At 67.5% G+C, this 114505-nt stretch carries 106 protein-coding genes, 4 tRNA genes, 1 other RNA gene and 1 pseudogene (2 of these 112 cut by a window edge); 39 read left to right on the forward strand and 73 right to left on the reverse strand.

Annotated elements, in window-relative coordinates; translation table 11 throughout:
- From carB to EPO52_RS16970, 21 genes are all read right to left on the reverse strand, one after another.
- Positions 1-671 carry the 5' portion of a carbamoyl-phosphate synthase large subunit gene (gene carB / locus EPO52_RS16870; RefSeq protein WP_290808910.1) on the reverse strand. The gene continues 2623 nt to the left of window position 1, outside the view, so only the first 671 of its 3294 coding nucleotides appear in the window; it begins with the start codon at positions 669-671; its stop codon lies beyond the left edge, outside the window.
- The gene (carA, locus tag EPO52_RS16875) at positions 671-1861 is read right to left on the reverse strand and encodes a glutamine-hydrolyzing carbamoyl-phosphate synthase small subunit (RefSeq protein WP_290808913.1); all 1191 of its coding nucleotides are present in this window, start codon (positions 1859-1861) and stop codon (positions 671-673) included. Before carA ends, carB begins: the two co-directional genes overlap by 1 nt.
- Entirely contained in the window at positions 1858-2412 is a 555-nt protein-coding gene (locus EPO52_RS16880; protein WP_290808915.1) for a hypothetical protein, read from the reverse strand. Before EPO52_RS16880 ends, carA begins: the two co-directional genes overlap by 4 nt.
- Positions 2412-3782, reverse strand: a complete 1371-nt coding sequence (locus tag EPO52_RS16885; RefSeq protein ID WP_290808917.1) for a dihydroorotase — start codon at positions 3780-3782, stop codon at positions 2412-2414. Before EPO52_RS16885 ends, EPO52_RS16880 begins: the two co-directional genes overlap by 1 nt.
- Positions 3779-4735, reverse strand: a complete 957-nt coding sequence (locus EPO52_RS16890) for an aspartate carbamoyltransferase catalytic subunit (protein ID WP_290808919.1) — start codon at positions 4733-4735, stop codon at positions 3779-3781. Before EPO52_RS16890 ends, EPO52_RS16885 begins: the two co-directional genes overlap by 4 nt.
- A complete protein-coding gene (pyrR, locus tag EPO52_RS16895; protein WP_290808921.1) occupies positions 4732-5301 on the reverse strand; it encodes a bifunctional pyr operon transcriptional regulator/uracil phosphoribosyltransferase PyrR in 570 nt (189 codons plus the stop codon). Before pyrR ends, EPO52_RS16890 begins: the two co-directional genes overlap by 4 nt.
- A 69-nt stretch (positions 5302-5370) precedes the next feature.
- Positions 5371-5601 (reverse strand): hypothetical protein, encoded by a 231-nt coding sequence (locus EPO52_RS16900; RefSeq protein ID WP_290808923.1) that lies wholly within the window; start codon positions 5599-5601, stop codon positions 5371-5373.
- A 121-nt stretch (positions 5602-5722) separates the two neighbouring features.
- Positions 5723-6133, reverse strand: coding sequence for a transcription antitermination factor NusB (nusB, locus tag EPO52_RS16905; protein ID WP_290808924.1), 411 nt, complete (start codon positions 6131-6133; stop codon positions 5723-5725).
- A 9-nt stretch (positions 6134-6142) separates the two neighbouring features.
- Positions 6143-6703 carry an elongation factor P gene (efp, locus tag EPO52_RS16910; RefSeq protein WP_290808926.1) on the reverse strand — a complete coding sequence of 187 codons (561 nt, stop codon included), beginning with the start codon at positions 6701-6703 and terminating at the stop codon, positions 6143-6145.
- An 83-nt stretch (positions 6704-6786) separates the two neighbouring features.
- Positions 6787-7221 carry a type II 3-dehydroquinate dehydratase gene (aroQ, locus tag EPO52_RS16915; RefSeq protein ID WP_290808928.1) on the reverse strand — a complete coding sequence of 145 codons (435 nt, stop codon included), beginning with the start codon at positions 7219-7221 and terminating at the stop codon, positions 6787-6789.
- An 11-nt stretch (positions 7222-7232) separates the two neighbouring features.
- Positions 7233-8318: a 3-dehydroquinate synthase gene (aroB, locus tag EPO52_RS16920; protein ID WP_290808929.1), complete on the reverse strand. Its 1086-nt coding sequence runs from the start codon at positions 8316-8318 to the stop codon at positions 7233-7235.
- Complete coding sequence (locus EPO52_RS16925; RefSeq protein ID WP_290808931.1) at positions 8315-8848, reverse strand: shikimate kinase; 534 nt, start codon at positions 8846-8848, stop codon at positions 8315-8317. The genes aroB and EPO52_RS16925 overlap by 4 nt, the downstream gene beginning before the upstream one ends.
- Positions 8845-10044, reverse strand: coding sequence for a chorismate synthase (gene aroC / locus EPO52_RS16930; RefSeq protein WP_290808933.1), 1200 nt, complete (start codon positions 10042-10044; stop codon positions 8845-8847). The genes EPO52_RS16925 and aroC overlap by 4 nt, the downstream gene beginning before the upstream one ends.
- 113 nt (positions 10045-10157) lie before the next feature.
- Entirely contained in the window at positions 10158-11033 is an 876-nt protein-coding gene (locus EPO52_RS16935; RefSeq protein ID WP_290808935.1) for a shikimate dehydrogenase, read from the reverse strand.
- A gap of 1 nt (position 11034) precedes the next feature.
- On the reverse strand, positions 11035-12309 hold the full coding sequence (gene mltG / locus EPO52_RS16940) for an endolytic transglycosylase MltG (protein WP_290808937.1): 1275 nt from the start codon (positions 12307-12309) through the stop codon (positions 11035-11037).
- A complete protein-coding gene (gene ruvX, locus EPO52_RS16945; protein WP_290808939.1) occupies positions 12309-12794 on the reverse strand; it encodes a Holliday junction resolvase RuvX in 486 nt (161 codons plus the stop codon). Before ruvX ends, mltG begins: the two co-directional genes overlap by 1 nt.
- A gap of 4 nt (positions 12795-12798) precedes the next feature.
- Positions 12799-15480: an alanine--tRNA ligase gene (gene alaS / locus EPO52_RS16950; RefSeq protein WP_290808941.1), complete on the reverse strand. Its 2682-nt coding sequence runs from the start codon at positions 15478-15480 to the stop codon at positions 12799-12801.
- Positions 15481-15485: 5 nt separating this feature from the next.
- Positions 15486-15704 carry a hypothetical protein gene (locus EPO52_RS16955; protein ID WP_290808943.1) on the reverse strand — a complete coding sequence of 73 codons (219 nt, stop codon included), beginning with the start codon at positions 15702-15704 and terminating at the stop codon, positions 15486-15488.
- Positions 15705-15753: 49 nt separating this feature from the next.
- Positions 15754-16170: a DUF948 domain-containing protein gene (locus EPO52_RS16960; protein WP_290808945.1), complete on the reverse strand. Its 417-nt coding sequence runs from the start codon at positions 16168-16170 to the stop codon at positions 15754-15756.
- Between the two features lie 108 nt (positions 16171-16278).
- On the reverse strand, positions 16279-16908 hold the full coding sequence (gene rpsD / locus EPO52_RS16965; RefSeq protein WP_290808947.1) for a 30S ribosomal protein S4: 630 nt from the start codon (positions 16906-16908) through the stop codon (positions 16279-16281).
- Between the two features lie 193 nt (positions 16909-17101).
- Positions 17102-18463, reverse strand: coding sequence for a replication-associated recombination protein A (locus tag EPO52_RS16970; protein ID WP_290808949.1), 1362 nt, complete (start codon positions 18461-18463; stop codon positions 17102-17104).
- Between the two features lie 59 nt (positions 18464-18522).
- On the opposite strand from EPO52_RS16970, the gene EPO52_RS16975 reads away from it, so the two are divergent.
- The 3 genes from EPO52_RS16975 (at position 18523) to EPO52_RS16985 (ending at position 21287) form a co-directional block, all read left to right on the forward strand.
- Positions 18523-19326, forward strand: a complete 804-nt coding sequence (locus EPO52_RS16975; protein WP_290808951.1) for a peptidylprolyl isomerase — start codon at positions 18523-18525, stop codon at positions 19324-19326.
- 63 nt (positions 19327-19389) lie between these two features.
- Positions 19390-20619 (forward strand): DUF349 domain-containing protein, encoded by a 1230-nt coding sequence (locus tag EPO52_RS16980; protein WP_290808953.1) that lies wholly within the window; start codon positions 19390-19392, stop codon positions 20617-20619.
- A 95-nt stretch (positions 20620-20714) separates the two neighbouring features.
- The gene (locus tag EPO52_RS16985; RefSeq protein ID WP_290808955.1) at positions 20715-21287 is read left to right on the forward strand and encodes a hypothetical protein; all 573 of its coding nucleotides are present in this window, start codon (positions 20715-20717) and stop codon (positions 21285-21287) included.
- On the opposite strand, the gene EPO52_RS16990 is transcribed toward EPO52_RS16985, so the two are convergent.
- The 18 genes from EPO52_RS16990 to EPO52_RS17075 form a co-directional block, all read right to left on the reverse strand.
- Entirely contained in the window at positions 21274-23529 is a 2256-nt protein-coding gene (locus EPO52_RS16990) for a bifunctional (p)ppGpp synthetase/guanosine-3',5'-bis(diphosphate) 3'-pyrophosphohydrolase (protein ID WP_290808957.1), read from the reverse strand. The two genes, EPO52_RS16985 and EPO52_RS16990, sit on opposite strands and share 14 nt — an antisense overlap.
- Positions 23530-23618: 89 nt before the next feature.
- Entirely contained in the window at positions 23619-24626 is a 1008-nt protein-coding gene (gene secF, locus EPO52_RS16995) for a protein translocase subunit SecF (protein ID WP_290808959.1), read from the reverse strand.
- On the reverse strand, positions 24626-26347 hold the full coding sequence (gene secD / locus EPO52_RS17000) for a protein translocase subunit SecD (RefSeq protein WP_290808961.1): 1722 nt from the start codon (positions 26345-26347) through the stop codon (positions 24626-24628). The genes secF and secD overlap by 1 nt, the downstream gene beginning before the upstream one ends.
- Positions 26348-26430: 83 nt before the next feature.
- Entirely contained in the window at positions 26431-26835 is a 405-nt protein-coding gene (gene yajC / locus EPO52_RS17005; protein WP_290808963.1) for a preprotein translocase subunit YajC, read from the reverse strand.
- A 106-nt stretch (positions 26836-26941) separates the two neighbouring features.
- Positions 26942-27952: a Holliday junction branch migration DNA helicase RuvB gene (gene ruvB, locus EPO52_RS17010; protein ID WP_290809259.1), complete on the reverse strand. Its 1011-nt coding sequence runs from the start codon at positions 27950-27952 to the stop codon at positions 26942-26944.
- A 23-nt stretch (positions 27953-27975) separates the two neighbouring features.
- Complete coding sequence (gene ruvA, locus EPO52_RS17015) at positions 27976-28605, reverse strand: Holliday junction branch migration protein RuvA (RefSeq protein ID WP_290808965.1); 630 nt, start codon at positions 28603-28605, stop codon at positions 27976-27978.
- On the reverse strand, positions 28602-29237 hold the full coding sequence (gene ruvC / locus EPO52_RS17020; protein ID WP_290808967.1) for a crossover junction endodeoxyribonuclease RuvC: 636 nt from the start codon (positions 29235-29237) through the stop codon (positions 28602-28604). The genes ruvA and ruvC overlap by 4 nt, the downstream gene beginning before the upstream one ends.
- Before the next feature lie 56 nt (positions 29238-29293).
- Positions 29294-30055, reverse strand: a complete 762-nt coding sequence (locus tag EPO52_RS17025) for a YebC/PmpR family DNA-binding transcriptional regulator (protein ID WP_290808969.1) — start codon at positions 30053-30055, stop codon at positions 29294-29296.
- 46 nt (positions 30056-30101) lie between these two features.
- Positions 30102-30731: a pyridoxal 5'-phosphate synthase glutaminase subunit PdxT gene (gene pdxT / locus EPO52_RS17030; RefSeq protein ID WP_290808971.1), complete on the reverse strand. Its 630-nt coding sequence runs from the start codon at positions 30729-30731 to the stop codon at positions 30102-30104.
- A complete protein-coding gene (pdxS, locus tag EPO52_RS17035; protein ID WP_290808973.1) occupies positions 30721-31620 on the reverse strand; it encodes a pyridoxal 5'-phosphate synthase lyase subunit PdxS in 900 nt (299 codons plus the stop codon). The genes pdxT and pdxS overlap by 11 nt, the downstream gene beginning before the upstream one ends.
- A gap of 27 nt (positions 31621-31647) precedes the next feature.
- The gene (locus tag EPO52_RS17040) at positions 31648-32241 is read right to left on the reverse strand and encodes an HIT domain-containing protein (RefSeq protein ID WP_290808975.1); all 594 of its coding nucleotides are present in this window, start codon (positions 32239-32241) and stop codon (positions 31648-31650) included.
- On the reverse strand, positions 32241-34220 hold the full coding sequence (gene thrS, locus EPO52_RS17045) for a threonine--tRNA ligase (RefSeq protein WP_290808977.1): 1980 nt from the start codon (positions 34218-34220) through the stop codon (positions 32241-32243). The genes EPO52_RS17040 and thrS overlap by 1 nt, the downstream gene beginning before the upstream one ends.
- Positions 34221-34280: 60 nt before the next feature.
- Entirely contained in the window at positions 34281-34802 is a 522-nt protein-coding gene (locus EPO52_RS17050; RefSeq protein ID WP_290808979.1) for a DUF6790 family protein, read from the reverse strand.
- A gap of 49 nt (positions 34803-34851) precedes the next feature.
- Complete coding sequence (locus EPO52_RS17055) at positions 34852-36414, reverse strand: FAD-dependent oxidoreductase (protein WP_290808981.1); 1563 nt, start codon at positions 36412-36414, stop codon at positions 34852-34854.
- 38 nt (positions 36415-36452) lie between these two features.
- The gene (locus EPO52_RS17060) at positions 36453-36986 is read right to left on the reverse strand and encodes an alpha/beta hydrolase (RefSeq protein ID WP_290808983.1); all 534 of its coding nucleotides are present in this window, start codon (positions 36984-36986) and stop codon (positions 36453-36455) included.
- A gap of 77 nt (positions 36987-37063) precedes the next feature.
- A tRNA-Val gene (locus tag EPO52_RS17065) sits at positions 37064-37135 on the reverse strand.
- A gap of 18 nt (positions 37136-37153) precedes the next feature.
- Positions 37154-37227, reverse strand: a tRNA-Cys gene (locus EPO52_RS17070).
- Positions 37228-37286: 59 nt separating this feature from the next.
- Positions 37287-37358, reverse strand: a tRNA-Gly gene (locus EPO52_RS17075).
- A 187-nt stretch (positions 37359-37545) separates the two neighbouring features.
- Between EPO52_RS17075 and EPO52_RS17080 the strand changes: the two genes are divergently transcribed.
- Both EPO52_RS17080 and EPO52_RS17085 read left to right on the forward strand, forming a co-directional pair.
- Positions 37546-37618 (forward strand) — tRNA-Val (locus EPO52_RS17080).
- A 107-nt stretch (positions 37619-37725) separates the two neighbouring features.
- On the forward strand, positions 37726-38457 hold the full coding sequence (locus tag EPO52_RS17085) for a hypothetical protein (RefSeq protein WP_290808985.1): 732 nt from the start codon (positions 37726-37728) through the stop codon (positions 38455-38457).
- 119 nt (positions 38458-38576) lie between these two features.
- Here the strand turns inward: EPO52_RS17085 and EPO52_RS17090 are convergent, their stop codons facing one another.
- Complete coding sequence (locus EPO52_RS17090) at positions 38577-38768, reverse strand: hypothetical protein (RefSeq protein ID WP_290808987.1); 192 nt, start codon at positions 38766-38768, stop codon at positions 38577-38579.
- Between the two features lie 90 nt (positions 38769-38858).
- On the opposite strand from EPO52_RS17090, the gene EPO52_RS17095 reads away from it, so the two are divergent.
- The gene (locus EPO52_RS17095; protein WP_290808989.1) at positions 38859-39620 is read left to right on the forward strand and encodes an EI24 domain-containing protein; all 762 of its coding nucleotides are present in this window, start codon (positions 38859-38861) and stop codon (positions 39618-39620) included.
- Between the two features lie 30 nt (positions 39621-39650).
- Here EPO52_RS17095 and EPO52_RS17100 read toward each other — a convergent pair whose 3' ends face one another.
- Both EPO52_RS17100 and zapE read right to left on the reverse strand, forming a co-directional pair.
- Positions 39651-40889, reverse strand: coding sequence for an ammonium transporter (locus tag EPO52_RS17100; RefSeq protein ID WP_290808991.1), 1239 nt, complete (start codon positions 40887-40889; stop codon positions 39651-39653).
- A gap of 224 nt (positions 40890-41113) precedes the next feature.
- Positions 41114-42151 (reverse strand): cell division protein ZapE, encoded by a 1038-nt coding sequence (gene zapE / locus EPO52_RS17105; RefSeq protein ID WP_290808993.1) that lies wholly within the window; start codon positions 42149-42151, stop codon positions 41114-41116.
- A gap of 106 nt (positions 42152-42257) precedes the next feature.
- Here zapE and EPO52_RS17110 point away from each other — a divergent pair, with 106 nt between their 5' ends.
- Complete coding sequence (locus tag EPO52_RS17110; RefSeq protein WP_290808995.1) at positions 42258-43157, forward strand: sulfurtransferase; 900 nt, start codon at positions 42258-42260, stop codon at positions 43155-43157.
- 15 nt (positions 43158-43172) lie between these two features.
- Positions 43173-43610, forward strand: a complete 438-nt coding sequence (locus tag EPO52_RS17115) for a SufE family protein (protein WP_290808997.1) — start codon at positions 43173-43175, stop codon at positions 43608-43610.
- A gap of 1 nt (position 43611) precedes the next feature.
- Here EPO52_RS17115 and EPO52_RS17120 read toward each other — a convergent pair whose 3' ends face one another.
- On the reverse strand, positions 43612-44805 hold the full coding sequence (locus EPO52_RS17120; RefSeq protein WP_290808999.1) for an alpha/beta fold hydrolase: 1194 nt from the start codon (positions 44803-44805) through the stop codon (positions 43612-43614).
- Positions 44806-44925: 120 nt separating this feature from the next.
- On the opposite strand from EPO52_RS17120, the gene EPO52_RS17125 reads away from it, so the two are divergent.
- The 5 genes from EPO52_RS17125 to EPO52_RS17145 all read left to right on the forward strand — a co-directional run bounded on the left by EPO52_RS17125 (position 44926) and on the right by EPO52_RS17145 (position 50846).
- Positions 44926-45522: a DUF3000 domain-containing protein gene (locus EPO52_RS17125; RefSeq protein ID WP_290809001.1), complete on the forward strand. Its 597-nt coding sequence runs from the start codon at positions 44926-44928 to the stop codon at positions 45520-45522.
- Positions 45515-46744 carry an HRDC domain-containing protein gene (locus tag EPO52_RS17130; protein ID WP_290809003.1) on the forward strand — a complete coding sequence of 410 codons (1230 nt, stop codon included), beginning with the start codon at positions 45515-45517 and terminating at the stop codon, positions 46742-46744. The genes EPO52_RS17125 and EPO52_RS17130 overlap by 8 nt, the downstream gene beginning before the upstream one ends.
- A gap of 72 nt (positions 46745-46816) precedes the next feature.
- Positions 46817-48040: a thiolase family protein gene (locus EPO52_RS17135; protein WP_290809005.1), complete on the forward strand. Its 1224-nt coding sequence runs from the start codon at positions 46817-46819 to the stop codon at positions 48038-48040.
- Positions 48037-50181 (forward strand): 3-hydroxyacyl-CoA dehydrogenase NAD-binding domain-containing protein, encoded by a 2145-nt coding sequence (locus EPO52_RS17140; RefSeq protein WP_290809007.1) that lies wholly within the window; start codon positions 48037-48039, stop codon positions 50179-50181. The genes EPO52_RS17135 and EPO52_RS17140 overlap by 4 nt, the downstream gene beginning before the upstream one ends.
- Before the next feature lie 110 nt (positions 50182-50291).
- Positions 50292-50846, forward strand: coding sequence for a dihydrofolate reductase family protein (locus EPO52_RS17145; RefSeq protein WP_290809009.1), 555 nt, complete (start codon positions 50292-50294; stop codon positions 50844-50846).
- Here EPO52_RS17145 and dxs read toward each other — a convergent pair.
- The 6 genes from dxs to dut all read right to left on the reverse strand — a co-directional run bounded on the left by dxs (position 50828) and on the right by dut (position 60142).
- A complete protein-coding gene (gene dxs / locus EPO52_RS17150; protein WP_290809010.1) occupies positions 50828-52774 on the reverse strand; it encodes a 1-deoxy-D-xylulose-5-phosphate synthase in 1947 nt (648 codons plus the stop codon). The two genes, EPO52_RS17145 and dxs, sit on opposite strands and share 19 nt — an antisense overlap.
- A gap of 103 nt (positions 52775-52877) precedes the next feature.
- Positions 52878-55721, reverse strand: a complete 2844-nt coding sequence (locus EPO52_RS17155; protein WP_290809011.1) for an aconitate hydratase — start codon at positions 55719-55721, stop codon at positions 52878-52880.
- 142 nt (positions 55722-55863) lie between these two features.
- The gene (locus tag EPO52_RS17160) at positions 55864-58233 is read right to left on the reverse strand and encodes an HAD-IC family P-type ATPase (protein WP_290809013.1); all 2370 of its coding nucleotides are present in this window, start codon (positions 58231-58233) and stop codon (positions 55864-55866) included.
- A gap of 7 nt (positions 58234-58240) precedes the next feature.
- On the reverse strand, positions 58241-58987 hold the full coding sequence (locus EPO52_RS17165) for a DUF3159 domain-containing protein (protein ID WP_290809015.1): 747 nt from the start codon (positions 58985-58987) through the stop codon (positions 58241-58243).
- Positions 58988-58997: 10 nt separating this feature from the next.
- Positions 58998-59687, reverse strand: a complete 690-nt coding sequence (locus EPO52_RS17170; RefSeq protein ID WP_290809017.1) for a DUF3710 domain-containing protein — start codon at positions 59685-59687, stop codon at positions 58998-59000.
- Entirely contained in the window at positions 59684-60142 is a 459-nt protein-coding gene (gene dut / locus EPO52_RS17175; RefSeq protein ID WP_290809019.1) for a dUTP diphosphatase, read from the reverse strand. Before dut ends, EPO52_RS17170 begins: the two co-directional genes overlap by 4 nt.
- A gap of 39 nt (positions 60143-60181) precedes the next feature.
- Here dut and EPO52_RS17180 point away from each other — a divergent pair, with 39 nt between their 5' ends.
- A complete protein-coding gene (locus tag EPO52_RS17180) occupies positions 60182-60628 on the forward strand; it encodes a DUF3093 domain-containing protein (RefSeq protein WP_290809021.1) in 447 nt (148 codons plus the stop codon).
- Between the two features lie 24 nt (positions 60629-60652).
- Here EPO52_RS17180 and EPO52_RS17185 read toward each other — a convergent pair whose 3' ends face one another.
- Complete coding sequence (locus EPO52_RS17185) at positions 60653-60946, reverse strand: DUF4193 domain-containing protein (RefSeq protein ID WP_290809022.1); 294 nt, start codon at positions 60944-60946, stop codon at positions 60653-60655.
- 201 nt (positions 60947-61147) lie between these two features.
- Here EPO52_RS17185 and sepH point away from each other — a divergent pair, with 201 nt between their 5' ends.
- Positions 61148-62341 (forward strand): septation protein SepH, encoded by a 1194-nt coding sequence (gene sepH, locus EPO52_RS17190; RefSeq protein ID WP_290809024.1) that lies wholly within the window; start codon positions 61148-61150, stop codon positions 62339-62341.
- A 101-nt stretch (positions 62342-62442) separates the two neighbouring features.
- Here the strand turns inward: sepH and EPO52_RS17195 are convergent, their stop codons facing one another.
- A complete protein-coding gene (locus EPO52_RS17195; RefSeq protein ID WP_290809026.1) occupies positions 62443-63588 on the reverse strand; it encodes an alkaline phosphatase family protein in 1146 nt (381 codons plus the stop codon).
- An 84-nt stretch (positions 63589-63672) separates the two neighbouring features.
- Here EPO52_RS17195 and EPO52_RS17200 point away from each other — a divergent pair, with 84 nt between their 5' ends.
- Entirely contained in the window at positions 63673-66168 is a 2496-nt protein-coding gene (locus tag EPO52_RS17200; protein ID WP_290809028.1) for a DNA topoisomerase IV subunit A, read from the forward strand.
- A gap of 22 nt (positions 66169-66190) precedes the next feature.
- On the opposite strand, the gene EPO52_RS17205 is transcribed toward EPO52_RS17200, so the two are convergent.
- Positions 66191-66421 carry a hypothetical protein gene (locus tag EPO52_RS17205; RefSeq protein ID WP_290809030.1) on the reverse strand — a complete coding sequence of 77 codons (231 nt, stop codon included), beginning with the start codon at positions 66419-66421 and terminating at the stop codon, positions 66191-66193.
- 221 nt (positions 66422-66642) lie between these two features.
- Here EPO52_RS17205 and EPO52_RS17210 point away from each other — a divergent pair, with 221 nt between their 5' ends.
- A complete protein-coding gene (locus EPO52_RS17210; RefSeq protein WP_290809031.1) occupies positions 66643-68730 on the forward strand; it encodes a DNA topoisomerase IV subunit B in 2088 nt (695 codons plus the stop codon).
- On the opposite strand, the gene EPO52_RS17215 is transcribed toward EPO52_RS17210, so the two are convergent.
- From EPO52_RS17215 to EPO52_RS17235, 5 genes are all read right to left on the reverse strand, one after another.
- Positions 68731-69477: a hypothetical protein gene (locus tag EPO52_RS17215; protein ID WP_290809033.1), complete on the reverse strand. Its 747-nt coding sequence runs from the start codon at positions 69475-69477 to the stop codon at positions 68731-68733.
- Positions 69474-70799 (reverse strand): MurT ligase domain-containing protein, encoded by a 1326-nt coding sequence (locus EPO52_RS17220; RefSeq protein ID WP_290809035.1) that lies wholly within the window; start codon positions 70797-70799, stop codon positions 69474-69476. The genes EPO52_RS17215 and EPO52_RS17220 overlap by 4 nt, the downstream gene beginning before the upstream one ends.
- A gap of 4 nt (positions 70800-70803) precedes the next feature.
- Complete coding sequence (locus EPO52_RS17225) at positions 70804-72126, reverse strand: RNA polymerase sigma factor (RefSeq protein ID WP_290809037.1); 1323 nt, start codon at positions 72124-72126, stop codon at positions 70804-70806.
- 197 nt (positions 72127-72323) lie between these two features.
- Entirely contained in the window at positions 72324-73640 is a 1317-nt protein-coding gene (locus EPO52_RS17230; protein ID WP_290809039.1) for an MFS transporter, read from the reverse strand.
- Positions 73641-73710: 70 nt separating this feature from the next.
- On the reverse strand, positions 73711-74649 hold the full coding sequence (locus tag EPO52_RS17235) for a PAC2 family protein (RefSeq protein ID WP_290809041.1): 939 nt from the start codon (positions 74647-74649) through the stop codon (positions 73711-73713).
- Positions 74650-74735: 86 nt separating this feature from the next.
- Between EPO52_RS17235 and EPO52_RS17240 the strand changes: the two genes are divergently transcribed.
- The 3 genes from EPO52_RS17240 (at position 74736) to sucB (ending at position 79253) form a co-directional block, all read left to right on the forward strand.
- Entirely contained in the window at positions 74736-76262 is a 1527-nt protein-coding gene (locus tag EPO52_RS17240) for a leucyl aminopeptidase (RefSeq protein ID WP_290809043.1), read from the forward strand.
- A 90-nt stretch (positions 76263-76352) separates the two neighbouring features.
- Positions 76353-77726 (forward strand): dihydrolipoyl dehydrogenase, encoded by a 1374-nt coding sequence (gene lpdA, locus EPO52_RS17245; protein ID WP_290809045.1) that lies wholly within the window; start codon positions 76353-76355, stop codon positions 77724-77726.
- Between the two features lie 81 nt (positions 77727-77807).
- A complete protein-coding gene (gene sucB, locus EPO52_RS17250; RefSeq protein ID WP_290809047.1) occupies positions 77808-79253 on the forward strand; it encodes a 2-oxoglutarate dehydrogenase, E2 component, dihydrolipoamide succinyltransferase in 1446 nt (481 codons plus the stop codon).
- 822 nt (positions 79254-80075) lie between these two features.
- On the opposite strand, the pseudogene EPO52_RS17830 reads toward sucB, so the two are convergent.
- Positions 80076-80510 (reverse strand): annotated as a pseudogene (locus tag EPO52_RS17830) (hypothetical protein); the annotation flags it as partial.
- 149 nt (positions 80511-80659) lie between these two features.
- Here EPO52_RS17830 and EPO52_RS17255 point away from each other — a divergent pair.
- From EPO52_RS17255 to glnA, 3 genes are all read left to right on the forward strand, one after another.
- The gene (locus EPO52_RS17255) at positions 80660-81373 is read left to right on the forward strand and encodes a DUF4191 domain-containing protein (RefSeq protein WP_290809048.1); all 714 of its coding nucleotides are present in this window, start codon (positions 80660-80662) and stop codon (positions 81371-81373) included.
- Between the two features lie 7 nt (positions 81374-81380).
- Complete coding sequence (locus EPO52_RS17260) at positions 81381-81791, forward strand: RDD family protein (protein WP_290809050.1); 411 nt, start codon at positions 81381-81383, stop codon at positions 81789-81791.
- Between the two features lie 142 nt (positions 81792-81933).
- A complete protein-coding gene (gene glnA, locus EPO52_RS17265; RefSeq protein ID WP_290809052.1) occupies positions 81934-83358 on the forward strand; it encodes a type I glutamate--ammonia ligase in 1425 nt (474 codons plus the stop codon).
- Here the strand turns inward: glnA and EPO52_RS17270 are convergent.
- Positions 83300-84475 (reverse strand): site-specific integrase, encoded by a 1176-nt coding sequence (locus EPO52_RS17270; RefSeq protein ID WP_290809054.1) that lies wholly within the window; start codon positions 84473-84475, stop codon positions 83300-83302. The genes glnA and EPO52_RS17270 overlap by 59 nt on opposite strands.
- Complete coding sequence (locus EPO52_RS17275) at positions 84475-85008, reverse strand: helix-turn-helix transcriptional regulator (protein ID WP_290809056.1); 534 nt, start codon at positions 85006-85008, stop codon at positions 84475-84477. Before EPO52_RS17275 ends, EPO52_RS17270 begins: the two co-directional genes overlap by 1 nt.
- A gap of 77 nt (positions 85009-85085) precedes the next feature.
- On the opposite strand from EPO52_RS17275, the gene EPO52_RS17280 reads away from it, so the two are divergent.
- The 7 genes from EPO52_RS17280 (at position 85086) to EPO52_RS17835 (ending at position 92010) form a co-directional block, all read left to right on the forward strand.
- On the forward strand, positions 85086-85277 hold the full coding sequence (locus EPO52_RS17280; RefSeq protein WP_290809058.1) for a helix-turn-helix domain-containing protein: 192 nt from the start codon (positions 85086-85088) through the stop codon (positions 85275-85277).
- Between the two features lie 349 nt (positions 85278-85626).
- Positions 85627-85998 (forward strand): hypothetical protein, encoded by a 372-nt coding sequence (locus EPO52_RS17285; protein ID WP_290809060.1) that lies wholly within the window; start codon positions 85627-85629, stop codon positions 85996-85998.
- On the forward strand, positions 85995-86309 hold the full coding sequence (locus tag EPO52_RS17290) for a hypothetical protein (protein ID WP_290809062.1): 315 nt from the start codon (positions 85995-85997) through the stop codon (positions 86307-86309). The genes EPO52_RS17285 and EPO52_RS17290 overlap by 4 nt, the downstream gene beginning before the upstream one ends.
- Entirely contained in the window at positions 86309-86794 is a 486-nt protein-coding gene (locus EPO52_RS17295; RefSeq protein ID WP_290809064.1) for a hypothetical protein, read from the forward strand. Before EPO52_RS17290 ends, EPO52_RS17295 begins: the two co-directional genes overlap by 1 nt.
- 255 nt (positions 86795-87049) lie before the next feature.
- A complete protein-coding gene (locus tag EPO52_RS17300; protein ID WP_290809066.1) occupies positions 87050-88987 on the forward strand; it encodes a hypothetical protein in 1938 nt (645 codons plus the stop codon).
- 417 nt (positions 88988-89404) lie between these two features.
- Complete coding sequence (locus EPO52_RS17305; RefSeq protein ID WP_290809068.1) at positions 89405-90724, forward strand: phage major capsid protein; 1320 nt, start codon at positions 89405-89407, stop codon at positions 90722-90724.
- Positions 90725-91719: 995 nt separating this feature from the next.
- Entirely contained in the window at positions 91720-92010 is a 291-nt protein-coding gene (locus EPO52_RS17835) for an HNH endonuclease (RefSeq protein WP_363340813.1), read from the forward strand.
- A 530-nt stretch (positions 92011-92540) separates the two neighbouring features.
- On the opposite strand, the gene EPO52_RS17310 is transcribed toward EPO52_RS17835, so the two are convergent.
- Entirely contained in the window at positions 92541-93647 is a 1107-nt protein-coding gene (locus EPO52_RS17310; RefSeq protein ID WP_290809070.1) for an Ig-like domain-containing protein, read from the reverse strand.
- A gap of 306 nt (positions 93648-93953) precedes the next feature.
- On the opposite strand from EPO52_RS17310, the gene EPO52_RS17315 reads away from it, so the two are divergent.
- Together EPO52_RS17315 and EPO52_RS17320 are read left to right on the forward strand one after the other, a co-directional pair.
- Complete coding sequence (locus tag EPO52_RS17315) at positions 93954-94454, forward strand: MarR family winged helix-turn-helix transcriptional regulator (RefSeq protein ID WP_290809072.1); 501 nt, start codon at positions 93954-93956, stop codon at positions 94452-94454.
- Positions 94451-94684 (forward strand): hypothetical protein, encoded by a 234-nt coding sequence (locus EPO52_RS17320; protein ID WP_290809074.1) that lies wholly within the window; start codon positions 94451-94453, stop codon positions 94682-94684. Before EPO52_RS17315 ends, EPO52_RS17320 begins: the two co-directional genes overlap by 4 nt.
- Before the next feature lie 85 nt (positions 94685-94769).
- Here EPO52_RS17320 and EPO52_RS17325 read toward each other — a convergent pair whose 3' ends face one another.
- Positions 94770-97763, reverse strand: a complete 2994-nt coding sequence (locus EPO52_RS17325; protein ID WP_290809076.1) for a bifunctional [glutamine synthetase] adenylyltransferase/[glutamine synthetase]-adenylyl-L-tyrosine phosphorylase — start codon at positions 97761-97763, stop codon at positions 94770-94772.
- Between the two features lie 77 nt (positions 97764-97840).
- A complete protein-coding gene (locus tag EPO52_RS17330; RefSeq protein WP_290809078.1) occupies positions 97841-99178 on the reverse strand; it encodes a glutamine synthetase family protein in 1338 nt (445 codons plus the stop codon).
- Between the two features lie 56 nt (positions 99179-99234).
- On the opposite strand from EPO52_RS17330, the gene EPO52_RS17335 reads away from it, so the two are divergent.
- Positions 99235-100989 (forward strand): NAD+ synthase, encoded by a 1755-nt coding sequence (locus EPO52_RS17335; RefSeq protein ID WP_290809080.1) that lies wholly within the window; start codon positions 99235-99237, stop codon positions 100987-100989.
- On the opposite strand, the gene EPO52_RS17340 is transcribed toward EPO52_RS17335, so the two are convergent.
- A complete protein-coding gene (locus EPO52_RS17340) occupies positions 100990-102885 on the reverse strand; it encodes an alpha/beta hydrolase (RefSeq protein WP_290809081.1) in 1896 nt (631 codons plus the stop codon). It abuts the gene before it with no gap.
- 129 nt (positions 102886-103014) lie between these two features.
- Between EPO52_RS17340 and panB the strand changes: the two genes are divergently transcribed.
- The 4 genes from panB to rnpB all read left to right on the forward strand — a co-directional run bounded on the left by panB (position 103015) and on the right by rnpB (position 105339).
- The gene (gene panB / locus EPO52_RS17345; RefSeq protein ID WP_290809083.1) at positions 103015-103848 is read left to right on the forward strand and encodes a 3-methyl-2-oxobutanoate hydroxymethyltransferase; all 834 of its coding nucleotides are present in this window, start codon (positions 103015-103017) and stop codon (positions 103846-103848) included.
- 86 nt (positions 103849-103934) lie between these two features.
- Entirely contained in the window at positions 103935-104126 is a 192-nt protein-coding gene (locus tag EPO52_RS17350) for an SPOR domain-containing protein (protein WP_363340821.1), read from the forward strand.
- Between the two features lie 7 nt (positions 104127-104133).
- On the forward strand, positions 104134-104913 hold the full coding sequence (gene ppgK, locus EPO52_RS17355) for a polyphosphate--glucose phosphotransferase (protein WP_290809085.1): 780 nt from the start codon (positions 104134-104136) through the stop codon (positions 104911-104913).
- 48 nt (positions 104914-104961) lie between these two features.
- An RNA gene (gene rnpB / locus EPO52_RS17360) (RNase P RNA component class A) lies at positions 104962-105339 on the forward strand.
- A 62-nt stretch (positions 105340-105401) separates the two neighbouring features.
- Here the strand turns inward: rnpB and EPO52_RS17365 are convergent.
- From EPO52_RS17365 to EPO52_RS17375, 3 genes are read right to left on the reverse strand one after another with little or no spacing between them, the layout of a single operon-like run.
- Positions 105402-106136 (reverse strand): hypothetical protein, encoded by a 735-nt coding sequence (locus EPO52_RS17365; RefSeq protein ID WP_290809087.1) that lies wholly within the window; start codon positions 106134-106136, stop codon positions 105402-105404.
- Between the two features lie 52 nt (positions 106137-106188).
- On the reverse strand, positions 106189-107010 hold the full coding sequence (locus EPO52_RS17370; protein WP_290809089.1) for a Nif3-like dinuclear metal center hexameric protein: 822 nt from the start codon (positions 107008-107010) through the stop codon (positions 106189-106191).
- A 9-nt stretch (positions 107011-107019) separates the two neighbouring features.
- Positions 107020-107904 (reverse strand): SDR family NAD(P)-dependent oxidoreductase, encoded by an 885-nt coding sequence (locus tag EPO52_RS17375; protein ID WP_290809091.1) that lies wholly within the window; start codon positions 107902-107904, stop codon positions 107020-107022.
- Between the two features lie 140 nt (positions 107905-108044).
- Between EPO52_RS17375 and EPO52_RS17380 the strand changes: the two genes are divergently transcribed.
- On the forward strand, positions 108045-108722 hold the full coding sequence (locus tag EPO52_RS17380; RefSeq protein ID WP_290809093.1) for a VTT domain-containing protein: 678 nt from the start codon (positions 108045-108047) through the stop codon (positions 108720-108722).
- A gap of 97 nt (positions 108723-108819) precedes the next feature.
- Positions 108820-109548: an SGNH/GDSL hydrolase family protein gene (locus EPO52_RS17385; protein WP_290809095.1), complete on the forward strand. Its 729-nt coding sequence runs from the start codon at positions 108820-108822 to the stop codon at positions 109546-109548.
- A gap of 48 nt (positions 109549-109596) precedes the next feature.
- On the opposite strand, the gene EPO52_RS17390 is transcribed toward EPO52_RS17385, so the two are convergent.
- The 6 genes from EPO52_RS17390 to EPO52_RS17415 form a co-directional block, all read right to left on the reverse strand.
- Positions 109597-110064, reverse strand: a complete 468-nt coding sequence (locus EPO52_RS17390) for a DUF2269 family protein (RefSeq protein ID WP_290809097.1) — start codon at positions 110062-110064, stop codon at positions 109597-109599.
- Between the two features lie 47 nt (positions 110065-110111).
- On the reverse strand, positions 110112-112664 hold the full coding sequence (gene mgtA / locus EPO52_RS17395; protein ID WP_290809099.1) for a magnesium-translocating P-type ATPase: 2553 nt from the start codon (positions 112662-112664) through the stop codon (positions 110112-110114).
- A 1-nt stretch (position 112665) separates the two neighbouring features.
- A complete protein-coding gene (locus tag EPO52_RS17400) occupies positions 112666-113106 on the reverse strand; it encodes a pyridoxamine 5'-phosphate oxidase family protein (RefSeq protein ID WP_290809101.1) in 441 nt (146 codons plus the stop codon).
- Between the two features lie 43 nt (positions 113107-113149).
- On the reverse strand, positions 113150-113572 hold the full coding sequence (locus EPO52_RS17405) for a pyridoxamine 5'-phosphate oxidase family protein (RefSeq protein WP_290809103.1): 423 nt from the start codon (positions 113570-113572) through the stop codon (positions 113150-113152).
- 78 nt (positions 113573-113650) lie between these two features.
- Positions 113651-114241 (reverse strand): flavodoxin domain-containing protein, encoded by a 591-nt coding sequence (locus tag EPO52_RS17410; protein WP_290809105.1) that lies wholly within the window; start codon positions 114239-114241, stop codon positions 113651-113653.
- Positions 114238-114505: the 3' end of a hypothetical protein gene (locus EPO52_RS17415; protein ID WP_290809107.1), read on the reverse strand. It continues 323 nt past the right edge of the window; the window shows 268 of its 591 coding nt (coding positions 324-591); the start codon falls outside the window, past its right edge; the stop codon is at positions 114238-114240. The genes EPO52_RS17410 and EPO52_RS17415 overlap by 4 nt, the downstream gene beginning before the upstream one ends.

Consider the following 114505-nt stretch of genomic DNA (forward strand, 5'->3'; position numbering starts at 1 on the left):
GTGTCGCGCATGAGCTCGAGCTCGTACTCCTTCCAGCCGAGGATCGACTCCTCGAGGAGCACCTCGGTGGTGGGGCTCTGGTGCAGGCCGTCGCCCACGATGCGGCGCAGCTCGGTCTCGTCGTAGGCGAAGCCGGAGCCGAGGCCGCCCATGGTGAACGAGGGGCGCACCACGAGCGGGTAGCCGAGGTCGTCGGCGAAGCCGATGGCCTCCTCGACGGTGTGCGCGATGTGGCTGCGCGCGACATCCGCGCCCGCGTCGAGCACGAGCTGCTTGAAGATCTGGCGGTCTTCGCCCTTGTTGATGGCCTCGAAGTTCGCGCCGATCAGCTCGACGTCGTACTTCTCGAGGATGCCGTGCTCGTGCAGCTGGATGGCCGCGTTGAGCGCGGTCTGGCCGCCGAGGGTCGGCAGGATCGCATCCGGCTTCTCCTTGGCGATGATCGACTCGATCACCTGCCAGGTGATGGGTTCCACGTAGGTGGCGTCGGCGAAGTCGGGGTCGGTCATGATGGTGGCCGGGTTGGAGTTCACCAGGATGACGCGCACGCCCTCCTCGCGCAGCACGCGGCAGGCCTGGGTGCCCGAGTAGTCGAACTCGCAGGCCTGACCGATGACGATCGGGCCGGAGCCGATGACGAGAACGCTCGTGATGTCGTCTCTCTTTGGCATTACTGGTTGTCTCCTTCGGAGGGGGCCTCGACGAAGTGCGCATCGGCCTCGAGGGCCGCGGTCTTCTTCGCCAGGATCATGTCGCGGAAGCGGTCGAACAGGTACATCGAATCGTGCGGGCCGGCCGCCGCCTCGGGGTGGTACTGCACCGAGAACGCGTCGATGTCGAGGCAGCGGATGCCCTCCACCACGTCGTCGTTGAGGCTCACGTGGCTCACCTCGACGCGGCCGAAGCCGGCGGGCGAGTCGATCACGCCCTCGCGGGGCGCCTCGACGGCGAAGCCGTGGTTCTGGCTGGTGATCTCGACGCGGCCTGTGGTCTTGTCGAGAACGGGCTGGTTGATACCACGGTGACCGAACGGCAGCTTGTAGGTGCCGAAGCCGAGCGCGCGCCCGAGCAGCTGGTTGCCGAAGCAGATGCCGAAGTAGGGTGTGCCGCCACGCAGCAGGTCCTGCAGCAGCTCCACATGGGTCTCGGATGCCTCCGGGTCGCCGGGGCCGTTGCTGTAGAAGAGGGCATCCGGTGCGAGTTCTCGCACCTCGTCGGCGGTGACCGACTCGGGCAGCACCTCCACGTCGAAACCGCGTTCGGCGAGGTAGTTCAGTGTGGAGGTCTTCACCCCGAGGTCGAGCACGGCCACGGAGCCGATCCGTTCGCCCTGGGCCGGCACCTGGTAGCGCTCGGGGGTCGACACCACGGTGGAGAGGTTCTGGCCGGCCATCTCGGCGCCCGAACGCACGGCGTTCAGCTGGTCGGTGGCGCTGAGCTCGTACTCCGCCCCCGAGAAGATGCCGGCGCGCATCGCGCCGAGGCTCCGGAGGTGACGGGTGACGGCGCGGGTGTCGATGCCCGAGATGCCCACGACGCCGTCCGACTCGAGGTCGTCGTCGAGGCTCCGCTGTGCGCGGAAGTTCGACACCACTCGAGAGGGGTCGCGCACCACGTACCCGGCCACCCAGATCTTCGACGACTCCTTGTCGGTGTCGTTCACACCGGTGTTGCCGATGTGCGGCGCGGTCTGCATCACGATCTGGCCGGCGTACGACGGGTCGGTGAGCGTCTCCTGGTAGCCGGTCATGCCGGTGGCGAACACGGCCTCACCGAGGGTGCGGCCGCGGGCTCCGTAGGCGCGGCCCTCGTAACGTCGACCGTCTTCCAGCACGAGTACGGCGGGTTCGGTTGTGATCACGACGAGGGTCCTTCCTGTTGCGGGGATGCATCGGCCGGGTGGGCGGCCTGCGGGATGAGGGAGTTCGTGGCCTCGATGAGGCGGTTGGCGACGCCGAGTGCGGTGGCTCTGACGTAGCTCTCGACGTCGACGGGGCCGTCGGCGGACTCGTAGGTCCAGTCGAGGCGCACCAGTCCGCCGGTCTCCACCACGCGGTCGATGGCCCACGTGGAGGTGCCGACCGAACGGAGGTGGGATGCCTCGATGTAGGTCTCCGGTTCGCCGGGGATCGAGATCGAGACGCCGAGTGTGGTGACGGTGACCACGCCGCGACCGCGGAACGCGAGACCCGGGATGGTCAAGCGGTCGAGGGGGTTGCCGGCGGTCGTGGTGGCGACATAGAGAACCTCCGCCTGCGTGAGAACGCTGCCGCGGGCATCCCCGTCGGGTGTCGCCGTGGGGCTGCGGAACGCCGACTGGCGGCGCGTGCGGGCGCGCCAGGCGAAGAACATGGCCGCGAGCAGCAGCAGGGCGAAGGCGGTGACGATGGCACCGGGAACGATGCGGTCCATCAGGCGTTCACCTCCTGGCTGCGGGCGAACTCACGGGCGGCCGTGGCCGTCTCCGCGGTGTCGGCGAGCACGCCGTCGCGCAGCGTCGGGAAGCCCTGGTGGAAGGTCCAGCGCACGCTGCCCGAGAGCGTCACACCCTCGTAGGGGGTGTTGGTGCTCTTGCCGTGCAACCGGTCGAGTTCGAAGACGCTGCGCGCCGCCGGGTCGACCAGGGTGATGTTCGCCGCCGCGCCGTTCTCGAAGGAGTGACTGTGGCCGGTGAGGCGCCCGATGCGGGCGGGCTGGTTCGAGAGCACGCGGGCGACGTCCGCCCAGTCGAGCAGGCCGGTGTCGACGAGGGCGGTCTGCACCACGGGCAGGGCCGACTCGAGGCCCACCATGCCGAAGGCGGCCGCATCCCACTCGCACTCCTTGCTCTCACGCGGGTGCGGGGCGTGATCGGTGGCGATGATGTCGATGGTGCCGTCGGCCACGCCGGCCCGCAGGGCCTGCACGTCTTCGTCTCGGCGCAGCGGCGGGTTCACCTTGTAGCGCGCGTCGTAACTGCGGATGAGCTCTTCGGTCAGCAGCAGGTGATGGGGCGTCGCCTCGGCGGTGACCTGGATGCCGCGGGCCTTGGCCCAGCGCACCACGTCGACCGATCCGGCCGTGCTGAGGTGGCAGATGTGGAGGCGGGCGCCCACGTGCTCGGCGAGAAGCACGTCGCGGGCGATGATCGATTCCTCGGCCACCGCGGGCCAGCCCTTGAGACCGAGCTCGGAGCTCAGGGCGCCCTCGTTCATCTGGGCGTTCTCGGTGAGCCGCGGATCCTGCGAGTGCTGGGCCACGACGCCGTCGAAGGTCTTCACGTACTCGAGGGCGCGGCGCATGAGGAGCGAGTCGTGCACGCACTTGCCGTCGTCGGAGAACACCCGCACGGCGGCGCGGGACTGGGCCATGGCGCCGATCTCCGAGAGGAGTTCGCCCGCGAGACCGACCGTGACCGCGCCGATGGGCCGCACGGTGGCGTAGCCGGCGGCCTGGCCGAGGGCCTGCACCTGCTCGACGACGCCGGCGGTGTCGGAGACGGGGAGGGTGTTGGCCATGGCGAAGACGGCGGTGAATCCGCCGGCCGCAGCGGCACGGGTGCCGGTGAGCACCGTCTCGCTCTGCTCGAAACCGGGTTCCCGGAGGTGGGTGTGCAGGTCGACGAGGCCGGGGAGGGCCACGAGGCCTGCGGCGTCGATGACGGTGGTGGCGGCATCCGCCGCTCCTGTGCCGGTCGACACGATGCGGCCGCCCTCGATCAGGATGTCGGCACCGTCGCCGTTCGGCAGTGTGGCGCCCTTCAGCAGGTAGCGCCCGTTCGGTGCAGTGCTCTCGCGGGTCAACTCAGGGCCTCTCGTTCGCCGGACAGCAGGAGGTACAGCACCGCCATCCGGATGGACACCCCGTTCGCGACCTGCTCGAGCACGGTCGACTGCGTGGAGTCGGCCGCACCGGCCGAGATCTCGAGGCCGCGATTCATCGGCCCGGGGTGCATCACAATGCTATCCGGGCGCAGGCGGGCCAGGCGCTCGTCGGAGAGGCCCCACTGGCGCGCGTACTCGCGGGCGTTCGGGAAGTAGGCCGCGTTCATCCGCTCGCTCTGGATGCGCAGCATCATGAGCACGTCGGGCCGCGTCGCCGCGAGCGTGGCATCGAGATCGAAGCTCAGCTCGACGGGCCAGGTGCTCGCCCCCACCGGCACCAGAGTGGCCGGGGCCACGAAGGTGACCTGGGCGCCGAGGGCGCGCAGCAGCCAGAGATTCGAGCGGGCCACGCGGGAGTGCAGGATGTCGCCCACGATCACCACCGACACGCCATCGAGGTCTTTGCCGCGACTCGCACCCGGGTGCAGTCGCCGGCGCATCGTGAAGGCGTCGAGGAGAGCCTGGGTCGGATGCTCGTGAGTGCCGTCGCCGGCGTTCACGACCCCGGCGTCGATCCAGTCGCTCTGGGCGAGCACCTGAGGTGCGCCGGACGCGTGGTGGCGGATGACCACGCCATCCGCTCCCATCGCGGCGAGCGTCTGCGCGGTGTCTTTCAGACTCTCCCCCTTCGACACGCTGGAGCCCTTGGCGGCGAAGTTGATCACGTCGGCGGAGAGCCGCTTCGCGGCGGCCTCGAACGAGATGCGGGTGCGGGTCGAGTCCTCGAAGAAGAGGTTCACCACGGTCTTGCCGCGGAGGGTCGGGAGCTTCTTGACCTCGCGGGTCTGAACGTCGGCCATGTCCTCGGCGATGTCGAGGATCTGGATGGCCTCGGCACGGCTGAGGTCTTTGGTGGAGAGGAGGTGTCTCATCCTTCGATCGTCACCTCCTCGACGCCGTCGATCTCGGCGAGGCGCACGTTGATGCGCTCGTCGCGCGAGGTGGGCAGGTTCTTGCCCACGAAGTCGGCCCGGATGGGCAGTTCGCGGTGACCCCGGTCGACGAGCACGGCGAGCCGAACGGCCCGGGGCCGGCCGAGGTCGTTGAGGGCGTCGAGCGCGGCCCGGATGGTGCGGCCCGAGTAGAGAACGTCGTCGACGAGCACCACGGTCTTGCCGTCGATGCCCTGGCGGGGCAGCTGCGTGGGCTGCGGGGTGCGGGTCGGATGCTTCGACAGATCGTCGCGGTACATCGTGATGTCGAGGGAGCCCACGAGGTCGGCGGCGTCGCGGCGTGCGCCGGTGAGACCCGCGTCCGTTCCCTCGCCCGGCTCGATCTCCACGATCAGGCGGCCGATCCGCTCGGCCAGCAGAACACCCCGCGTGGGGATGCCCAGGATGACGAGATCGTCTGCTCCCCGGTTGGACTCCAGGATCTCGTGCGAGATCCGAGTCAACGCCCGGGCCGTATCAGCCTGCTGCAGCACAGTTCGCGCCATGCAACCGACCTCCTTCCCCGCCTCTCGGACGGACTTAAAGGATGCCTACTTCGTGCACCCCTGAGCCTATCAGCGGTTCCGGGTTCGAGTGTCGTCGTGCAGTGACCGCCACACCACGATCGTGCCGAACCCGGCCGCGATCAGGCGCACGACGATCACGGCGCCGAGCACGCAGATCGTAAAGTAATGGACGTCGGACAGGAGCGACGAGATGTCGATGCGCGACGCCGGAGGCTGCTCGTCGTAGCAGGGCTCCATCCAGTCAGGGCAGGAGACGATCGCGAAGAGGGCCCGAGGCATACTCGAGTATATCTCAGCACCGGAGTGCGGACATCCGCACACCAGACGACAACCGGCGGCCTGAGGGTCTCGGTTGCGACGAGATGTGGCGATGTCCGCCGGCAGGCGACGCCAGACGGCATCAGGCCGACTGGGCCACCTTGCCGAGCACGCCGTTGATGAAGCCCGACGAGTCGTCGGTCGAGAGGGTCTTGGCGGCCTCCACGGCCTCGGCGATCGCCACGGAGGCGGGCACCTCGTCGTTGTAGAGGATCTCCCAGATCGCGATGCGGAGGAGCGCGCGATCGACTGCCGGCATGCGCGCGATCGTCCAGCCCTGCGCGTAGGTCTCGATGGTCTCGTCGATCTCCGAGAAGTGGTCCATCACTCCGTCGACGATGTCGCGGGCGTAGAGCCACGAGGTCTGCCGATCCGGCTCCCCCGCGGCCCGGCCCGCTTCGGCCGCGAGCGACTCCGCGATCGGGATCTGCCGCACGTCGGCGGCGAACAAGATGTCGAGGGCCCGCTTACGGGCCTTCGTGCGTGCGCTCAACGACGGGACCTAGTTGACCCGGCCGAGGTAGTCACCCGTGCGGGTGTCGACCTTGACCTTGGTGCCGATCTCGAGGAACAGCGGCACCTGGATCTCGTAGCCGGTCTCGACCGTGGCCGGCTTGGTGCCGCCGGTCGAACGGTCGCCCTGCAGGCCCGGCTCGGTGTAGGTGATCTCGAGGGTGACGGATGCGGGCAGCTCGACGTAGAGCGGCTCGTCACCCGTGAGGGCGATGGTGGCCATCTGCTGCTCGAGCATGAAGTTCGCCGCGTCGCCCACGATGGCACCGGGGATGGTGATCTGGTCGTAGTCGGTGGTGTCCATGAACACGTAGTCGTCGCCGTCTTTGTACAGGTACTGGAAGTCGCGACGGTCGACATTGGCCGTCTCGATCTTCGCGCCGGCGTTGAACGTGCGGTCGACGAGCTTGCCGGTGCGCACGTTCTTGATCTTGGTGCGCACGAACGCGCCACCCTTGCCGGGCTTGACGTGCTGGAACTCGATCACGTTCCAGAGCTGGCCGTCGATGTCCAGCACGGTGCCGTTCTTGATGTCGTTCGTTGAAGCCATGAAAAGGATGTTCCGTTCGAAGAAAGTGGTGAGACCGGCGTTTCGGTCCTGAAAGAGTGTAGCGGCTATCGCCCTGGGGGGGCTCAGAGCCCGATGACGCTCCGCAACGCGAGCCGGTACGAGTCGAACCCGAAGCCCGCGATGACCCCGGACGCCACGGCCGAGATCACACTCGTGTGCCGGAAGGTCTCGCGCGCGTGCGGGTTCGAGATGTGCACCTCGATGAGCGGGAGCCCGGCCTTGGTGACGAGCGCGGCGGCATCGCGCAACGCGTAGGAGTAGTGCGTGAACGCGGCCGGGTTCAGGATGACGGGGGTCGCCGTGTCGACCGCCTCATAGAGCCACGAGATGAGCTCGGCCTCGTCGTTGGTCTGTCGAAGGTCGATCTCGATGGCCCCAGCGGCATCGGCCGTGAGGGCGCTGCGCAGCGCCTCGAGGTCCTGGGCCCCGTACACGTCGGGCTCCCGGCTGCCGAGGCGGCCGAGATTGGGCCCGTTCAGAACGAGAACAGATGCCATCCGATTTCCCCCTACGACGCGATCTCTTGATAGGCAGCGTAGAGCAGCGACGTCTCAGGCCCCTGCAGCACCGTGGGCCGCGCGAGATCGTCGAGCACGATGAACCGCAGCATCGCGCCGCGCGTCTTCTTGTCGCGCTGCATCGTGGCGAGCAACGTCTGCCAGCGTCCGCCCGGGTATTCGGTGGGCAGCGACAGCGACGTGAGGATGCTGCGGTGCCGGTCGACCACGGAGTCGCTGAGCGAACCGGTGAGCCGCCCCAGCTCGGCGGCGAACATCATCCCGACCGCCACCGCCGCGCCGTGCCGCCACTGGTAGCGCTCCGCGTGCTCGATGGCGTGGCCGAGCGTGTGTCCGTAGTTCAGGATCTCGCGCAGCCCGGCTTCTTTGAAGTCGCTGCTGACGACACGCGCCTTGACCCCGATCGAGAGCTCCACCAGTCGGCGGAACTCGTCGCTCAGAGGGTCGCTCGCCCTCTCGACGTCGGCCTCGATGATGTCGAGAATCTCCGGCTCGGCGATGAACCCGCACTTCACGACCTCCCCGAACCCGGCGAGGATCTCGTTGCGCGGCAGGGTGGCGAGCAGATCGAGGTCGGCCACCACGAGGCTCGGTGCGTAGAACGCGCCCACCAGGTTCTTGCCCTCGTTGGTGTTGATGCCGGTCTTTCCGCCCACGGCTGCATCCACCATGCCGAGCAGCGTGGTGGGCGCCTGCACGAGGGTGACGCCACGCAGCCAGGTGGCGGCCACGAATCCGGCGAGGTCGGTGACGGCTCCGCCCCCGAAGCCGATCACGGCGTCGGTGCGGGTGAAGTCCGCCTGACCGAGGACCTGCCAGCAGAACGCCGCGACCTCGACGCGTTTGCCGGCCTCCGCATCCGGGACCTCCGCCAGCAGCACCTCGTAGCGGTCGAGCAACGATTCGCGGAGGGCCGCCGCCGCAGCGCCGAGAGTGGGCGGGTGCACGATGAGCACCTTGCGCACCCCGGCGCCGAGGCCGTCGACCACCCGGGGAAGGATGCCGCGACCCACCAGTACCTCGTAGGGTGAATCACCCGTGACGGGGATGGCGGTGACGTTCTGCTGCTCGGTCATCGGATGCGCTCCTCGGCGGCGTGCGGGCGGGTCTCTGGTGCGGTGAACTGCTCGCGTGCCCAGGTGGCGATCTGTTCGGCGACCTGTTCGGTGGGTAGATCGGAGGTGTCGAACGACTGATCGGCGAGCGACTCGTAGATCGGCTTGCGCGTGGCGTAGAGGGCGACCCACGCGTCCACGTCCGGAACCAACGGCCGCTTGCCGTTGCCGAGCCGCGCCGCCACGGCGTGCGGCTGCACGGTGAGCTGCACCACCGGGACGTTCCGGATGTCGCGCTGCGTGTCTTCGTCGAGCACCGCGCCTCCCCCGAACGAGATGACGGCGTCGGTGGTGAGGGCCTGGGTGACGGCCGCGCGCTCGAGTGCCCGGAAGTGTGCTTCGCCGTGCTCGGCGAAGATGTCGGGGATGGCCCCGTGCTCCGCCACCACGAGCTTGTCGGTGTCGATGTACGGGAGGTCGAGCAGACGCGCGATCCGCTTGCCGATGCGGGACTTGCCGGCGGCCGGAGGACCGATCAGAACGAGCTTCATGCGCGCGCGATGCCCGTGCGCAGGGCGTCCGGGATCGCGGCCAGGTACGACTCGAGGTTGCGGCGCGTCTCGCCGAGGGAATCGCCGCCGAACTTCTCGAGCACGGCGTTCGCGAGCACCAAGGCGGTCATCGCCTCGGCGACGACGCCCGCGGCCGGAACGGCGCAGACATCGGATCGCTGGTGGTGCGCGGCCGCATCCTCACCCGTCGCGACGTCGATGGTGTGCAGGGCGTGCGGCACGGTGGCGATGGGCTTCATGCCGGCGCGCACGCGCAGCACGGTGCCGGTCGACATGCCGCCTTCGACACCGCCTGCGCGGTCGGTGGTGCGCACGATCTCCTCGCCCTCGCGGTAGAGCTCGTCGTGAGCAGCGGAGCCACGGCGGCGCGTGGTCTCGAAGCCGTCGCCGACCTCCACGCCCTTGATGGCCTGGATGCCCATGAGGGCGGCCGCGAGCTGCGAGTCGAGCCGGCGGTCCCAGTGCACGTGGGAGCCGAGTCCGGGCGGGAGCCCGTAGGCGAGCACCTCGACCACTCCGCCGAGGGTGTCGCCCTCCTTGTGGGCGTCGTCGATCTCGGCGACCATCAGCGCACTGGTCTCCGCGTCGAAGCAGCGCACCGGATCGGCGTCGAGGGCATCGACATCGCTCGGGCGCGGAAGCGGGCGGCCATCCGGAACGCGCACAGGCCCGATCGCGAGGGTGTGGCTCACGAGGGTGATGCCGAGCTCGGCGAGGAACGACTTGGCGATCGCTCCGAGGGCGACACGGGCGGCCGTCTCTCGCGCGCTGGCGCGCTCCAGAATAGGCCGGGCCTCGTCGAAGTCGTACTTCTGCATGCCCACGAGGTCGGCGTGACCCGGACGAGGGCGCGTGAGGGGCGCGCTGCGACCGCGACCGGGGAGCTCCTCGTCGCGGGGCTCGACGCCCATGACCTCGGTCCACTTCGGCCACTCGGTGTTGCCGATGCGCACCGCAACGGGGCTGCCGAGCGTCGTGCCGTGCACGACGCCGGCCGAGAGGTTCAGCTCGTCCTGCTCAAACTTCATGCGCGCGCCACGGCCGTAGCCGAGCTTGCGCCGAGCGAGATCGGTGCGGAGCTGATCGAGTGTTACCGGGATGCCGGACGGGAGTCCTTCGACGATCGCAATGAGCTCTTGACCGTGGGACTCGCCGGCGGTGAGCCAACGAAGCATGAGAAGAAGTCTATCGAGCGCTGCGCTGCGCCGGTGCCGCGCCGGCCCCTGCCCGACCTGCCACATCTTGTGGCTACTCACCTCTGCAGGCAACACCTACTGGCAAGTGGGGCTCAGGCGGGGAGGGCGAGAGCCTTCAAGAGGGATGCGGTGAGGGCTTCTTCGTTCGGGAGCGGGAGGAGGGGGTCGCCGCCCGTGAAGATGCGGATCTGGGCGATCGCCTGGTGGGCCAGCATCGCGAGACCCGGCACGGCCTCGCCACCTGAGGCCTCCCAGACGGTCGCGAGCTCACTCGGCCAAGGGTGGTAGGCCACATCGAGGAGGGCCGACGATCGAGTGAGCGCCAGTCCCTCGACGGTCTCGCCCGCGCCCACGCCGCCGGGAAGAGTGCTGATGGTGAGATCGGGCTCGAGCGCGGCCACGGCCGAGCGATCGTGCAGCGCCACGACCGAGGTGCTCAGCCCGGATGCGCGTGCCGTCTCCACGACGTCACCCGCCTTCTCGGGGCTGCGGAGCACGATGTCGACGTGCTCCGCTCCGAGCTGCGCTACCGCGGCGACGGCCGAGCGGGCGGTCGCTCCCCCGCCGATCACGACGGCGTGCATCGACGACTCGACCCCGGCCCGCCGCAGCGCCTCCCGGATTCCGAATACATCCGTGTTGAAGCCGTCGAGACGGCGGCCCTCCTCGGAGAACGTGACCAGCACGGTGTTCACGGCACCCGTGGCCCGCGCCACGGCATCCATCGAGTCGAGCAGCGGGATCACCGTCTCCTTGAGCGGCATCGTGAGCGACAGACCGCGCCACTCCGGCCCCAGCCCTGCCACGAACGCGTCGAGCGCATCCGCCGGCACGTCGTACGCGTCGTACTCCCAGGTCAGCCCGAGTGCCGCGTAGGCCGTGCGGTGCAGCAGAGGCGATCGGGAGTGCGCGATCGGCGAGCCCAGCACGCCGAGCTGTCGCGAGCCATCCGGCGACGGCCGCGTCACGCTACTGCACCTCGGGGTGCGCGGCCCACCACTCCTGCAGCCGCTCGACCGCGGCGGCGTGCTCATCGGCGGTGTCGGAGAACACCGTCTCGCCGGTGTCGAGGTCGACTGTCACGAAGAACAGCCACGAGCCGTCAGCCGGATGCAGCGCCGCATTGATCGCGTCGTCGCCCGGGTTCGAGATCGGCCCGGCCGGCAGCCCCGGGTAGATGTAGGTGTTGTAGATGTTCGAGGCGTCCTCGCGCTCCGCGGACGTGGTCTCCACGCGGCTGTGGCCTGCGCCGTACGCGATGGTGGCGTCGGACTCCATGTTCATACCCTCGGCGAGCCGGTTCGTGAACACCCGCGACACCTTCGCCATGTCGGCGACGCTCCCCGCCTCCTTCTGGATGAGAGCGGCCAGTGTCACCACCCTGAACCGGTCATCGGGTGCCACTCCGGCAGCATCCAGCGACTGGAACGTGCGCTGCACCATGGTGGTGATCATGTCGGTCGCGGTCTGACCCGGCTGGAACACATAGGTGGCCGGGAACAGGAAGCCCTCGATGCTCGGGGCCTCGGCAGGAACCCCCAGAGCCACGTAATTGGCCCCGGCCGCCTCGAAGTCGGCGAGCGGCATGCCCGTGACATCGGCGAGCTCCTGGTAGATGCCCTTCGCGCTCGACCCCTCGGGGATGGCGACGGTGTAGTCGATCTTGTTGTCGGGGTTCATCAGGGCATCGAGTGCCGCACTCGCGCTCATCTGCGACGCGAGCTTGAAGGTGCCGGCCTGGAACACGGGCGCCGGATCCTGCTTCAGCAGCAGATCGTAGAACGCCGCAGAGCTCTTGATGATGTCGGCGGCCGCGAGGTTGTCGCCGATGGTCTCACCGACGTCGCCGTCGTTGATGACGAAGGTGACCTCTCCCGTACCCGAGCCCTGGTAGTCCTCCGCCGCAGCCTTACCCGCCACCAGTGTGGTGATCTGGGCCCCGAAGGTGTTCCAGACGAAGGCGCCACCGGCAGCCAGCAGCCCGAGGATGACCACGGTGACGATGAGCCCGCCGATCCACCGGCGGGGCTTGCGATCCCCCCCTCCGCCGCCACCACGAGGATCGTGCCCGCCGCCTCGAGAACCACCCGACCCACCCGAGCGGTGCTGCGGCGGAGCAGACAGCTCACGAGCCTGGCGCCGCGACGTCGGCTTGACACCGGTCGCGACGGCGCCCTGGGCGGGTTCGTCCGAGCGGAAGAAGTCGGCGAACGGATGGTCTTCTGGCGGCTGTCGGTCGGTCACTACCTGATTCCTTGGTTCGGGTCGATCGGTTCGATGACGGTCCCGGGGGCCTTTCCCGAGGTGCGCTCCGTGTCGAGCGCATGTTGCACGAGTATAACCGCGGCCACTTGGTCGATCACCGGACGCGAGCTGCGAGTGTTCCGGCCCGACTTGTGCAGAGCAGACTGCGCCGACACCGTGGTGAGCCGCTCGTCGACCAGGCGCACGGGCCGTGCCGCAAGAGCGGCCAGCCGACCGGCGAAGTCGCGCGCATCCTGCGTCGAGGCGGTCTCGTTGCCGCTCATGGCCAGCGGCAGGCCCACCACGAACTCGAGTGCGTCGACCTCGTCGGCGATCTCCCGGATGCGCCGGATGTCGCTCCCGTCACCCTCGGGCGAGCGGGGCACGGTCTCGACCGGGGTCGCGAGCATGCCGTGCAGGTCGGTGCGGGCGACGCCGATGCGGGCTTTGCCCACGTCGACGCCGATCCGCACCCCTGTGCGCATCCGGCTACCCGGCCACCGCGGCCGCGATGGCGTCGAGCGCCGCCGGGATCGCCGTGGCGTCGGTGCCGCCGCCCTGGGCGAGGTCGTCTTTGCCTCCGCCGCCACCGCCGAGGATGCCTGCCGCGAGCTTCGCGAGGGCTCCGGCCTTCGCACCATCCGCACGTGCCTCATCGGTCGTGGCCACGATCACCACGGGCTTGTCGTTCACGGTGGCGGCCAGCGCCACGACCGCCGAGCGCGTTCCCGACGAGACGAGCTCCTCGCGAACGCCGGTGGCGAGCTGACGCACGTCGTCGCCCGAACCGAGCACTCCGAGATCGTGCGACACGAGCGTGGTCGACCCCACGGGCCGCGCCTGCTGCGCGAGGGCCGGGATGCGCCCGGAGAGGGCGGCCGACTCGAACGCGGCGATCTTCTTCTCCGCCGCCTTGAGGTTCGCGGTGAGATCGGCGATGCGGGTGGCGAGCTCGTCGCGCGGCGTCTTCAGCGAGGACGAGAGCTGGGCCACGAGGGCTCGCTCGGTGGCGAACTCGCGGAACGCCTCGATGCCCACCAGTGCTTCGACACGGCGGTTCGTCGAACCGATCGACGACTCGCCCTGCAGGTTGATCATGCCGATCTGGGCGCTCGAGCGTACGTGGGTGCCCGCGCAGAGCTCGCGCGAGAACGGGCCGCCGATGTCGACCATGCGCACGACCTCGCCGTACTTCTCGCCGAACAGCGCCATGGCGCCCATCGAGCGGGCCTCGTCGAGCGGAAGCTCGCGCGTGACCACCTCCAGATCGGAGCGGATGGCGACGTTCGCGATCTCCTCGATCTCACTGCGGGTCTCGATCGAGAGCGGCTGGCTCCAGGAGAAGTCGAGGCGCATGTAGCCGGCCCGGTTGTAGGAGCCGGCCTGGTGCGCCTCTTCGCCGAGCGTCTGCCGCAGCGCCGCATGGATGAGATGCGTGGCCGAGTGCGCCTGGGTCGCACCACGGCGCCAGTCGCCGTCGACGACCGACCGGGCACGGTCGCCCACGGCGATCTGGCCGCTGGTGACCTCGGCTCGGTGGCTGATGAGACCCTTGACCGGCTTCTGCACGTCGAGCACGGTGAGTTCGAAGCCGTCGCCCACGATGGTGCCGGCATCCGCCTCCTGACCGCCCGATTCGGCCCACAGGGCGGTCTCGGCGAGAATGACCTCGACCTGCTCGCCGGCCACGGCCGAGTTCACCGAGACGCCGTCGAGAATGAGGCCCAGAACGGGCGACTCGGCCTCGAGGTCGTCGTAGCCGCGGAACACGGTCTCACCGAGGGCCCGGAACTGGCTGTACACCGTGAGGTCGGTGATGCCCAGCTTCTTCGCCTTCGCGTCGGCCTTCGCGCGCTGCTTCTGCTCGGCCATCAACGACTCGAACGCCACGCGGTCGACCGTGATGCCCGACTCCTCGGCGATCTCGAGGGTGAGGTCGATCGGGAAGCCGTAGGTGTCGTGCAGCAGGAACGCGGTGTCGCCGGGGAGCACGGATGCGGCCCCGGCTGTCGTGCCGCCCGCCTTCAGTGTGGTGACCGCGGTGTCGAGGATCGTGGTGCCGCCCGTGAGGGTTCGCAGGAACGACTCCTCCTCGGCATAGGCACTGCGCGAGATGCGGCCGAAGTCGGCCTCGACCTCGGGGTAAGCGGCCTTCATCGCGTCACGCGAGGCGGTGAGGAGCTCGGGCATGGTGGCGGTGTCGACACCGAGCAGACGCATCGAGCGCACGGTGCGGCGGAGCAGACGGCGCAGGATGTAGCCGCGCCCCTCGTTCGACGGCGTGACACCATCGCTCATCAGCATGAGGGCACTGCGCACGTGGTCGGCGACCACGCGCATCCGCACGTCGTCGTCGTGCACGGCCCCGTAGCGCCGACCCGAGATCTCGGCGGCGCGGTCGAGAACCGGACGCACCTGGTCGATCTCGTAGAGGTTCTCGACGCCCTGCTTCAGGAAGGCCACCCGCTCGAGGCCCATACCGGTGTCGATGTTCTTGCGCGGCAGTTCGCCGAGGATCTCGAACTCCGTCTTCGAGGTACCCTCGCCGCGCAGGTACTGCATGAACACGAGATTCCAGATCTCGATGTAGCGGTTCTCGTCGGCGACGGGTCCGCCCTCGATGCCGTAAGCCGGGCCGCGGTCGAAGTAGATCTCGGAGCAGGGGCCTGCGGGGCCGGGCTGGCCGGTCGACCAGTAGTTGTCCTCTTTGCCACGGCGCTGGATGCGCGCATCCGGGAGACCTGCGACGCGCTTCCAGATGTCGATGGCCTCGTCGTCGTCTTCATAGACCGTGACCCAGAGATCACGTTCGGGGAAGCCGAGGCCCCCTTCGCGCTCAGGCGTGGTGAGCAGCTCCCAGGCATACCCGATGGCGCCCTCTTTGAAGTAGTCGCCGAACGAGAAGTTGCCGTTCATCTGGAAGAAGGTGCCGTGACGCGTGGTCTTGCCCACCTCCTCGATGTCGAGGGTGCGGATGCACTTCTGCACGCTCGTGGCGCGCGGATACGGTGCGGGCACGAGACCCGAGAGATAGGGGATGAACGGCACCATGCCGGCCACGGTGAACAGGAGCGATGGGTCATCGCTCACGAGCGATGCCGACGGCACCACCGTGTGTTCTCTGCTCCCGAAGAAGTCCAGCCAGCGCGATCGGATGTCTGCGGTCTGCATGTCCTCTACTTGGCGAGCTTGGAGACCTTGTCGCCGGCATCGGCGATGGCGGCGCGCAGCTCTGCTTCGCGCTCACGGTATCCGTCGACCAGGGAGTCGCTGAACTCCTTGGTCTTCTTGTCGAACTCGCTGAAGAACTTCTTGCCGCCGGAGGTCTGGTTGAACTGGTGGGCCACCACGAATCCGATGCCGATACCGGCGATCAGCCACAGAACCTTCTTCATTGTCGTTCTCCTCGTTCGTGTCGGGCCGCGTGAGCGGCATCCGATCAGTTTAGTGCGAGCGCTTCTTCGGTTTGGGCGCGCTCGTCTTCTTGGTACCCGGGGTCTTCGTGGTGTCGGCCGCCCGGAAGCTGCCGAACGCGGCACGAACGCCCGCGCTGAAGCCGGCGAGCTTGATGAGCGGGCCACCGACGGATGCCGCGAACAGCGCCACGAGCGACGAGACGTTGCCCGTGACCTCCTCGACGTTGCGGGTGATCACGTCGACGCGGGCGAGCTGCTTGTTGGCCTCCTGAACCGTGACCGTCGACTCGGCCAGGATCGGCGTGATGCCGTCGCTGACGTCTTTGATCGAGTCGCGGGTCTGGTCGAACACTCCCCCGAGCTTCACGAGAGGGATGGCGATGAGGCCGACCAGCACGGCGAACACGCCCGCGGCGATCAGTCCGGCGATGTCTCCACCTGACATGGGGAACCCTTCTCTGGGATGCGGTCGGTGCTGTACGACGTCACCGGCGGGAATGCAGAAAGCGGGCCACCCGAAGGCGACCCGCTCTCTAGTATGCCGTGACGGAGGTCAGCGGGCTGCGTAGTACTCGACCACGAGCTGCACCTCACAGGTCACGGGGACCTGTGCGCGCTTCGGGCGCTCGACGAGACGCGCCTGCAGCTTGTCGAGTTCGACCTCGAGGTAGCTCGGGGTCTTCGGCAGCAGGTCGATGTGACCGCCGGCCGCAGCCACCTGGAAGGGCTCGGTGCCCTCCGACTTGGGCTTGACGTGGATGGTCTGACCCGGCTTCACGCGGAAGGAGGGACGGTCGACGAGCTGGCCGTCGACGAGGATGTGACGGTGCACGACCATCTGACGTGCCTGCGCGGTGGTGCGGGCGAAGCCCGACCGGAGCACCAGGGCGTCGAGACGCATCTCGAGGAGCTCGACCAGGTTCTCACCGGTCAGGCCCTTCGCCTTGCGGGCCTCTTCGAAGGCGATCTTCAGCTGCTTCTCGCGGATGCCATACTGGGCGCGCAGACGCTGCTTCTCGCGCAGACGAACGGCGTAGTCGCTGTCCTGCTTGCGCTTGGTGCGGCCGTGCTCGCCGGGAGCGTAGGGGCGCTTCTCGAGGTACTTGGCTGCCTTCGGGGTGAGCGGAATGCCCAGGGCCCGGGAGAGGCGGGTCTTGCTTCGCGTACGCGACTTGGTAGCCACTTACGTCCTTTCGGTTGAATTCTTACAAGATGAATGCGCGCCGAGGCGCGCGTGTGAATCCACAGGATTCCAAGTAAGAGGGTGTCTGCCGGGCGGTTCGGCTAAAGAACACGACCCCGTAGCCAGTGTCGATTCGCAGCCGCACGAAAATGACGCTGATTAGGCATCGATCAGATTAGCACAGGGATGTGCGTCAGGACTGCTTTCCCCGCGTGATGTCGCGGAGTTTCGCGAGCCGGGCCGAGACCTCGCGCTCGTGCCCATGGTCGGTGGGGTCGTAGTACGTCGTACCCGACAGCTCGTCGGGAAGGTACTGCTGCCGCACCACGCCCAGATCGTCGTCGTGCGGGTATTTGTAGCCTTTGCCATGGCCGAGGCGCTTGGCGCCCGCGTAGTGCGCGTCGCGGAGATGTTTCGGCACCCGACCGAAGTTGCCCGCCTTCACATCCGCTATGGCGGCATTGATACCCATGTACGCCGCGTTCGACTTCGGTGCGGTGGCGAGGTACACCACGGCCTCGGCCATGGGGATGCGGCCCTCCGGCATGCCGATCAGCTGCATCGCCTCCGCGGCGGCCACCGCGATCTGGAGGCCTTGCGGGTCGGCCATCCCGATGTCTTCCGCGGCCAGGATGATGACCCGGCGTGCGATGAACCGCGGATCCTCCCCCGCCTCGAACATGCGCGCGAGGTAGTGCAGAGCCGCATCGACATCGGAGCCGCGCACCGACTTGATGAAGCCGCTGATGACGTCGTAGTGCTCGTCGCCGTTGCGGTCGTAGCGGAGGAGCGCCCGGTCGACCGATTGCTCGAGCACCTCGCCCGTGATGACCGGCACCTCGTGGTCGTCGTCGTCTTCGTCGGTGTCGGCGTCACGCGCCAGAACCGTGCCGGCGGCCGCTTCCAAGGCGGTGAGCGCCCGGCGGGCATCGCCCGACGACATCCGGATGATGGCAGCCCGCGCCTCGTCGTCGAGCGCGACGGCGCCCGCCAGGCCCCGCGCATCCGTCACCGCACGATCGATGAGCACGCCGAGGTCGTCGTCGGTGAGCTGCTCGAGGGTGAGCAGGAGCGATCGGGAGAGCAAGGGCGAGATGACCGAGAACGACGGATTCTCGGTGGTGGCCGCCACGAGGATGACCCAGCCGTTCTCGACGCCCGGGAGCAGCGCGTCCTGCTGCGCCTTGGTGAAGCGGTGGATCTCGTCGAGGAACAGCACGGTCGACAGGCCGTAGAGGTCACGGTTGCGGAAGGCGTCGTCCATCACCTGGCGCACGTCTTTCACGCCCGCGGTGACGGCGGAGAGCTCGACGAACTTGCGACCGGACGAGTGCGCGATGGCCTGCGCGAGGGTGGTCTTGCCCGTACCGGGTGGACCCCACAGGATGACGGACACCGAACCGCTCGTGCCGCCCGTGTCGGAGGCGAGGTTGACCAGGGGCGAACCCGGGCGGAGGAGGTGCTTCTGACCGGCCACCTCGTCGAGCGATCTGGGCCGCATGCGCACAGCGAGTGGGACTGCTCCGGAGTGGAGTCCCGGTTGCTGATAGGCCATACGTCTAGGGTACTGTGATGGGCCGACACGGCCCGGCGACAACGACACATGGAGGACCTGTGGCACCCAGCAATCAGGAGCGCGCTGCTCGAGAGGCACGAACCCGTTTGCGTGACTACAAGGCCCGCCAGACCGCGCACTCCGAACGCGTGCGCCGACGCACTCGCGACAACGTGATCGCCGCTGTCGTCGTGGTGGTCCTGATCGCCGGCGTGACCGCCGCACAACTCTTCTACTTCAGCTCCGGCCCGGGCGCTCCCGTGGCCTCCCCCTCGGCGAGTGCCACCCCGAGCGCCAGCGCCAGCGCCACCGCGGCTGCCGGGCAGAACACCGGAGACGTTCCCGCATCCACCATCGCCGAAGGCCGCACCTGGACGGGGACGATGACGATCAACGACATCCCGCTCGGCATCCAGCTCGACGGTGCGGCGGCCCCTCAGGCCGTCTCCGCCTTCATCGCCCAAGCCCAGTCGGGCTATTTCACCGACACCTCCTGCCACCGCCTCACCACGAGCGGCATCTTCGTGCTGCAGTGCGGCGACCCCACCGGCACCGGCACGGGCGGCCCCGGCTACAGCTACGGTCCGGTCGAGAACGCGCCGGCCGACAACGTCTACCCCGCCGGCACCCTCGCCATGGCCCGCCAGAGCGGCAACGGCTACAGCATGGGCAGCCAGTTCTTCATCGTGTACGGCGACTCCACGATTCCGTCGGACGCCGCCGGCGGATACACCGTGCTCGGCACCGTGACGAGCGGCCTCGATGCCCTCGAGTCGGGTGTGATCGGGGCCGGCACGGCCGATGGTTCCGCCGACGGCAAGCCCGCCGTCAGCGCCGTGATCACCAATGTCACAGTTCAATAACCCCGCGCGCCGGGTGCAATAGGCTTGTGGCCGTACTCCAGACATCGTCGACAGGATGGTTCCGTGACCGCTAGTGATCAGCACCCGTGGGGGCGAGTCGACGACGACGGCTCCGTCTACGTTCGTGAAACCGACGGCGAGAGATTGGTCGGTCAGTATCCCGACGGCTCGAAAGAAGAGGCCATCGCCTACTTCGAGCGCAAATACACCGACCTCGCCGGGCAGGTGACTCTGCTCGAGCAGCGCGCCAAGCGCGGTGCCCCGGCCGCCGACATCGCCAAGGCGGTGAAGTCGCTCAGTGCGACCGTCGCCACCGCCAACGCGGTCGGCGATCTCGCCGCGCTGAAGACACGGGTCGATGCTCTCTCGTCCACCGTCTCGGAGATCACCGAGAAGCAGTCCGCCGAGGCCCAGGCCGAGGTCGCGCAGGCCGTCGCCGACCGTACCGCCATCGTGGTGGAGATCGAGACCCTCGCGGCCCACGATCCGGCCAAGGCGCAGTGGAAACAGGTCACCGCGCAGATCGACGAGCTCTTCGGCCGCTGGCAGAAGCACCAGCACGAGGCACCCCGACTCCCTCGCACCGAGGCCACCGAGTTGTGGAAGCGGTTCCGCGAGGCCCGCACCTCGCTCGAGACCCAGCGCAAGGCGTTCTTCTCCGAGCTCGACCAGGTGCACCGCGACGCACGCACCCGCAAGCAGGCGCTCGTCGATCAGGCCGAGGCGCTCTCCGGTCGTGGTGTCGACGGCATTTCCGCCTACCGCGATCTGCTCGACCAGTGGAAGGCCACCGGTCGTGCCGGCAAGAAGTACGACGACGCGCTGTGGGACAGGTTCAAGGCCGCCGGTGACGTGCTCTACTCCGCCCGCAGCGAGGTCGTGGCCCGCGAGGAAGGTGAGTTCGGCGAGAACCTCACCGCCAAACTCGCTCTGCTGGAGGAAGCCGAGCCGCTGCTCAAAGAGACCGACCGCACGAAGGCGCGCGAGGCGCTGATCAGCATCCAGCGTCGCTGGGACGAGATCGGCAAGGTGCCCCGCGACCAGGTCAAGCCCGTCGAAGAGCGCCTCCGCAAGGTGGAAGCCGCGGTGCGCAAGCTCGACGAGGAGCACTGGAGCCGCAACAACCCCGAGAAGAAGGCGCGTTCCGAAGGTCTCGCCTCGCAGCTCACCGACGCCATCGACAAGCTGCAGCGCGAGATCGACGATGCGAAGACCGCCGGTGACACCGCCAAGGTCAAGGAGCTTCAGGAAGCGCTCGACGCCCGCAAGATCTGGCTCGACGCTCTCGGCTGATCGTCATCACTGCTCACCGGTGAGGTGCAGCGGGAGTTGTCCACAGCCTCGCGTCCGCAGCCGGCGGCAACCGGTGCGGGTGCCATGATCGCAGGATGCCGCCGGCCCTCCCCCTCGTGCTCGATGCCGCAGTTCTCCCGCTCGGCGAGCTGAGGGCGGCATGCCTCGACGGCGACCTGCGGATGCTCGGCGGCTTCGCGTTCTGTTCCATCGACGTTCCCGAGTCGCCGATGGCGCGCGCCGAGGCACTCGCCGCGGCGATACCCGCCGGTCATGTGGTCGAGCGGATGTCGGCCGCGTGGGTGCACGGCGCGCATCCGGCTTTCCCCCGGCCCGTGCAACTCTGCATCCGCTCGACGCACCGCGTTCGCATCCGGCCGTCGGCGGCCCGGGAGGTGCGCCAGGTGGTGATGGCCGACCACGAGCTGAAGCGCCTGGGCTCGCTCCAGGTCACGGGCTGGTTCCGCACGGCCGTCGACATCGTGCGGAGCGAGGAGCAGTTCCCGCGCTCGGTGGCCGACTGCGTCTCGACGCTTCTGCTCGCCGCAGGGGCGACCCCGCGCGACTGCGCGCGGGAGTTCGACCGTGTGCCCCATCTGCCGCACAAGCGACGGGCTCAGCAGCGCCTCGCGACGCTCAGGGGCTTCGGCGCGGTCAGCCGCCCGTGACCCGGTACACGTCGTAGACCGCATCGATGCGGCGCACCGCGTTCAGAACGCGGTCGAGGTGGGTCGTGTCACCCATCTCGAACACGAAGCGGCTGAGGGCGAGACGGTCGCTCGACGTGTTCACCGAGGCGGAGAGGATGTTGACGTGATGCTCGGAGAGCACCCGAGTGACATCCGACAGCAGGCCTGAGCGGTCGAGTGCCTCCACCTGGATCTGCACCAGGAAGACGCTCTTCGACGACGGAGCCCACTCCACATCGATCATGCGCTCGGGTTCGTTCAGCAGAGAGGCCACGTTGTGGCAGTCGGCCTGGTGCACCGACACACCCGAACCGCGGGTGACGAAGCCCACGATGTCGTCGCCCGGCACCGGGGTGCAGCACTTGGCGAGCTTCACGAGGATGTCGGGGGCGCCGCGCACGAGCACGCCGGAGTCGCTGTGCGTGACCCGGGGCCGATTGCCCACGAACACATCGAGGTCGGAGTCATCGCTCTCGACCTCCGTCTGCAGCGAGGCGATCACCTTCTCGATCACCGACTGGGTGGAGATGTGACCCTCGCCGATGGCCGCGTAGAGACCGGAGACGTTGTCGTAGTGCAGCTGCGACGCCACATCGGAGATCGAGTCCTGGCTCATCAGCTTCTGGAGAGGGAGATTCTGCTTGCGCATGGCGCGAGCGATTGCATCCCGACCCTGCTCGATGGCTTCGTCGCGCCGCTCCTTGGTGAACCACTGGCGGATCTTGTTGCGCGCACGGGGGCTCTGCACGAAGCTCAGCCAGTCTTGCGACGGCCCGGAGTCGGGGTTCTTCGACGTGAACACCTCGACCACGTCTCCGGAGCCCAGCGTGGAGTCGAGCGGCACGAGGCGGCCGTTCACCTTGGCGCCCATGGTGCGGTGGCCCACCTCGGTGTGCACGGCGTAGGCGAAGTCGACCGGGGTCGCGCCCGCGGGCAGACCGACCACCTTGCCCTTCGGCGTGAACACGTAGACCTCTTTGGCGCCGATCTCGAACCGCAGAGAGTCGAGGAATTCGCCCGGGTCGACCGTCTCGGCCTGCCAGTCGCTGATGCGCGCGAGCCAGGCCATGTCGGTGTCGGATGACGACGAGGGCGCCGGCGATGCCTTGCCGCCGTTCACCCGCTCCTTGTACTTCCAGTGCGCGGCCACACCGAACTCGGCGCGCTGATGCATCTCGTTGGTGCGGATCTGGATCTCGACGGGCCGGCCGCCCGGCCCGATCACCGTGGTGTGCAGTGACTGGTAGAGATTGAACTTGGGTGTGGCGATGTAGTCCTTGAAGCGGCCGGGGATGGGGTTCCAGCGGGCATGGATCGATCCGAGCACCGCGTAGCAGTCGCGCACCGTGTTCACGAGCACCCGGATGCCCACCAGGTCGTAGATCTCGTCGAACTCACGACCGCGCACGATCATCTTCTGATAGATCGAGTAGTACTGCTTGGGCCGGCCTGCCACCTTGCCGCGGATCTTGCCCGCCTTGAGGTCGTCGCCGACGGCGTCGATGACCTGCTGCACGTACTCTTCGCGCTGCGGGGTGCGCTGGCGCACGAGATTCTCGATCTCGACGTAGAGCTTGGGATACAGCACCGCGAACGAGAGGTCTTCGAGCTCCCACTTGATCGACTGGATGCCCAGTCGGTGCGCGAGCGGCGCATAGATCTCGAGCGTCTCCTTGGCCTTGCGCTGGGCCGACTCGGCGGCCACGAAGCCCCAGGTGCGCGCGTTGTGCAGGCGGTCGCAGAGCTTGATGATGAGCACACGGATGTCGCGCGACATCGCCACGATCATCTTGCGAACGGTCTCGGCCTGAGCGCTGTCGCCGTACTTGACCTTGTCGAGCTTCGTGACGCCGTCGACGAGCATGGCGACCTCGTCGCCGAAGTCGGCGCGCACCATGTCGAGCGAGTAGTCGGTGTCTTCGACGGTGTCGTGCAGCAACGCTGCGGCAACCGCCTTCGAACCGAGGCCCAGTTCGGCGAGGATCTGGGCCACCGCCACCGGGTGGGTGATGTAGGGCTCGCCGCTCCGCCGCTTCTGGCCGTCGTGCGCACGTTCGGCTGCGGTGTAGGCCCGCTCGAGGATGGTGAGGTCGGCCTTCGGATGATTCGCCCGAACGGTTCGGATCAGCGTGTCGACGGCTCCCGCTGGCTGAGCCCGCGAGAACAGGCGCGGCACCAGCCGGCGCAGCGTCGCAGTCGACGTGGTGCTGGTCTCCGTCATGTCAGGCCTCCACCTCGATTATCCCCCAGGGCGGAGCACCCGATGCACGCGCGCATTGCGCTGTGGGCGGATGGCACGGGCCGGCCGGGTCAGGAGGCCGCGCTGACCGAGGCCTTCTCCGCCTTGGCCTGATCCGCCTCGACCCGCCCATCGTGCTTGCGGATCTTCGGCTCGTTCTGACGGAACTGCGCATACAGCGGCGCGGCCACGAAGATCGTGGAGTAGGTGCCGATGATGATTCCGATGAGCAGTGCGAGCGAGATGTCGCGCAGGGTGGACGCACCCAGCACGAACGATCCGATGATCAGGATCGACGCCACAGGGAGGGCCGCCACCACCGAGGTGTTGATCGAGCGCACCAGGGTCTGGTTCACCGCGAGGTTCACCATCTGAGCGAACGTCTGCGTGCCGCGTTCATCGAGGTTGGCCGTGTTCTCCCGGATCTTGTCGAACACCACCACCGTGTCGTACAGCGAGTAGCCGAGGATCGTGAGCAGGCCGATCACCGCCGCGGGCGTGATCTCGAGGCCCGTGAGGCCGTAGACCCCCGCCGTGATCACGAGGTCATGGAGCAGGGCGATGAGGGCTGCGGCCGCCATCTTCCAGGTGCGGAAGTAGATCGCCATGAAGATGGCCACGAGCACGAGGAAGATGATGAGACCGCGGATGGCCTGCGTGGTGATGTCGGCACCCCAGGTGGCACCGATGAACGAGGTGGCGACGTTCGTGACCGGTACGTCGTAGGCGGTGGCGAGAGCCTCCTGCACCGTGGTCGTCTGGGTACGGTCGAGTTCATCGGTCTGCACCCGAACGGCATCTTGCCCGAGCGTGCTCACGCGGGGATTGGCACCGGGCATCGCCTCGTTCACCGTGTCGGTGGCGATGTTCTGATCGAGATTGGCGACCTGCGACACCGTGAACTCGGAACCGCCGCGGAACTCGATACCGAACTCGTAGCCGCCGCGCAGCCACGGCCCGACGAGGGCGATGAGCACCAGCACTGCTGAGATGGCGTACCAGAGCTTGCGTCGCCCGATGATGTCGAACGAGCGCTTGCCGGAGTAGAGGTCGTTTCCGAACTGGGAGAAGCTGGCCATCAGGAGTTCTTCCCCTCATCGGTGGAACGGTTCGAATCGGAGCCGGTCTTCGCGCCGGCGAGCTCGGCGGCCTTGCGCTCGGCGATCGTCTGGCGCTTGACCGCCTCTTTGCTGGCCGCGTTCTTCTTCGACACCGTGGTGCCCACCGCCGGGGTGCGGAACTGCGCCCGGCCGCGGTACACGGCGCCCAGGGCGCGCGGGTCGAGCCCGGAGAGCTTGTGGCCATCGCGGAAGAACGGCAGCTCGGCAAGGAGCGTCATGAGCGGGTGCGTGAAGAGCATCACGACGATGATGTCGACGATGGTGGTGAGCCCCAGCGTGAACGCGAACCCGCGCACGTTGCCGATGGCCAGCACGTACAGCACGGCGGCCGCGAGGAAGTTCACCGCGTCTGAGGCCGTGATGGTGCGGATGGCGCGCTTCCAGCCCGCCTGCACCGACGAGTTCAAGGCACGCCCGTCACGCAGTTCATCACGTATTCGTTCGAAGTAGACGATGAACGAGTCGGCCGTGATACCGATCGCCACGATCAGACCGGCCACACCCGCGAGGGAGAGACGGAAGTCGATGCGCCACGACATCAGGGTGACCAAGAGGTAGGTGAGCGCTGCGGCGACGACGAGCGAGGCGATCGTGACCGTGCCGAGCAGCCGGTACTGGATGAGCGAATAGATCACGACGAGCAGAAGGCCGATCGCGCCGGCGAGCAGTCCGGACAGGAGCTGCGTCGACCCGAGGGTCGCGGAGATGTCCTCCTGCGACTGGGTGGTGAAGCCGATGGGCAGCGCACCGAACTTCAGCTGGTCGGCGAGCGTCTGAGCCGATTCCTGGGTGAAGGATCCGGAGATCTGCGCCTTGCCGTCGGTGAACGCGCCACCGGTCGTCGGGGCCGTGATGACCTTGCCGTCGAGCACGATCGCGAACTGGTTCTGCACACCGGTGAGGCCGTACAGGCGGGTGGTCACGTCGGCGAACTTCTGGGTTCCGGCATCGTTGAACGAGATGTCGACCACCCACTGGCCGGTCGAGGAGCCGTTCTGGGTGGTGGCCACGCCCGCCGAGGCATCGGCGATGTCGGCGCCCTCGATCTCGACGGGGCCGAGAATGTACTTCACGCCGTTGCTGTCGCACGTGATGAGCGGCTGGTCGGCAGGGGCCTGACCCGCATCGTCGGCGGTGGTGGAATTGCAGTCGAAGCTGTCGAACTCGGCCTGGAGCGCCGGGGTGATGTACGCCAGGTCACTGGCGTTCGTCGGGCTCGTCGTGGGCGTGGTCGACAGGCTCGGGTCGGGCGTGGCGCTCGGAGACGTGGTGGTCGACGTGGTGGCGACGCTGGCGGCGAGAACCGGACGGAAGTCGAGCTTCGCGGACGACTCGATGCGGCTGAGGGTGGCCTCATCCGGCTGGCCGGGGATCGACACGACCACGTTCTGGGCACCCTGGGTGGTGACCTCGGCCTCCGAGACACCGCTGGCGTCGACGCGCTGGCGGATGATGGAGACCGCCTGGTCGAGCTGCTCCTGTGACGGGGTCTCCCCTGACTCCAGCTTCGGGGTCAGGATGATCTGGGTGCCGCCCTCGAGGTCGAGCGCGAGCTTCGGGGTCCACGTCGCCGTGCTCCAGATCACTCCGCCGGCGATGGTTCCGATAAGAACCGCGAAGATCACTCCCAGCCAGATGAGCGTCTTCCACGCCTTCTTGACCGCTGTGGGTTGTGCCACCTAAGTACTCAGCTTTCTGTGCCGCTCGAGCGCCGGTGCACGAGCGTGACCGAACGAGCGTGGATCGAAAGGGGAACGAGTTGTTACTCGTCGCCCTTCTTGTCGGTCTTGTCGGAGCTCAGGGTGTCGGTGGCGGGCTTCTCGATAGCCGGCTTGTCAGCCGCCTCGATCGACTCGTCGATGCGCTCACCGTATTCGGGCTCGCCGTCGGTGGAGTGGTCGATCGGCTCGTCGATGCCGTCGAGGGGCGACGGGGTGACCACGCGGGTCACTGTCTGGCGGTGCACCTTCAGAACGGTGCCGGGGGTGGTCTCGAGCAGAACCTGGTTCTCTTCGTCATCCATCTCGAGGATGGTGCCGTAGAGACCGAAGTTCGTCATGACCTCGGCACCCACCGCCACCTTGCTCTGCAGTTCACGAGCCTGCGCCTGGCGCTTGCGGCTGTTGCGGAACATGAAGATCACCAGCACGGCCAGAACGACCAGCATGACGATTGTTAATCCATCCAACTGCATGAAAAAGTTGCCTTCCAAAATAATGGGGGGTGTCGGGCAGGCAACATCCTATAGATGTGATCCTGTAGACCAGCTTGAATTATAGGTCATCCCCGAAAAGCGAATCTCCATGACGGGGGATTCCGAAGTGGGCCCACGCCGCCTTGGTGGCCACTCGTCCCCGCGGAGTGCGGGTGAGCAGGCCGATCCGCACGAGGAACGGCTCCACCACGGCCTCGATGGTCTCCGACTCCTCGCCCACCGAGACGGCGAGCGTGTTGAGCCCGACCGGCCCTCCGTCGAAGCGTTCCAGCACGATCTTCATCACGGCGCGGTCGAGCCGGTCGAGCCCGAGGACGTCGACGTCGTACAGCTCGAGCGCCGCCTGCACGGCGGAGAGCGTCGCTCCCCCACCCGCCACCAGCGCGTAGTCGCGCACGCGGCGCAGGAGGCGGTTGGCGATGCGCGGTGTGCCCCGCGAACGTGAGGCGATCTCGAGCAGCGACTCCTCGTCGATCTCGACGGAGAGCAGGTCGGCGGCCCGGCGCAGCACGCGCACGAGCTCTTCGGTCTCATAGAACTCGAGGTGCGCGGTGAAGCCGAAACGGTCGCGCAGCGGGTTCGGCAACAGACCGGCACGGGTCGTGGCGCCCACAAGAGTGAAGGGGGCGAGATCGAGCGGGATGGAGGTGGCCCCGGCACCCTTGCCCACCATGATGTCGATGCGGAAGTCCTCCATGGCGAGGTACAGCATCTCCTCGGCCGAGCGCGCCATCCGGTGGATCTCGTCGATGAACAGCACCTCGCCCGGCACCAGCGACGAGAGCACGGCGGCGAGATCGCCGGCGTGCTGGATCGCCGGGCCGCTCGTCATCCGCAGCGGCTGCCCCGTCTCGTGCGCCACGATGATGGCGAGCGTGGTCTTGCCGAGCCCGGGAGGACCGGCGAGCAGGATGTGGTCGGGCGTGCGGGTCTGGATGGCCGCCGCGTCGAGCAGCAACTGGAGCTGGCCCCGCACCTTGCGCTGGCCCACGAACTCGGAGAGCGACTTCGGCCGGAGCGCCCCTTCGAACACCACCTCGGCATCGCCTGCGACCTCAGGGTTCACCAGAGCTTCACCGTCGAACGGCCCGCTCACCGGCCGCCTCCCGCGTTCTGGGCCGGCCCGAGCACCGCGAGGGCGAGCCGAAGAAGGGCCTGAACATCGGATGCCTCCGCCGGCGATGCGGTCTCGAGCACGTCGTCGATCGTGGCCACGGCAGTGCGTTCGGGCCACCCGAGCCCGATGAGGGCGCGCTCGACACTGTCGCGCACCCGCAGCGATGCGGCGGCCGGTGCCGTGGTCTGGCCTGCGGGGATCGGCCGCACAGCGATCTTGCCGGTGAGCGAGAGCACGATGAGCTTCGCGGTCTTGGGACCGATGCCCGACACCTTGCGGAATGCCGCGTCGTCTTCGCGGGCCACCGCCACCGCCACGTCACCCGGGGTGAGTTCGTTGAGCACGCCGAGGGCTGATTTCGGGCCCACGCCCGTCACACCGACGAGCAGGGTGAAGATGTCGAGCGCATCCTGATCGGGGAACCCGAACAGCGACAGGCTGTCTTCCCGCACGATCAGGGAGGTGAGCAGGGTTGTCTCGGCGCCCAGTCGAAGCGTGAGCGAGTGCGGTTCGGTGACCGCCACCGAGTAGCCCACTCCCCCGACGTCGATCACGACGGTTCCTCCGGACAACGAGAGGACGGTGCCGCGCAACGCAGAGATCATCGGGCCAGCCTAGAGGTCACGGAGTGGCCTCCCGCGCCTTGCTCCGCGGCGCGCCACGCGCGCTGCGCAGGGGTGAGCTCGCCCGCGGGCGCCACGGCGCGCGGTCGGGTCGATCCGCTCGTGACACCGGTGAGCGGAGTGCCGGCCTGTGCGGCGCCGAGCGGCACCCGCCACGCGTGGCAGATGGCCAGGGCGAGGGCGTCGGCCGCATCCGCCGGCTTCGGGATGCTGTCGAGCCGCAGTACCTTGGCCACCATCGTGCCCACCTGCTTCTTGTCGGCCTGGCCGTAGCCCGTGATGGCGGCCTTGACCTCGCTCGGCGTGTGCAGCCCCACGGTGAGCGATCGGCGAGCCGCGGCGAGCAACGCGATGCCGCTCACCTGGGCCGTGCCCATCACCGTGCGCACGTTGTGCTGCGCGAACACCCGCTCCACCGCCACCGAGTCGGGGCGGTGCTCGTCGAGAAGGGCGTCGATGCCGGCCGCCACGATCATCAGGCGCTCCTCGAGCGGCAGCTCGGGGCTCGTGGTGATGACCGAGACGTGCACGAGCACCGGGGTACGGGTCGACGCGACATCCACGATGCCCACGCCGCACCGGGTGAGGCCGGGATCGATGCCGAGGACTCGCATCCGTTCGCCTCTCCGGTCAGTGCTCGAGCAGTTCGCCGTTCGTGGCAGAACCTGCCTCAGTCGTCTTCTTCGAGCTCCGCCTGAACCTCGGGCGTGATGTCGATGTTCGTGTACACGTTCTGCACGTCGTCCGACTCCTCGAGGGCGTCGATCAGCTTGAACACCTTGCGCGCGGTCTCGGCATCGGCCTCGACCTGCAGGCTCGCCACGAACTCCACGTCGGCGGAGTCGTAGTCGATGCCCGCCTCCTGGAGCGCGGTGCGGGTGGCCACCATGTGCGATGGATCGGTGAGCACCTCGAACGACTCCGCGCGGTCGGTGACCTCTTCGGCGCCCGCGTCGAGCACGGCGAGGAGGATGTCGTCTTCGGTCACCCCGTCGGCGTGACCGACCGTGATGACGCCCTTGCGGGCGAAGTTGTAGGCGACGCTGCCCGGGTCGGCCATCGTGCCGCCGTTACGGGTCATGAGGGTGCGCACATCGGCCGCAGCGCGGTTCTTGTTGTCGGTGAGGCACTCCACGAGCAAGGCGATGCCGTTGGGGCCGTAGGCCTCGTACATGATCGTCTGGTAGTCGATCGACTCACCGGTGAGCCCGGCGCCGCGCTTGATGGCGCGGTCGATGTTGTCGTTCGGCACCGAGGTCTTCTTGGCCTTCTGCACGGCGTCGACGAGCGTCGGGTTGCCGGCCATGTCGGCGCCGCCCATCTTGGCGGCCACCTCGATGTTCTTGATCAGCTTGGCGAACGACTTGGCGCGCCGTGAGTCGATGACCGCTTTCTTGTGCTTGGTCGTCGCCCATTTAGAGTGTCCGGACACGAAAATCTCCTTCAGGAATCAGAAGCGAGTCTACGCGACGGGTCCGTCATCCCCCGGACGACCGGGCCGTGACCGTGTCGAGGAAGTACTGGTGGAAGCGTGTGTCGCCCGTCATCTCGGGGTGGAACGACGTGCCGAGCACGCCGCCCTGCTGCACGGCCACCACGGTGCCGTCGCCGAGCGACGCGAGCGCGGTGGCCTTCGGGCCGAGCTCGGTCACCACGGGCGCGCGGATGAACACGGCGTGCATCGGAGGCTCCCCCAGTACCGGCACATCGAGCTCGGCCTCGAACGACTCCGTCTGAGCGCCGAAGGCGTTGCGCCGCACCGACACGTCGAGGCCGCCGAAGCTCTGCTGACCCCGGATGCCGCCCTGAACCCGGTCGGCGAGCAGGATGAGGCCCGCACACGTGCCGTACACCGGCATCCCGCCCCGGATGCGCGCCACCACCGCATCGGCGACACCGAACGAGCGGGCCAATTTGTCGATGACGCTCGACTCTCCGCCGGGGATGACAAGACCCGAGATCTGCGCCACTTCCTCGGGTCTGCGCACGAAGACGACATCGGCGCCGAGCGACGTCAGAACCGCGGCGTGCTCTCGGAAATCGCCCTGCAGGGCGAGAACGCCGACCGGCGGGCGCGATCGCGGTGTGCCGGGCGCGCTACCAGCCACGCTCGGCGAGACGGTGAGGCGCCGGGACATCGGCGACGTTGATGCCCACCATCGCCTCGCCCAGGCCGCGCGACACCTCGGCGATCACCGCGGGGTCGTCGAAGAAGGTGGTGGCCTTCACCACGGCCGCGGCCCGTTTCGCGGGGTTGCCCGACTTGAAGATGCCCGAGCCCACGAAGACGCCGTCGGCGCCGAGCTGCATCATCATGGCCGCATCCGCCGGGGTGGCCACGCCGCCCGCGGTGAAGAGCACGACGGGCAGCTTGCCGGTCTCGGCGACCTCCACCACCAACTCATACGGCGCCTGCAACTCCTTCGCCGCGACATAGAGTTCGTCTTTCGCCATCGAGCCGAGGCGTGCGATCTCCTGGTTGATGGTGCGGATGTGCTTGGTGGCCTCGGAGACGTCGCCCGTGCCGGCCTCGCCCTTCGACCGGATCATGGCCGCACCCTCATTGATGCGGCGCAGCGCCTCACCCAGATTCGTGGCGCCGCAGACGAAGGGAACGGTGAAGTCCCACTTGTCGATGTGGTTCACGTAGTCGGCCGGGCTCAGCACCTCCGACTCGTCGATGTAGTCGACGTCGAGAGCCTGCAGCACCTGCGCCTCCACGAAGTGCCCGATGCGGGCCTTCGCCATCACGGGAATGGAGACCTCGGCGATGATCGCCTCGATCAGGTCGGGGTCGCTCATACGCGCCACACCGCCCTGCGAACGGATGTCGGCGGGCACCCGCTCGAGCGCCATCACCGCGACGGCTCCCGCGTCTTCCGCGATCCGCGCCTGCTCAGCCGTCACGACGTCCATGATGACGCCGCCCTTCAGCATCTCCGCCAGGCCGCGCTTCACGCGGCTGGAACCGAATCGGGGCGCGGCGCTGTCAGTCATGATGTCCTCTCGGCAAGCAGAGGCAGTCTAACCCTCGGTGGTGACAGGCCAGGCCGCCTGCACCTGGGCGCGCACATCCCCGATCAGTTGGGGCAGCGCTTTCGTTCCCGCGATGATCGGGAAGAAGTTCGAGTCGAGCGCCCACCGCGGAACGATGTGCTGGTGCAGATGCCCCGCGACCCCGGCGCCCGCGATCCTCCCCTGATTCATGCCGATGTTGAAGCCGTCGCAGTGGGCCACCTCGGTGAGCACGCGCATGGCGGTCTGCGTGAGACTGCCGATCTCCGCGACCTCCTCGGGTGTGGCCAGATCGTACGTGGCCACGTGGCGATAGGGGCACACGAGCAGATGGCCGGAGTTGTAGGGGAAGAGGTTCAGCAGCACGTAGGCGTGGGTGCCCCGCGCCACGATGAGCCCCTCCTCGTCGGAGAGCGACGGCGCCCGGCAGAACGGGCACTCGTCGATGTGCGGCTGCTCGCCGTTCTGGATGTACACCATGCGGTGCGGGGTCCAGAGCCTCTGGAACGAATCGGGAACGGCGGCGAAATCCGCCGACGACTCGGGGTGCTGATCGTCGAACTCGTGGGGCCCGTAGGGCGAGCCCGGGGCATCCGAGACCATCAGAGCTGCCCGGCGCCCGTCACCTGCAGGTGCTTCTCGACGCTCGCCACGATGCGCTCGATGGCGTCATCGGCGGGAACGCCGTTCTCCTGCGAGCCGTCGCGGAACCGGAAGCTCACCGAGCCCGCCGCCGTGTCGTCGGCGCCCGCGATGAGCAGGATCGGCACCTTGTCTTTGGTGTGGGTGCGGATCTTCTTCTGCATGCGCTCGGCCGAGTCATCCAGCTGGGCCCGGATGCCGCGCTTGCGCAGGCGGGCGATGACCTCGTTGAGGTAGTCGGCGTGGTCGTCGGAGATCGGGATGCCCACCACCTGCACCGGCGCGAGCCACACCGGGAAGGCACCCGCGTAGTGCTCGAGCAGGATGGCGAAGAAGCGCTCGATGGAGCCGAGCAGGGCGCGGTGGATCATCACGGGCTGCTGACGGCTGCCGTCGGCCGCGGTGTACTCGAGCTCGAACAGCTCGGGCTGGTTGAAGTCGAGCTGGATGGTGGAGAGCTGCCAGGTTCGGCCGATCGCGTCGCGCGCCTGAACGGAGATCTTCGGGCCGTAGAACGCGGCTCCCCCGGGATCGGGCACGAGCTCGAGGCCCGAGGCGAGTGCCACCTCGCGCAGGGTCTCGGTGGCCGTCTCCCACATCTCGTCGGTGCCCACCGACTTCTCGGGGTCGCGGGTGGAGAGTTCGAGGTAGAAGTCGTCGAGTCCGTAGCCGCGCAGCACGTCGAGCATGAAGTCGATCTGCCGGGTGAGTTCTTCGCGCACCTCGCCCGGGGTCACGTAGATGTGCGCATCATCCTGAGTCAGACCGCGCACGCGGGTGAGGCCCGAGAGCGTGCCGCTCTTCTCGTAGCGGTACACCGTGCCGAACTCGGCGAGCCGCAGGGGCAGCTCACGGTAGCTGCGGCCACGCGCGCGATAGATCAGGTTGTGCATCGGGCAGTTCATGGGCTTCAGGTAGTAGTCCTGGCCCTGCTTGGTGATGTTGCCCTCGGCATCCTGCTCCTCGTCGAGGTGCATCGCCGGGAACATGCCGTCTTTGTACCAGTGCAGGTGCTGGCTGGTCTCGAACAGGTGCGCCTTGGTGATGTGCGGGGTGTTCACCAGCTCGTAGTCGTTCGCGATCAGCTGCTCGCGGAGGTAGTTCTCGATCTCCGACCGGATTATGCCGCCCTTGGGGTGGAAGACGGCGAGGCCCGAGCCGATCTCATCCGGGAAGGAGAAGAGGTCGAGCTCGTTGCCGAGCTTGCGGTGGTCGCGCTTGGCGGCCTCCTCGATGCGGGTCTGGTAAGCGCGCAGTTCATCTTTCGACGGCCAAGCCGTGCCGTACACGCGCTGCAGCTGCTTGTTCTTCTCCGAGCCGCGCCAGTAGGCGGCAGCGAGACGGGTGAGGGCGAAACCGTTGCCGATCATGCGGGTCGACGGCAGGTGCGGGCCGCGGCAGAGGTCTTTCCAGACCGTCTCCCCCGTCTTGGGGTCGACGTTGTCGTAGATGGTGAGCTCGGCGCCGCCGACCTCGACCGACTCGTTGTCGCCATTCAGCTCGGCATCGTCGGCCGAACCGCCCTTCAGCCCGATGAGTTCGAGTTTGTAGGGCTCGTTCGCGAGCTCGGCGCGCGCCTCGTCTTCGGTGACCACGCGGCGCACGAAACGCTGGCCGGCACGGATGATGCGTTCCATGCCCTTCTCGATGGCCTTCATGTCCTCGGGGGTGAAGGGCTCGGCCACGTCGAAGTCGTAGTAGAAGCCGTCGGTGACGGGCGGGCCGATGCCGAGCTTGGCCTCGGGATTGATGGCCTGCACGGCCTGGGCGGCGACGTGCGCAGCCGAGTGGCGCAGGATGGCCAGGCCGTCGGGGCTCGAGATCTCGACGGCCTCGACCGTGTCGGTGTCGGTGACCGTGGCCGCCAGGTCTTTCAGCTCGCCGTTGACGCGCATGGCCACGATGGACCGGTCGCTGAAGAGGTCGAATCCTGTTGTCACGCTCGTAGTGCTCCCTAGGTCTTGCCGAACGCTACAACTCTACCGGCGCGGCCGGAGGGCTCAGGATGCCGCGAGCCAGATCCAGAGAGCGAGCGTGAACAGCGGCAGCACGAAGTCGAGAACCAGGATGGGGCCGGCGTTGTTGATGGAGAGGTTGCGCTCCTTGACGATCTCGCGGATGTGCCCCGCGCCGGCCAGCACGAGGAACACCAGGTCGACGATGATCACGCCGAGCCACGCATCCGGGCCGAAGAACGCGCCCACCACGACACCGGCGATCCCGATGCCGAGGTTGGCGGCGCCCACCTCGAACTGGAAGGGGCCGGGCTGCCAGCCGATCGAGCGGGCGATCGTGGGCCCGAAGAAGAGGTGTGCGATCCCATTTCCGATGGCCGATGAGCCCACGAGGAAGAGCACGGCCATCATGGTGGCGTTCTGCAGCAGATCGGTGGTGCCGCTCGTGGCCACCACGACGATCATGGCGACGATGAAGAGCACGACGCCCGCGAACGGGAGCAGGCCCACCACGACGTTGGGTCTCCCGGCCGCACTCACCCGGTCGTCGCCGTCTGAACGTGTCACGTCGAAGCCCCCTGCTCGTCGATGGCACGAGGCTACCCGACGGGTTCGGTCACCGTCGAGGGGTTCTCGGCAGTTCCGTGAGGTTCGTCACCGCGGGGCCCTCGATGCGCACGCCGCCGGAGGTGAAGCGGGAGGCGTGCAAGGGGCAGTCCCAGGTGCGATCGGCATCGTTCCAGGCGAGAACCCCGCCGAGGTGCGGGCAGACCGCACGCACGGCGCAGGTGCGCCCGTCGACCGTCGAGATGCCGACGGGGCCGCGGCGGGCGGCGGCGATGACCCCTTCTCCCTCGGCCGGCCTGGGAACGGGCACAGGGTTGCGTTCGGCGCCCAGCCAGCCTTTCGCCAACTCGGCACCCACGATCGCGCCCTCTCGCGAACCCCGGCCGAGATCGGCGGGCTTCGTCAGGCGGGTGCCGAGCACCCGGTGCCAGTGCCGGCGGTCGGCCCGGTCGACGCCCATGATCTCGTCGCGCAGACGGAGGGCGGCGGCCACCCCGTTGGTGAGACCCCACTTCGCGAAGCCGGTGGCGAGGTAGACACGCCCGCGGCCGCGCGGAAGCGCGCCGACGAACGGGATGAGGTTGTGCGACTCGTAGTCCTGGGCCGACCACGAGTGGGTGGGGCGGGCATCCGGGTAGACGCTTGAGGTCCAGTCGATCAGGTCGTCGACCCTCGACCGCTCACCGAAGTCGCCCGCCCTCCCGACGGGATGACCGTTGCCGCCCACGACGAGGAGTTCTCCCCCTCGGAAGGGGGCGGTGCGCACGGAGCGGGTGCGCTCGCCGGGGTCGCCGATCGAGAGGTACATTCCGTCAGGCAGGCGGGAGGCCGCATCCGGAACCTCGAACGCCAGGGCGTACGAGCGCAGGCCGTGGGTCTTCGCGAAATAGAGGCCACGATCGAGGATGGGCGTCGCCGTTGCGAGCACGACGTTCGAACCCAGGAGCTCGCCGCGGGTGGTGGTGACCCGACACGGTGCGGATGCGGCCACTCCCGTGACGCGGGTGCGCTCGTAGATGGTGCCACCCGCTCCCACGAAGGCGACGGCGAGGGCGTCGAGGGCATCCATGGCGTCGAGTTGCACCTGATCGGGCAGGGCGACGCCGTACGCGAACGGGAAGGCGGTCTCGACGTCGCGACCGCCTTCGACCAGGCCGACGGCGAGACCCGCCTCGCGGGCGGCACGATACTCGGCTTCGACCGCATCGGCTGCGGAGGAGGCATCCGTCTGGGCGTAGCTGTATGCGGTGCGGTGCTGCACGGCCACTCCTGCGGCGTCGCAGAAGCCCAGCAGCCATTCCTGAGCGTCGCGATTGCTCTCGACGTAGGCCTTCACGACCCGCTTGGAGTGGTGCGCCCGGATCGTCGAGAGGCGGCTCCCCTGCAGCAACGACACCTTGCCGGTGGTGTTGCCGCTCGCCAGCGCCCCGATCTCGGCGGCCTCCACCACCGCAACCGCGCGACCCGCTCGCGCGAGCATCAGGGCCGTGCTGAGGCCGGTGATCCCGCCACCGACGACGACGTCATCGAACCGCCCGCCTTCGACGAACTCCTGGGAGGGGGCGGATGCTCGCCCGTCTTGCCACAGCGACACCGACTCGTAGGGGTACATGTCCCCCACTCAACTCCCGTTTTGGAACGGTCGGGAAGTCAGTCCCAGTCGAGGTAGTCCTCGATGGCCCAGGATGTCTCACCGATACGTGTCGCGGGGAAGCGGTGTCCCCCGCCCTCGATCGTGACGACGCTCACCTGGGCGGGGGCTCCGTCGCGCAGGGCCTCGCCGTTCGCCGGCGGGGTGACGTCGTCGTCGCTCGACTGGACGACCAGCACGGGGAGGCCCGTGGCGAGTGCCGGGGCGTCGGCCTCGACGCCGAGCAGGAGCAGACCGTTGACGCGGTCGTGCTGTTCGAGCGCGACCGCGCGTGCGACGGAGCCTCCGGCACCGTGCCCGCCGATCCAGGCGTCGGCGATCTCGAGCTCATCGAGCAGGTCGATGACATCCTGGGCCTCGGCGGTTGCGACCCGCACCACCTGGAAGTCCTCCGTGGAGACGGAGTGGGCGAGCGCCGCCAGCGACTCGATGCCGGCCCCGCGGTCGGCCACCAGGACGAGGTTCGGGCCTGCACCTTCGGCGGCGAAGACGATCGCGCGTCCGTCCGGCTCGAAAATCCGGCTCTCAGTCATTCCGTTCACCTCTCGTACCAGGTCGACTCCGGGGGGAAACGACAAAGGCCAGGAGAGCATCCTGGCCTTCATTCAAGTGGGCGATACTGGGATCGAACCAGTGACCTCTTCCGTGTCAGGGAAGCGCGCTACCGCTGCGCCAATCGCCCAATGGTGTTTCTTCGGAGTGGAGGTGGCGACGGGATTTGAACCCGTGTGGACGGCTTTGCAGGCCGCTGCCTCGCCTCTCGGCCACGCCACCCAGTTGGTGCATCGTGCATGGAAGCTTCTACAACTCCCACACCCGAGTAACTTCACTCGAGCGGATGACGAGATTCGAACTCGCGACCCTAACCTTGGCAAGGTTATGCGCTACCACTGCGCCACATCCGCATTTGCTCGCATTTCTGCGTGCGGAAGAGACACTACCCGATTCTTTTCCCGTTCGCCAAACCGGGTGACGCACTCCCGGGAATTCACCGGATACGCGGCGTGTCAACCACGCCGAGAAGAATTCTCTGCGTCGAAGCGTCGTGTTCGCGGCACCCCTCCGCGTCCACTAGTATCTATAACTGCCCCCGGGCGATTGGCGCAGTTGGTAGCGCGCTTCCTTCACACGGAAGAGGTCATCGGTTCGAGTCCGGTATCGCCCACTGCAAGAGCCCCGCAGAATACTGCGGGGCTCTTCTCATTCATTGTGCGGATGCGGCATTGTGCGGATGCGGCGAAGCGCGACGGGGCCGCGCACTAGCATGTGGACATGCCCACCGCCGGATCGTCTGTGCGAAGACTCGCGATCGTCACGCTGGTCTGTGCCTTGGCGGCCGGATTGACGTCATGCTCGGCGACGGTCGGCAGCACCCCCGCCGAAGACACCGGCGTGACGCAGACCGACGACTCGTCGACGCCGCGCGAGCAGGAACCACCCGCCGCCGACGAGGCCGCCTCGGATCAGGGGGTTTCGGACAGCTCGGGCACCGGAGCCTGGACCGGTTCGGAGTACTTCGCCAGCGAGGATGACGCCGTGGAAGCCATGCTCGGCCCGCGCGTCTGCGAGGTGCTGGACCAGCCGAGGGCGGAGACGGTAGCACTGGCACCGCCCCTCGTGCTCGGTCAGGGCGAGGTCACAACGTCGGCGAACGGTGCGGTCTGTCAGTTCCGGATCGAGCACCCGACGGACGGCGGCGGGTACGGCCTCATCACCATCCGCACGTTCGACGGGAAGACCGAGGACATCGACGAGGTCGACAGCATGATCGGAGACCACTCCTGCATGTATGTCCCCGGTGACACCTTCGGGGGCGCCGAACTCACGGCCGCAGAGCTGTGCGACGTCGGTTCCCGGCAGATCTGGGTGAGTTTCAGCGAGCTCGTACCGGTTTCCGAGCAGCGAGACGATGGGATGCGCGCTCCGGTCGAGTACATCCTCCAGCAGATGCTCGCACGCCTCGACCGCACCGAGGACGACCTGTACTCCAATCTCCCACCGTGACCGGCTACAGGCCGGGAGACGACAGCCTTGTCCGTGCCCGCGGCATCGAAGACGAGCGCCACTAGGTCAGTGACGACGCCGTCTCTGCGGCTGCCGTCGGTGTCTGATGCTGCCTAGCGTCAGGCGGTGGGCTTGTTGCTCGGGCCCGAGCGGGCGAGCAGAACGATGCCGTAGCCCGTGAGGCCGCCGCCGATCCACGTGAAGAAGTGCAGCCACGACGGGCCGCCATTCAGGTCGAGAACGAGCGCCACGACGAGCAGCACGGCTCCGAGGAGGATCAGGGCGAGGGAGAGGATGCGGTCGCGGTTCACGGCGCCAGCCTAGGAGGCATCCGCCCGTACGGCTCTTCGTGCGCCGCGAACACGGGGTTCTCCGTCGGCGCCGCCCGCTACGATCGCGGAATGATCAGGGACTTCTTCACCGGCGTCGGCCTCCTGGGCCGCGGGCTCGCCACCTGGTCGACCAGCCCGCGGCTGATGCTCACCGGCGCCCTCCCCGCGCTCATCGTCGCCCTCGTCTACACCGCCGGCTTCGTGGTGCTCGCCGTGAACTCCCCCGGCCTCGCCGAGTGGATCACCCCGTTCGCCGATCACTGGCCCGAACCGTGGCGCACCCTCACGAGGGTCTCCGCCGCCCTCGCTCTCGTGGCCGTCGCGCTTCTCGTGATCGTCTTCACCTTCACCGCCATCACCCTGGCCGTGGGCGACATCTTCTACGAGCGCATCTGGCGGACCACCGAGGAGCGGCTCGGTGACGCCCCTCCGGAGCCTCAGGGCGGGTTCTGGAAGCTGCTGTGGCGCGGAATCGTGACCGGAGCGCGCATCCTGGCCCTCACGATCGTGATCGGCCTGCTGCTCTTCGTGGTGGGTCTCGTACCCGTCGTGGGGCAGGTCGCCTCGCCCGTGCTCGCCGCGCTCTTCGGCGGCTGGGTGCTCTCGCTCGAACTCACGGGCTTCGCGTTCGACGCCCGAGGCGTGCCCCTGAGGGGCCGACGCCGGATGCTCGACGCCCGCCGGTCCCGCACCCTCGGCTTCGGCGTGGCCACGTACCTGCTCTTCCTCATCCCGCTCGGCGCCGTCTTCGTGATGCCCGCAGCGGTCGTGGGCGCCACCCAGCTCGCCCGCCGCGCGCACGACGAAGCGGGGCGCCATCCCGAAGGATGACGCCCCGCTCAGTGTCTGGAGACGAAAGACCTAGACGGTCTCGAGCACGTAGCCCTCTTCGCCGTGGACGACGGTGTCGACACCGGCGACCTCGTCTTCGTTCTTGATGCGGAAGCCCATCGTCTTCTGGATGATCCAGCCGATGACGAACGCGAGAACGAAGGAGTAGACCAGCACGACGCCGGCCGCAGCGGCCTGCTTGCCGAGCTGCTCGAGCGAACCGGTGTCGAGGAGGCCGATACCGGCACCGAAGAGACCGATGTACAGCGTTCCGATGATGCCGCCGACGAGGTGGATTCCCACGACGTCGAGCGAGTCGTCGAAGCCGAGCTTGAACTTGAGCTCGATCGCCAGGGCACAGACGGCACCGGCGATGACGCCGAGGAGGATCGCCCACCCGGGGGCCAGGATGTTACAGGCCGGGGTGATGGCGACGAGGCCCGCGACAGCACCGGATGCGGCACCGATCGAGGTGGGCTTGCCGTCCTTGATCTTCTCGATGATGAGCCAGCCGAGGATACCGGCGGCGGGAGCGGCGAGGGTGTTGATCCAGGCGATCGCAGCGACACCGTCGACTGCAGCCTCGGAGCCGGCGTTGAAGCCGAACCAGCCGAACCACAGCAGCGCAGCGCCGAGGAGGGTGAGCGGAACGTTGTGCGGCTTCTGGATGCCCTTCTGGAACCCGACGCGCTTTCCGAGCACCAGCGCCAGCGCAAGACCTGCGGCACCGGCGTTGATGTGCACCGCGGTTCCACCGGCGAAGTCGTTGACGCCCCAGACCGGAGCCCAGCCCTCAGCGAGGTTGAACACCCAGAACGCGACGGGGAAGTAGACGACGGTGACCCACACGCCCGCGAAGACCATCCACGCGCCGAACTTGGCGCGATCCGCGATCGCACCGGAGATCAGGGCGACGGTGATGATCGCGAAGGTGGCCTGGAAGCCCGCGAACGCGAGCCCGTTCAGGTCGGGGCTCATCGCGCCGGTGTCATCGATGCCCAGCAGGCTGCCGAGTCCGATGAGGCCGTCGAACGGGTTTCCGAGCAGGCCAGGGATGAGCGGGGTTCCGAAGGCCATCCCGTAGCCGTAGATGACCCACAGCACGCCCACGAGACCCATGGCGCCGAAGCTCATCATCATCATGCTGATGACCGACTTCGCCTTGACCATGCCACCGTAGAAGAAGGCGACGCCTGGTGTCATCAGAAGGACGAGTGCCGCTGCGACCATGAGCCACAGCGAGTTCAGGTTGAGTGTTACTTCTTCCATCGTGAAATGGTTACCTCTCTATAACGTGCTGGCGGGTACTTCCGGAACTGCTGTGTTGCTGTCGGCTAGCACGGGGCCGAAGGCGCAATTGCAGGCAGGGGAAGTCTGTCGAAGAGAGGTTTCGTGGGGCGACGTAGTTTGTGTACGTCGTGTTACACGCCACGGCCTTGTGTAAACAGTGTGTTTCCGGCTCCCCGGAATCCGGGAAGAAAAATCCAGCCCCGTCAGAGGGTGGCGGAGGCGATCAGCCGCGAGACGGCGCGCAGGTACTTCTTGCGGTATCCGCCGTTCATCATGTCGCCCGCGAACACCTCGTCGAACGAGGTGCCGGAGGAGAGGATGCTGATCTGCGCGTCGTAGACCCGGTCGATGAAGGCCACGAGCCGCAGCGCATCCGCCTGCCCGGTGAGCGGCGTGACGTGGCTGATGGCGATGGCGTCGACTCCCTCGACGAGTTTCACGAAGCGTGACGGATGAATCGTGCTGAGGTGGTGCACGAGCTCGCCGAAATCGTCGAACGTGATGCGCTCCCCCGCCGCGACGCGGGCCTCGACGGCGGCGACCAGCGCTGCCTCGTCGTCACCGAAGGATGCGGCGTGCCCCTCGATGTCGCGCCGGCGGTAGTCGAGCCCGTCGATGCGCATGATGTCGAAGCGGTCGGCGATGGCCTGGATCTCGCGCAGGAAGTCGCTGGCGGCGAAGCGGCCTTCGCCGAGCGCGTTCGGCGGCGTGTTCGAGGTGGCCGCCAGACGGGTGCCCTTGGCCACGAGCTCACCGAGAAAACGCGTCATCAGCATGGTGTCGCCCGGATCGTCGAGCTCGAACTCGTCGATGGCGATGAACTTGGCGCCCGTGAACAGCTGCACGGCACCGGTGTAGCCGAGTGCGCCGATGAGGGCGGTGTACTCGATGAACGTGCCGAAGTACTTCGGCCCGGGAGCGGCGTGCCAGAGCGCGGCGAGCAGGTGCGTCTTTCCCACGCCGAAGCCACCGTCGAGGTAGATGCCGGGCTTGGCGGCCGGCGCCTTCTTGCTCCGGCCGAACAGGCCTGCCGCCTTGACGGGCTTCCACGACTCCGAGAACGCACGGATCTTCTCCAGAGCTTCGCTCTGCGAGGGGTAGTCGGTGTCGGGCCGATAGCTCTCGAACGACGCGGTGTCGAACTGGCGCGGCGGCACCAGGGTGGCGGCGAGCTCCGCTGCCGACATCGAAGGGACGCGCTCCGTCAAGCGCGGGGCGACAGCCTGCCGCTCATCAGTCATCTGGAGACGTCCTGTGTGTCGATAAGTGACCCGCCGTGTGCAGCGGGGAGTCGGGAAGACATAGATTCATCTGGGGGTTGTACCTACCCTAACTGGAGGTTGTGAGATGACAGTCGAGACCGATCCCTCGGAGAAGTTCACCGGATACGCGCACCCGGAACGCCTGGTGTCAGGCGACTGGCTGGAAGCCCATCTGGGCCGACCCGGTCTCGTGGTGGTGGAATCGGATGAAGACGTGCTGCTCTACGAGACCGGGCACATCCCCGGATCGGTGAAGATCGACTGGCACACCGACCTCAACGACCCGGTCGAGCGCGACTACATCGACGGTGCCGGCTTCGCCGCCCTGGTCGGCGGCAAGGGTATCTCCCGCGACTCCACCGTGGTCATCTACGGCGACAAGAACAACTGGTGGGCGGCCTACGCCCTCTGGGTCTTCACCCTCTTCGGCCACGACGACGTTCGCCTGCTCGACGGCGGCCGTGACAAGTGGATCGCCGAGGGCCGGCCGATCACCACCGACCGTCCGGCTCCGGATGCGGTGGACTACCCGGTCGTGGAGCGCCACGATGCCGAGATCCGCGCCTTCAAAGACGACGTGCTCGCGCACCTCGGCCATCCACTCATCGACGTGCGCTCCCCCGAGGAGTACAGCGGAGAGCGCACGACGGCCCCGGCCTACCCGGAGGAGGGCGCGCTGCGTGCCGGCCACATCCCGAGCGCCGCGAACGTCCCGTGGGCGAAGGCCGCGGCGGATGACGGCACCTTCAAGCCCGTGGCCGAGCTCGACGCGATCTACCGCGACGGTGCCGGCCTCGCGGAGGGCGAGCCCGTGATCGCCTACTGCCGCATCGGCGAGCGATCGAGCCACACCTGGTTCGTTCTCACCCACCTCCTCGGCTTCGAGAACGTGCGCAACTACGACGGCTCCTGGACCGAGTGGGGCAGCGCGGTGCGCGTGCCGATCGTCACGGGGTCGGAGCCGGGCGCGGTGCCTTCGCGCTGAGGGATACTGGAGGAGATGACCGAATCAACTCTTCCCGCCGCCCTGGCGGAGATCCGCGACGACTTCCTCGCGCTGGAGCAGCGAGAGCGGCTCGAGATGCTTCTCGAGTTCTCGAACGAGCTGCCCGAACTCCCCGAGCGCTACCAGGAGCATCCCGACCTGTTCGAACGGGTCGTCGAGTGCCAGTCGCCGGTCTTCATCTTCGTTGAGCTCGACGGCGATACCGTGCACCTCTACGCCACAGCCCCCAAGGAGGCGCCGACGACGCGCGGCTTCGCGTCGATCCTCGTGCAGGGCATCGATGGCCTCACCGTCGATGAGGTGCTGGGCATCCCCGACGACTTCCCGAACACGCTCGGTCTCACGCAGGCGGTCTCCCCGCTGCGCATCCGGGGCATGACGGCCCTCCTCGGGCGCACCAAGCGTCAGATCCGCGAGCGGCTGACCACCTGACTCACAGGCCGTTTGCCGAGAGCCAGTCGCCGATCGCGGCGTTCCATCTCGCGCGGTCGTAGTTCCAGAGCTTCGTATGCCGCGCCACCTGGAACGGCACGAACGTCACGAGGTCGGGGCGCGCTTCTGCCAGCTTGTGCGAGCCGGCCGACGGCACATAGCCGTCGTCGTCGGAGTGCATCAGCAGAATCGGCACGTTCACCTCGTCGGAGCGCTTCACGAAGTCGAGGCGCTCGAGGTCGACCGGCTGGTCCTGCCCCGTCACAGGTTTGCCCCACGCGTGCGAGATCGTGGCGAACGCCGCATCGCCCACGAGCTCCGGCACGTGGCGCACCCGGCCCTGATAGCGCAGGATGTCGAGCCAGTCGATCGCGGGTGAGTCGAGCGCGATGGCGCGGATGCGGTCGCGGTGCACCGCGCGCCCCATCGCCTGCAGCGCGATCGCCCCACCCATCGACCAGCCCATGAGCACGATGTCGGTGGCACCGTGGTCGACGGCGTACGTGAGGGCGGCGTCGATGTCCTGCCATTCGGTGTCGCCGAGTGCGTACTTGCCGTCGGAGGAGCGCGGCGCCTCGCCATCGTTGCGGTACGACACGAGAAGCGAGTGGTAGCCGTGCTCGCGGAAGACGGGCACACTGCGGATGGTCTCGCCCCGGCGCACCCCGCGGCCGTGAACCTGGACCACCCACTTCGTGGACGCCGGATCGACCGCGGGCACGTACCACGCCGGTGCCGGCCCGACCGGAGTGAACACCTCCACCTCGTCGACCGGAACCCCGAGTTCGCGCGGGTGGATGTAGAACCATCCGCTGATCCGGCCGGCCTTAGCCGCGTTCAGATCGCCGTAGTCGACGGAGATGAGGATGCGGCGCACGACGCCGTCGGTCACCGTCAGCACGTCGCCCATCCGCGCATGACCCGTGTCGCCGCTGAACCGGAGGCTGTAGTTGCCCGGGAGGATGGAGTCGGCCGTCACCGTGAGCATCACGACGTCGACGCCTGATGCGGCGTCGCGGCTCACGCCGAGGATGCGCACGTCGTCTTCGGGCAGCGACGGGGTGACGATGGCGCGCGACATGTAGGCCGCCACGACCGCGGCACCCGCGGTGAGCACGGTGGCCGCTCCGCCCGCGACGATGGCCAGCACGGCCCAGGCCGGCACCCGTGCCGGATCGGCTGATTTCGGACTCATACCCACCGCCCTCGACCTGCCCCGCCCCCGGATGCACCGGGCGACGGAGGCGAACAGTTGCTGCCTCCCCGTGCGGCGTGCCTTCGCCGTGGGGGGACGAAAGAACTCTAGTCTGCAGACGTGGCCGATTCCCCCTTCACCCCGGACATCCCGGCGGCGTTCGGCGCAGCACTCGATTCGCTGCGGCGCGCCGACACGCGCGAGGAACTCGTCGTCCATGAGATCCCCGCCCCCGCGAATCTCGCTCCCCACGCGGTCGCTCTCGCGGCCGATGTGAACCCGGCCCGGCACGGCGCCGACTCCGAACTCGGCACAGGGCGTTTCATCCTGTTGCACGACGCCGACGAACCCGACGCCTGGGGCGGCGAGTTCCGGGTGGTGTGCTTCGCACAAGCGCCGCTGGAGACCGAGATCGGGCTCGATCCGTTCTTGGCGGATGTCGCCTGGTCGTGGCTCGTGGATGCCCTGGATGCGCGCGGCGCCAACTACACGAACGCGTCCGGCACGGCCACGAAGATCATCTCGACCGGTTTCGGCGAGCTCTCCGCCCAGGGAGACGGTGCGCAGATCGAGCTGCGCGCATCCTGGACACCCACAGACCACAACCTCCAGGCCCATGTCGAGGGCTGGAGCGAACTCCTCTGCATGCTGGCCGGTCTGCCACCCGTCGTCGATGGCGTGACGATGTTGCAGACCAGGCGAGCCCGACGTGAGTGACGACGAACTGACAGAACTACCCCATGTACCCGTCCGCACCGTCATCACGACGGTCGACGACTTCCACGACGCCGTCGAGGCGCTGGCGCTCGGCACCGGTCCGGTGGCCGTCGATGCCGAGCGGGCGAGCGGCTTCCGCTATTCCCAGCGGGCCTACCTCATCCAGGTCTACCGCCGTGGCGCGGGCACCTTCCTCTTCGACCCGCCCGCGATCGGCGAGTTCGCTCCGTTGCAGGAGGTGATCGGTGATGTCGAGTGGGTGCTGCACGCGGCCAGCCAAGATCTCGCCTGTCTGCGCGAGGTCGGTCTCGACCCCGTCACGGTGTTCGACACCGAGCTGGGCGCCCGCCTGCTCGGACTCCCCCGCGTCGGCCTCGGCACCGTGGTCGAGGACCTGCTCGGCGTGCATCTCGCCAAGGAGCACTCGGCTGCCGACTGGTCGACCCGACCGCTGCCCGCATCCTGGCTCGAATACGCCGCCCTCGACGTGGAGCTGCTCATCGACCTGCGCGACTCCATGGCGGTGCTCCTGCAGGAGAAGGGCAAGCTCGAGATCGCCGCGCAGGAGTTCGCCGCGGTCGTGGCCCGCGAAGAGAAGGCGCCGCTCGCGGAGCCGTGGCGTCGGCTCACGGGCGTGAGCGCGCTGCGCGCCGACCGGCACCTCGCGGCAGCCCGTGAATTGTGGCTGGCCCGCGACGAGCTGGCCCGCACCACCGACATCGCTCCGGGGCGCCTGGTTCCGGATGCCTCCCTCCTGGTGGCGGCGAAGGCCCTGCCCACCACCCGACGTGAACTCGCAGCTCTCAAGCAGTTCTCCGGCCGCGCGAGCCGCACCGAGATGGATCGCTGGTGGGCCGCCATCGAACGCGCTCTCACGACCGACGACATCCCGGTACAGAGGCGCGCCACCGATACGCTCCCCCCTCCGCGCAGCTGGTCCGACCGCAACCCCGAAGCGGATGCCCGCCTCAAGAACGCCCGGGCGGCACTCACCGCGGTCTCCGAGGAGCACGAGATCCCGCTGGAGAACCTGCTGACCCCCGACTTCCTGCGGCGTGTGGCCTGGAATGCACCCGATCCGCTCAGTCTCGAGACGGTGTCGGACGCCCTCCGCTCGCTCGGTGCCCGGCCGTGGCAGATTGAACTTACTGCACAGCCGATCCTGCAGGCCTTTGTGGATGCCCTCCAACAGCCGGAAGCGCCGTCAGAAGACGAGTCGTAGGAACAAGCAAACGATTCCGGCCGTTCAGACAGCCGTCCTAGGATCGAATCCGGTTCAATTCCAGGAGGCATAGTGGCCGAAAGATCTGAAGTCGTTTTCGTGGACGGTGTTCGTACGCCGTTCGGTCGAGCGGGCGAAAAGGGCATGTACTGGCAGACTCGCGCCGACGACCTCGTCGTCAAAGCGATCATCGGGTTGCTCGAGCGCAACCCCATGCTCCCGAAGGAGCTCATCGACGAGGTCGCCATCGCCGCGACCACCCAGACCGGAGACCAGGGATTGACCCTCGGCCGCACGGCGGCACTGCTCGCCGGCCTGCCGCTCTCGGTTCCCGGCTACGCCATCGACCGGATGTGCGCGGGCGCCATGACCGCGGTCACAGCGGTGGCCGGCGGCATCGCGTTCGGCGCCTACGACCTCGCCATCGCGGGCGGCGTCGAGCACATGGGCCACCACCCCATGGGTTCAGGGGCCGACCCGAACCCCCGGTTCCTCGCCGAGAAGCTGGTGAACCCCGAGGCGCTGAACATGGGCAACACCGCGGAGCGCATCCACGATCGCTTCCCGCAGCTCACCAAGGAGCGCGCCGACCGGTATGCATTGCGCAGCCAGCAGAAGGTCGCCGCCGCGTACGAGTCGGGAGACATCCCGGCCGACCTCATCCCGGTCGCTCTCCGCAGCGAAGCGGGCTGGGGTCTCGCCACGCGCGATGAGGCGCCGCGTCCCGAGACCACCCTCGAGGGTCTCGCGGGTCTCCGCACCCCGTTCCGGCCGCACGGCCGGGTGACGGCGGGCAACTCGTCCGGTCTCAACGACGGTGCAACCGCCTCCCTCATCGCGAGCGAGGCGATGGCGAAGCAGCTCGGCCTGCCCGTCAAGATGCGCATGGTGTCGTTCGCGTTCGCGGGTGTCGAGCCCGAGATCATGGGAATCGGCCCGGTGCCCTCCACCGAGAAGGCCCTGCGCAAGGCGGGACTCTCGATCGACGACATCGGCCTGTTCGAACTGAACGAGGCGTTCGCCGTGCAGGTGCTGTCGTTCCTCGACCACTTCGGCATCGACGACGACGACCCGCGCGTCAACGAGTACGGCGGAGCGATCGCCATCGGCCATCCACTCGCCTCCTCGGGCGTGCGGCTCATGATCCAGCTGGCCCGCCAGTTCGAGCAGCACCCCGAGGTGCGCTACGGCCTCACCGCCATGTGCGTGGGCCTCGGTCAGGGCGGAACCGTCATCTGGGAGAACCCGAACTGGGACGCGAAGGCGTCCAAGGCGAGCAAGAAGGCGGCACGATGACCGACTACACCACGATCGACTTCTCCCCGCTCCAGGTGCTGTCGGATGACGAGGTCGTCACCCACTCGACCGTGCGCGACATCCGGTTGGCGAGCGGCAAGACGCTCGCGCTGATCACGCTCGACAACGGGCGCGATCACACCCGGCCGTCGACGCTCGGCCCGGTCACCCTGCTCGAGTACCGGGCCACGCTCGAGTCGCTCAAGGCCCGAGCGGCCGCCGGCGAGATCGACGCGGTGGCGGTCACGGGCAAGCCGTACATCCTCGCCGCGGGAGCCGACCTCAGCAAGGTCGGCGACATCCCGAACAAGGCCGCGGCGAAGCTCATGGGCCAGCTCGGTCACTACGCCTTCGGCACGATGAAGGAGATCGGCGTCCCGTCGTTCGCCTTCATCAACGGCCTCGCGCTGGGCGGCGGTGTGGAGGTCGCGCTGGCGGCCGACTACCGCACGGTCGACTCCTCGATCCCGGCCCTGGCGCTGCCCGAGGTCTTCTTGGGCATCATCCCGGGCTGGGGCGGTGCGTACCTGCTGCCGAACCTCATCGGCATCGAGAACGCGCTCAAGGTCATCATCGAGAACCCGCTCAAGAACAACCGCACCCTCAAGGGCCAGGAGGTCTTCGACCTCGGCATCGCGGATGCGATCTTCGGCCCGGCCAACTACCTCGAGGACTCGTTGAAGTGGGCCGACGGCGTGCTCACCGGTGCCGTGAAGGTGAAGCGCCCCAACGAGCCCGGCAAGATGGAGAAGCTGGTCAAGTGGGATGCGGCCATCGCCATCGCCCGCAAGATGCTCGAGTCGCGCATCGGCACGGTCGCGAAGTCGCCCTACAAGGCACTCGACCTCCTGAAGGCCGCCAAGTCGGGCACGCCCGAGGAGGGCTTCGCCCGGGAAGACGAGGCGCTGGCCGAGCTCATCGCCGGCGACCAGTTCCGGGCGTCGATCTACGCGTTCAACCTGGTGCAGAAGCGGGCCAAGAAGCCCGCCGGTGCACCCGACAAGGCACTCGCCAAGCCGGTCACCAAGGTGGGCATCATCGGGGCGGGCCTCATGGCATCGCAGTTCGCGTTGCTCTTCGTGCGCCGGCTGCAGGTTCCCGTGATCATCACCGACCTCGACCAGTCGCGCGTCGACAAGGGCCTCGACTACATCCGTGGCGAGATCGCCACGCTGGAGTCCAAGGGGCGCATCTCGCACGACGAGTCGAACCGTCTGAACGCGCTCATCCACGGCACCACCGACAAGGCCGACTTCGCCGACGCCGACTGGGTGATCGAGGCCGTGTTCGAGGAGCTCGGGGTGAAGCAGGACGTCTTCGCCGATGTCGAGCAGTACATCTCCGACACCGCCGTGCTGGCCACGAACACGTCATCGCTCTCGGTGGAGCAGATCGGCGCGAAGCTGAAGCATCCGGAGCGGCTCGTGGGCTTCCACTTCTTCAACCCGGTGGCGGTGATGCCGCTGATCGAGGTCGTGAACACCCCGGCGACGGATGACGCCACGCTGTCGACCGCCATGGTCACGGCGGCGAAGCTGAAGAAGAACGCCGTGATCACGCGCGACACCCCCGGGTTCGTGGTGAACCGCATCCTGGCGAAGGTGCTCGGCGAGGCCATGCACGCGGTCGACACCGGCACCTCGTTCGAGGTGATGAACCGCGCGCTGGATCCCTTCGGCCTCCCGATGACACCGTTCGAGCTGCTCGAGCTGGTGGGGCTCAAGGTCGGCGCGCACGTGCTCGACACGCACCATGCCGCGTTCCCCGACCGCTTCTTCGAGAGCGAGAACCTGCACAAGCTGGCGGAGCACGGCAAGATCTTCGACCGCGACGACAAGGGCAAGATCAAGGGCTTCGACAAGCAGGCCCTGAAGCTCGTGTCGCCGCCGAAGGCCGACGCGAAGCCCATGACGGAGGAGGAGATCCTCCGCCGGGTCGAAGACGGGCTCGCCGACGAGGTGCACCGGATGCTCGACGACGACGTGGTGCACGCCGCCGAAGACATCGACCTCTGCCTCATCCTCGGCGCAGGCTACCCGTTCCAGATGGGCGGCCTCACGCCCTACCTCGACCGCGTGGGAGCGTCGGAGCGCGTCTTCGGCGCCACCTTCCACAACCCCCTCATCAAGGGCGTCGAGTAGGGCGCACGCGGAGTTCACCAAACGTGGCGCGAACCGCGGCCCTATCCGGGCCCGGTTCGCGCCACGTTTGCCGTTGTCCGCATGTCGGCGGTGGATCGTAGGGTCGGGCCATGACAGAACGGAACACGACGAAGACGCAGTACTACGTGGCCGCCAGTATCGACGGGTACATCGCCGATCGGGTGGGCTCGCTCGACTGGCTGATGCAGTTCGGCATGGAGGAGTTCCAGGGCGACTACGAGGCCTTCCTCGCGGATGTCGGCGTGGTGGTCATGGGGTCGCGCACCTATGAGTGGTTGCTCGCCGACGGTATCGCCGAGTGGCCGTACGCGGAGCAGGTGAGTTGGGTTCTCACGAGCCGCTCACTGCCGCAGACAGACGGGGCCGACATCCGGTTCGTGCAGGGGTCCGTCGCCGACCTGCATCCGCAGTGGGTGGAGGCTGCGGCCGGCAAGAACGTGTGGATCGTGGGAGGAGGCGACCTCGCGGCTCAGGTGGCGGATGCCGGGCTGCTCGACGAGATCATCCTCACCACCATGCCGGTCGCACTGGGCGCGGGCACTCCCCTGCTGCCGTCGGCTCATGCCTCGCAGCTCTTCGGCGTCGAATCGAGCCGCCTCCTGCCCTCAGGGGCGGTGACGACGGTCTACCGCACCATCCGCTGAAGCGTCGTGGGGCCTGTGGGGGTGCCTTCCGGCCGCGCGATCGGGATCTTGTTGCCCTGCACCTGGGCGATGACGTCGTCGGCGATCTGCGCGGGCGTGAGTCCCACCCGCTCGAGGATCTCGTCGCGCGTGGCGTGCTCCAGGAACTCGTCGGGCAGGCCCAGCTCCGTCACCGCCGTGTCGACGCCGGCCTCACGCAGGTCTTGACGGATGCGGGTACCGATACCGCCCACGCGCACGCCGTCTTCGATCGTCACCACGATGCGATGCGCATCCGACAGCTCGATGATGCTCCAGGCCACGGGCACCACCCAGCGCGGGTCGACAACGGTTGTACCGATGCCCTGCGCGGCGAGGAGGTCGGCCACGTCGAGCGCGATGGTGGCCATGGTGCCCACGGCCACGATCAGCACGTCGTGACGCTCGTCTTCGCGCAGCACGTCGACGCCATCGCCGGTGCGGCGCAGGGCGGGCAGCTCGGGGCCCACATTGCCCTTGGGGAAGCGGATGACCGTGGGGGCATCCGTCACCTTCACGGCCTCGTCGAGGAGCTCACGCAGGCGCTCGGCATCTCGCGGGGCGCTCAGACGGATGCGGGGCACCACCTGCAGGATCGCGAGATCCCACATGCCGTGGTGGCTGGGGCCATCGGGGCCCGTCACACCCGAGCGGTCGAGCACGAAGGTGACACCGGCCTGGTGCAGGCCGACGTCCATCAGGATCTGGTCGAACGCGCGGTTCACGAACGTGGCGTAGAGCGCCACCACGGGATGCAGACCCCCGAAGGCGAGCCCGGCCGCAGAGGTCACCGCATGCTGCTCCGCGATGCCCACGTCGAACACCCGGGAGGGGAATCGCTCCGCGAACTTGTGCAGCCCCGTCGGCCGGAGCATCGCGGCGGTGATGCCCACGATCGAGGAGTCGTTCTCGGCCTGCTTCACGATCTCGTCGGCGAACACTCCCGTCCACGAGGGGGCTCCGGATGGCGCAGACAGCGGTTCGCCCGTCTCCGGGTCGATCTGGCCCACCGCGTGGAACTGATCGGCCACATCGGCGAGGGCCGGCTCGTAACCGCGACCCTTCTCGGTGATGGCGTGCACGATCACGGGAGCCTCGTAGTCCTTCGCCTGGCGGAGAGCCTCCTCCATCGCCTGGAGGTCGTGGCCGTCGATCGGGCCGAGGTACTTGATGTCGAGGTTCGCGTAGAGCGACGAATTGTTGGTCATCCGGCTCAGGAAGCCGTGCAGGCCACCTCGCGCGCCGCGGTAGAGAGCCCGCGCCGGTGCCCCCAGGCGATCCGCCATCTTGCGGCTCGACTGGTGCAGGTCGTGATAGCCCTTACGGGTGCGCACACCATTGAGGTAGCGCGCCATGCCGCCGATCGTGGGTGCGTAGGAACGGCCGTTGTCGTTCACGATGATCACGAGGTTGCGCGAATTGTCGTCGCTGATGTTATTGAGCGCCTCCCACGTCATGCCGCCGGTGAGGGCGCCGTCGCCCACGACGGCCACCACGTGTCGATCCGACTGGCCCGTCATCTCGAAGGCCCGCGAGATGCCATCGGCCCAGGAGAGCGAGCTGGAGGCGTGCGACGACTCCACGACGTCGTGCGGGCTCTCCGAGCGCTGGGGGTAGCCGGCGAGGCCATCCCGCTGGCGGAGCCTCGAGAAGTCCTGACGCCCGGTCAGCAGCTTGTGCACGTAGCTCTGGTGCCCCGTGTCGAACACGATCGCATCGCGCGGAGAGTCGAAGACGCGGTGGATGGCGATGGTGGTCTCCACGACGCCGAGGTTCGGCCCGAGGTGGCCACCGGTCTTCGAGACCTCGGTGACGAGGAAGGTACGGATCTCGGCCGCAAGCGTCTCGAGCTCCTCGGGGGACAAGGAGTCGAGGTCACGGGGTTCGTTGATCCCTTCGAGCAGGCTCATCCTTTTACCCTCCCATGACTCGCGTGATTCGCAGTCTACGCCGCACTAGGAAAAGAACGGCGAGGGTGCCGGAGCACCCCCACCGTTCTTCAGAAACCGCTGATCAGACCAGGCTGCGCAGCACGTACTGCAGGATGCCGCCGTTGCGGTAGTAGTCGGCCTCACCGGGCGTGTCGATACGCACGACGGCGTCGAACTCGATGAGCTCCTTGCCGGCGGGCGAGTGCTCGCTCGGGGCGGCGGTGACATGCACCGTCTTCGGGGTGCGACCCTCGTTGAGCTCCTCGATGCCCGCGATCGACACGATCTCGGTTCCGTCGAGCCCGAGCGACGCCCAGCTCTCGCCGGCGGGGAACTGCAGCGGAACCACACCCATGCCGATGAGGTTGGAGCGGTGGATGCGCTCGAAGCTCTCCACGATCACAGCCTTCACCCCGAGGAGTGACGTGCCCTTGGCCGCCCAGTCACGGGAGGAGCCGGAGCCGTACTCCTTGCCACCGAAGATCACGAGCGGGGTGCCCGCGGCCTGGTAGTTCTGGCTGGCGTCGTAGATGAACGACTGCGGAGCATCCGCCTGCGTGAAGTCGCGGGTGTAGCCGCCCTCCACACCATCGAGCAACTGGTTCTTCAGACGGATGTTCGCGAACGTGCCACGGATCATGATCTCGTGGTTGCCGCGACGCGACCCGTAGGAGTTGTAGTCCTTACGAGCCACGCCGTGCTCGTCGAGGTACTTGCCGGCGGGGCTGTCGGCCTTGATGTTGCCGGCGGGCGAGATGTGGTCGGTGGTGACCGAGTCGCCGAGCTTCGCGAGAACGCGGGCGCCGGTGATGTCGGAGACCGGGGTGGTCTCGATGGTCATTCCGTCGAAGTACGGGGGCTTGCGCACGTAGGTCGACTCGGAGTCCCACTCGAACACGGGGCCCGTGGGAGTGGGCAGCGAACGCCAGCGCTCGTCGCCCTCGAACACGCTCGAGTACTCGTGGGTGAACATCTCGGTGTTGATCGAGGTGTCGATGGTCTGCTGCACCTCGGCCGCATCGGGCCAGATGTCGCGCAGGAACACATCGTTGCCCTCGGTGTCCTGACCGAGCGCGTCGACCTCGAAGTCGAAGTTCATCGAGCCTGCCAGCGCGTAGGCGATGACGAGGGGCGGCGACGCGAGGTAGTTCATCTTCACGTCGGGCGAGATGCGGCCCTCGAAGTTGCGGTTGCCCGAGAGCACGGCGGTGACGGCGAGGTCGTTGTCGTTGATGGCCGCGCTGACCTCGTCGATCAGCGGACCCGTGTTGCCGATGCAGACCGTGCAGCCGTAGCCGACCGTGTAGAAACCGAGCGCCTCGAGGTCGTGCGTGAGGCCGGCCTTCTCGTAGTAGTCGGTGACGACCTTCGACCCGGGAGCCAGGGTGGTCTTCACCCACGGCTTGGCCTTGAGACCCAGCTTGTTCGCATTGCGCGCCAGAAGGCCCGCCGCGAGCATGACGCTCGGGTTCGAGGTGTTGGTGCACGAGGTGATGGCTGCCACTGCCACGGCACCGTGGTCGAGGGTGTACTTGTCGCCGGCCGAGGTGGTGACCTTGACGGGCTTCGAGAAGGCGCCGGGCGCGTGGCTGGTGTGCGCGCTCGAGTGCGAGTGCTCGTGAGCCGAGTCCTCGTCCTGCGCGGTGAAGCCGAGCGGGTCGGAGGCCGGGAACGTGCCCTCGAGCGAGGCGTCGACGCGCGAGAGGTCGTGGTCGGCGTTCGCGTAGTTCTCGAGGTCGCGGATGAACGTGGGCTTCGACACCGACAGCTCCACGCGGTCTTGTGGCCGCTTCGGGCCGGAGATCGAGGGCACCACCGTGGCGAGGTCGAGCTCGAGGTACTCGCTGAACACGGGCTCCTGCTCGGGGTCGTGCCAGAGCTTCTGCAGCTTCGAGTAGGCCTCGACGAGTGCCACCTGCTCCTCGCTGCGGCCGGTGAGGCGCAGGTAGTCGAGGGTGACGTCGTCGATGGGGAACATGGCGGCCGTCGAGCCGAACTCGGGGCTCATGTTGCCGATCGTGGCACGGTTCGCGAGGGGGACCTCGCCGACGCCCTCGCCGTAGAACTCGACGAACTTGCCGACGACGCCGTGCTTGCGCACCATCTCGGTGATGGTGAGCACGACATCCGTCGCCGTGACACCGGCGGGGATGGAGCCGTTCAGCTTGAAGCCCACGACCTTCGGGATGAGCATGGAGACGGGCTGGCCGAGCATGGCCGCCTCGGCCTCGATGCCGCCGACGCCCCAGCCGAGCACGCCCAGGCCGTTGACCATGGTGGTGTGCGAGTCGGTACCGACGCAGGTGTCGGGGTAGGCGCGGAGCACCTTCTGGCCGAACGAGTCGACGACCTCACGGGTGTAGGTGACCCGGGCGAGGTACTCGATGTTCACCTGGTGCACGATGCCGGTTCCGGGCGGAACAACCTTGAAGTCGTCGAAGGCGGTCTGGCCCCAGCGGAGGAACTGGTACCGCTCGCCGTTGCGCTCGTACTCGATCTCGACGTTGCGCTCGAGGGCGTTCTCGGTGCCGAAGAGGTCGGCGATCACGGAGTGGTCGATCACGAGCTCGGCGGGCGCGAGCGGGTTGATCTTGGTGGGGTCTCCCCCGAGGGCGCTCACGGCCTCGCGCATGGTGGCGAGGTCGACGATGCACGGGACACCGGTGAAGTCCTGCATCACCACGCGTGCCGGGGTGAACTGGATCTCGGTGTCGGGCTCCGCCGTGGGAACCCAGCCGCCGAGCGCCTTGATGTGGTCGGCGGTGATGTTCGCGCCATCCTCGGTACGGAGCAGATTCTCCAGCAGCACCTTCAGGCTGAACGGGAGCTTCTCATAGCCGGGGACCTTGTCGACCCGATAGACCTCGTAGGACTGATCTCCGACATTCAGAGTGTCTTTCGATCCGAAACTGTTGACTGCCGACACGTCGACCTCACCTTCGCTGACTCACGACAATCCTTGTGCGTGAGAGGGGTGAATGGCTAGCAAGGGCAACCTAAGAGCTGTGCCCCGGCGAAACCGTTCACGCCGGATTATTTATCTTGACGTCAAGATAAATATAGCACTCTCACTCGCGATCGAAGACGAGCCCACGCCGTCGCGCGATGCGGTACCAGACCTCGATGAGCACGGCCCCCGTGAGCCCGATGCCGACCGCAGCCACAAGTGCCTCGGGATGAGTCACCTGGAACACGAAGAAAGCCCTCGAGAACGGCACCAGGTAGGCCAGGACGAACACCGCCACCGCACCTAGGACCATGCCGAGTCGCCACGAGCTGAGCGGCCGGGCGAGCACGCAGAGAACCCAGAGCGACACGATGAAGAGGGTGATCGTGACCAGGCTCCGCTGCTCGATCAGGGGCACCAGGAGCTGCAGCACGCTGAAAGAGGCCACGACGGCGGCGCCGGCGATGAGGCCCGTGGGCACCGAGAACAGCAGCATGCGGCGCAGCACGCCCGGCCGGTAGCGACGCCGGTTCGGCGCGAGGGCGAGAAAGAACGACGGGATGCCGATGGCCAGCGCCGACACGAGCGTCATCTGCCGGGGAAGGAACGGGAACTTCCACAGCAGCACGGCGCTCACGAGTGCCAGCACGATGCCGTAGACGGTCTTCGTCAGGAAGAGGTTCGACACCCGCTCGACATTGGCGATCACGCGCCGGGCGTAGAGCAGAACGGTGGGAAGCCGATCGAATCGGCTGTCGAGCAGAACGAGGCGCGACACGGCACGCGTGGCCGGAGTGGCGTTTCCCATGGCGATGCCGAGGTCGGCGTCTTTCACCGCCATCGCGTCGTTGACGCCGTCGCCGGTCATCGCCACGGTGCGTCCCTCGGCCTGGAGGGCGTGCACGACCCGGCGCTTCTGCTCGGGCGCCACGCGGCCGTAGACGCTCACGTGGGCGAGCGAGGCGTCGATCTCGGCATCGGTGGTGAGCGTGCGGGCGTCGACGGCGACCGGGTCGAGGCCCAGCTCCCCCGCGATCGAGCCGACCGTGACCGGGTTGTCGCCCGAGAGCACCACCACCCGCACATCCTGATCGGCGAAGTACCCCAGTGTCGGCCGCGCGTCGGCGCGAACGGTCTCGTGGAACACGGCGATCGCCACCGCCCGGAAGCCGTCACCCGGATGCTCGGCGTCGGCGTAGTCGGCGGCGTCGCCCGTGCCGATGCCGAAGGCGAGCGTGCGGCGCCCATCGGCCGCGATCTCCATGGCCTGGGCGAGAGCATCCGGAGCGGCGGCGAGAAGTCGTTCCGGGGCGCCGAGCAGCCAGGTCTGCCGCACACCCGTGGCCGGATCGTCGAACGTGAGGGCACTGAAGGCGCGCCGGGAGCTGAACGGGAGACGTTCGATCACCGTGGAGCCGTCTCCGGCGAAGTGCGGCCGCAGAGCCAGCGCCGTCGGGTTGGCCGCCACATCGGCGGCGATGAGCCCGAGCACGCGGTCGACATCGGCCACCGGCACGGTGGGATCGAGGGTGACCAATCGTTCGAAACCGATGTCGCCGGTGGTGAGCGTGCCCGTCTTGTCGAGGCACAGCACGTCGACGCGCGCCAGCACCTCCACGGCGGCGAGCTCCTGCATCAGCACCTTCTGCCGGGCGAGCTGGATGACGGCGACCCCGAACGCGAGGCTGGTGAGCAGCACGAGCCCCTCGGGGATCATGCCCACCACGCTCGCCACGGCATCGAGGGCCGCGTGCCGCCACGACTCCGCCGAGACGGTGTCGAGACCGTCGAGCCCGCCGTACGCGAGCACCCGGCCCACCAGCACGATGCCGATGACGGGGATGAGCATCCAGGTCAGGTACACCAGGATGCGCGTCGTCGATGCCCGCAGCTCGGAGTGTACGAGAGTGCGTTTCTTGATCTCGCGGGTGAGCGTGTTCGCATACGACTCCGCCCCCACTCCGGTGACGAGGGCATCCGCGGTGCCCGCCACGATGAGTGAGCCCGACAGAACCGGATCGCCCACGCGTTTGACGATGGGCTCGGACTCACCCGTGAGCATCGACTCGTCGACGAGGAGGTCGGCCACGGCTTCGAGGGTGGCATCCGCCGTCACCTGGTCGCCCGGCCGCAGCAGCACAAGGTCGTCGAGCACGATCATCTCGGGCGCCACCACCACGACCTCGCCGTTGCGGTACACGGCGGTCTCGGGAGCGGCGAGCAGGGCGAGCCTGTCGAGGCTGGCCTTCGCCCGCAGCTCCTGCACGATGCCGATGAGGGCGTTCACCACCACGATGCCGAAGAAGAGGGCGTCGCCCAGGTCGCCGAGGAGCAGGACGGCGATGAAGCACGCCGTGAGGATGGCGTTGAAGAAGGTGAAGACGTTCTCGCGCAGGATGCTGCCCACGGAGCGCGACGTGGAGGTGTCGCTGACATTGGTGAGCCCGCGGGCCACCCGATCGGCGACCTCGGCGTCGGTCAGACCCCCCACGGCGCCGTCAGTCGCCCGGGCCGGAGACGGCGTCGCTCGCGAGCGGGGCGGGCGCCGGCCTCGCGTAGGCGGCGCGCACGAGCAGCCAGGTGATCCAGAGCAGCACCGCGTAGAACGGGACGCCCAGGAAGAGCTTCACGGCCGCCAGGATCTCGGTCTGGCCCGCGAGATACAGCGGCAGTTCGGCGAGCAACCGGATGGCGAACAGGCCCACCCAGCACCAGGTGGCCACGAGCACGACCCGTCCCTTCGCCTTGTCTGCCCGGTAGCCGCCCGGGTCGTTCGCGAGCAGGCTCACGATGATGCCGATGAGCGGACGCCGCACCACGAGAGAGATGAGGAGAGCCACGAGGCACACCACGTTGATGGCGATGCCGAGCACGAAGTTGTCCTCCGCGCGCCCGGTGAAGAGCGCGAGCCCCGCCGAGATGCCCACGCCGAGCAATCCGGCGACGGCGGGCATCACGGCGCTCCGGGTGACCAGCCGCACCAGGACGAACAGCACGGATGCGGCGACGGGCGCGATGACCGCCAGGGCGAGGTTCTTCGTGACGGTGTAGATGACGAGGAAGCCGAGACCGGGGAGGATCGACTCGATCAGCCCTCGCACACCCCCGATGGCCTTGAGCAGCGAGGCTCCGGTGGGGGTCTCTCCGGGCGTGACCTGCCCGATGCCCGCATTCCGGGCCGCCTGGGCGAAGGCCTCGTGGAAGGTCGGGCGCGCCTCGTCGGGGGTGCCGTGCTCGTTCGTCATCGACGCGGCCTCAGGATGCGGCGGGCGTCGAACCGCCGGATGCCGCCGTCTTCGGGATGGAGAGCGGGATGAGGTCGCGGGGCGGCATCGGCGAGGAGCCGCGCACCACCACGACGCTCCGGAAGAGCTCTTCCACCGCCGCCTGCGCGGCGGGGTTGTTGATGGCCTCGCCGGCGATCACACCGCGCAGCAGCCAGCGCGGGCCGTCGACGCCCACGAAGCGGGCGATGCGCATTCCCTGCGTGCCGTCGGGCGCCGCTGCGGGCACCCCGGCCACGAGCTCGGGGCCGAAGGGACCGATCTGCGCCGTGCTCTTGCCGCCCTGCTTCAGGATCTGATCCTCGATCTGCTCGCGGATCTCGTGCCAGAGACCCGTGGAGCGCGGCGCGGCGAAGGCCTGCACCTGCAGCGTGGAGCCCGCGTAGTCGAGGCCCACGGCGACCACTCGGTTGGTGCCCTCCTCGACCTCGAGACGGAGATGGAGGCCCTCGCGGGGCAGGATCTTGAGGCCGCCGAGATCGACGTAGGGGCGGGCGGGGTTCGCCTCGGTGGCGTCGAAAGGCCCCTCGGTGGCGCGGTCGGCGGGTGCGGACTTCGCGTCGCGGTCGACCACCTCGGGAGCGTCGGCCTCTGCGGCATCCGTCGATTCGATGTCGGTGGGCGTCTTGTCGTCGTCGGGCACGATTTCGTTGTCGGTCATGACTGATTTCCGTTCGTAGGCGACGAGTATCCGGTGGAGCCGAATCCTCCCTCGCCGCGGTGGCTCCCGGGGAGCTCCTCGACCGGCACGAACACGGCTCGTGTCACCGGCATCACGATCAGTTGCGCGATTCTGTCGCCGACGGCGATATCGTACGGCACCTGGCTGTCGGTGTTCAGGAGGATGACCTTGAGTTCGCCGCGATAGCCGGCGTCGATGGTGCCCGGGGAGTTCACGACGGTGATGCCGTGCTTGGCCGCGAGTCCGCTGCGGGGTACCACGAAGGCGACGAAACCGTCGGGCAGGGCGATCGACACGCCGGTGCCCACCATCCGTCGTTCACCGGGTGCGAGCGTCAGCGCCTCGCTGGCGAGCAGATCGGCCCCCGCGTCGCCCGGATGCGCGTACACCGGAACGTTCTGAGCGGTGATGAGGATCTCTACGGATGAAGTCACGAGTCGAGGGTAGTGCAGAAAGAATGATCGAATAGGGACATGTCGCACTATCGGGAGAGACTCTCCCCCTCGCTCTGGGTGTTCATTTCCATCGCACTGGTGATACCGGCGAGCATCATCGTGTTCATCCCGCTCCCGTCGGCGCCTGGTCTGCTGATCGGGTCTGTCGTCGGCGTCGGGATCTTCGCCGGGTTCGTGATCGGGTTGCTGGCGAGCGCACCCGTCATCACGGTCCAGGACGGCACCCTGACGGTCGGCCGGGCCTCGATCCCCGTCGAGCTCGTGGGCGACGTCGAGGAGTTCCGCGGAGAGGATGCACGGGCCCAACGCGGACCGCAGCTCGACGCCCGGGCCTACCTGTGCATCCGGGGCTGGGTCGGGCCCGTCGTGAAAATGCGAATCGCCGATCCGCAGGATCCGACACCCTACTGGCTGGTGTCGACCCGGCGGCCCGGCGATCTCATCGAAGCGCTGTCGACGCGCTGAACGCGCGACCCGCGGGAGGTGTCGCTAGCTCGCGCACTCCACGCAGATGGCACCGATCTTCTCCTCGTGATCGATCTGCGAGCGGTGCTTCACGAGGAAGCAGCTCACGCAGGTGAATTCGTCGGCCTGCGGAGGCAGGACGACGACATCGAGATCGAGATCGGAGAGGTCGGCACCCGGCAGCTCGAAGCCACCCGGGTTGTCGGCGTCGTCGACATCCACGACACCGGACATCTTGTCCGGCACACGCTCCTTCAGCGCTTCGATCGAATCCGAGTCGTCATCGGTCTTGCGCGGTGCGTCGTAATCAGTCGCCATGCCCATCCACTTCTTGATTCTTGCCCATTAACCAAATCGGCGGCGTTAGTTTGCATCAAACGGGCGGGAATAGCAAACCGCTGCATGAGCATCAATTACTCACGCCGCTAGCAACTTGCGGCACGCCCGGAACATTCCCGCCCGCGGGGCCTCCTGCGTGGCATCCTGACAGCGAACAGTGACCTCTGGAGGCCTTTCACCATGCAGGATTTGACGGTTGTCGGAGTCGAGAACGGGGCGTTGATCGTCTCGAGCGACGGCGGTGAGCGATTCCGTGTCGCCATCGACGAGCTTCTCCAATCCACCATCAGGAAGGGCCTCTCGTCCGCGCAGAGCGGAAAGAAGGTCTCGCCGCGCGAGATCCAGACGCACATCCGCGCCGGCCTGTCCACCTTCGAGGTGGCCGAGCTCACCGGTGCCGATGTCGAGTACATCGAGCGCTTCGAAGGCCCCGTGGTGGCCGAGCGGCAGTTCATGGTCGATTCCGCCCTGCGCGTGCCGGTGCAGCCCACGAGCCCCGCCGATCCTCTGGGCGAAGAACCCACGTCGACGTTCGGCGACGCGCTCGAAGAGCGCCTCGAGGGGCTGGATGCGCGTGACATCCGCTGGGCCTCGTGGAAAGACGAGACCGGCTGGATCGTGAAGCTCACCTTCACCTCCCGTGAGATCGACCACGACGCCCGCTGGCAGTTCGACCCGAAGCGGCACGTGCTCACTCCCCTCAACAACGAGGCCACGACGCTCTCCCGCCACGGCGAACTCACCGAGGGGCTCATCCCCCGGCTGCGTGCCGTGTCGACCCCTGAGCCCGGTGACAGCCGTTTCGACAGCGGTGCGTTCGAGCGTGTGCTCCCGGCCGAGCCTGCTCTGCTGCGGGCGACGGATGATTCCGGCGACACCGAATCGGACGACACCGCCGACACCGCGGAGGCCCCCGCCATCCTGCTCTCGGGAACCATCGGCACCGCCCGCCCCAAGGAGCAGACGAAGCCGTACGACGGGTTCGCTGTGAAGCGGGCACCCGACGACGCGGACACCGCCGACCACAACCAGACGGCCGACCTGCTCGAGGCACTGCGGCGCCGTCGTGGGGAGCGCGAGTCGGCGGCGGGGTTCGATGCAGACGAAGCGGAGCATCCGATCTTCGGAGGCCCCCGCGCGGTCGCCGATGCCAGCGTGACCGACACGCCTCTCGACGGCCTCGAGACCGAGCTGATCGTCACCGCGCCCGTCGTGTCACCGGGCGACCAGCGCGAGACCGGCGCTCCGCCCCAGTCCGCGACCCCGAAGACCATGCCCGCGGCGAAGCAGAGCGGCCCCAAGCGGCAGCGTGCGGCGATGCCGAGCTGGGACGAGATCGTGTTCGGCGCCCGCAGCGAAGACGATCCGGCCTGACACGCGTCTCCACCCCGGGTACGACGGAGTTCTGGCGAATCGGCGGGCAACGACGGACTGTCTACGGCGTGTCGCCGCGATTCTCCGTCGATAGCGGCTGACTACGGCCGGAAGGCACCCACGCGCAGCAAGGGCACCATCGTCTCCTCGGCCGTGAGGGAGCCGTGCTGGCCGATCATCGATCGGCCGGCGGTGTCACCTTCGCGACCGTCGTAGTAGGCCACGCGTTTGCGCGCCGCCACGATGACATCGCCGAGTCGCGGCTCGACCTCGGGATCGACGGGTCCGAACCATCCGGCGGCGATCGCCTCGTCGCGGGTTGCGATCCAGGCGCGGGACTCCTCGCTACGCCGCCAGGCCGCCGCGAGGGCCTCACGATCGGCGGGGGTCGCTCCTGGCTCCAGGTAGAGCTGCAGGCAGCGCGGGTCGCCGCCCACGTGCCGCACTCCGGCCACGAGCTCGGGAATCTGCCCGAACAGGATGTGTCCCGAACCGGGTACGTCGACCACACCGTGGTCGGCCGTGAGAAGAAGGCCCTCGGTGCGGCCCAGCGTCGCAGCGAACCGCCCGAACTCGGAGTCGAGCACCTCGAGGGTGGCGAGCCAGCGATCGGACTCCCAGCCGCGCGCGTGAGCGAGCTGGTCGAGTTCGGGAACGTACAGATAGATGAGCCTGCGGCCGCCCTCGTCGAGCAGCGAGCGGGCCGCGGCGAACCGCTCGGCGATCGTGCCGGCGGACACGTACGACGCCCCGCGGAGAATCGCGTGAGTGAGCCCGGAGTCGGCGTACTTCACGGGGCCGATGGTGTTGCTCGGGATGCCCGACTCGCTCAGGCGCTCGAACAGCGTGGGGAGCCGCTGCCAGGTGCGGGGCGGCATCGCCTCCGACCAGCCGGAGAGCTGGTTGACCACGGTATCGATGGCGGGGACGAGGGCCGTGTACCCCACGATGCCGTGCTGCCCGGGGCGGGCGCCCGTGGTGAGCGACGCGAGGGCCGCTGCCGTGGTCGTGGGGAAGCCGCTCACCAGCGTGGCATTCTTGGTAAAGAACTCCGTCATCGCCCGGGCGTGGCCCGCGCGCGCCCGCAGCGCCGCGGCGCCGAGGCCGTCGACCAGCACCACCACCGCCCGCTCCACCGCAGGGAGACCGAGCCGGTTGCCCTGGCCCTCGATCGCGGCCACGCAACTCGGCAACACGTCGGCGAGCGTCAGCTCGTCGGGCCCGCGCGTCGGTAGCATGGTGGACATTCGGCCAAGTCTGGCACACGACCCCTTCGTCACGCCCCGAGCTCTTGAGGCATCCGGGACGCGGCACGCTCGAGAAGACACAGAATGACAGCAGCGACGAACGATCCCACCGCGACCGATCCAGGCACGGGCGTCGAGAAGATCCTCGATGTCGACGTCTCGACCGAGATGCAGGACTCGTTCCTCGAATACGCCTACTCGGTCATCTATTCGCGGGCGCTCCCGGATGCGCGCGACGGCCTCAAACCGGTGCAGCGACGCATCCTGTACATGATGAGCGACATGGGCCTGCGCCCCGACCGCGGTCACGTGAAGAGCGCGCGGGTCGTGGGAGAGGTGATGGGCAAGCTGCACCCGCACGGCGACACCGCCATCTACGACGCGCTCGTGCGTCTCGCCCAGTCGTGGACCATGCGCGTTCCGCTCATCGACGGCCACGGCAACTTCGGGTCGCCGGATGACGGCCCCGCCGCATCCCGCTACACCGAGGCCCGCCTCGACTCCCCCGCGCTCAGCATGGTCGACGGACTCGACGAAGACGTGGTCGACTTCGTGCCGAACTACGACAACCAGCTCACCCAGCCCGAGGTGCTGCCCGCCGCCATCCCGAACCTGCTCGTGAACGGCGCCAGCGGCATCGCGGTGGGCATGGCCACCAACATGGCACCCCACAACCTCATCGAGGTGGTGGCCGGCGCGCGCTACCTGATCGACAATCCCACTGCCTCCCTCGACGAGCTGATGCAGTTCATCCCCGGGCCCGATCTGCCGGGCGGCGGCACGATCGTGGGTCTCGCGGGTGTGCGCGACGCGTACGAGACCGGTCGCGGTGCCTTCAAGACCCGCGCCAAGGTCTCGATCGAGAACCTCACGGCGCGCAAGACCGGCCTCGTGGTCACCGAACTCCCCTATCTCGTGGGGCCCGAGAAGGTGATCGCCAAGATCAAAGACGGCGTCACGGCTAAGAAGATCCAGGGCATCAGCGATGTCACCGACCTCACCGACCGCACCCACGGTCTGCGCCTCGTCATCGGGATCAAGACGGGCTTCGACCCGGATGCGGTGCTCGAGCAGCTCTACAAGCTCACCCCGCTCGAGGAGAGCTTCAACATCAACAACGTCGCGCTGGTCGACGGCGGCCCTCTGACTCTCGGCCTCCGCGACCTGCTCGTGGTCTACGTGAACCACCGCATCGACGTCGTGACGCGGCGCACGAAGTGGCGTCTCGACCGCCGGCGCGAACGCCTGCACCTCGTCGAGGGCCTCCTGATCGCCATCCTCGACATCGACGAGGTCATCCAGGTCATCCGCACGAGCGACGACACGGATGCGGCGCGCACTCGGCTCATCGAGGTCTTCGAGTTGAGCGTGCTGCAGGCCGACTACATCCTCGAACTGCGCCTGCGCCGGCTCACGAAGTTCTCCCGCATCGAGCTCGAGTCGGAGCGCGACAAGCTCCGCGAGGAGATCGCACAGCTCGAAGCGCTGCTCGCCGACCCCGCACTCATCCGTCAGACCGTCTCCAACGAACTCGATGAGGTGGCGGAGAAATACGGCACGCCGCGGCGCACGATGCTCACCGAGGCGCGGCCCGCCCTGGCCGGCGCCTCGAAGCGCGCACAGCCCGTGCTCGAGGTAGCCGACTCGCCCTGCGTCGTGTACCTCAGCACCACCGGCCGCGTCGTGAGGGTCGATCGTGACCCGGCCACCGACGGCTCGGATGGCGGTCCCACCGTGTCCACGCGCCGCTCGAAGCACGATGCGATCCGCAGCGAGGTCGAGACCACCCGTCGCTCGGAGGTGGGCGCCGTCACCGACACGGGCCGCCTCATCCGGATGCCCGTGCTCGACCTCCCCGCGGTGCCCGCCAACTCGGTTCAGCTCGCCGCCGGCGTGAAGGTCGGCGACTACCTCACCCTCGACTCCAAGCGGGAGACGATCGTGGGACTCGTCTCACTCGACTCCACCATCCCGATCGCCCTCGGAACCGCCCAGGGCGTCGTGAAGCGTGTGGCACCGGGTGGCTACCCGGCGAAGCCCGACTTCGACATCATCGCCCTGAAACCGGGTGACAAGGTCGTGGGCGTGGCCCAGCACTCGGAGGACGACGAACTCGTGTTCATCACGTCCGACGCGCAACTGCTGCGCTTCTTCCAGGCGAGTGTGCGGCCCCAGGGTGCCGCCGCGGGGGGAATGGCGGGCATCAACCTGGGGTCGGGCGCATCCGTCATCTGGTTCGGATCGGTGCCCGACACGCTCGACGCCGTGGTCGTCACGATCGCGGGCAGCTCATCCACCCTTCCGGGCACGGATGCCGGCACCGGCAAGGTCTCGGAGTTCTCCGAGTTCCCACCGAAGGGGCGGGCCACAGGCGGCGTGCGGGCTCACCGCTTCTTGAAGGGCGAGGACGCGCTCACCGTGGCGTGGGCCGGGCCGGCTCCCGCACTGGCGGTCGGAAACGACGGCGCCGCCCGCACCCTCCCCGAGACGGGGGCCCGACGCGATGCATCGGGTGTGGGCTTGGGCGGCGTGATCGGCACGATCGGAGCAGAGCGCTCGCGCCGGAACGTCGAGGGCTGAGCCTCGGCCTGAGGGGCCGAGCTCAGTCGGCGAGCAGCTTGGCCGACTCGTCGTGCCAGCCGGTGGCGACCTGCGAGAGCTTCTCTTCGTACTTGCGACCGTGGTGAGCGCAGAACAGCAGCTCGCCGCCGGAAGGCATGTCGACCTTGATGTAGGCCTGGGCCCCACAGCTGTCACACCGGTCGGCTGCCGTGAGCTGGTACGCGTTCTCCAGGTCGGAAACAGCGTTAGATTCTGCGGCGACTGACTGCATCTTCTGCTCCTTAGGGGCTCGAACGTCTCGGTGACTGGTACTGACATCAAAGCACCCTTCTGTAACAGGGAGGCCTCATTCGGCTGTGTTTCGCTGTGCGCGTAGCGGGAATACGCGGTGGGTGTCGCGGCCGGGGCCAGCGCCCGTTGCCGGTTAGCCTTGGAGATCGGGGCCGAGACCACGGCTCCCCCGTTCCCGACCTGTGATCTCAAGGAGCCCCGGTGGCCTCACCGTCCGACTACTCCGCCCGGCACCTGTCGGTGCTCGAAGGCCTCGAGGCGGTGCGCAAGCGTCCCGGCATGTACATCGGATCCACCGACTCGCGCGGCCTCATGCACTGCCTGTGGGAGATCATCGACAACTCGGTCGATGAAGCCCTCGGCGGACACGGCGACCGGATCGACGTGGTGCTGCACGACGACGGCAGCGTCGAGGTGCGCGACACCGCGCGCGGTGTGCCCGTCGACATCGAACCCAAGACGGGTCTCTCCGGCGTCGAGGTCGTGTACACGAAGCTGCACGCCGGCGGGAAGTTCGGCTCGGGCTCGTATGCGGCATCCGGTGGTCTGCACGGGGTGGGCGCCTCGGTGGTGAACGCGCTCTCGGAGCGACTCGACGTGGAGGTCGACCGCGACGGCAAGACCTGGGCCATGTCGTTCCACCGCGGTGAGCCGGGTGTCTTCGACGACAAGGGCGGTCAGCCGAGCCCGGATGCGCCGTTCACACCCTTCGAGAAGCGCAGCGAACTGCGCGTGACCGGCAAAGTGGCCAAGGCCAAGACCGGCACCCGCGTGCGCTACTGGGCCGATCGGCAGATCTTCACCAAGGGCGCCGAGTTCCAGACCGACGAGCTCGTGGTCCGTGCCCGGCAGACCGCCTTCCTGGTTCCCGGCCTCACGATCTCCATCGACGACGAGCGCGGCGAGGCTCCACGCAACGAGTCGTTCCGCTTCGAGGGCGGCATCTCCGAGTTCGCCGACCACCTCGCACCGGATGCCCCGCTCACCGACATCTGGCGCATCACCGGCACGGGCCAGTTCACGGAGACGGTGCCGGTACTCAGCGAATCGGGCGCGATGCTGCCCACCGAGCTCACCCGCGAGTGCACGGTCGACGTCGCACTGCGCTGGGGTATCGGCTACGACAGCACCTTCCGAAGCTTCGTGAACATCATCTCCACGCCGAAGGGTGGCACCCACCAAGCCGGCTTCGAAGCAGGGCTTCTCAAATTCCTGCGGCAGAGCGTCGAAGCCAACGCCCGGCGGCTGAAGCCGGGTACCGACAAGCTCGACAAAGAAGACGTGCTCGCGGGGCTCACCGCCGTGCTCACCGTGCGCCTGCCCGAACCGCAGTTCGAGGGTCAGACGAAGGAGATCCTCGGCACGCCCGCGGTGCGCAACATCGTCTCGCAGGTGGTCACCAAGGGGCTCGCCGAGCGCTTCTCGTCGACGAAGCGCGACGACAAGGCGCAGTCCGCGCTCGTGCTCGACAAAGTGGTGGCCGAGATGAAGTCGCGTCTGTCGGCGCGGGCTCACAAGGAGACGCAGCGGCGCAAGAACGCGCTGGAGTCGTCATCCCTCCCGGCGAAACTGGTCGACTGCCGCAGCTCCGACGTCGCCAACAGCGAACTCTTCATCGTGGAGGGCGACTCGGCCCTCGGCACGGCGAAACTGGCCCGCAACAGCGAATTCCAGGCGCTGCTGCCCATCCGGGGCAAGATCCTCAACGTGCAGAAGGCGTCGATCGCCGACATGCTCTCGAATGCCGAGTGCGCCTCCATCATCCAGGTGATCGGGGCCGGTTCCGGCCGCTCGTTCGACCTGTCGGCGGCGCGCTACGGCAAGATCATCCTGATGAGCGACGCGGATGTGGATGGGGCGCACATCCGCACCCTGCTGCTCACGCTGTTCTTCCGTTACATGCGGCCGCTGATCGAAGACGGGCGGGTCTACGCGGCCGTTCCGCCCTTGCACCGCGTGGTGGCGATCAATCCGGGATCGAAGCCCAACGACACGATCTACACCTATTCCGAGGCGGAGCTGCAGGGCGTGCTCGCACGCCTGAAGAAGGCCAACCGCCGCTATCAAGACCCGATTCAGCGCTACAAGGGCCTCGGGGAGATGGATGCCGACCAGCTCGCCTCCACGACGATGGACAAGCGCTATCGCACGCTGCGGCGCGTGAACGTGGCCGACGCGGCGGTGGCCGAGAAGATGTTCGACCTCCTCATGGGCGACGATGTGGCCCCGCGCAAGGAGTTCATCATCCAGGGCTCCGAGGGCATGTCGCGCGAGCGCATCGACGTGTGACTACTCCGAGAGGGGGGACGCGGCGATCGTGCCGCGGGCCTGGCGGGCGCGTTCGTCGATCTCGTGCAGCTTGTCGCTGCCCGGATCGCCGTACTGCAGGCTGCGGCGGTCGCGCGCGGTATCGAGCAAGGAATCGGCGATGAGCGGGTTGTTCGCGAGGATCGGGCCGTGCATGTGGGTGCCCAGGAGGTTGCCCTCCCAGAAGCCTTCGGCGCCCGGGGTCTCGCTGTTGCCGCGACCGTAGACCACCTTGCCGAGGGTGGCGTGCGGGCCGACCTCCGTGAAGGATCCGCGGTTCTCGAAGCCCACGATCGTGCCGAAGCGCTCCGACTCGAGCACGAGGTCGCCCACGACGCGCGTGCCGCCGTGCCGCGTCGAGACGGGGTACACACCGGCACCCTCGAGCACCTCGCCGTTCTCGAGCGCGACGGTCTGGCCGAGCAGCTGGAAGCCGGCGCCCACGGCGAGGAACGGCCGGTCGTCGGCCGCGAGTTCGCGCAACTCGGCGGCCACCGCGAGCACGAGCGGATGCGCGATCAGCTGAGCCGACACGGGCCCGCTGCCGATGAACACCAGATCCGCGTCGCCGAAGCCGACCGGCGCGCCGCCGTCGTACTCGTTGACGACCACCGGGAGCCCGCGCCACTCCGAACGCAGACGCAGGATCTCGACGTTGCCGCCCTCGCCGTTCAGGCCGAGCAGCCGCGGGAACAGGTGCAGGATGTTGAGGCTCTTCGTTGCGCTCACGCTGCGCCACCGCCTTCCAGCTCCTTGAAGCCGAGGATCTTGCGGATGAGCATCATCTGCTCGTAGTTCAGGATCATCACCTTGTGGCCGGTGGCCGGCTTCGGCAGCGCGAGGAAAGCCTTGAGCGCCGCGCGGACATCGAGGTCGACCGAACCCACGGGAATGCCGAGGTAGCCGAAGCGCACCGCGAACTGCCAGGCCTTCGAGCCGGTGATGCCGTCGACGTGGTCGAGGGCCGAGAAGTCGATGTCGTAGATCCACGAGGGATCGGGCGTGCCCTCGTCGACGGCGAGGAAGACCTGCTCCGGCGCGGCCTCGAGCGAGTCGAGGTTGAGCTGCAGACTCGCCGGGTTCTTCATCATGATGATTTCGATCTGCTCCCCCGCCACGTCGAGCAGCTCGCCGCGCCCGTAGACGGTGGCGAGAGTGTCGAGCGCTTCGCTGACGAGCTCAGGGCGGAACTGCTCCCCCAGCACGCTGCGCGCCGTGGCCGCGGCACCCGCGGCGTCGAGGGCGTAGTGCAGGCCGCGCGACGGCAATCGCACCTCGATCTCGGTGCGGGAGGCCTCATCCGGAGCGCTCGGCAGAACCGCGCTCTCGATCGACAGCGTGGCACGCGCGCCGTTCAGGGCCACCACTTCCACGGCGGCGGCGCGGGAACCCGGTGCGGCCGCCGACTCGTCGAAGCGATCGGCCGAAGCCACACCGTGGCCCGCGGGCTCGACGAGTTCGGGGAGACCACCGAAGAACGACACGGCACGGCCGGGGCGCGACGGGATGCGGGTGTCCATGTCGACCAAGAAGTTGTCTTCTCGGTTGAGGATCAGGCCCTCGGTCGAGGTGGCCGCGACGCGACCGAGCATGGCCGCGACGCGGTCGGGCTCGTGGTAGCGGTTCAGCTGGTCGATCTGGATGTTGAGCAGCAGCACCGTGCGCGGCTTCAGCAGCTCTGCGAGTCGGGTTCCGTAGCCCTCATCCACTTCGAGGATGGCGATGTCGGCGTCGAGGTGACCGCCCACCGAGACCTCGGAGAGCAGCGCCGATGCGATGCCCTGCGGGAGGTTTCCGCCCGACGGGTTGGTGAACACCTTCAGCCCGTGTGCCCGGATGATGGCCGCCAGCATGTTCGTGGTGGTCGACTTGCCGTTCGAGCCCGACACCGCCACGACACCCTTGGGGATGCGCGCGATCGTGCGCTCGAGGAAAGCGGGATCGATCTTGAGAGCGATGTTGCCGGGGATCGCCGACCCGCCGCCGCGCAGACGCGCAGCGACCCTGACGGCTCGTCCGACGAGGACGGCCGCGCTGGTTCGGAGGCCCATCGGCCTACTCGAGGTAGTCGCGCAGCGACTGCGATCGCGACGGGTGGCGCAGCTTCGCCATGGTCTTCGACTCGATCTGACGGATGCGCTCACGCGTCACGCCGAATGTGTCACCGATCTGGTCGAGGGTCTTCGGCATGCCGTCGCCGAGACCGAAGCGCATGCGGATGACGCCCGCCTCGCGCTCGGAGAGCGAATCGAGAAGCGACTCCAGCTGCTTCTGCAGCATGGTGAAGCCCACCGCATCGGCCGGCACGACCGCCTCGGTGTCTTCGATCAGATCGCCGAACTCGCTGTCGCCGTCTTCACCCAGCGGGGTGTGGAGGGAGATGGGCTCGCGGCCGTACTTCTGAACCTCGACCACCTTCTCGGGCGTCATGTCGAGTTCGCGGCTGAGCTCTTCCGGCGTGGGTTCGCGACCGAGATCCTGCAGCATCTGGCGCTGCACGCGGGCCAGCTTGTTGATGACCTCCACCATGTGCACCGGGATGCGGATGGTTCGTGCCTGGTCGGCCATGGCACGCGTGATGGCCTGGCGGATCCACCAGGTGGCGTAGGTGCTGAACTTGAAGCCCTTGGTGTAGTCGAACTTCTCGACCGCACGGATGAGGCCCAGGTTGCCCTCCTGGATGAGGTCGAGGAACTGCATGCCACGGCCGGTGTAGCGCTTGGCGAGCGACACCACGAGACGGAGGTTGGCGCCGAGCAGGTGGCTCTTGGCGCGCTGGCCGTCTTTCGCCACCCACTGCAGCTCGCGCTTGGCCTGCGGGCTGAGGTTGTCGGTGTTCGCCAGCTTGTCTTCGGCGAAGAGACCCGCCTCGATGCGCATGGCGAGCTCGACCTCTTCGGCCGCGTTGAGGAGCGCGACCTTTCCGATCTGCTTCAGGTAGTCCTTGACGGGGTCGGCCGTGGCACCGGTGATGGTGCTCGAGTAGACCGGAACGTCGTCTTCGTCGTCGACCAGCGAGAGAACGAGCGCACCGGTGGGAAGCGCTTCAGCCGCGGCAGCGGGCTTCGCCGTTCCGTCGTCGTCGGTCGCATCCGCCTCGGTGTCGTCGTCGGGTGCGACGACCTCGACCTCGTCGGTCGTGTCGACCTCGACGTCGGCCTCGTCGCCCGGCTCGATCTCTTCGTCGTCGGTGTCGTCGGATCCCTTGGCCTTGGTGGCACGCTTCGGGGCGGCTTTGACGGTCTTCGCGGCCGGCGCCTTGGCGGCAGCTTTCTTGGCAGGCGCGCGCTTCACGGGAGCGGCCGCGTTCGCGGTCGACTCGACCTCGTCAGGCGCCGTTGCCTTCTCGAGGGTGTCTGCGGACTTGGGGGTGGCCATTAGTTCACCTTTCATGCCATTCGACAGGAGTGAGACGTGCTCTCAGGGGCAAGAATCCGCCGAATGAAGATGTTTTTGGACATTACTAAGACCCATGTCAAGTGCGGGACTTTCGCAGCCGTAAGAGCAGCTGCATCCCTCCACAGGAACGGGTCTTCATTATCAATTATTGCACGGAAAGAACAGCCCTCTCGCCGTCACGCCCCCCGGCGCTTCCAGGCTCTGAGGAGTGCAACCCAGATGGGACCCACGGATATTCCCTCGTCCTCCTCAAGTTTGCGCCGCGTTCGCTTGCGGGCGAACAGGAGCATCACCACTCCGAAGCCGATCACCAGATACTGCACCGCAAAGGCGCGCCGGAATGCATCGAGGTCGTACAGGGTGGCGCTGACGCCCGCGTCGAACTGCGCGTCGAGGATGACCCCGATCAAGAACATGGTGACGAAGCTCGCGGTGAATCCACCGACGTTCACGATGCCGTTCGCCGACCCAAGCGAACGGATCGGATTGAAGGAGCGGGCGAAGTCGAAGCCGATGAGGGAGCCCGGCCCGCCCACGCCCATCGTGATGACGAGCACCGCGATCAGCCAGGTGGGCGGCACGCCGGGCCAGAGCAGCACGAACGCCCACACGACGCCGAGGAGGCCCGTGATACCGAGCACGAGGTTCGAGCGCCTCATCGGATAGCGGGCCGTGAGGATGCCGAGGATGGGTCCGGCGATGAGTCCGGTGACCACGACGATGACGAGGAAGAGGGATGCGACGCCCGGCTCGAACCCGAGCGCCGACACCATGAAGGGGAAGCCCCAGAACAACGAGAAGACGGTGCCGGACGACTGCGTGACGTAGTGCGACCAGAAGCCGAGCTGGGTGCCCGGGCGGCGGATCGTGTGCGTCAGTCCCTTCAGCGCATCCCTGATCGAGGCCACACGGGGCATCTCGGCCACACCGGCCGGGCGATCGGCGAGGAACACGACGCCCAGCACGAAGGCCACGAAGGAGAGCGCGGCGGCGGCCGAGAACGCGACGCTCCAGCCGGCGTCGTGCAGCAGGAGCGCGAAGGGCACGGCGGAGAGGATCTGGCCGATCGCGCCCACGTTGCCGGTCCACTGGGAGAGAAGGGGCACGCTGCGGCCCTGGAACCACGAGTTGATGAGCCGGATGAGTGAGATGAACACGGCTGCATCGCCGGCTCCCACCAGGATGCGGCCCACGATCGCGACCGAGATGGTGGGGGCGAACGCCAGCACGAGCTGGCCCGCCACCATGACCGCGGAACCCGTGGTGATGAGGACCTTCGGGCCCACCCGGTCGATCAGCAGCCCGATCGGGATCTGCAGGCCCGCGTAGACCACCAGTTGCACCACGGCCAGGCTCGAGAGCAGGGCGGCGGTGGTGTCGAACCGCTCGGCGGCCGAGACCCCGGCGACGCCGAGGGTCGATCGCTGCATGACCGCAGCCATGTAGGCGAACACGCCGACGGCGAAGACGAGCCAGGAGCGACGGGAGTTCACTGCGTCGAGTGTACTCGCGGGTTGCCGCGCTCTCGCCGGACCACGGGACTGCCCCCGCGCGCCGGCCCGATCAGGAAGGGCGGATCTCGCCCGTGGGGAAGTCGTCGCCCGGGCGCTTGCCCGCGAGGAAGCGCTCCAACTCGTCGGCGATCTCATCGGCCGAGGGCAGTTCGCCGTCGACATCCGTGAGCGGAGACCGGAGGCTCGTGCCTTCCATATAGGTGTCGTGCCGCTCTTCCAGCGTGTGCACGAGGCGAGCGAGCTCGCCGTTCGACTCGACCTGCTCGTCGATCTTGCCCACGAACACGCGCCCCTCTTCGCGGAGGCGGTCGGTGGGGAAGATGAGGCCTGTGGCGGCGCTGATGCTCTCGAGTCCCACCAACGCCGTGGCGGGGTACTCGGTGTCGGCGAGGTAGTGCGGAACGAGGAGCACGAAGCCCACGATCGGATGGCCCAGCTCCTGCAGGCGGTACTCCACCAGGTGCAGGGCGTTGGCGGGCGCCTGGGTGCTCGGGCGCCAGACCGACATCGAGTCGATGATCTCGATGCGATTGCCGCTCACCGTCACATTGATGGGGCGCGTGTGCGGAACCGGCATGGGGATGGCGTGCACCCAGGTGGTGGTCTTCACCTTGAAAAGCTGCACGATCTCGATCACCGCCTGCGCGAACCGTTCCCACTGGAAGTCGGGCTCGAAGCCGTTCAGGAAGAGGAACTTCTGCCCCAGCTCGTCGGTGACGAGGTAGAGGGCGAGCTTCTGCGGCTCGAAGTCGCTGATGTGGTCTTGATCGAACGTGATGATCGGTCGGCGGGCCCGGTAGTCGAGCAGGGTGTCGGCGTCGAACTCCGCCACGATCTGATGATCGAGGGTGTCGAGCAGGTAGTCACCCAGCTGCGACACGGCGCCACCCGCATCCGTGAACCCGGTGAGCGCGGCGACAAGATTGAGGCCGTCGGGAACGAGCCCCGCATCGGCCACGACGTCGTAGAGCCCGCTCGGTCGTTGCATGCTTCAACTCTAAACGGGGGCGGCCGGGGTATCGGGGCCTCTCGGCATGCCGAGAGCGAACACGGTCTGCTGGGTAGCATGGCGTGATGACTTCGGCATCGCTCTCCCTCCGCTCCCCCGACCAGTCCTTGAGCGACCAAGAGGTGCTCGTGCTCGCGGCCTCCGGCGGCCAAGACGCGATCGAGCTGCGCGGTGGAGACGCATCGGCGACGCTCGCGGGCGCGGGCCCGTCCCTGGTGGCCGCGCTCGCCGCAGTGGGCTTCTCGGGCAAGAAGGACGAGTTCGTGCGCGTTCCCGCGCCGTCGGTGATCGGCGCCAAGTCGATCGCCGTCGTGGGACTCGGTACCTCCGCGGCCGGTGTCGACGATCTGCGCTACGCCGCCGGTGTGGCCGGGCGGCGCGCGGGCTCCACCGACCGCGTGGTTCTCGACTTCGGTGTCACCGACACCGCGGAGCTCATCGCCGTGCTCGAAGGCGCCGGCATAGGCTCCTACGATTTCTCCGACTATCGCGGCACTGGAACCACGCGCGACGCCGACAAGGGCGCCGATGCTCCCGAGATCTCGGTCGTCGTGGCCGACCCGACCGCGGATGAGTCCGTCGCCGCCGTCGCGCGCGCCGCCGCCGCGGTCGACGCCGTGAACCTCGTGCGCGACCTCGTGAACATCCCCGCGCTCGATCTCTACCCCGCGGTCTATGCGGATCGGGTCTCCCAGCTCGCCGAGGGGCTCCCGCTCGATGTGACGGTGTGGGACTTCGATGCCCTCGTGGCCGATGGTTTCGGCGGCATCGTGGGAGTGGGTCAGGGTTCGACCAGGCCGCCTCGGCTCGTGCGCGTCGACTACGCCCCCGAGGGCGCATCCGGCCACGTCGCACTGGTGGGCAAGGGCATCACCTTCGACACGGGCGGACTCTCGCTGAAGCCCCCGGTGTCGATGATCGGCATGAAATACGACATGGCCGGCTCGGCCACCGTGCTGGCCACCGTGATCGCCGCAGCGAAACTCGGAGTCGACACCCGCATCACGGCCTGGCTCTGCCTTGCGGAGAACATGCCGTCGGGAGTGGCCATCCGCCCGGGCGACGTGCTCACCATCAAGGGCGGTCGCACCGTCGAGGTCCTGAACACGGATGCGGAGGGCCGCCTCGTGCTCGCCGACGGCATCGTGGCTGCGGGTGAGGAGTCGCCCGACGCCATCATCGACGTCGCGACGCTCACGGGCGCCGCCGTGGTGGCACTCGGCAACCGCTACGTCGCCACGATGGGCGACGAAGCGCTTGTCGAGACGGTGCTGAGCGCGGCCCGCGAGGCCGGAGAGCCCCTCTGGCCGATGCCCCTGCCCTCGGAGATGCGGCCTCTCCTGAACTCCGACATCGCCGACATCGCCAACGTGAAGCCCGGCAACACCGCGGGCGGGATGCTCGTGGCCGGTGTCTTCCTGCAGGAGTTCGTGGGCACGAAGGCCGACGGCAGCCGGATCCCGTGGGCGCACCTCGACATCGCGGGGGCGGCGCAGAACAAGGAGGGCGGATACGGCTACACGGTGAAGGGCCCGACCGGTGCCACCGTGCGCACTCTGCTGCGCTTTGTCGAGGGGTACTCCCGCGCGTAGTAAGCTCGCATGGGCGAAAAAATCTCGCCCGATCTCCTGTGCACGTCGCACGGACGTGGCAGGAAAACTGACGCACGAGGGAGTTGCTAGGTGTCGGAACAGACCTTTGACATTGTGGTTCTCGGCGGTGGCAGCGGCGGATACGCTGCAGCACTGCGGGCAAGCCAATTGGGCTTCACAGTCGCGATGATCGAGAAGGACAAGGTCGGGGGCACGTGCCTCCACCGTGGCTGCATCCCCACCAAGGCGCTCCTCCACTCGGCGGAGGTGGCCGACGTCTCGCGCGAATCGGCCAAGTACGGCGTGAACACCACGTTCGACGGGATCGACATCGCCGCCGTCACCGCTTACCGCGAGGGCATCGTCTCCAGCAAGTACAAGGGGCTCGAGGGTCTCGTGAAGGCGCGCAAGATCACCACGATCGCCGGTGAGGGCAAGCTCACCTCGCCCACCACCGTTCAGGTCGGCGACGACACCATCGTGGGCAAGAAGGTCATCCTCGCCACCGGCTCGTACTCCCGTTCGCTGCCCGGCCTGGAGATCGGCGGCCGGGTCATCACCTCGGAGCACGCTCTCGCACTCGATTTCATCCCGAAGAAGGTCGTCATCCTCGGCGGTGGCGTGATCGGCGTGGAGTTCGCCAGCGTCTGGAAGTCGTTCGGCGCCGACGTCACCATCATCGAAGCCCTCCCCCACCTCGTGCCCAACGAGGACGAGGCCATCTCGAAGCAGTTCGAGCGTGCGTTCCGTAAGCGCGGCATCGCATTCAACCTCGGCACCCGCTTCCAGGGCGTGACGCAGGACGAGAACGGCGTGGTCGTCACCCTCGAAGACGGCAAGACCTTCGACGGCGAGCTGCTGCTCGTCGCTGTCGGCCGTGGCCCCGCCACTCAGGGGCTGGGCTTCGAGGAAGCCGGAGTCACCATCGACCGCGGCTTCGTCATCACCAACGAGCGCCTCGAGACGAGCGTTCCCGGTGTCTACGCCGTGGGTGACATCGTTCCCGGTCTGCAGCTGGCCCACCGCGGCTTCCAGCAGGGCATCTTCGTGGCCGAGGAGATCGCGGGCCTCAACCCGCAGGTCGTCGAGGACGTGAACATCCCCAAGGTCACCTACTCCGACCCCGAGGTCGCATCGGTGGGTCTCACCGAGGCGAAGGCCGCCGAGAAGTACGGCGCCGACAAGATCTCGTCGTACGACTACAGCCTGGCCGGCAACGGCAAGAGCCACATCATCGGCACCACCGGTTCGGTGAAGGTCGTGCGCGTCAACGACGGCCCCGTGATCGGCATCCACATGATCGGCGCCCGAGTGGGCGAGCTGATCGGCGAGGGCCAGCTCATCGTGAACTGGGAGGCCTACCCCGAAGACGTGGCCTCGCTCGTGCACGCACACCCCACCCAGAACGAGGCTCTCGGCGAAGCGCACCTCGCGCTCGCCGGAAAGCCGCTTCACGCCATCTGAGCCATCCGGCCACGGGCACACCCGCAACACGTAGGGCCGACTAGGCTTGGCAACGAACGGTTCCATAAGGAGACAAAAGTCATGAGCGAATCCGTCAACCTTCCCGCACTCGGAGAGAGTGTCACCGAAGGAACGGTCACCCGATGGCTCAAGAACGTCGGCGATCGTGTCGAGGTTGACGAGCCCCTTCTCGAGGTCTCGACCGACAAGGTCGACACCGAGATCCCTTCGCCTGTCGCGGGGGTGATCGAGGCGATCCTGGTTCAGGAAGACGAGACCGTCGAGGTCGGCACCGCGCTGGTGACCATCGGTGACGGATCCGGCGCCGCAGCTGCTCCTGCGGCCGAGGCTCCCGCCGCGCCTGCGGAGGAAGCCCCAGAAGAGGTCGTGACCCCGTCGGCGGAGGCTCCTGCTCCCGCCGAGGAGACGCCGGCGGCTGCTCCGGCACCCGTTCAGGAAGCTCCGGCGGCTGCTCCGGAGCCCGTCGCACCGGCACCCGCCGCCGCCCCGGCACCCGCCGCTGCACCGGCACCCGTTGCCGCTCCGGCGCCTGCTGCCGCCCCGGCTCCGACCGTCGCCGCCCCGGCACCCGCCGCCGAGGCGACTCCCGCCTCGGGCGCCAACGCCGGCTACGTCACCCCGCTCGTGCGCAAGCTCGCCCACGATCAGGGAATCGACCTCTCCACCGTCACCGGTACCGGCGTCGGCGGTCGCATCCGCAAGGAAGACGTGCTCGCCGCCGCCTCCGCTGCCACGACCCCCGCGTCGACGTCTCCGGTCGCCACGAAGCGTGCCCCGCTGGAGACCTCGCCGCTCCGCGGCACGACCCAGCCCATGTCGCGCCTCCGCAAGGTGGTCGCGGAGCGCGCCGTGGCGTCGATGCAGGCTTCCGCGCAGCTCACCACTGTGGTCGAGGTGGATGTCACGAAGGTGGCCGCCTACCGCGATTCCGTGAAGGCCGCCTTCGCCGAGAAGACGGGCACGAAGCTCTCGTTCCTGCCGTTCTTCGCCCTGGCCGCCGCCGAGGCCCTCAAGGCCTACCCGGTGATCAACGCCACGGTCGACGGCGACTCCATCGTCTACCCCGACCACGAGGGCATCAGCATCGCGGTCGACACCGAGCGCGGCCTGCTCACCCCCGTGGTGAAGAACGCCGGCGACCTCGACATCGCGGGCTTCGCCGCCCAGATCGCCGACCTCGCCGCCCGCACGCGCGACAACAAGCTGAAGCCCGACGAGCTGTCGGGGGGCACCTTCACCCTCACGAACACCGGTTCGCGGGGAGCCCTGTTCGACACGCCTCTCGTGTTCCTGCCGCAGGTCGCCATCCTGGGCACCGGTGCCGTCGTGAAGAAGCCCGCCGTGGTGACGGTGGATGGCAGCGATGCGATCGCCGTGCGCTCCATGGTGTACCTGGCCCTCAGCTACGATCACCGCATCGTCGACGGAGCCGACGCCGCTCGCTTCCTCACGGCCGTGAAGAACCGCCTGGAAGACGGCGACTTCGCCGCCGACCTCGGGATCTGAGCCCACCCGATACGAACGGATGCGCCAACCGGCCTCGCCCCTCACCACGAGGAGCGAGGCCGGTTGCGTTGTGGGCAGCGTTCCCGTGATGAGCGCGATCCCGCCGATCCGCTGCACCAGGCCCAGCTCGCCGAGGGCGGCCAGCGGGTCGGCCATGGCCGTGGTCGCGGGCCGCGCGAGCTGCTGATCCTCGAGCATGGCGGGCGAATCCCACTCGTCGACCGCATCGAGACAGATCGCATCCGCATCGGCGAGACAGGCCGCGCGGAGCGGGAGGAGCGACGTGGCGGCGATCAGCGGATCTTCAGACCCCCTGTCGCCGAGAGGCGGAACAGCGGTGGGCGCCTCGGTCGCGATGGGCGATGAGGTGAGGGAAGCGGCCGCGTCATTCCTTGTCGGGAGCGCCACGCAGAGTGCGACCGCCCCGACGATCACCACGGCGCCGCCTGCCACAAGAAAGCGCCGGCGCGCGGAGCGCAGGATGCCGCCCCTCGCCCGGGTCACCCTCGCGCGGAGCACCCGTGCGATCTCGACGACCGCAGCCAGCGCCGGCTCGATCGCCTCGGCCAGCTCCGGCTCCGGGGCGGTCACCCCGTCTGCACCGGGTGGTGCCACGGGCTCCTGCCATCCCCATCCGTCGCCCGCATCGGTTGGAGTCTCGATCAGGTCACGGCGATGTGACTCCCTGGACGGCAGGATGAGCTGCCCCATCCGCTCGAGCGCGCGCAGGTCACCGCTCACCGCCTCGGCGTAGCCCGGATCGCCCGAACGCGCCACAGTGCCGAATCCGACCAACGACACCGTTCCGTCGTCGGCGAGCAGGATCGTCTCCGGCGCGATGCTCCCGTGCGCGACACCCGCATCGTGCAACCGCGACACCACCTGCCGGAGCCTCGGCACCACCGCTGCGAGGTGCGCGGAGTCAGCGGCCTCCGGCGCCGGCCCCTTGCGGCCCAGGGCAAGACGGCCCGAGAGTGCCACCCCCGGGCAGCGCGTCATCACGATGATGCGGCGGCGGTGCTCGTGGAGCACATCGAGGAGGCGAGGCATGGCCGCGATGGGATGGTCGAGAAGAACCTGGCACTCGGCGTCGCGAGAGCGCTCGGCCGACGGATCGCACGCCTTCAGCGCCACCACCTCGCCGCCGTCGATCGGCTCCGCGAGGTAGACGTTGGCGTGCGGCCCGACTCCGACGAGCTCGAGCAGGCGGTGTTCGGCGAAGACAGGTGTGAGGGACAGGGGCATGGCACCCAGCATCGTGATCGGCGACCGCGGTGCATCCGCCGTCCGCCGATCTGTGCACAGATCGCGCCGCACTCCCCCTGTGCAGAACGGTGCGCTGTGGGCGGAACGGTGCGCTCGACTCGTGGCACCCGGCGCCGGTACGACGAAGTATCCTTGGAGTCATGGCACGCACGACCGAGAAGTCCCCCAAGGCCCCCAAAGAGCCCGGCCGCATCAAGCAGATGTGGCAGGTCTTCAAGATGACCCGCCGCTACGACTCCAACGCGGTCTGGCTCATGGCGCTCGGTTTCGCCCTGCCCGTTCTCGCCGGTGTCGCGTTCGCACTGATCTTCTCGCGCGAGAACGTCTTCGGCCTCGTCATGTGGATCCTCGCGGGCGTGCTCGCAGGCCTGCTCATCGCTCTCATCATTCTCGGCCGCCGCGCCGAACGCGCGGCCTACAAGCAGATCGAAGGCCAGCCCGGCGCGGTGGGCGCGGTGCTCCGAAGCTCGCTCAAGCGCAGCTGGGTCGGCAGCGAGATGCCCGTGGCCGTGAACGGCAAGACCCAGGATGCGGTCTACCGCGCCGTCGGGCGAGGCGGTGTCGTGCTGATCAGCGAGGGCCCGCGCTCGCGCACCACGAAGATGCTCGACGAGGAGCGCCGCAAGGTGCTCCGCATCCTGCCGAACGTGCCTGTCACCTACCTCTCGGTCGGTCCCGATGCCGATGCCGTTCCGCTGCACCGCGTCGCCGCCAAGCTCGCGCGCATCAAGCCCAGCCTCACGAAGCCCGAAGTGCTGGCCGTGAGCAACCGTCTCACCTCGCTCTCGTCGTCACCGCTGCCGATCCCGAAGGGCATCGACCCGATGCGCATGCGTCCGCAGCGCGGTCGCTGAGCACCGCGTGACAGCCTCGACCGGCGGAGCTGCGCCGAGCGCCTGGCCGGGCGAACGTCTCGGGTTCAACCGTGAAGGCCGGGGATCCGTGGCGCGCCCGGGCCGGCGCATCCTGGCGCTTCTGATCGACTTCGCGTTCTGCTACGTGATCTACTTCGCGTTCTTCTTCGACAACCCGTGGGCGTCGAGCCTCATCTTCTTCATCGAACAGGTAGTGCTGATGATCACACTCGGTGGTGGGCTCGGGCACCTCCTTCTCGGGCTCCGCGTCGTGCGCCTGAACGGGTCGTACGCGGGGTGGTGGCGGCCCATCCTGCGAACGGTGCTGCTGATGCTCGTGGTGCCGGCCGTCATCTGGGACTCGGATCAGCGAGGCCTGCACGATGTGTTCTCGGGCACCGTTCTGGTGAAGCGCTAGCAGGTTCGGAGAGCAGTTCCCGAGCAACCCGTAACACGCCGGAAACAATCGCGACACTGCTGGGTAATGGCGTGCACCTATCCTAACGAGTGGCTACATCTTTGTAGTTTTTCCTGTTCCAAGCCATTTGGAGATCCTTCACATGTTCAGTGATTCTTCCGAGGTGCTCAAGTTCATCAAGGACACCGACGTCAAGTTCCTTGACATCCGGTTCACCGACCTGCCCGGTGTCCAGCAGCACTTCAACATTCCCGCCTCCACCGTCGACGAGGACTTCTTCGCCGTCGGCCAGCTCTTCGATGGCTCGTCGATCCGCGGTTTCGCGTCGATCCACGAGTCCGACATGCAGCTCATCCCTGACGTCTCCACGGCTTACGTCGACCCGTTCCGTGCCGAGCGCACGCTGATCCTGGTGTTCGACATCTACAACCCCCGCAACGGCGAGATCTACTCGCGCGACCCGCGTCAGGTGGCCAAGAAGGCCGAGAAGTACCTCGCCTCCACCGGCATCGCCGACACAGCGTTCTTCGCTCCCGAGGCCGAGTTCTACATCTTCGACGACGTGCGCTACGAGGTGAAGCAGAACTCGAGCTTCTACGCCGTGGACTCCTCCGAGGGTGCCTGGAACTCCGGCCGCGAGGAGGAGGGCGGCAACCTGGCCAACAAGACCCCGTTCAAGGGCGGCTACTTCCCCGTGAGCCCGGTCGACCAGCACGCCGACCTGCGCGACGACATCTGCCTCAAGCTGATCGATGCCGGCCTCATCCTGGAGCGTTCGCACCACGAGGTGGGCACCGGCGGCCAGGGCGAGATCAACTACCGCTTCGACACCATGGTGCACGCGGCAGACGACATCCTGAAGTTCAAGTACATCGTCAAGAACACGGCGAACCAGTGGGGCAAGACGGCCACATTCATGCCGAAGCCGCTCTTCGGAGACAACGGCTCGGGCATGCACACCCACCAGTCGCTGTGGAACGACGGCAAGCCGCTGTTCTACGACGAGGCCGGCTACGGCGGTCTGAGCGATCTCGCTCGCTGGTACATCGGTGGCCTGCTGAAGCACGCTCCCGCTGTGCTCGCGTTCACGAACCCGACGGTGAACTCGTACCACCGCCTGGTTCCCGGCTTCGAGGCACCCGTGAACCTGGTCTACTCGGCCGGTAACCGCTCGGCGTCGATCCGTATCCCGATCACGGGCACCAACCCCAAGGCGAAGCGCATCGAGTTCCGCGCTCCGGATGCCTCGGGCAACCCGTACCTCGCCTTCGCTGCGCAGCTCATGGCCGGCCTGGACGGCATCCAGAACCGCATCGAGCCGCACGAGCCCGTGGACAAGGACCTCTACGAGCTCCCCCCGGAAGAGGCCAAGAACATCCCCCAGGTCCCCGCGACCCTGGAGGGCGCCCTGGCCGCGCTCGAAGCCGACCACGAGTTCCTCACGAAGGGCAACGTCTTCACGCCCGACCTGATCGAGACGTGGATCAGCTACAAGCGCGAGAACGAGATCAAGCCGATCGCCCAGCGCCCGCACCCCTTCGAGTACGAGCTCTATTACGGGGTGTAGCTAGATCACGCGGGATTCCGGGGGTTTTGACCCCTCTAGTCCGCAAAAAGTCCGCACGAGTTGCCATTGTCTCCGCGATGGCAGCTCGTGCGGACTCTTCTTTGTCCGGCCACATGTGCCCGTAGGTGTCGAGGGTGACTTTCGCGGATGCGTGGCGCAGCAGCTTCTGAACCGTCTTGATGTCCATGTTCGACGCGATCAGGAACGACGCGAAGTAGTGCCGCAGATCATGGATGCGGAATCCGGGCGGTAGCCCCTTGATCGAGTCGGCCACCTTTCGAAATGCCGTCTCGATTGTGTAGGGCGACACCGGACGCCCGAAGGCTCCGACGACGAGGGTTGCGCTCCCCCACTTGGCCGGCACCCGAGAAAGCTCGGTGCAGAGGTCAAGGGGAATTGGGATGGGCGTTTTTGACGTTTCAGTCTTGAGCGGTTCTGCCGGGTACTGAATCTCCGGGGTGATGATCCCGCGGAGGAAATCGACATCGCTCGTGCGGAGTGCCGCTATCTCGCCGATGCGGAGGCCGGCGAACGCGCCGAGCAGGATTACCGGGCGAAAGTGCGCCGGCATCCGCTCGTGCAGCTCCCACACCTGTTCCGTCGTCGCGACGTACATCCGCTGCTTGGCTTGCCCTGGGGATGTACGCCGGCTAACCGGAGAACGGGGCACCAGGCCATCGTGAACCGCGTCGGTGAAGATGTGCGAGAGCCGCGAGTGCAGCGCGTAGACGGTCGAATCTGCCAAGCCCGAGCCCTTGAGCGCGGCCGTCCACGCCTTCACATCGGATGGACGCACGTCGCGGAGCTGCCGCGTGCCGAACGCCTTCTTGATGTGCTTCACGTGGGAGCGAGCCTGACGGACAGACGAGGCACGATTCTGCTCGTATGCAGAGAGCCACGTGTCGCACCACTCCCCCACGGTTAGCTTTGCGAGCTTCGGGTCAACGTAGGTGCCGGTTACGACCGAGCTGGTGACGTGATCGAGCCAGTGCTGCGCGCTGTCCTCGGGATGGCGCGGATTGTTCTTGTACTTGAAGTGCTGCGCGTGCTCTTTGCCGTCCGCGTCCCGGAATCGGGCACGCCACGAGCCATCCGGTCGCTGGCGGATGCTCGCCACTATCGCCCGTTGCTTTCGTAGAGGTGATCGGGATTGTCAGTGGGAGTCGTCGGCGTCTTCTGTACCAGCTTCACAAGCGATTCATTGAGTCCGGCTTCGACACTGAACCACCAGGGGCGCGAACGCTCGCGAAATTCGCCAAGCTCGCTTGCTTCCCTGTCTGGGTTGCTCGTGTCTAGGCGTAAGGGCTCGATACCAGCTCCCCATAGCCACACGACGAAGGCTTGCGTTCCGGTCGTCCCGCCGAGGTTCACTTGTTCATCTGGGGACTCGGGGAACGGGAGTAGAAGCGCGAGCGGAGATACATCGAACGCGCGCGCAAAGGCCATCACGTCGTCAACGTCGACCCGGCGATCGCCCGACTCTATTCGCCCGATGCTGGCTTTGGGTATCGGACGGCCAAACGTAGTCATCAGGCGCGAGAGGTCATCCTGGGTCAGTTCGAGATGCTGTCGGATTCTGCGTACACGATCACCAAACCTGACGCCGTTCGGGCCGATGTCGTTCCCGCGCTGCCGATCACTAGTTGCCATGCATTGAGCATAGTTGACTTCTAACGCAACTTGCCATAGTTTCCTTATAACGCAACTCACTGCGAAAGGAGGTAACTATGACCGAAGAGAAAAAGGACCAGACGATGCTCCTAACTTTCCAGGAGACGGCTGAGCGTCTGAGCCGGACTCCCGCCGCGCTTCGCTGGATGATCCACCGCGGTACTGCCCCGAAGTCAGGGCTAATCGCCGGGCGTCGGATGTTCCGAATCCACGATGTCGACGCCTTTATCGCAGCAGCGTTCGCCTAGACCACACAGCAACAGAACAGCCCGCCTGACGGGTCGGCAATTTCACAACACCACAGAGGAAAGAACTCTCCACCTGATTGCTAGGCCCTGCCTGCCCCATCGGGTGCGTGATGCACGCGGCTCTGATCCGCGCCACAGCGCCAAGCCTTCGAGCTTGGTCAGCCTCTCGCGCACCCCTCTGGGCTCGGTAACCCGTGCGGTGTGGAGTTCAGGAGCGTTCGACCTGGCGAGACTTTGCATCCTCGCCGGGAGGTACCCCCGGTTCGATTCCGGCGAACGCACGCAACACACAAACTATGCGGCTCAATGTGCCGCGTGATTGAACTACTCGCTCGAAAGGGACACACCTATGAACACGAACGAAGCACCCACCACCTCCCAACAGGTTGAACTGATGGCCGTTGATGCCGTTCGCGAATTCGAGAATGCGATGCGTCGGGCTTGGGATACAGCGGTTTCATGGGGTCTGGAAACGCTCTCGTTGGAAATGCGCAAGCCCCGCGATGTCGGAATCGGTGGCCGCGTCAAGGTCGTACGGCAGACACAGGTCGGAGGCCACATCCGCCACTTCCTTGATCCTGACGACGGGGTGCGTCGGCGACCACAAGAATTCGAGGGCGATACCTGGGCAGATAGCGAGTTTTCGCATGTGCACCTCGGCGACTGGATTCTCGTCGGTGAATCTGACGGCCTAGTAATTCTCGTCAAGGTGACTCGATGAAGCGGAAGCTGCTTCCGGCACCAGACAATCAGCCCTTTGTCCGGCTGACACCCCGCGCATTCGGGGAGGTCGATCCAGACACGTCAACCGACCTCGGGCTCGCGTATCGGCCTCATTTTCTCGTGTTCTGCAAGATGGGCATTGGGGCTCGGGCCACCTTGGTGAGCACCGACATGGAGTATGGGCAGCTCTTTGCCGCTGCATCGGCGGTCAGTGACGACTCCGAATGGACAGTCGCACTCAGCAAATTCGAACTGATGCTGTTTGGTTGGCCGGATCAATTGTTCGATCCCGAGAGGCTGGCGGATTAGTGGCAGGACGCATCCGCTCGATTAAACCAGAGTTCTGGCGAAGTGAGGATGTGGTCGCTCTACCAGTGCCAGCGAGACTCACGTTCATTGGCCTCTGGACGTACGTGGATGACTTCGGGAATGGCAACGCCAATCCGAAGGTCGTCAAGGCGACCGTGTGGCCCCTGGATGACGACGTAACCCCCGAAGCGATTCGAGGGCACATTGATCTGTTGGTCGCCGGGGGTCAGGTCGATATCTACGAGGCCAATGGGCGACAGTACCTCAGCATTTCCAATTGGGAAAAACACCAGAAGGTCGACCGCCCGTCCCGATCCAATATCCCCGCACCCGAAGAGGTACTCGATGTCATCGCGACAGGATCGCGAACCGTTCGCGAAGGGTTCGCGACGACATCGCGACGGATGTTCGCGCCGAAAGCGCAGAACCCCGAGATTCCGCCTCGCGAGGCATTCGCGAGCGGGACCGGTGCTCACTCGCGGTAGAGGGGAAAGGGAGTGGGAGTGAGTGCGAGGGACCAGCAAGTGAGACGAAACAGAGAGGGGTGTCGCGATATGGCACACGCAACATGGCAGGAAGCAAAGAGCACATTGGAGCGAGAGCTGGGATGGTCGCCCCCATTCTGTCCTCAGCATCCGGCCGGGACCGAGCAGCCGTGCAGACCTTGCGGTGACGCCCGCAAGCGACACGAGGCATGGAGTGCAGACATGGCCGATCAGGCGCTAAGGGGCCTCGACTAAATGGGCAGCTCTGTCAAAGACCTCATAATCAACATCCTGGCCGACGACAAAACCGGCAGCACGATCGATGGCGTCGGCGGCAAACTCGACAAGCTCAACAAAGGCATCAGCCGCGGTGCGACCGCGACTATTCTCGGGACAGTCGCAATTGGCGCAGCGGCCGTGGATGCGGGCATGGCGATGGATGGTGCTTATGACACCATCCAGCAGAGCACCGGAGCAACCGGAGCAAGCCTCGACGGCCTCAAGGGCTCGTTCGACAACGTGTTCACGAACGCACCTGTCGATATCGGGCTCACAGCCACAGCGATTGCCGAGCTGAATCAGCGAACAGGGCTGACGGGGCCAGGGCTCGAAAAGCTCACCACTCAGGTGCTGCTACTCGGCGACATGGCCGGGCAAGGTGAGGTCGATATCAACGGCCTCACCGGGGCAACGTCGCTGTTCCAGATTCCGGCCGAGGGCATGTCAGATGCACTCGACCAGCTCTTTGGAATTTCACAGGCTACCGGAGTCTCCGTCAACGACCTCACGGCCGGCGTCGGAGCCAATGGCTCAGCGCTCAAGGGTCTTGGGTTCTCGCTGGTCGAGTCCGCGCAGCTCGTCGGAACGCTCGACAAAGCCGGTGTCGACGCCACAGCAGTGACAACCGGAATGAGCAAAGGGTTCAAGAACCTAGCGCTCGCTGGCGAAGAGCCTCAAGAAGCGTTCCGACGCGTGGTCGGTGAAATCGGCGGCTTCCTCGCGGCCGGCGATCAGGCCGCAGCATTCGACCTCGCAGGGAAAGTGTTCGGTGCGCGCGGCTCAACCGAGTTCATCGGCGCTCTGCAAACCGGGGCGCTGAACCTCGACAGCATCACCGCGGCAGCAGGCGCGGCGAACTCATCGATCATCGACATGGCCGAGTCGACCGCCGATTTCCCAGAGAAGTGGACCGAGTTCGAGAACAAGGCCCGAAGCGCGCTCGCCGAGGTCGGAGAGAAGCTGATACCCGTCATCACCTCGGGATTCGACAAGCTCATGCCGGTAATCGACCTCGCTGCCGACAACATCGACGTGGTGCTCGGTTTCGGAACCGCGCTCGCGGCGGGAGCGGTCGCGGTGAAGGGCTACGAAGGCCTCCAAGCCATCGCCGGGGTTGTGGGATTCTTTCGCACAGCTCAGGTGGCCGCGACGGCCGCGACGACGGCAAACACGGCAGCGACCGTGGCGAACAACGTCGCATGGTACGCGAACCCCGTGACATGGATCGTGCTCGGCATCATCGCCGCGATAGCAGGCCTCGTCGTCGCCGGAATCTGGCTTGTGCAGAACTGGGAGGGCGTCTCCAAATGGCTCGGTGAAGCCGCACAGAACATTGCGAACGGTTTCAGCGGGGCAGTCGGGTTCGTGACCGACCTTTTCCTGAACTGGAACGTCATCGGCCTGCTGATCAAGAACTGGGAACCGATCAGCAAGTGGTTCTCCGACTGGTGGGGCACTGTCGTCAATAACGTGAACTGGGGCGTCCAGGAAATCGGTAAGGGTGTCGACGGAATCGTCGGATTCTTCACCGAAATCCCGAACCGAGTCGGTGACGCATGGAACGGTCTGGTCGACCTCGTAGCCGGCGCAATGATCAACATCATGAATTTCACCATCGACACGTGGAACAACACGCTCGGTGGGCTCGAATTCGACATGCCATGGTTCCTCGGTGGTGCCCATATCGCGTTCCCACGACTACAGAGCGTCCCCGCGCTCGCCGAGGGCGGCATCGTGACTGCTCCAACGTTCGCACTCATTGGCGAAGCCGGCCCCGAGGCAGTCGTTCCTCTCAGTCAATACAACCGAGGGGGTAGCGATGAGCCAATCCTTGTCGAACAGCACATCGAACTGAAAATCGACGGTCACCGGCTGTACGACCTGCTAGCAACGATTGGGCTGAAACGAAAATGAGCGAGTTCGCGACCACCATCCGAGGCTTCGGTCACTCTGAGATGGCGGCCCTCCCGTCATACGCTCGCTTCCGCGAAGCTCTCGCAGACCTTGTGGACGAGACTGGTCAGCCGCTCTCACGATTCCTCAGCGATGTTCGACACGCGGCCCTATCGAGTCCTTTCGGCGCGCTCTGCTCTGCAGATGAGCGCCACGGTACGGCCTGGCCCCATAAAGGCTCGATTCGGCCGGAAAGCGGCGGCATTCGGTGCCGCTACCGCTGTGTGACATGTGGCCACTACTGGTCGGCCATACATCAGCTCGATTCAGTCACCTGGTGCGACTGATCCACCGCAGGGCGTGCGTCGCTCGGCATATCGGCATAACGCCCCACATCGGGGCGGGCACTCAGTCATTCATCCTCGAAGGGAAACAAAAATGAGCAAGACGACTACCACCACCACCATTGCCCGTCTCGAACAGGAGCGCACGCAACTCTGGGAGGACAAGGGCGCAGCGCTCAGCGCGACTGCATCGACACGCGAGTTTACGGCCGATGAGGCGATCGCTTGGGAAACTGTCGAGCGTGATATCGGAGCGCTCGACCAGCAGCTCGCGAACCTCCGCACAGTGGCGCAGCAGGACGCCGCAATCGAAGCCTTCCAGCGCGAGCTGGATAGTTTCGCTCCCGACAAGGTCGACGCGCGTCGATGGATCAACACCGACACAAATCAGGTCGCCGCGCTCCGGGGCAACGAGCCGTTCGGCTCGCACCCGGTCGCCGCACGTCGTCTCGCGGGTCGCGATGACCATGCGCGAGCAATGTACTCCGGTGTGGGCGAGATGGTGCGCGCTCTCTCGACCACGGGCGGCTCTGCCATCGTTCCGACCATTTGGTCGAGCACGCTGATTGACCTTGCCCGAGCGAAGTCCGCGGTTGCTCAAGCAGGGGCGGCGGTCGTACCCATGGGCGCACCCACGGTCAACATTGGCCGCATGACCGGCGAACCGACAGCGACTTTCCGCACCGAGGGATCAGCCATCGCGCCCAGCGATCCGACGTTCGACAATGTGACCCTGATCGCCAAATCCCTTTCGGCACAGGTCATCGGCTCACGTGAGTGGTTCCAGGACGCGGAAAACGCCGATCAGGTGGTATCAGAGGCCATCGCGAAGGCCATCGCCGGGAAAATCGACCAGGTGGCACTTTATGGCGGAATAACCGCAGGCGCGGGCACGATCAACCTACCTACCCCGCTCAACCCTCGCGGCATCCTGGCGGCGCTCATCGCCACAAAGCCGGCGAACGTGCTCGGCTCTGCAACCAACGGAACCGTGCAGACTGCCGGCAAGTACTGGGACGAAATCATTGACCTGCTGTTTACAGTGCGCGACAGCAACGAATCACCGACGGGGCTCGTCTGGAACAGCAAGCTCGATCGGATGTATGCAAAGGCTTACGACACGACCGGGCAGCCTCTCGCAGTCCCGAGTGCCGTCGCAGAAGTGCCTCGGTTCAGCTCGAACACCATCCCCTCGTACACTCAGGGAACGATGGCGGGCCGGGCAACCGACGTGTTCGCGGGCGACTGGTCGAACCTCATCATCGGGCAGCGCCTCGACATCACCTTGCAGGTGCTGACCGAGCGCTACGCCGACACGGGCCAGATCGGGATCGTTGCTCACTGGCGCGGAGACATCCAGCCGGCCCGCCCCAGCGCATTCGCGGTGCACCGAGCCATCCAGGGCGCTGCGTGAGCACACTGGACTCGGAGTCCAGCAAGGCGCGGCGTGAAGCGGAAGCAGATGAGTCAGCGTCACGGCTCGCTCGCATCAGGGGTGAGGCCGCGACCAGCCGGATTACTCGGGCGAAAGCGGCACGATTCGCCCTGATCACAAACCTAAGCAGCCATGAGGCAGCGGGTGTGCTGGTGCCCGAATGGGCCGGCTCGCCTGCTGCTGCAAAGACTGGCGTCAACCACACCGCGGGTGTCATTCCCGAGTAACGGAACGGATGGCCGGCGAGCCTACCTTTCGGGGGCATAGACCCGACCAGCGCCAAGACGAATGGCCCACACCAGTCATGGTGTGGGCCATTCGTTCGTGTTAGACACTGTTCATCTAGTGCCCCTACGGTCGCGCCATGGGAATCGTAGTTGCCGCGCTGACATTCGTAGCCGTCATTGTCTTTCTTGGAATAGTCGGGGGGCTGCTATTCGCTGTGCTTGGAAACGTGCAATCACCGCGCGAGTCCCGGGCTCAAGCCGCAGCGATAGGTGAGTTCCGAGTCGAGGTTCGGCGCAGGGTCTTGATGGGCGTGGCCGAGAACCGCGCCGAAGCGGATGTGAAGGCAGAAACCATCGCGTTCTATGCAGCGGGCGGTTCGCTAGAGCGTTCTGGAATGCACCTGTCGAACGGCCGAACTCGATATTCCAGACCCTACGATCCAACCATCGTGACAAGTTGGCCGACGAAAGGGGGCGCGGACACCTGGGCCGCGGACTGGTATAAGCCCGCAGTGATGCCAGGGATAGCGCCGACAGCCGATCCCCAGGGTCGGCCTACCTTGCAGTGGGATGACTGACCGTGACAGAGCGACGAGCTATTGCCCGAGCCGAGGCCTTCCGGCGTGCCGGTGAAGCGTTCGCCGACGCGCTCGCACGTATCAACGCGGAGACATATTCAAAATCAAACCAGGGCGGGGGTGGTGATACCGCGTACCGACCGGAGAGAGGGAACAACAATGAGGATGAATGCCGAATCGACACAACGGCCCTGACCCAGAACCGTCGGGCCGAGCACGGCAGCGACTACTCGCGATAGTCAGCCCGCCAGGCTCGGTATGCCACCTATGCGACAAGCCCATTGTGTACGGCCTGCGGGCACGCCATCGGCTAGGCCCGTCCATGGATCACGTGATAGCACGCAGTAAGGGTGGCACCTGGGATGTGTGGAACCTCAAGCCTGCTCACTTCGGTTGTAACAGCGCTAGAGGGAACAGAGACATCCCGGCAAAAGCGGGCAAGCGGTCGCGAAGGTGGTAGCCGGTCGGGGCTGATGCGTTTTTTTGCATTCCAGCACGACGGGACACCCGCGCACTTCCATTTCTTCCCTCTCCCCGAGTCCAATACGTAGGTGTGGGGTCGAGAGGGCGGGAAATGGGTACCTTAAGCCATTGGACGCGCACCAGCAGGTAGGTGGTCGACCGCGGAAGATCGGCGCTAAGAAAGGCCTCTGGCGGAGTGCGATGTGGGTATCGCAAATGATGTACCCACATTGCAGATGTACCCACGCAATACCGTGGGTACGAGAGAGCCAATGTCCTCGAACGTTAGAGAACTCATGGCGGAGTCCGCAAAAAGTCCGCAGCATTTTCAATCTGCCACAACTTCCGGCAACCAACCACAACGCAAAACCCGCGGAATGACGCGGATGTCACTACTCCCCAACTACCCCCAACTACTCATCAATAGTTCGAGCTCTACTACGGCGTCTGATTCTCAGCACCGACACGGCGAGGCCGCATCCCATACGGGGTGCGGCCTCGCTGCCGTTCGAGGCTCGGTCGGCGTGGTCAGCGGCGGCGCAGGCGGAGCGTGATGAGAGCGCCCATCGCAGCGAGCAGGAGGAGGGCTGCCACCAGGCCGGTCAGCACGAGGCCGCGCAAGGGGCCGACATCCGCCACCGGTGTGGCCGAGATCGCCACGGGCGATGACGCGGGTGGCGCCTCGACAGGGGTCTCCGCCTGGGGCGTCACAGGGGCGTCGGAACGGGGCGGTGCCGGGATGATCGTCGGTCGCGGAGCGGTCTTCACCGGTGCCGGCGCGGCTGACGGCGAGGCGGAGGGGCGTGCAACCGTCATCGTGACCGGTGCGCTCGTGGACGACGCATACGTGGCGTCTCCCGAGTAGACGGCGGTGAGGGTTCCCGAGCCCTGCGCGGGGAGGGTGATCTGGGCTACCGCGACGCCACGGCGCTGCTCGCGGTTCGGTACGACGGCGGATGTCGCCACCGTGACGCCGTCGAGGAGGAAGTCGACCGTGCCGGCGGTCTCCGCGGGGAGCCAGTACGAGGTGCGCTCGAAGCCCTGGAGCTCGAGCTCGGCCCTGACCATGACCGGAGTGGACGGCAGCAGGAGCTGGTCACCCGCGGAGGACGCGGTGACGACAGTGACTCCCTTGCGGATGGTGACCTCTGAGCTGCCGTGAGCGGGCGCGAGCGCCGTGGGATCGGCGGGAACGAACGTGGCGCCGATGGCGAGCGAGGGTGGGCTCGACACGTAGGGATCGATGCTGCCGTTCAGGATCGAGCCGAACACGACGTGTGCCGCGCCGTCGACGAGCTCGATCGGAGTCGCGAAGGTCTCGCCTCCTGAGATCTCGAACTGCACAGTGCCCACCGCCGGGGCACCCGTCGAGTCGACCACTGTGGCGGCGAGATCGATCGGCGCGCCGTAGTCGAGCACCGACGGAGTGGTCATCGTCACCGTCGTCGCGAGCGGTGCCGAAGCCGGTGCCGAAGCCGGAGCCGAAGCCGGCGTCGGAGCCGGGGTGGGTGACGGGGTGATGGGGGCAGCCTGCGCGGCCCCTGCGCCCAGGAGCGACGTACCCGCGATCGCCAGTGCGGCGACGAGCGCCGCAGCCCATCGGCCTCGTGTGCGACGGTCTTGGTGACCCGACATCCGCTCTCCTCACCGACTGACCCAGGCCCCGATCGGCCCGCTCATCTGAATGCTACTGTGGCCAGATCAACACCTGTCGCCAGACACGATCACACTTCCGTAACACTGGTTGACAGCAGTCCCGTTCGTTCATCCACCGCTTACCTGCAGGTCATCTGCGGCCCCTCCATCCGCGCCCGCCTCGGCATCAGTCCCGACCTCGCTGGCGAATGCGCGGCGCGCTGAGACATCTGACGGCCAGGCCCCTGGATCTCACCCGGATACATCGGGATTGACGATGCATCCGTGCGACGGGATGCTGAGGTCATGAGTGAGAGCCGACCGACCGAGGCCACCGACACGGCGCACGCCGCAGCCGCCTTCGACGCGACATTCCGTCGGCTCTACCTGACGTTCCACCGCCGAGACGGTGTCAGGCGCGATGTCTCTCCCGCGTCACGCGCCGTGCTCACCCACCTCGCCCACAGCGGCCCGCTCTCCATCGGCGACGCCGCGGCGCACTTCGGCCGCTCGCAGTCCGCAGTGAGCGAGCTGGTGACCCAGCTGGAGAACAACGGTCTGGTCGAGCGGCGGCCCGATGAAACCGACCGGCGCCGCACTCTCGTCTGGCTGACGGATGACGGCCGCGCCGAGCTGCGCCGCGATGAATCCGTTCTCGGTCATGAGCTGCTCGAGCGCGCGATCGAGCGACTTGCCACCGGCGAGATCGGACGGGCGCTCGTCATCCTGAACGACCTCGTCACCGCCGCCGGGGTATCCGACGCGCAGGACGGCCCGACACAACCGATCGAAAGGAACCGCCCATGAGCACACCCTGTGAGAGCTGCAGCATGCCGATCGAGAGCGGTCGCTACTGCGCGTACTGCACCGACGAACACGGCGAGCTGCAGGACTTCGAGGTCCGCTTCGCGGCGATGGTCGACTGGCAGCAGCGGTCCCGTCCTGAAGACGATCGGGCCGCTCTCGAGGCCGACACCCTCGAGTTCATGGCGTCGATGCCGGCGTGGCGCGAGCATCCGCGGGTGGTCGGCCGCTAGCCAGAACCCAGTCGCACGCGGGCGAGCACAGCTCGCCCGCCGACAATGACGCGAAAAGCATCCACTGGATGCTTTTCTCCCAGCGTCATTGTCCATAGAACAGGCGCTCGAAGACCGCACGTGAGCGACGGGTGACGCCGAGGTAGTCCTCCTCGAGACGGGTGGCCGAGCCCGGCGGGTACTCGAGCAGGCGCGCCACGCCCTCCAGCTGGCGGCGATCGGTCGGCAGGACGTCCGACGTCTTGTTCGTCCAAAGAGTCATGGCCGACCGCGCGCGTGACGCGAAGATCCAGGCATCGTGCAGCTTGCGGGCATCATCGTGGCTGATCAGACCTGCCGCCTCCTCGGCCGACAGGGCCACGAGCGTCGACGTGGTGCGGATGGCGGGCACCCGGGCCGCGTGCTGCAGCTGCAGCAACTGCACGTACCACTCGACATCGGAGAGCGACCCCCGCCCGAGCTTCAGATGCCGCGACGGATCGGCACCCTGCGGCAGCCGCTCCTTCTCCACCCGTGCCTTGATGCGCTTCACCTCGCGCACCTCCGTCTCCGAGATGGATGGCGGGTAGCGCACGGTGTCGGCAAGGGCGTGGAACGCCTCGATCAGGGACTGATCGCCCGCGACGCCGTTCGCGCGCAGCAGAGCCTGCGCCTCCCACGTGAGCGACCATCGTTCGTAGTAGTTGGCGTACGACTCGAGCGAGCGCACCGCAGGCCCGTTCTTGCCCTCCGGCCGGAGGTCGATGTCGAGATCGAGCGGCAGCCGGTGGTCTTCGGTGAGGCGATTCAGCTCGTTCACGATGAACTGCGCCACCGACTGCGCCGTCTGCTTGTCGACCCGCACCGCACGGTAGACGTAGAGCACATCCGCGTCCGAGCCGAAACCGAGCTCGCCGCCGCCGTAGCGGCCCATGCCGATGATCGCGAATTCGATCCCGTCGCCCGCCGACGGCGCCGCCGACTGCCGGATGACGCTCAGCGTGCCCTGCAGATGCGTGGTGGTGATCTGGGTGAGCGCCACGCCCAGCTCCTCCACCGTGCACATGCCGAGGATCGACGAGATGGCCAGGCGCAACACCTCGCGTCGCCGCGCGGTGCGCAGGGCCATGGCCGCCGCATCCGGGCTCTCGTGCCGCGCCACGATCGCCCGTGTCTCGTCTTCGAGCACCGCCACCGGTCGGGGCCGCAGCTCCTCGTCGTTCTCGAGCCACGCCGCCGCCTCGGGGATGCGCTCGAGCAGCTCACCCACGAACCGTGAGCCCGAGAGCACCTGCGTGAGGCGCGCGGCCGCGCCCGACGAGTCGCGCAGCATCCGGAGGAACCAGTAGGTCTCCCCCAGCGTGTCGGACAGGCGCCGGAAGGCGAGAAGCCCGTAGTCGGGATCGGCTCCGTTGGCGAACCACTGCAGCATCACAGGCAGCAGCGTGCGCTGAATGGATGCCCGTCGCGACACCCCCGCCGTCATCGCCGCGATGTGGCCCAGCGCCCCTGCGGGGTTCTGGAAGCCGATCGCCGCGAGACGCGCCTCCGCCTGCGCGCTCGTGAGCGCCTGCTCGTCAGGCGAGAGGGCCGCCACAGCGGCGAGGAGCGGACGGTAGAACAGGCGCTCGTGAAGAGTGCGCACCCGAACCTTGATCTCGGTCCAGCGCGCGATGAGGTTCGCCGCACTCGTGGCGAGGCCGCTGCCACGGGCGAGCACGCGCTGCTCGGGCTCGTTGCGGGGCATCATGTGGGTTCGGCTGAGGTGCCGGAGCTGCATCCGGTGTTCGAGCAGGCGCAGCACGCGGTAGTCCTGTGCGAACTCGACCGACTCGACACGGCCGATGTACCCGCCTTCGGCGAGGGCGGCCAGCGCCGGAAGCGTGCCCCGCTGGCGCACGCTCTCATCCGTCTGGCCGTGCACGAGCTGCAGCAGCTGCACCGTGAATTCGATGTCACGCAGACCACCCGGCCCGAGCTTCAACTGGTATTCGACATCGGCGGGCTTGATGTGCTCGGTGACGCGCTCGCGCATGCGCTGCACCGACTCCACGAAGTTCTCGCGGGAGGCGCTCGACCACACCTTCGGAGCCACGATCCGGGTATATTCCTCGCCGAGCATGAGATCGCCGGCCAGCGGCCGTGCCTTCAGCAGGGCCTGGAACTCCCAGTTCTTCGCCCAGCGGTCGTAGTAGGCGGCATGCGACTCGAGCGATCGCACCAGAGCACCCGCCTTGCCCTCGGGTCGCAGATTCGGGTCGACCTCCCAGAGGCCCGGCTCGATGCCCGCCTCGGAGATACCGCGCATCGTGACCATGGCCAGCCGCGTGGTGATCTCGATCGCGGTCGAGGCGCCGATCACCCCTTCGGCATCGGGCTCGCCCACGAAGATCACATCGACATCGCTGACGTAGTTGAGCTCGCGCGCCCCGGCCTTGCCCATGCCGATGATCGCGAGCCGTGCCTCGCGCACCTGCTCGATGGGGAAGTGCCAGAGGCCGTTGCCCTTCGTGGTCAGCTGCGTGCGGGCGACCGCGAGTGACGCTTCGAGCGCCCCGGCCGCGAGGTCGGCGAGGCTGGAGGCGATGCGGTCGAGACCCGCCACCGGGTTCGGTTGCTCGAGGTCGTAGGCCGTCACGCGCGCGAGCAGTACGCGGTACCGCACCCGGAGGGCCGTCCAGGCGTCTTCGCCGACGATTCCGGCGAAGCCCTCGACCGCCTGCACCGAGGCCAGCAGCTCGCTCTTCGCGATCTCCGCCGTCGGCAGCGCCAGGTCGGCGACGCCCAGTTCGGGCAGACGCGAGGGGTGCCGCACGAAGAAGTCGGTGAGACCCTCGGATGCGCCGAACACCCGAACGACCCTGGTTCGCAGCAGCGGGTCGACGAGCGCGGCCGTCATGACCTCGGGGGCGCGCTGAAGGATGCGCTGCACCCCACGCAGCGCCAGATCCGGATCCGCGGCCGTCTGGAACGAACCCAGCAGCTCGAGAAGCGGCACTCCGCTGACGGCCTCGAGGGCGCGCAGCTGCTCGTCGGCCTCCCCGAGGTGGGCGAAGCCCACCCGGGCGAGGTCGGTGAGTGTGGTCTGCGAACGAGGCATCAGCGCATCAGGGCAACCTGGCCGGAGCGACGGGCGGCACGGGATTCATTCGTGCCGGCCGAAGGCCGGACCATCGGCTACAGGATCTCGAGGTTCGATTCGAGCTCGTAGGGCGTGACCTGAGCGCGGTAGGCCTTCCACTCCTGCCGCTTGTTCAGCAGCACGTAGTTGAACACCTGCTCACCGAGCGTCTCGGCCACGAGCTCCGACTCCTCCATCAGGCTGATGGCGCGGTCGAGCGAGGCCGGCAGAGCGTCGTAACCGAGCGCCTTGCGCTCCGCATCGGTGAGGCTCCACACGTTGTCCTCCGCCTCGGGCGGCAGTTCGTAGCCCTCTTCGATGCCTTTGAGCCCCGCGGCGAGAAGCAGCGAGTAAGCCAGGTACGGGTTCGCCGCAGAGTCGATGGCGCGGTATTCGATGCGCGACGACTGGCCCTTGTTGGGCTTGTAGAGCGGCACACGAACGAGCGCCGAGCGGTTGTTGTGGCCCCAGCAGACGAAGCTCGGGGCTTCGTCGCCGCCCCAGAGGCGCTTGTAGGAGTTCACGAACTGGTTCGTGACGGCCGTGATCTCGGGGGCGTGCTTCAACAGGCCCGCGATGAAGTTGCGGCCGATCTTCGACAGCTGGTACTCGGCACCGGCCTCGTAGAACGCATTGGCGTCGCCCTCGAAGAGCGAGAGGTGCGTGTGCATTCCGGAACCCGGATGACCCGACAGCGGCTTCGGCATGAACGTGGCGTAGACGCCCTGCTCGATGGCCACCTCTTTGATCACCGTGCGGAACGTCATGATGTTGTCGGCCGTGGTGAGGGCGTCGGCGTAGCGGAGGTCGATCTCGTTCTGGCCGGGACCGGCCTCGTGGTGGCTGAACTCCACCGAGATGCCGAGGTCTTCGAGCATGCGCACCGAACGGCGTCGGAAGTCGTGCGCGGTGCCACCGGGCACGTTGTCGAAGTAGCCGGCCGAGTCGACGGGCTCGGGGCCGTTCGGGCCGTACTGCGACGACTTGAGCAGGTAGAACTCGATCTCGGGGTGGGTGTAGAACGTGAATCCGCGGTCGGCCGCCTTGGCGAGGGTGCGCTTCAGCACGTTGCGGGGGTCGGCGACGGCGGGCTGGCCGTCGGGCGTGGTGATGTCGCAGAACATGCGCGCCGTGGGGTCGATCTCGCCCCGCCAGGGCAGGATCTGGAACGTCGTGGGGTCGGGATGGGCCAGCACGTCGGCCTCGAACGAGCGGGTGAGACCCTCGATGGCCGAGCCGTCGAACCCGAGGCCCTCGGCGAACGCGCCCTCGACCTCGGCCGGGGCGATGGCTACGGATTTCAGCGTTCCGACGACGTCTGTGAACCACAGTCGAACGAACTTGATACCGCGTTCTTCGATCGTACGAAGGACGAAGTCCCGTTGCTTATCCATCGGCGGAACAGACCCTCTCTCCGGCACTGGTTCATGCCCCTATTAGGCTAGTGGCTATGCCGAGACTTCGCTTAGCGTTGGCCCAAACCAACCCCGTTCTGGGGGACCTCGAGGGCAACGCCCGCGAGATCGTCCGGTTCACCCAGGATGCCGTCGCCCAGGGCGCCGACCTCGTCGCGTTCGGCGAGATGGCGATCTCCGGCTACCCCATCGAAGACCTCGCACTGCGCCCGAGTTTCCTCGCCGCGGCGCACGCCCGCGTGGAACTGCTCGCGCGCGAACTCGCGGATGCCGGACTCGGCGACGTCCCCGTGATCGTCGGCCATCCCGACGGCCCGTTCGAGCCGCGCCTGCTCGGCACCAGCAACGCGCCCACCGCCATCGCTCAGAACGCGGCCAGTGTGCTGCAGGGCGGTCGGGTCGTCGCGCGCTACGCCAAGCACCACCTGCCGAACTACTCGGTGTTCGACGAGTACCGCATCTTCATCCCCGGCGACGAGCTGCTCGTGCTCCGGCTGCGGGGCGTCGACGTGGCCCTCATCATCTGCGAAGACCTCTGGCGCGACGGCGGCCCCGTGGGCCGGGTACTGCACGCGGATGCGGGCCTCCTCGTGGTCATCAACGGCTCCCCCTACGAGCGCGACAAAGACGAGGTGCGTCTGCCGCTCGTCACGCGGCGCGCCGTCGAGACTGACACCATCGTGGCGTACGTGAACCTCGTCGGAGGGCAGGACGACCTCGTCTTCGACGGCGACAGTGTCGTGGTCGACCGCGACGGCACCGTTCTGGCCCGATCGCCGCAGTTCGTCGAAGGCCTGCTGATCGTCGACATCGACCCCGAAGGGGCCACCGAGACCCCCTTGCCGGCCGACGTCCAGCGCGTCGAACTGACTCCCGCCGCAGCGGTGGACGAGTCATCCGTCGCCGCCTCATCGGCCCCCCTGCCGGTGGTGATCGCCGACCTGCCCGACGACCGCGAGCAGATCTGGAACGCGCTCGTGCTCGGACTGCGCGACTACGTGCAGAAGAACCGGTTCCCGTCAGTGATCCTGGGCCTCTCGGGCGGCATCGACTCCGCCGTGTGCGCGGCCCTCTCGGCCGACGCCATCGGCGCCGACAACGTCTACGGCGTCTCGATGCCGTCGCGCTACTCCTCCGGCCACTCGCGCTCGGATGCCGACGACCTCGCCGAGCGCATCGGGCTGCACTACCGCACGGAGGCGATCGCCGACCTCGTGCTCCCGTTCGAGACACAGCTCGGCCTCACGGATGTCGCGGCCGAGAATCTGCAGGCGCGGGCCCGCGGGGTGATCCTCATGGGGTTGTCGAATCAGGAGGGGCACCTGGTGCTCACCACCGGCAACAAGAGTGAGCTCGCCGTCGGCTACTCCACCATCTACGGCGATTCGGTCGGCGGTTTCGCGCCGCTGAAAGATGTGCCGAAGCTGCTCGTCTGGGAGCTGGCCCGCTGGCGCAACGAGCACGCCGCTGCGCGCGGCGAGACTCCCCCGATCCCCGAGAACTCGATCTCGAAGCCGCCGTCGGCCGAACTGCGGCCCGACCAGACCGATCAGGACTCCCTGCCCGAATACGACGTGCTCGACGCGATCCTCGAGGCCTACATCAACGGCGGCCACAGCATCGCCGAGATCGTGGAGCAGGGATTCGACCTGCCGACCGTCGAACGCATCACCGGTCTCGTCGACCGCGCCGAGTGGAAGCGCCGGCAGAGCGCCATCGGGCCGAAGATCTCGCGCACCGCGTTCGGGCGCGACCGGCGGTTGCCGATCACGTATCGGCCGAATCGCTAGCTAGCTCTTCAGCACCGCGATCCACACGAACCAGATGATCATCGCCAGCCAGACCAGGGTGGCGGAGGCAGCCAGGGCGGCCGTGGGGCGGTTGCCGAGGCGCCAGACCGGGATGATGCCGAGGAACCCGACTCCCAGCAGGATGCCGAGCCAGGGAACGATCGTCGGCACGCCCACGAGCGCGAAGCCCGGGTTCGCAGCGAGGGTCGAGGCCATGACGATCCACACCGCGGCCAGGAACACGGCACCCGTCACCGGCGCGATGCCGCTCACGAGCAGCAGCACGAAGGGCTCCCGGCGGGCGGCCTGCACGATCACCGCGATGATCCAGCCCACGAGCCACAGCACCACGAATGCCCCGAAGATCAGGGGGATCGTGAGTTCGAACGCGTTCTGATCCTCCACCGCGGCCACCACGGAGGCGACGCGCGACGTCTCGTGCACGGAGTCTCCATCGATGATCGGATAGATGGTCTCCCCGTCGATGCACGCCGTCTGCACGGGAGTGCCCGGTGCGGCCAACCAGGTCGCGAGCTGATCCATGCCGCACGGGTCGGCCGTGACGCCGGCTCGCCCGAGCGAGGCCAGGGTGACGAGCTGGTTGTTGGGGAACGCCGCCTGGCCGCCCTGGGCCGCCTGCACGGGGATGAGCGGGTCGGTCGTGCTCGCGAAGATCAGAGTGGGCTGGCCGACGGCACCGAATGCACGCGTCTCGGAGGGTGACGGCGCGAGACCCTGCCCCGCGCACACCACGTCGGTGGCGGTGAGGTAGGTCAGCACCGGCAGGGGCACCGGCGTCGTGTCCACCGCACCCTCCGCGGCCGGCGCGGTGGGGTCGAGCGACCAGAAGGGCTGCTCGTCGCGGCACGAGTTCAGCCAGTAGAGCCCGAGACTGGTGGATGCCACGTTGTCGAGCGCCGCCGGAATGAACGGGTTGATCGCATCCGTCTCCCCCGCCGCCAGCCGTGAGAGCAGGTAGGGCACGGCCGCCGCGGTGGCGGGGTCGTAGAGGGCCTGCTGCACGATCGTGACCACGTCGGATCCGGTGAGCGAGTAGTAGCGTTGCGCACCCGTGATGGGGTTCGTCATCAACCCGTGCACAGGGTCATCACTGAAGATCGTGGCCGCAGCCGTGAGATCGGCGTTCAGGTCGGGGTACTGGCCCTGCGAGGAGGCCGACAGGCTGCTGAGCGCGCTGGACAGCGCCACGTACGCGTCACCCTTGACGTCGCGGTCGACGGGCGAGAACGCGTTCATCACCACCGCGTCGACGCCCGAGGGATCGGTCACCGCCACGGTCTGCATGACCTTGGTCGACCAGGAGTCGCCGAAGACGGTCCAGACCGGGATGGCGAGGGTCTGGCGGAGGTCGACGACATCCGCGGCCATGTCGGTCTTGGCGTACGCCGTGACGTCGCCGCCGGCCTCGGTGAAGGCCGCGATGCAGTTCTTCACCTCGACGCTGACGGCCGTCATCTCGGTGGCGGGCGAGTCATCCGTGGTGAACGTGTCGGAGTACGCCGAGGATGCCGCGGGGCAGTCGAGCGGGTTGCTCGAGTCGATCCCGCCGCGCTGGCCGAGCACGATGACGTCGCGGTTCGCTCCGATGCGCGGATTGTCGGCGAGGGCGATCGCCGCTGAGTACGAGCTCTGGCCGGGCCCACCCGCCATGGTGACGATGGGCGATGCCGTGGCCGCCCCGCTCGAGGCCTTGAGCACCACATAGGGCATCGAGATGGTGCGCGAATCGGGCTTGGCCCGCACCTCGGGAACGGTCAGTGTTCCGCACGTCGCTGTGGCAGGCACCCCCTCGGGGCAGCTGCTCTCCGCCACGGTGGCCGCGCTCGCCGAGACGGCTGTGCCTCCCAGCAATGCGGCGGCGACAGCGACGACCAACGCGAATGGCGCAATTCTTCGACGGCCCACGTCTCCCTCTCGAGTTCGGGTCACCAGGTACGCATTCGGGTTACGTGCCCACCAAGCTATCGCATCCGCCCTCTCGCGCCTCGCAACTACACTGAGGAGATGCCAGAGCAGACGACGCCGTCAGAGAAGCCGGTCACGAAGCGGGTTCGCACCCGCCACTTCCAGAACGCGAAAGACACCGGCATCAGCATCACGGGCCTCACCTCCTACGACATGCTCTCGGCCCAGATCTTCGACGAGGCGGGCATCGACTTCCTGCTCGTGGGCGACTCGGCGGGCAACAACGTGCTGGGCTACGACACCACGGTGCCGGTGACGGTGGATGAACTCATCCCTCTCGCCCGAGGCGTCGCGGGTGCCGTGTCGCGCGCCTTCGTGGTGGCCGACATGCCGTTCGGCTCCTACGAGAACAGCGCCGAGGAGGCTCTGCACACGGCCGTACGGTTCATGAAGGAGTCGCGGGCCCACGCCGTGAAGCTCGAGGGCGGCGTGCGCAGCGCGGAGAAGATCCGGCGCATCGTCGATGCGGGCATCCCCGTGATGGCGCACATCGGCTTCACGCCGCAGAGCGAGCACGGCCTCGGCGGCCACATCATCCAGGGGCGCGGTGAGGGCGAGGCGGCTCTGCTCGCCGATGCACTCGCGGTTCAGGATGCCGGGGCCTTCGCCGTGGTGCTCGAGATGGTGCCCGCCGCGGCCGCCGCGAAGGTCACGAAGGCGTTGCGCATCCCCACCATCGGTGTGGGCGCCGGCCCCGATGTCGACGGCCAGCTCCTCGTCTGGACCGACTTCGCCGGCTTCTCGACAGGCCGCATCCCGAAGTTCGTGAAGCAGTACGCCGACCTGCGCGGCGTACTGACGGATGCTGTCACCCGCTTCCGCGCGGATGTCGACGATCGCAGCTACCCGGGCACCGAGCACTCGTACGACTAGCGCGGCCGTGCCGCCACGCCCGCCCGCCCGGCACCCGCAATAGGATCTGTGCGGGGAGTCCTCTCCCGAACCACGACCATGGAGGAATGATGAGCGAAGACCCGTCGACCCAGTACTGGTACAACATGAAGACGGGCGCCGTCGAGAAGGGCTATGTCTCGTCGGCCGTCGACCGCGTCGGACCCTTCACCACGCATGAAGAGGCTGAGCACGCCCTCGAGACCCTGCGCGCGAACAGCGCGAAATGGGCCGAAGACGACGCCGCAGAGAACAGCTGACCGCGCCATGACCGAGAACACCCCCGACACGGTCGCCGTCGGCATCGACATCGGCGGAACCGGGATCAAGGGGGCGATCGTCGATGTCACCACCGGCGAGCTGCTCACGGAGCGCAAGAAGCTCGCCACCCCCGAGGGCGGCAGGCCCGACGACATCGCCCAGACCGTGCTGCAGCTGGTGGACTCGCTCGGCGAGATCCCCGCAGCCGCCCAGGTCGGCATCTGCTTCCCCGCGGTGGTGCGGCACGGTGTCACCATGTCGGCGGCCAATGTGTCGAAGAAGTGGATCGGCTTCGAGGCCGAGAAGCTCTTCGAGAAGGAGCTCGGCCGCGACATCACCTTCGTGAACGACGCGGATGCCGCCGGCTTCGGCGAGGTGAAGTACGGCGCGGCCAAGGGTCGCGGCGGCCTCATCATCGTCACCACGCTCGGCACCGGCATCGGCACGGCGCTCATCTACAACGGTGTGCTCATCCCGAACGCCGAGCTCGGCCACCTCGAGATCGAGGGCGTCGACTACGAGACGAAGGCGGCCTACTCGGCCAAGGAGCGCGAAGACCTCAGCTGGAAGAAGTGGGCCGCCCGCCTGCAGAAGTACTACGACCAGCTGCAGAAGCTCTTCTCCCCCGATCTCTTCATCGTGGGCGGCGGCGTCTCGAAGAACTTCGAGGAGTTCATCCCGCTGCTCGACCTCTCGACCGAGATCGTGCCGGCGACCCTGCGCAACAACGCCGGCATCCTGGGCGCGGCCTGCCTCTCGACGATGAAGACCACCTTCTTGGAGTGATGAGGGCGGGATGCCCGTCCCGCCCGTGCCGTATGCTTGCCCGAGTGAATGGGCCGGCAGACGGTCGCGTCGCCGCACCGGGCTTCATGCCCGGGACGGTGCCGAGGAACGTCCGGGCTCCACAGAGCAGGGCGGTGGGTAACACCCACCCGGGGTAACCCGCGAGACAGTGCCACAGAGAACAGACCGCCACGGGCTCCGGCCCGCGGTAAGGGTGAAACGGTGGTGTAAGAGACCACCAGAGGCTGCGGTGACGCGGTCGGCTCGGTAAACCTCGCCCGGAGCAAGGTCAGACAGGAAGCGTTGAGGCTGCTCGCGGAGCTTCCGGGTAGACCGCTCGAGGGCTGCGGCAACGCAGCTCCTAGATAGATGGCCGTCGGGGAGTTCGCTCCCTCACAGAACCCGGCGTATCGCCGGCCCATTCACCTCAGAGCCGCAGCCGTGCGTCGCCGGACCCGGACCCGGCCGCGGATGCCGCGCACCCGGGGTCAGAGCCCCGATTCCTCCGTGCGCACGAGGATGCAGGTGCCCTCGGGGTCGAGGAGCACCTCATCCGGATCGGCGTCGCGGATTCGCGCCAGGTCGGACCCCGTGAGCGTGACGTTCGTGCCGAGCGAGATGCCGCGCTGCAGCAGGGCCGCCCCGATGCCGTAGCGCTGGCGCTGGCGGTCGTACAGCCCGAGGAGCTCGGGGTCGATTCCCGCGGCGATCGCCGAGCGCTCCGACTGGGCGACCTCGAGCTGGGTGGTGGCGCGGGCTTTCGCTTCGTCGCGCTGAGCGGCGAGCAGGCGCTCCTCGGTGGCGATGTCGTCGCGGCGGGCCGTGATGGCCGACAGCCGCAGCTCGATCTCCTCGACCCGCTCCATCACCTCCAGCTCGATGTCTTCGAGGTTCGATCGGCGCACCTTCAGCGAGGCGAGCTCGTGTTCGAGGCCCTGAACGTCTTTCGTGGAGGAGCTGGCCTGCATGCGCTCGAGGTCGCGCTTCTCGCGGGCGGCGACGGTGGCGATGTCGCCCTCGACCCGCGCGATCTCGGCCTGGGCGTCTTCGAGTTCACCGTTCACGCCCGCGAACTCCGAGCGGGCCGCGGCGGAGTCGCGCTGCAATTCGGCGAGCCGGGCCTCCTGCGGGAGGGTGCGGAGGGTGTGCAGCAGCTGCGTCACGCGGTTGTCTGCGGCCTGCAGGTCGAGGAGCTTGCGCTGTTCGGATGCGGGTGCCTTCATGGGCGGTCCTTCGAGAGGGGGGCGGCTGGTTCGGAGCGGGTGCGATCGGGGCTCATTGGGTGACCACGAAGTCCCACGGGTCGGTGCGGATGTCGCTCACCACGAACTCCACATCGGGCAGCACGGCGGCGAGCTGGCGGGCGGCCGTCTCGAGCCAGAGCCACTCGCTCGCCCAGTGCGAGACGTCGATCAGAGCGGGGCCCCCACCGAACGAGAGGCGCTGCTCGCGCGTCTCCGAGGCGGGGTGGTGGCGCAGATCCGAGGTGATGTAGACATCCGCGTTCTGCACGGCGGGGAGACCGAGCAGCGAATCGCCGGCGCCTCCGCAGAGAGCGACGGTGGAGACGATCTGCTCGTAGTCTCCGGCCACGCGCACGCCGGTGGCCGTGGGTGGCAGGATGTCGCCGAGCGCCCGAGCGAGCCGGCCGAGACTGGTGGGCTCGGGAAGCAGGCCGATGCGGCCGAGACCGGTGCCGGGCCGCTCACCGCGCTGGAGCGGCTCCTGGCGCAGAAGCCCGAGCTTCGCCGCGAGCACCGCCGATGTGCCGTCTTCGACGATGTCGGCGTTCGTGTGGGCGGCGACGAGTGCACAGCGGGCACGGATGAGTTCGGCGAGCAGCGTTCCCTTGTACCCGGTCTCGGCCACCGTGGTGACACCGCGCAGGAGCAGCGGATGGTGCACGAAGAGCACGTCGGCGTTCTGCCCCACCGCCTGGTCGACGGTGTCGGAGACCGCGTCGACGGCGAGCAGCACGCGGCTCACGGTGTCGTGCGGGGCGCCGCTGATGAGGCCGGGCGCGTCCCAGGACTCGGCGAATGCCGTGGGCCAGAGCCGTTCGATCACGGCATTGAAATCGGATACGGTCGTCGGCACCCCACCAGACTACTTGGCAGGGAGTCCCAGCAGTTTCTCCGTGCGCGTCCACAGCTCGGCCTGGAGTGCGGTGTCGCGCGCCTGAGCCGCCACGGCGCCGTTGGGGCGCATCCGGTCGAAGTAGGCGCCGCTGGCCGCGGGCACAGGCGCATCGGAGGCCAGCGCGATGAGCGGGGCGGCGCCGACCTCCGGGCCGACTCCCCAATGGCCGCCGGTGAGCGCGGTGCCGAAGCGGATGAGCGGCGAGCCCGTGCCGAAGCCGGTGACCACGGTTCCCGGATGCACGCAGTACGCCTCGACGGCGCTCGTGCCGTGCGCGGCCGCAGCGGCTTCGGCCGCGGTTCGGCGCGCGAGTTCGCGGGTGAACAGCACCACCGCGAGCTTGGCGGTGCCGTAGGCGCGCCAGCCGCCGCGCCACGGACGTCGACGGGAGTCGAGATCGTCGAGGTCGAGGTGGCCCCAGCGGTTCGCCAGGCTCGAGGTGCCGATGACGCGGGCGGTGCCCCCGTGCCGGGCGCTCTCTTCGAGCTGCGGCAGGAGCATCCGGGTGAGCAGGAACGGCGCGAGATAGTTGCTCTGGATCGTCGCGTCGTGCCCGTCGGCCGTCTCGGTGCGCTTCGAGACGAGGCCGCCGGCGTTGTTGAGCAGCACGTCGATCGAGTCGTGACGGGCTCTCAGTGCCTCACCGAGGGAGCGCACCTCGTCGAGGCGGTCGAAGTCGGCCAGATGGAACTGCGCCCCGATCGTGCGGGCGACGGCCCGGGTGCGGTCGGGGTTGCGGCCCACGACCACGACCTCGTCGCCGCGCTCGGCGAAGTGGGCTGCGGCAACGGCTCCGATTCCGGAGCTGGCGCCCGTGATCACGATCGTGCGGGGTGATGGAGTCTCTGCCATGAGACGCGATCCTACGCTCGGCCGCCGTCAGCCGAGCATCCGCCGAGTCGTGGCTGAAGACGGTACCGGCCAGAGCCCTCGACCACCTACGGTCGATGCAACGCCGCATGTGCGCGACGCGGCCCGCGAGAGGAGAGGCGATGCCTACGCTCGATCTGCTTCCGCTCCTGACCGCGCTTCTCGCCTCGCCACTGCTCTGCGTCGTGCTGTTCCTCGCTTGTGCGCTCGACGGCTTTTTTCCTCCGGTGCCGAGCGAGACGATCCTCGTCGCGATCGTGGCGGCGGGCGTGGCCACCGGCCAGCCCCCGGTCGTCGTCGTCGCCGTGGTCGCCGCCGCCGGTGCTGTGCTGGGTGACACGCTGGCGTTCCTGATCGGCCGGAGGGTGGGAATGACGCGCTTCCGCTGGATGCGTCGGCCCCGCGTCGCCGCCGCCCTCGAGCGAGCATCGGATGCGGTGACCCGGCGCCCGGCCGGGCTCGTGCTCACGGCACGCTTCGTGCCGGTGGGGCGCATGATCGTGAATCTGGCGGCAGGAGCATCCGGGCTCCCCCTCCGCCGGTTCGTGCCGATCGCGGCCCTCGCCGGTCTCGCGTGGGCGGCCTACTCGGTTTTCGTGGGAACCATTGCGTCGGCCTGGGCGGCGAACGACCCGATCCTCGCCGTAGTCCTCGCGGTGGTGCTGGCCACCGTGATCGGCGCAGCGGTCGACCTCCTCCCGCGCCTCATCCGGCACCGTCTCAGCTCGCGCAGAGCGGCCGGATCCATCGCGTCGGAGACTCCTCCCGCCTCGCCGGCGGGCGATCTGGTCCAGCCGTGAGACAGGGTCGGACTCGGATTCTGAGCGATCTGACAGGCCGATCGGGTCGCTACCCGGGTTCGGCGCGATAGCGTCGCAGGGTGAGGAAGGGCGGCTGGTGAGAGGTTCGAACCAGGCGGGTCGGCTGACGTCGGTCGCCGTGGCCGCCGTCGTACTCGTCTCCGGTGCGGTGACCTGGGTCGGCGCCGATTGGGTGCCCGTTCCGCCCCTCCATGTCGGCAGCAGGTCGGCGCTGCCCGCGCACTCGACCGCGACGCCCGCTCCCGGCGAGCCCGGGCCGGTCGTGGTGGCCATCGGTGACTCGATCATGGACGGACACGGCCTCACGCCCAGCAAGGCCTGGCCCCAGCTGATCGGGCAGGCCACCGACTGGCAGCTCACCGATCTGGCGAGCGACGGATCCGGGTTCGCCACCCCCGGCGACGACGGAGACACCTTTCAGGACCAGGCCGCCGAGGCCGTCGCCCTGAATCCCGACATCGTGATCATCGCGGCCAGCAGCAACGACCTCGATGCAGATCCCGACGAGGTGGCGCAGGCGACATCCGCGACCTTCGCGTACCTGCACGACGCGCTGCCGAAGGCGCGGATCATCGCACTCAACGCCTTCTGGGGGGCCGATCCGCCGCCGGCCGAACTGGGCCTGCTCGACACCGCCGTCGAGGATGCCGCGGAGGCCACCGGGGCGCACTATCTCGACATCGGTCAGCCTCTGGCCGGCCATCCCGAGCTGATGCAGTTCGACGGGGTGCACCCGACCGCGAAGGGCCTCCTGGTGCTCGCTGCTGCGATCGCCAAGGCGATTCGGGTCGACACCGCCGCCTGACCCCTACGACGGGCTCCGGATGCGGTTCACTCGGCCTTCGCGGGGGTGTCAGGGCTTCCAGACCATGAGCACGACGACGGCAACCAGCAGTAAGGCGACCACACCCGAGCCTGCGCTGATCCTCGCGCGGTCCGACATGGCTGCCACAGCGGCGGTGCCTCCGTCGGCGACCGCGGCGGCGCCCGCCTCCCCGGCCCGGGCGGCGCGCTTCATCCCGGGAACGACCACCACCAGGCTGATCACGACAGCGATCAGGTACAGCACGATGGACGCCAGGACCCAGGGGGTCGTGATCGAGAGGTCGTACTTCGGGTCGGCAAGCCCGACGAGGGCGAAGCCCAGCAGGAAGACGATCAGAGACAGATAGCTGAAGATGCTGGTCGACCTCGCGAGGGTCGCGACCTGATGGCCGTCACCTGCTCGTGCCGCTCTGAGCGCGGACATCGGGAGGATGGCCATGGGCCCGACGATGAAGACGGCTCCGGCCACGTGCAGAATCGAGATGACTGTTTCCATCCCGTGAATCTAGCGGCAGGGAATCGAGCGGCGATGGTCCAAAGTCCTCACGACGTCTTCTCGGTGAAACGGGCTGACCTCCGCCGCACCTGATGACCCGTCCGGTCGCGCCGAGGCCGCGCCCGGCCCGGTGTTCGGGCGGCGTGGGAGAAGAAGGCCTTCTTCGCGAATTCGACGATCACGAGGTAGACGACGATCGTCCCCACGAGCGCGAGGAAGAACGATGCGGGGATGGGAGTGAACCCGAGAAGACCCGAGAGCGGGGACAGCGGGAGCCAGATCCCCACGGCGACCACGCCGAGCGCCGAGCCGACCAGTGCGAGCGAGGGGCGGCTACGGAAGAACGGAACCCGGCGGGTTCGGATGGCGAACACGATGAGAGTCTGCGTGGCGATCGACTCGATGAACCAGCCGGCCCGGAATTCCCCCGCCGCGGCGTTGAACACGACCAGCATGAGGGCGAAGGTGGCGAAGTCGAAGATGCTGCTGATGGAGCCGAACACGAGCATGAACCGCCGGATGAACGAGATGTCCCAGTGCGACGGCCGCTCCAGCTGCTCAGGATCGACCCGGTCGGTCGGGATGGCCATCTGCCCGGTGTCGTACAGCAGATTGTTCAGCAGGATCTGCCCGGGCAGCATGGGCAGGAATGACAGCGCCACCGACGCGATCGACGCGCTGAACATGTTGCCGAAGTTGCTCGAGGTGCCCATGAGCACGTACTTCATGGTGTTGGCGAAGATGCGGCGCCCCTCGAGAACTCCGTCGGAGAGCACACCGAGGTCTTTGTCGAGGAGGATCACGTCGGCGGCATCCTTCGCCACGTCGGCGGCGGAGTCCACCGAGACACCGATGTCGGCCTGATGGAGCGCGAGGGCATCGTTCACCCCGTCTCCCAGGAACGCGACCGAGTGGCCCTTCGTGCGGAGCATCCGGATGATGCGGGCCTTCTGTTCCGGGCTCACCCGGGCGAAGATCGTCGTGGTGCGTGCCGCGGCCGCGAGCTCGGTGTCGTCGAGCCGATCCAGGTCGGTTCCCGACAGCGTGCCTTCGGAGACGATCCCCAGATCGGCGCACAGCTTCTCGGTGACCACGGCGCTGTCACCCGTGGCGATCTTCACCGCCACTCCCAGCCGGGCGAGGCGATCCACCGACGCGGCGGCGTCGGCCTTGATCGGGTCGGCGAACACGAGGAAGCCGATCAGCCGCAGGTCGCGCTCGGCATCGCGGGTGAGGGTCGTGGCTCCGGGAACCGGTCTGGTCGCAACGGCGAGAACCCGTTCGCCGTCGCGGTACAAGGAGTCGAGTGTCGTGAGGGAACCTGCGGCCAGGTCGGAACATCGAGCCATCACGTCCTCGGGGGCACCCTTCACGACCAGCACCGACTCCCCGCCCGGATGCTGGACGAGCGCACTGGTCATCCGGCGCTCGTGATCGAATGGGAGCACGGCGAGCGGCGGCGCCTGTCGTGCCGAGGCGAACGCGCCCGAACCCGCGTGCTCCCAGAGCGCCGTGTCGAGCGAGTTCAGGCCCGTGACATCCAGGGCGGCATCCGTGAATCCGACCTCGCTGGCCATCAGTCCCAGGTGAATCAGTTCGGTGTCGTCGGTGTCGCCCTCGACCGGCACAGCCCGATCGAAAGCGATCCTGCCCTGAGTGAGGGTTCCCGTCTTGTCGGTGACGAGGAGGTCGAGATCACCGAGGTCCTCGATGCAGACGAGACGCTTCACGAGCACCTTCCTGCGCGCCAGTGCGCGGGTGCCGGCGGCGAGGCTGGTGCTGACGACCGCGGGCAGCAACTGAGGTGTGATGCCCACCGCGATCGCGAGGGAGAACAGCAGGGAGTCGATGAGCGGGCGCTGCAACAGCAGGTTGGCCACGAAGATCAGCGTCGTCAGAACCAGCGCAACCTCCAGCAGCAGCACGGAGAATCGGCTGAGACCCCGCTGGAACTCGGTGACCGGCGCCGACTCCCCCAAGCCCTCGGCGATCCGCCCGAACGCTGTGCGCGTGCCGGTCGCGGTGACCTCGCCGAGGCCGCTGCCCGTGTGCACGATGGTGCCCATCTGCAGGATCGAGTCTGCGGGATCGTGGCCGTCCCTCGGCGTCGACTTCCGGGCCGGTTCGGATTCGCCGGTGAGGATCGCCTCGTCGCAACGGAGATCGCGCTCCTCCCGCACCGTCATGTCGGCCGGGACGACTGTTCCCACGCTCAGCCGCACGAGGTCGCCGGGAACCAGATCGACGACGTCGACAGGGAGTGCCCGTCCATCCCGCAGCACCGTGACGTGATGGCGCACGCTGTCGTGCAGGGCATCCGCCGCCCGTTCTGCCCGGAATTCGTTGGCGAAGCCGAGCCCGATGCTCGCCACCAGGATCACCCCGATGATGAGGGAGTTCGTGCTGTCACCGACCACGAACGAGACGCCCGCGGTCACGATCAGCAACAGCAGGATCGGGCTGCGGAACTGGCGCAGCAGCACACGGAGCACCGTGGCCCGCTTCCGGTGCACGGCATTGGGGCCGATCCGCGTGAGCCGCCGTGCTGCTTCCTCGCGGGAAAGGCCCCGGAGCGGCGTGGTGAGCAGGTCCGCGGTCACCTCACCCACGAGCGGGGTCGGCCGTGAATCGCACGCCCGTCAGGGTGCGCGGGGTGATGACGAAGTAGTTCCACTTGGTCGACCGGGTGAAGGTGTGCAGTTCGGCGACTCCGGATGCCTCGATCTCGGCGTCGACGTCGAGCCGGCGTGCACGGCCGCGGAGCACGACACTCCACCGCTGTCGATGCTCGGTGCCATCGGTCTCGAACGCGACGTCGGGCCGCTCGGTGAGGCTGACGATCTTCGTTCCGGGCGCGCTCCGGAAGTAGACCTTGCCGCCGTTCACGAGGTGGTTGATGGGGAAGATGTCGGCACCGTCCTCGTCGCTGACGGCGAGGCGGCCGAACCGGGAGGCCTCGAGCAGTCGCCAGCACTCGTCCTCATCCAGCGTCGCGACCCCGTCGTCGGCGGAGATCCTGGGCGAGCGAGGTGTCGATGTCATGGATGGCTCCTGCCGATCAGAACGGAGATGCCCGGCCGCGACATCAGTAGCGCTCGGGTTCCGGTCCGCGCCGGAAGGCCCGGCCGGTGAGCGTGGTGGGGCGGATCCGAACCCAGCGGTACTTGAGGGTGGGCAGCAGCGGCACGAGTGGAAGCGAGTCGGCCGCGTCGATCTCGTCCTGCTGGTGCAGTTCCTCAGCCGAGCCTTTGACCACTACGCTGTACGCCGACCCGGCGTCGACATGGTCGATCTCGAAGACGACGTGGGGGTGGATGGTCAGCTCGAGCAGTTTGGTGCCGGGGGCGGTGCGGAGGTAGAGCACGTCATCGGAGACCACGTAGTTCACGGGGAAGACGTCGATCTCTCCTGCTGCGTTCACGACGAGGCGCCCCAGCGTGTTCTCGCTCAGCCTCTGCCAGCACTCCTCGTCGGTCACCAGCTTCGCTGCGTCGATCGTGTCGCTCATCGCTGTTCCCCTTCCTCGGTGCCACCAGTCAAAGGTCGGAGAGCGCGTTCACAGTGGTCTTTGGTCACATGCCGTCGCTCAACCCGGTGGACGTTGGCCGAGCTGGCGCTCGCGACCGAGGTTCAGCCGGCTCGCGAGGTGTTGTCCCCATTCGGCGGCGTCGAGCAGTTGCCGGTCGATGAGCCGGTGCGAGGCGTCGACGAGGAAATCGTGAGGCGGAGAGAGCGGCAGGTACCCGGCGGCGCGGATGTCGCGGTCGATCCGTCGAGCTGCCGAGCCGGTGAACAGCCGTTGCGCCTTGGCGCTCCGAGTCGAGAACGCGGCGAAATAGGTCGGCTTCGACGCTCTCGGCAACGCGCGCAGCAGTTCTCGCAGACCGTGCGAGACATCCGCCCATTCGAACACGAGATCGCCGTGGCTGCGTTCGGCCGTCGCACGCGCTTCCTTCCGTGTCGTCTCGGAGCTCAGCCCGAACGCGTGCGTGGGTGCTCCGGCGACGATGAAGGCGGCCTGCACCAGTTCGGCGGGATCGGCGTCGGCGGCATCCACGAGCGTGAGTTCGGCGAAAGGGCGGAGCTGATCGGCGATGGTCGCGGCAACGTGCCGAGTGGCGCCGAACATCGACTCGTAGAGCACGACGACCCGGGAGAGCGTGGCTGTGCCACTCATGGGTTGGCCGAATCCCGCTGTGGGAGACCGGCATCGAACCAGACCATCGCGCGCCGGACCGCCCGATCGATCTCGTCCCAGGTCAGCGGCTCATCGAGTGTCGGCGTGCATTCCAGCACACTCGAAGCCTCGCAGTCGGAATCCGTCTCCTCGAGAGTGACCGTTCCGGGCAGCGCGCAGGTGACGATGGCGTGCACATGGCGGCCGTGAGCGGCCGGCACCGCCTCAGGTGCGGCCTCTCCGATCGCGAACACGAGCACGCGG

Source organism: Herbiconiux sp. (genome assembly GCF_004297105.1).
Taxonomy (GTDB): Bacteria; Actinomycetota; Actinomycetes; order Actinomycetales; family Microbacteriaceae; genus Herbiconiux.

Bases quoted from the DNA above. Each gene is read 5' to 3' on its own strand.
- EPO52_RS17240 (WP_290809043.1), top strand. From the start codon at position 74,736: ATGACTTCGGCATCGCTCTCCCTCCGCTCCCCCGACCAGTCCTTGAGC.
- EPO52_RS17410 (WP_290809105.1), bottom strand. From the start codon at position 114,241: ATGAGTGGCACAGCCACGCTCTCCCGGGTCGTCGTGCTCTACGAGTCG.
- efp (WP_290808926.1), bottom strand. From the start codon at position 6,703: ATGGCTTCAACGAACGACATCAAGAACGGCACCGTGCTGGACATCGAC.
- EPO52_RS17280 (WP_290809058.1), top strand. From the start codon at position 85,086: ATGACCGAAGAGAAAAAGGACCAGACGATGCTCCTAACTTTCCAGGAG.
- glnA (WP_290809052.1), top strand. From the start codon at position 81,934: ATGTTCAGTGATTCTTCCGAGGTGCTCAAGTTCATCAAGGACACCGAC.
- EPO52_RS17380 (WP_290809093.1), top strand. From the start codon at position 108,045: ATGCCTACGCTCGATCTGCTTCCGCTCCTGACCGCGCTTCTCGCCTCG.
- ppgK (WP_290809085.1), top strand. From the start codon at position 104,134: ATGACCGAGAACACCCCCGACACGGTCGCCGTCGGCATCGACATCGGC.
- EPO52_RS17220 (WP_290809035.1), bottom strand. From the start codon at position 70,799: ATGGGCCTCCGAACCAGCGCGGCCGTCCTCGTCGGACGAGCCGTCAGG.
- EPO52_RS17185 (WP_290809022.1), bottom strand. From the start codon at position 60,946: ATGGCGACTGATTACGACGCACCGCGCAAGACCGATGACGACTCGGAT.
- EPO52_RS17310 (WP_290809070.1), bottom strand. From the start codon at position 93,647: ATGTCGGGTCACCAAGACCGTCGCACACGAGGCCGATGGGCTGCGGCG.
- EPO52_RS17110 (WP_290808995.1), top strand. From the start codon at position 42,258: ATGACAGTCGAGACCGATCCCTCGGAGAAGTTCACCGGATACGCGCAC.
- EPO52_RS16890 (WP_290808919.1), bottom strand. From the start codon at position 4,735: ATGAGACACCTCCTCTCCACCAAAGACCTCAGCCGTGCCGAGGCCATC.
- EPO52_RS17060 (WP_290808983.1), bottom strand. From the start codon at position 36,986: ATGACTGAGAGCCGGATTTTCGAGCCGGACGGACGCGCGATCGTCTTC.
- EPO52_RS17170 (WP_290809017.1), bottom strand. From the start codon at position 59,687: ATGACCGACAACGAAATCGTGCCCGACGACGACAAGACGCCCACCGAC.
- EPO52_RS17285 (WP_290809060.1), top strand. From the start codon at position 85,627: ATGAACACGAACGAAGCACCCACCACCTCCCAACAGGTTGAACTGATG.
- EPO52_RS17235 (WP_290809041.1), bottom strand. From the start codon at position 74,649: ATGCAACGACCGAGCGGGCTCTACGACGTCGTGGCCGATGCGGGGCTC.
- EPO52_RS17300 (WP_290809066.1), top strand. From the start codon at position 87,050: ATGGGCAGCTCTGTCAAAGACCTCATAATCAACATCCTGGCCGACGAC.
- EPO52_RS17400 (WP_290809101.1), bottom strand. From the start codon at position 113,106: ATGACATCGACACCTCGCTCGCCCAGGATCTCCGCCGACGACGGGGTC.
- EPO52_RS16925 (WP_290808931.1), bottom strand. From the start codon at position 8,848: ATGAAGCTCGTTCTGATCGGTCCTCCGGCCGCCGGCAAGTCCCGCATC.
- secF (WP_290808959.1), bottom strand. From the start codon at position 24,626: ATGGCCAGCTTCTCCCAGTTCGGAAACGACCTCTACTCCGGCAAGCGC.
- EPO52_RS16900 (WP_290808923.1), bottom strand. From the start codon at position 5,601: ATGCCTCGGGCCCTCTTCGCGATCGTCTCCTGCCCTGACTGGATGGAG.
- EPO52_RS17205 (WP_290809030.1), bottom strand. From the start codon at position 66,421: ATGCAGTCAGTCGCCGCAGAATCTAACGCTGTTTCCGACCTGGAGAAC.
- EPO52_RS17195 (WP_290809026.1), bottom strand. From the start codon at position 63,588: ATGTCCACCATGCTACCGACGCGCGGGCCCGACGAGCTGACGCTCGCC.
- EPO52_RS17315 (WP_290809072.1), top strand. From the start codon at position 93,954: ATGAGTGAGAGCCGACCGACCGAGGCCACCGACACGGCGCACGCCGCA.
- EPO52_RS17225 (WP_290809037.1), bottom strand. From the start codon at position 72,126: ATGGCCACCCCCAAGTCCGCAGACACCCTCGAGAAGGCAACGGCGCCT.
- ruvX (WP_290808939.1), bottom strand. From the start codon at position 12,794: ATGCGCACAGGGGTGCGGATCGGCGTCGACGTGGGCAAAGCCCGCATC.
- EPO52_RS17405 (WP_290809103.1), bottom strand. From the start codon at position 113,572: ATGAGCGACACGATCGACGCAGCGAAGCTGGTGACCGACGAGGAGTGC.
- EPO52_RS17320 (WP_290809074.1), top strand. From the start codon at position 94,451: ATGAGCACACCCTGTGAGAGCTGCAGCATGCCGATCGAGAGCGGTCGC.
- EPO52_RS17200 (WP_290809028.1), top strand. From the start codon at position 63,673: ATGACAGCAGCGACGAACGATCCCACCGCGACCGATCCAGGCACGGGC.
- EPO52_RS17835 (WP_363340813.1), top strand. From the start codon at position 91,720: ATGCCGAATCGACACAACGGCCCTGACCCAGAACCGTCGGGCCGAGCA.
- EPO52_RS16990 (WP_290808957.1), bottom strand. From the start codon at position 23,529: ATGACGGAGACCAGCACCACGTCGACTGCGACGCTGCGCCGGCTGGTG.
- EPO52_RS17335 (WP_290809080.1), top strand. From the start codon at position 99,235: ATGCCGAGACTTCGCTTAGCGTTGGCCCAAACCAACCCCGTTCTGGGG.
- aroB (WP_290808929.1), bottom strand. From the start codon at position 8,318: ATGACCGAGCAGCAGAACGTCACCGCCATCCCCGTCACGGGTGATTCA.
- EPO52_RS17145 (WP_290809009.1), top strand. From the start codon at position 50,292: ATGACAGAACGGAACACGACGAAGACGCAGTACTACGTGGCCGCCAGT.
- EPO52_RS16880 (WP_290808915.1), bottom strand. From the start codon at position 2,412: ATGGACCGCATCGTTCCCGGTGCCATCGTCACCGCCTTCGCCCTGCTG.
- EPO52_RS17325 (WP_290809076.1), bottom strand. From the start codon at position 97,763: ATGCCTCGTTCGCAGACCACACTCACCGACCTCGCCCGGGTGGGCTTC.
- sepH (WP_290809024.1), top strand. From the start codon at position 61,148: ATGCAGGATTTGACGGTTGTCGGAGTCGAGAACGGGGCGTTGATCGTC.
- pyrR (WP_290808921.1), bottom strand. From the start codon at position 5,301: ATGGCGCGAACTGTGCTGCAGCAGGCTGATACGGCCCGGGCGTTGACT.
- dxs (WP_290809010.1), bottom strand. From the start codon at position 52,774: ATGAGCCTGCTCGAAGGGATCAACGAACCCCGTGACCTCGACTCCTTG.
- sucB (WP_290809047.1), top strand. From the start codon at position 77,808: ATGAGCGAATCCGTCAACCTTCCCGCACTCGGAGAGAGTGTCACCGAA.
- EPO52_RS17055 (WP_290808981.1), bottom strand. From the start codon at position 36,414: ATGTACCCCTACGAGTCGGTGTCGCTGTGGCAAGACGGGCGAGCATCC.
- EPO52_RS17165 (WP_290809015.1), bottom strand. From the start codon at position 58,987: ATGACGAACGAGCACGGCACCCCCGACGAGGCGCGCCCGACCTTCCAC.
- aroQ (WP_290808928.1), bottom strand. From the start codon at position 7,221: ATGGCATCTGTTCTCGTTCTGAACGGGCCCAATCTCGGCCGCCTCGGC.
- ruvA (WP_290808965.1), bottom strand. From the start codon at position 28,605: ATGATCTCTGCGTTGCGCGGCACCGTCCTCTCGTTGTCCGGAGGAACC.
- EPO52_RS17390 (WP_290809097.1), bottom strand. From the start codon at position 110,064: ATGGAAACAGTCATCTCGATTCTGCACGTGGCCGGAGCCGTCTTCATC.
- EPO52_RS16960 (WP_290808945.1), bottom strand. From the start codon at position 16,170: ATGTCAGGTGGAGACATCGCCGGACTGATCGCCGCGGGCGTGTTCGCC.
- EPO52_RS17255 (WP_290809048.1), top strand. From the start codon at position 80,660: ATGGCACGCACGACCGAGAAGTCCCCCAAGGCCCCCAAAGAGCCCGGC.
- EPO52_RS17120 (WP_290808999.1), bottom strand. From the start codon at position 44,805: ATGAGTCCGAAATCAGCCGATCCGGCACGGGTGCCGGCCTGGGCCGTG.
- panB (WP_290809083.1), top strand. From the start codon at position 103,015: ATGCCAGAGCAGACGACGCCGTCAGAGAAGCCGGTCACGAAGCGGGTT.
- EPO52_RS17375 (WP_290809091.1), bottom strand. From the start codon at position 107,904: ATGGCAGAGACTCCATCACCCCGCACGATCGTGATCACGGGCGCCAGC.
- EPO52_RS17350 (WP_363340821.1), top strand. From the start codon at position 103,935: ATGATGAGCGAAGACCCGTCGACCCAGTACTGGTACAACATGAAGACG.
- EPO52_RS17100 (WP_290808991.1), bottom strand. From the start codon at position 40,889: ATGGAAGAAGTAACACTCAACCTGAACTCGCTGTGGCTCATGGTCGCA.
- ruvC (WP_290808967.1), bottom strand. From the start codon at position 29,237: ATGCGAGTCCTCGGCATCGATCCCGGCCTCACCCGGTGCGGCGTGGGC.
- EPO52_RS17275 (WP_290809056.1), bottom strand. From the start codon at position 85,008: ATGGCAACTAGTGATCGGCAGCGCGGGAACGACATCGGCCCGAACGGC.
- EPO52_RS17290 (WP_290809062.1), top strand. From the start codon at position 85,995: ATGAAGCGGAAGCTGCTTCCGGCACCAGACAATCAGCCCTTTGTCCGG.
- pdxS (WP_290808973.1), bottom strand. From the start codon at position 31,620: ATGACTGACAGCGCCGCGCCCCGATTCGGTTCCAGCCGCGTGAAGCGC.
- EPO52_RS17040 (WP_290808975.1), bottom strand. From the start codon at position 32,241: ATGGTCTCGGATGCCCCGGGCTCGCCCTACGGGCCCCACGAGTTCGAC.
- zapE (WP_290808993.1), bottom strand. From the start codon at position 42,151: ATGACTGATGAGCGGCAGGCTGTCGCCCCGCGCTTGACGGAGCGCGTC.
- EPO52_RS17140 (WP_290809007.1), top strand. From the start codon at position 48,037: ATGACCGACTACACCACGATCGACTTCTCCCCGCTCCAGGTGCTGTCG.
- alaS (WP_290808941.1), bottom strand. From the start codon at position 15,480: ATGCAGACCGCAGACATCCGATCGCGCTGGCTGGACTTCTTCGGGAGC.
- EPO52_RS16985 (WP_290808955.1), top strand. From the start codon at position 20,715: ATGCCGCCGGCCCTCCCCCTCGTGCTCGATGCCGCAGTTCTCCCGCTC.
- EPO52_RS17095 (WP_290808989.1), top strand. From the start codon at position 38,859: ATGATCAGGGACTTCTTCACCGGCGTCGGCCTCCTGGGCCGCGGGCTC.
- EPO52_RS16970 (WP_290808949.1), bottom strand. From the start codon at position 18,463: ATGGCCTATCAGCAACCGGGACTCCACTCCGGAGCAGTCCCACTCGCT.
- yajC (WP_290808963.1), bottom strand. From the start codon at position 26,835: ATGCTGGTCGTTCTGGCCGTGCTGGTGATCTTCATGTTCCGCAACAGC.
- EPO52_RS16955 (WP_290808943.1), bottom strand. From the start codon at position 15,704: ATGAAGAAGGTTCTGTGGCTGATCGCCGGTATCGGCATCGGATTCGTG.
- EPO52_RS17330 (WP_290809078.1), bottom strand. From the start codon at position 99,178: ATGGATAAGCAACGGGACTTCGTCCTTCGTACGATCGAAGAACGCGGT.
- EPO52_RS17180 (WP_290809021.1), top strand. From the start codon at position 60,182: ATGTCGCACTATCGGGAGAGACTCTCCCCCTCGCTCTGGGTGTTCATT.
- EPO52_RS17365 (WP_290809087.1), bottom strand. From the start codon at position 106,136: ATGAAGGCACCCGCATCCGAACAGCGCAAGCTCCTCGACCTGCAGGCC.
- EPO52_RS17085 (WP_290808985.1), top strand. From the start codon at position 37,726: ATGCCCACCGCCGGATCGTCTGTGCGAAGACTCGCGATCGTCACGCTG.
- EPO52_RS17115 (WP_290808997.1), top strand. From the start codon at position 43,173: ATGACCGAATCAACTCTTCCCGCCGCCCTGGCGGAGATCCGCGACGAC.
- EPO52_RS17305 (WP_290809068.1), top strand. From the start codon at position 89,405: ATGAGCAAGACGACTACCACCACCACCATTGCCCGTCTCGAACAGGAG.
- aroC (WP_290808933.1), bottom strand. From the start codon at position 10,044: ATGCTTCGTTGGCTCACCGCCGGCGAGTCCCACGGTCAAGAGCTCATT.